Raw genomic sequence first — 101,910 nt, 5'->3', positions numbered from 1 at the left:
TTTTCGGACTGATTTTGTTAGCAAAGTTTCTTAGGTTAATTCGTATATAATTACCAAGTCATATACTAATAACATCAGGCTAACAATAATTGAATTTTTATACATCAAGATAATGAAAGACATAATAAATGCACGTTGTGGCTGGGCAGGAACAGATGAGTTATATATAAAATATCACGATGAAGAATGGGGCAGACTCGTCACTGATGACAAAACATTATTTGAGTTTCTTGTTCTTGAAAGTGCCCAAGCCGGATTGGCATGGATTACCATTCTCAGAAAACGAGAAGGATACAAAAAAGCTTTTCATCACTTTGACGTAGAGCAAGTAGCGCACATGAGTTCAGAAGATATCGAACAACTAATGCAATTTGACGGTATTATACGAAACCGCCTAAAAATCAAATCTACAATTATAAATGCAAAACTTTTTCTCGCCATACAGAAAGAGTTCGGGAGTTTTTATAATTACATATTATCATTCTTCCCTGATAAAAAACCGATAGTCAACAAATTCAAGTCATTAAGTGAAATACCCGTATCATCTCCCGAATCCGATGCAATGAGTAAAGATATGAAAAAACGGGGATTCAAATTTTTCGGAACTACTATTTGTTACGCTTATCTACAAGCTACAGGATTCATCAACGATCACCTGACAGGCTGTATTTGTCAAAAAAATAAATAAAGACGACACAAATAAAATTTCAATTCGCATAATATTAAAATTACCGACAAATCATACATGGAACAGCTCATCAACAAAAATTCTCGTATTGAAGTCGTAGATGCTCTACGAGGATTTGCCGTAATGGCAATCATCTTGGTTCATAATCTGGAACATTTCATTTTTCCGGTTTATCCGACCAACTCGCCAAACTGGTTGAATATCTTAGACCAAGGTATATTCAACGGAATTTTTTCTCTTTTTGCGGGAAAAGCTTATGCTATCTTCGCTCTTCTGTTCGGATTTACGTTCTACATACAAACCAACAATCAAAGAAAATGGGGTAAAGATTTCGGCTATCGTTTTCTCTGGCGTTTAATATTGTTGGTCGGTTTCGCAACATTAAATGCAGCCTTTTTCCCGGCAGGAGATGTTTTACTGTTATTCGTAGTGACAGGACCTATATTATTTTTTACACGAAACTGGAGCAATAAAGCTATCATTATAACCGCTGTCATTTTTTTGTTGCAACCCATCGAATGGTATCATTATATCGCCTATATGATAAATCCGACACACCAGTTACCCAACTTTAAAGTAGATGAAATGTATGCAGAAGTGGCCAAATATACAAAAGACGGGAACTTTTGGGAGTTCATCTTAGGAAACGTCACATTAGGACAAAAAGCCAGTTTGTTATGGGCCATAAACGCAGGACGCTTTTTCCAAACAGCAGGATTATTTCTATTAGGTTTCTATATCGGCAAAAAGCAACTTTTCGTTTCTTCTGAGAAAAATCTCCATTTCTGGGTAAAGACACTGATTGTCTCCGCTATTGCATTTGCACCTTTATATACATTGAAAGATCTTATTATGGACAATGCTCCGATCATACGACAAACAGTGGGAACGGCATTTGACATGTGGCAAAAATTAGCCTTTACTCTGGTCTTGATAGCGTCCTTCATACTTCTCTATCAAAACCATAAGTTCCGCAATATGGTAAGCAATTTACGATTTTACGGCAGAATGAGCCTTACTAATTACATAGCCCAATCCATAATAGGAGCAATTATTTATTTCCCATTTGGCTTGTACCTCGCACCATATTGCGGATATACAGTCAGTTTATTAATCGGATTTTTCACGTTCCTACTACAGGTGAAATTATGTAAATGGTGGTTGTCGAAACATAAACAAGGACCATTAGAACTTATTTGGCACAAATGGACTTGGCTTGGCGTAAATAATCGATAACGAATAAACGTCCGATGAAAATAACATCAAGCTATATCTATATTTCCGGCATCGCAAACATTTCGAAGATAGAGATATAAAAAGAATCTCATTCTAAAAAACAATCTTTTTATCCAGTTATCATCATAAAAAGATTGTTTTTATTTTTTAGATAAAAATTTCTTGCTCAACCATTTTCTTACAGGTGCATCATACAATTTCAGACAAAGATATGCGAGCAGAATATTTCCGAAAAAGAGCAATAAAGCCATCGGCCATGCCTGTGCAAATGTTAGATCATTATTCCATATCCATGCATAGAAAAGATACATAAAAGGGTAATGAACAATATATACAGGGTAAGATATATCTCCTAAAAATTTGCATATCCTCAATGTCCATTTGTCTGTCGCTTTACCCGAAGCGCCCCAATAGACCAACAAAGGAAAAAGCAGAATGGCACATACAGAATCATAAATACCATTCATCCAAAGAAGATCTTTATTGCCTACATACGGAACGGAAAGTAATACGGCAATAGCCAAACTACAAATCCAAAAAGCTCCTCTGATTTTAACCGGTTTAAAAATACGCGACATTAACAAACCTGCGGAAAACGAAAACATTAAACGTAAAAAACCTCCGATAAGATTATAATCCATAAGTGTCCAGCCCACTCCCAAATGACCATAACCCGAAAAACTGAATATTGCAAATACAGCTAACCCGATTCCTGCTAATGAAACAAGCAAAGCAAGCGACTTGGTAGATAACCGACGGATAAATAGAGCATACATGATATTTCCTATATACTCAAAAAATAAAGACCAACTCGGGCCATTTAAAGGATACATCTCTCCGTTTCCCCGAACTTCTACCCTTGAACCGGGTATCGCAGGTATAAGAAAAAGATTGAGTAGCATAGCAAGCATTAACGCTGATAAAGAGACTTGCGAGCCATCCCATTTTTCACTGCCTTGTATATAAAATGCACAAGCTCCTAAAATAGCTCCCATGACAACCATCGGATGCAGACGAATCAATCGGCGTTTCACAAAATCCTTCACTGTCATTGTCGTTTTCCAACGATCGTCATAAGCATATCCTATAACGAACCCCGACAGAATAAAAAAGAAATCGACAGCTAAATATCCATGATTAAATTTCTGATCTATGGGACTTGTTGCAAAAGCTTCAAAAACATGATACCACATCACCAAAAGGGCTGCAACTCCCCTTAATCCGTCAAGAAGTTCATAATGAGGTTTTGAATCTGCAAACGCAGAAGAAGATAATGTTTTTTGCATATATACAGAATTTAAGTTTTACTTAAAACTTGTTTAAATTTTCCGATAAAAATTTTATTCATCCGAACTTTTATCTTTTCTCGTCCGGTTTTTCTGTTCCTACACATCACATAGCCCGTAATGCGTTCCTTATCGGAACAAGAAAAAACTCCAAAAACGGTTTTCAAAAAAACGTCAATACAAAATTTAGACAGATTCTTAGCACTGCCGATCAGGATTCAAAATTACGATATTTATATCTCAATCTGATTGTCCTACATCAAATTCGTTCTTTCAAGGTATTATTTTCGGGCTCTAAGTCGACTCAATGTCGGGAGAGTTATACCTAAATAAGAAGCGACATACCCCAGTTGTACCCGCTGGTATATATGAGGAAATTGACGCTTAAATTCTTCATACCTCTCTTTTGCAGACAGCGTAAGACGCTCCTTATGCGAACGATGTAAACGTCGATACTCATTTTGGTGAATAATCCTACCCCAATTAGCCAATTCTATATTGGTTTGGAAAAGATGGAGCAAATCGGATAATGATATTCTATAAGCCACAACATCTTCAAGCGTCTCTACAAACTCTTCACTCACTCGACTATAATAAAGTTCATCCATACTGAACACAATGCTTCCTTCACAAGAAAAAGATGTGGTTACCTCTTCTCCGTTCACCAACCAGAAAGAACGAGTCGCACCCTCTTCAATAAAATAAGCGGACTTGCAGAAGCTATCAGCTTTTATCAGCTGAAATCTTTTAGGGAAACGGCATAATTCTACATGTTTTTTCAATAAATGTATAGTATCGTCAGAAATAGGATACAAAGATCTCATCTGATTTATTACATTTTTCATAAATACTTAATTGCAAGGTAAACAAAGCGATATTATTTAATAGACAAAGATATGAAAAAGTCTGTTAATCACTTCAGAAAAAAGATAACATAAATTTTGTCTGAGAGCTTGTCAAAACTTTGATCGGGTCAGAGTTAAGAGTTTCTTTCGAGGATGTTTTTCTACTTTACGAGGAGGATAGCGGGTTATCTATCTGACGAGCGAAAACAGGGAAAAAGTCCGGAAGAAAATGCAAGAATGACCGGATAATATTTTTTGTCGGGAAATTTAGGCAGGATTGAGAAACAAGTACCCTTTTACGTCATATTTCTACCAATCATCCATCTACAATATATTCCGGATTTCATAAGATTTTTAATTCTTAGATAGCCGTATCGCTGCACCTCATCCATTCCATATCTCAGGCAAAAAATCAAGCCCGTTTTAAATAAAAAAGAGTACCCGAATAAAATTCGGATACTCTTCTTGTTTAATAAGAAAATACTCTTTTTTATTTCGTCAAAGAAGAAATATCGTATTTTGCAAACTCAATGTCTGCAGCAGCAAAAGCTTTCATCTGATTATCCAGGCTGATAGCTTTTTGCAGATTTTCCTTAACCATCTTTTCGTTGTTTGTACGAGCACCTACAACAGCCAACAGGTAAAGAGTCGTAGCATCTTTTCCATTATTGATAGAAGACAGTGTATTTTTAGCTTTGTTATAATCTTTAGTCAAGATCTGTGCAATAGCCGCATTGTTACTCTTCGTATCGCCGAATGCTTTAACAGCTTTCTGATATTCACCTTTCTTCAAGTAAAGAACACCGGTAGCTTCTTTCAATTCATCGATACCTGCAGCGTTACCGAATTCCTGAGCAGCTTTATTATAATCGTTCTTAGTCAAGCTGATCAAACCTAAGTTCATTTGAACTTCCGGAGCTTTAGGATCGATTTTTGCGGCTTTCTTGAACCAATTTTCTGCTTCAGCTACATTTTGTTTCTGATAATAAGCCATACCTACATTGTTATAAGCGCGGTAATCATTCGGGTAAATTTCCGTAGCCTTTTTGTAGATAGCGATTTTATCATCTTTAGAATCGGTCAGTGTTCCGGCATACAATAGTTCATCCAATGTCAAAGATTTAGGATCAGAAACAGCAAGCTTACTGATTTCAGCATCTGATTTACCGATAATATCGATACTTGCAGAGATTCTTGAATAACGCAATTGAGGAAGAATTTCGTCAGCCAATACTTTGAAAGTGCTTGACATATTCTTTATTTCTTTTTCTCGTTGTTCGGGATCTGAATACATAGAAAGAACGCGAAGGATAAGGTCTTTGTCCTGAATATTTGATTTTTCAACCAATTCTTTGAAACCTTCCCAGTCTTGAGCTGTAAATTCAGCAGTCATATCAGTTGTGATATTACCTTTTTTCAACTGTTCGTTCATATATTTCACCGTATTCTTTTCACGGTTTTCGGCCAATTTGGTATTCAATTCAACACCACCATCGGGAGATGCATAAGAAGAAATATTGATTCCTTTAAGTTCTTTATTCGCAGCGCTGGCAGCATTAGCCACTTCGTTGTGGAATTCTTTCATCTGATCAGTAGATAACTGATTTGCACGGATATTAGCCTGTTGAATCAAGAACAAAATGTCTGCTTTACGACTTTCATTGATGATACGTTGGAATTTATCTGCTGCAAGTGCTGGTTTTACAGTAGCGGCATTGCTAATTTCTGCTGTGGCCAATACACCTTCTGCAACTTTTACACGAGGCAAATCATAAGATTTAGAACCTTTTTGAACTTTAAAAGCAAGATACAAATCAGATTTTCTCATTTGCGGGATATAATCAAATGAAGCTTTCATTGTGATATTTCCACCCAACTTATAAGAAATGGTCTGATTATTTCCTTTTACTTTTTCTCCTTGATAAGTATATGAAGCAGCAGCGGTTTCGCCTCCTTCATAAACCAAATAAGGAGTAACGGTAACCGTAACTTTCTTTTTGAAATACTTTTCAGGGAATTTTCCTGTAATCGTTGCGGCAACCTTTCCGCCTACAACTTCAAGTGGAGAGGGAGTTACGGTAAAGTAATCTGCCGATAATCCACCCATTTTTTTACATCCTACAAAGGCCACTAAAACAGCCAATAATAAGGGTAAATAGAGTTTTTTATTCATAACTAATTGTTTAATTGGGTTATACTTCTTCTTAATATTCACAAAAGTAACACTAATTTTTAATTTAACATCCTATTATGCAAAAAAATAGGAACAAACTGTTTCAGACATTATATAAGATGTCAAATTATCGAGACAAATATAGTTAAATTTCTGACAATCGAATACTGAAAATAGTAAAATTTTTAGTATAAAAGTCAGATAATCCGCCCTTAATATTACCTTTTTCTTGTTTTTGTATTTTTTGCGTGAAAAAACTTGTCATTTTAACACAACTTCCCAGAGCCTGTTCAACATTTGTACGGATTATTTTAAGAATTTTTTTTTTGGGGGGGGGAGGGAATATTTTTACAACTCTGAGAATAATTAAAGACGACATTAACTGATAAAAAAAGTTCAGATAGGCTCTTTATCCAGAATTATGTCCGAGACTTCATATTTCTCGGATGATGATTTAAAATTTCACTTTTTATAAATTCCTTATCCAAATGGACATAAATCTCTGTCGTAGTAATACTCTCATGTCCCAACATCTGTTGGATAGCACGCAAATTAGCACCACCTTCGAGAAGGTGAGTAGCAAAAGAATGCCGTAGGGTATGAGGACTGATTTTTTTATGAATGCCGCATATCTCACATTGATTGCGAATAACATAAAAAATCATGACCCTGGATAAACGTCCTCCTCGACGGTTCAAAAAAAGAATATCCTCATCGCCTTTCTTTACATTTAATAACATTCGATCTTTCTTATATTTTTCAATTTCATGCAATGCGATCCTCGAAATAGGAACAAGTCTCTGTTTATCTCCTTTTCCTTCAACAATTATAAACTCTTCCTTTTCATAAATCCGGGACATTTTTAAATTTATCAATTCCGATACTCGCAAACCGCAACCATACAAAACCTCTATAATCGCCTTGTTACGCTGACTTTCAGGCAATGACATATCGAAAGAGTCAACCATGCGATTTACTTCCTCAACACTTAATACTTCCGGAAGATGAAGTCCGATTTTCGGTCCTTCTATCAGTTCAAGAGGATTAATATCGATATAATCTTCCAAACACAAAAATTTATAAAATGATTTTAATCCTGATAATATACGAGCTTGCGATCTGGGATGTATTCCTATATCCTGTAACTCACATATAAATTGTTGAATATCGACTTGTTGAAGAGCATCCCGAGTCAAATTTTCGATACCTATATACAATAATAATTTATACAAATCATTTCGATAACCTTCAATCGTATTTTCCGAAAGCCCTCTCTCAAGCTTTAGGTATCTCAGATATTTCTTTATTAAATCATCCTCGGTAAGTATCATCTTATTTACGAATTAAATATTCGATTTTTTTATTTACTTTTGCAGCATCTTACCGAAGAGTCGAGAACATTAAAATCTTCGGATAAGACAAAGGTATAAAAAAGATTCTTTATGAATATACTTATCATTAACGGTCCCAACCTGAACCTTCTCGGAAAACGGGAAAAAAGCGTTTATGGAGAAAATTCTTTTGAAAGTTATCTGGAATTTCTGAAAAACAAATACTCGGAACACCAATTGATTTATTTTCAATCTAATATAGAAGGTGAATTAATCAATACGTTACACCAATACGGTTTCGGAGATGTCGATGGTATTGTTCTCAATGCCGGAGCTTACACACATACTTCCATCGCAATCTCAGATGCTATACGTGCAATTAATGTTCCTGTAATAGAAGTACACATTTCCAATATACATGCACGAGAAGCTTACCGTCACATCTCTATGATCGCCGCCGCATGCAAAGGCTCAATAGCAGGTTTCGGCATGGATTCGTACAGACTGGCTATCGAAGCATTAATCGACAATAAATAAATACTTTCAGATTGTTATATAAGTTATATAGATCAAATTATGTCAAAACAAACTAAGATTGTTGCTACAGTTTCAGATAAACGTTGCGATGTTGAATTCGTTCGGGATCTTTTTGAAAACGGAATGAACGTCGTTCGTATGAATTCAGCCCATCTGGATGCTGAAGGATTCAATAAAATCATAACAAATGTAAGAGCTGTCTCGAATACGATCGCTATTCTTATGGATACGAAAGGGCCGGAGATGCGGACCACAGCGATTGCCGACGACGGACGCATCAACTTTTCGACCGGAGACTACGTAAAAATGAGTGGAAATCCTGATCAACTGACGACCAAAGAGCATATATGCATCTCTTATCCGAATTTCGTCAAAGATCTTTCGGTCGGCAGTTTAGTTTTGATCGATGATGGAGAAATAGAATTTAAAGTTATAGAAAAACACGACGACTTTTTACTTTGTATTGCAGAAAATGAAGGAGAACTGGGATCAAGAAAAAGCGTTAACGTACCGGGTGTTCGCATCAATCTTCCGGCTCTGACCGAAAAAGACCGTAAAAATATCTTATATGCCATTGAGCACAATATTGATTTTATCGCACATTCTTTTGTACGTAATAAACAAGATGTCCTCGATATACAAGAGATACTCGATGCACATAACAGCAGCATAAAAATCATTGCAAAAATAGAAAATCAGGAAGGCGTTGATAATATCGATGAAATACTCGAAGTCGCTTATGGCGTGATGATCGCTCGCGGAGACTTAGGAATCGAAGTCCCCCAAGAAAAAATACCGGGAATACAACGTATTCTTATCAAGAAATGCGTACAAGCCAAAAAACCCGTTATCGTAGCGACACAAATGTTACACTCGATGATCAAAAATCCTCGTCCTACACGGGCAGAAGTAACAGATATCGCTAACGCCATCTATTACCGTACCGATGCCTTGATGCTTAGCGGAGAAACCGCATACGGTAAATATCCGGTGGAAGCCATCGCTACAATGTCGAAAGTAGCGGAAGAAGCCGAAAAAACGAAACTATCGGATAATGATATTCAGGTATCGACAGAAGAAGATAAGGAGGATATTACCGCATTTCTTGCAAAACAAGCCGTACGCTCGTCGATAAAACTCGGTGTAAAGGCAATCGTTACCGACAGTTATACCGGGCGCACAGCTCGAAATATTGCTGCATACAGAGGAAAATATCCCGTTCTTGCCGTTTGTTACCGAGAATCAACAATGCGTGAATTAGCTCTGTCTTATGGAGTGATTGCCGTATACCAACCTGAAACCAATACCTCCAGAGAATATCTTCACAACGGTCTGAAACTGATGATCGACCGTGGTTGGATAACTCGGGATGACCTGATCGCATATATCGGAGGTGCTTTCGGGGAAGGAGGCGGAAGTACATTCCTTGAGATCGACCCGGTAGGAAAAGTATTGGATTGTTACAGCAGTTACTTACTCCCGAACTTAGAAGATCTGCGATAAGAGCATCGGAAACATGGAAGAGCTGCTGGAAGAATACATTCTAAACCATATTGACGAAGAGGGAGAATTTCTGAAACGCCTGAACAGGGATACGCACGTAAACCTATTACGTCCGCGTATGCTATCGGGACACTTACAGGGGCGTATTCTTAAAATGCTCTGCCGAATGATTCGCCCCGATAAGATTCTCGAATTGGGGACATTCACAGGTTATTCCGCCTTATGTATGGCAGAAGGATTAAATCCCGGCGGTGTACTCCACACAATCGAAATGGACGACGAACTGGAAGATTTCACCCGGCCTTATCTGGAGCAATCGCCTTACAAAGAAAATATCCGCTTTCATATAGGAGACGCAAAAAAGGTCGTACCGACTCTTGATGAAACATTCGATCTGGTATTCATCGACGCTGACAAACGTCACTATTGCGAATATTATGATCTCGTATTCGACAAAGTACGCCCGGGTGGATTCATTTTAGCAGACAATACCTTATGGGACGGTAAAGTAATCGACCCGCAAGCCAGAGACGGACAAACCGTCGGGATTCGGAAATTTAATGATCTGATAGCTTCGGATACCCGTGTGGAAAAAGTAATTATACCACTACGTGACGGGCTAACCTTAATCTGGAAAAAATAAATTTCTCATATCCGGACCACAATTTCGCGAAAAGTTCGTATATTGAACTGTCGTAACATTGCGATCCGGGCTTTTTCAAAATAAAAAATCCCGGATCAAAAATAAAATATTCAAATTATGGAAACTACAAGACAAAGTAAAATAAGCCGTCTGATCCAAAAAGACCTAAGTGACATTTTTCAAAACGAAACCCGAAAAACTCATGGAACTCTCATCTCGGTAAGCGTCGTACGCGTAAGTCCCGATTTAAGTGTCGCTAAAGCATATTTAAGTATTTTCCCCCCAGAGAAATCACAGGAAATTCTCGAATCGATACGAAACAATGCCCGGTCGATACGTTATGAACTCGCTCAACGGGTTCGATTCCAACTACGTAAAACGCCCGAATTAATGTTCTTTTTGGATGACTCTCTCGACTATATCGAAAATATCGACACGTTATTGAATAAATAAACAAAGATGCGATGAGTCTTTCCCTGAAAATAGCGATCCGATATCTTTTTTCAAAGAAATCTCATAGTGCGATCAATATTATATCTATGGTATCTATATGCGGTGTCGCCGTAACTACCATGGCATTGATCTGCACATTGTCGGTCTATAACGGATTTCAGGATCTTATCGCTTCCCTTTATTCCTCACTCGATCCGCAAATAAAAATCACTCCGGCCACAGGAAAGACTCTCTCCCTGCAAGATCCTTCGATAAAGTCTCTTACAGAGTGGCAAGAGATAGATGCAATCGCCCCGGTAATAGAAGAAAACGCACTATTAATATACCGAAACCGCCAAATGCCGGTACTGTTAAAAGGTGTACCGGACAATTATACTCGGGTAAGCAATATAGACAGCATATTATTAGACGGGAATTTTTTTTTAAAAGATTCCATTGCTAATTATGCTACCATAGGAGTCGGAGTGGCAAATCGTCTGGAAGTAGGGGCACATTATGTATATCCTCTTTTTGTTTATACTCCTAAACGCAAAGCAAAAGTAAATTTGGCAAACCCGTCAAATGCATTTAATGAAGACCGGATGTTTGCGACGGCCGTATTCAGCGTAAACCAACCCGAATATGACGACCAAATGGTTATTGTTCCGTTGGACATGGCAACTAAACTTTTCGACTATTCTCATCAAGCCTCCGCATTGGAAATAAAGCTCAAACCCGGAACTAATGAGAAGCGTACTATTTCTTCTTTATCGGAACATCTTGGAGAAGATTATCTTGTCAAAGACCGTATGATGCAGCAAGAGACCTCTTTCAGGATGATGCAAATAGAAAAATGGATGACATTTTTAATACTGGCTTTTATTCTTATGATCGCCACATTCAACGTTATCGGTTCTCTTTCCATGCTGATCATAGACAAGCAGAACGATATCAAGACTTTGCAAAATTTAGGAGCTGACGAAAAACTTATTTCCAGAATATTCTTAACCGAAGGATGGCTTATTTCGGCAATCGGAGCTGGAACAGGACTCATTGCCGGAATATTTTTATGTTGGTTACAACAAGAGTACGGATTACTCCGATTAGGTCAAACATCCGGAGCATTTATCGTAGATGCTTATCCTATACATCTTTTGTGGAGCGATGCATTCGCCGTATTGGCAATTGTCACGTTATTGGGATTTCCTGCAGCTTGGTATCCGGTAAAATATTTGCGTAACAAATGGCTGAGAACAAAATAAAAAATTCTCATAAAATTAAACCGTCTCTAATAACTGATACTTAATATTTTGGATTTGGCAAAAGAAGAAAAGCCGATTTTTTATTTTTTTCTATACATTTGCAACAGAATAATAAAGAAAAATTTTTCGTCATGTGTAAAATAAACTTCAAGAAAGCTCTTCCGTATATCGGTTCTGTTCTGTTTATGATTATTCTTTCCTATATTTATTTTTCTCCGGATATTCTAGAGGGGAAAGTGCTATTTCAAGGAGACACTCAACAGGGAATAGCAATCGGTCAGGAAGGGAAAGCTTTCCGTGAAGCAACCGGAGAAACGACACGTTGGACTAATTCGCTTTTTTCAGGAATGCCTAATTTCCAAATTTCACCCAGCTATGCCAATAATTACTGGATGGGACAAATCGGAAGAATATATCACCTCGGACTACAATCTCCGGCATCACTCGTATTCATTATGATGTTAGGTTTTTTCATCCTATTATCGGCAATGAAAATCCGGTGGTATCTTGCATTGGTGGGAGCAATTGCCTACGCCTTTTCTTCTTATTTCTTTATTATCATAGGCGCTGGACATATCTGGAAATTCATCACCCTGGCATATATACCGCCGACAATCGCCGGTATAATACTGGCCTATCGTGGTAAATACATCGGAGGTGCTGCATTAATCGGATTCTTCGGAATGATGCAGATCACATCAAACCACATTCAAATGAGTTACTATTTCATGTTCTTTATAGCCGCGTTGGTTATTGCCTACTTTTTCGATTTCAAAAAAAGACATGAACTTCCACAATATTTTAAGGCTACCGGAGTAATCATTTGCGCCGGATTACTGGCTATTGGAGCGAATATTCCGAGCCTTTATAATACTTATGAGTATTCTAAAGAAACAATGCGCGGACAAGCGGAACTCACAAACGCTAATGAAAAAATATCGGCTAAAAGCGGATTGGATACCGAATATATAACTCATTGGAGTTACGGAATAGGGGAAACATGGTCATTATTGATTCCGAACGTAAAAGGGGGAGCGACCGGAGCTATCGCAAAAAATACCGAAGCTATGCAAAAAGCAGATCCTTCAGTACGGGAGTATGTAGCTCAAATCGGGAATCATTATTGGGGAGATCAACCCGGAACGGCAGGTCCGGTATATGTCGGAGCATTCGTCATGTTACTCTTCATACTGGGTTGTTTTATCGTTAAAGGTCCTTTGAAATGGGCAATACTGGCAGCAACAATATTAACGGTGCTTTTGTCATGGGGGAAGAACTTCTTACCGCTAACCGAATTTTTTATCGAATACTTCCCGATGTATAACAAATTCAGGACAGTATCAAGTATTCTTGTAGTAGCAGAGTTCTGTATTCCCTTATTAGCGATTTTAGCACTGAAAGAAATAATCGCAAATCCACGTATCCTCATCGAGAAAAAGAGAGAAAGTATCATCTCCTTTGCTCTAACCGGAGGTATATCTCTTTTATTCTTCCTTTTCCCCGGATTGTTCTTTAATTTCCTGAGTGCGGAAGAACAGGTGTTTATGGGCGAACACATGGAATACCGAGAAGTGTTCTACAACCTCGAACTGGTAAGGGAATCTATTTTTACAGATGATGCATTACGCAGTTTCTTGTTCATATTGGCAGGCTCTATCGTTTTGTTCCTATTTGCCAAAGGGAAAATCAACAAAATAACATTGGTCGTATTATGCGGTATTATTATTCTTGCCGACATGTACCCGGTAAACAAACGTTATCTGAACAGTGAGAATTTCGTATCGGCGAGGAAACTGAAAGATCCTTTCCCTATGACAGAAATAGACAAACAGATACTTGCCGATCCTGATCCGAATTATCGAGTATACAATCTTCTGTACGATCCCTTTAATGATGCTATTACCTCTTACAGACATAAATCTATCGGTGGTTACCATGCTGCAAAATTGCGGAGATACGATGATCTGATCAAGTACCAGCTCAGTAAAAACAATCCGCACGTAATAAATATGCTCAATACAAAATATTTTATCCTCCCCGGGGAAAACGGTGCTGCACCTCAAGTAGTACAAAATCCTGAAGCTGCGGGTAATGCATGGTTCGTATCTGAGATTAAATGGGTAGAAAATGCCGAACAGGAAATGAAAGCGTTAGACGATTTTAATGAAAAGAAAACAGTGATCGCCGACCGCCATTTCGCAGACAAAATAAAAACAAATATCTCTGCTCCTGCTGCAGGCGATACGATTTTTCTGACATCTTACAAACCCAATGAATTAAAATATAAATCTCATACATCAAAAAATAATTTCGCAGTATTCTCCGAAATTTATTTTCCTTGGGGATGGCATATTTCCATAGACGGAGAACCGGTCGAAATGGCACGAGTAAATTATGTATTACGGGGATTGGATATTCCATCGGGAGATCATGAAATCATTTTCCGTTTCGATCCTCAATCAATACACATCACAGTAGGAATTGCATTCGTATGCATCGGACTGATTCTTATTTTAGGGATTATTGCTATTTATACCAATTGCAGAACTAAGAAAGTGCAGAAATAATGGTTGATCCGTATTTAGTAAAAGTCATCATACCAATCTATACGACGGAATTATCCGATACCGAATGGATATCTTTAGATCGATGTTTCGATATATTAAAACGTTACAGTATATGTTTCGTTATTCCGGACGGTCTGGACATGACTGTAATAGAGAATCGATATGGCAAAAGACAAACATACTCTTTTGACAAATCATATTTTAATGGACTAAGGGGGTATAATCGATTAATGCTTTCTTCTGAATTTTACAAAACATTTTCAGATACCAAATATATACTTATACATCAGACCGACGTATTCGTATTCAGAGACGAACTCGAGCAATGGTGCAGCCATAATTTCGATTATATAGGTGCTCCATGGATTCCTAAACGTAAATATACACAATGGTATTATCATTTGTTTCTTAAACTGAAAAAAGGCTATAACAAACTTTTCAATGCATCGGACTATACAGAACTTTTTTATAAAGTCGGCAACGGAGGTTTTTCTTTACGTAAAGTATCTGCCTTCTTTGAAATAGCCCAAAATGAACGGCCGATAATAGAAAAATACATATCCCAATGTAACCATAACCGATTTAATGAAGATGTATTCTGGGGAGTAGAAGTAAATAGAAAAGAACATCGGTTCAGGATTCCTTCATGGAGAGAAGCCATCGCTTTTGCATTCGATAAACTACCGGAAGAAGCATTCCAGATACACGGACACCAACTTCCTTTCGGATGTCATGGGTGGAACAAACCGGCAATGCTTCCCTTTTGGAGTCCGATCATCGAAAAATTAATACACTCCCGGAAATAAAAAATATTTAAGGGCCTGTCTAAACTTTCCAACAAAAAACAACCCGACAAGAGATTCAAAAAAATCCGAATACATAATTTTTTACCGGAAAACTCAGATGGTCTTTTAATCAATATATATTTTTTAATAGCTTTTTTGATTTGAAACAATTTTTATTTCGATAAGATACAATATATTTGTAACGTTTATTAAGTGTAAATACTTAAATACTAATACTAAAAATGACAAATTATAAAAAAACATTATTTGCAGGGATTGCATGTGTATTCATGTGTAGTAATCTACATGCGCAAGAAACAAATTTCGACTTATCCTCACAACGTTCGGAAAAACAAGACGTATTGCCCGTTCCGGGTAAGAAAATAGATCACCTAGGTCTGATTATCAATCCAACTCCACAAAAACTGGGCTTCATAGGAAATGGGAAACTGGATATTTCTCAAGGATTTATCTTGAAAGATAAACAGAAAAAATTTACAAGCGACTTAAATTTTGTCACATTCAATAAAAATGGAGCAAAACTGATCGTTGACTTCGGGAAAAAAGCCGCTGAAAAACAAAAAGTAAAGAATGTATCCGGAGCTTATGCCCTGAATATTCATAAAAATGGCATATCCATTACCGGATATGATGAACGGGGAGCATTTTACGGCATCCAAACTTTACGTCAACTATTAGAAAGCCCGATTGCCGAAAACAAGCAATTGCCTTATCTGGAAATCAACGATTATCCCGACCTGCCGAATCGCGGAGTGGTCGAAGGTTTTTACGGAACTCCATGGTCTCACGAAGTAAGAATGTCTCTTATCGACTTTTACGGGAAGTTCAAAATGAATACTTACTTATACGGACCGAAAGACGATCCTTATCACAGTTGTCCCAACTGGCGTCTTCCCTATCCTGAAAAAGAGGCAAAGAATATCAAACAACTGATCGAAGCCAGCAAACGGAATCGTGTAGATTTCGTTTGGGCAATACATCCGGGACAAGATATTAAATGGAACGAAGAAGATTACAAAAATCTCGTTAACAAGTTCAATTGGATGTATGATCTTGGAGTACGTCACTTTGCAATTTTTTTCGATGATATTTCGGGAGAAGGAACTAATCCGTCGAAACAAACCGAATTACTGAATCGATTAACCGATGATTTTGTAAAAGCCAAAGGAGATGTATCACCACTCACTGTCTGCCCGACCGACTATTCCAAACTTTGGGCAGATCCTACGGAAAAAGGGAGTCTTGCTATTTACGGTAAAACTCTTTATCCTGATATAAAGGTTTTCTGGACAGGAGATGTTGTTTGCAGCGACTTAACTAAAGAAACTCTGGATTTTGTAAATTCCCGTATTAAACGACCGGCTTATTATTGGTGGAACTACCCTGTAACGGACTATGTACGCAACATTCTCCTACAAGGCCCGGTATACGGACTGAATACATCGCTCACGGAAAAGGACGTCTGCGGAATTGTCAGCAATCCGATGGAACACGGAGAAGCTTCAAAATTAGCTTTATATGGTGTTGCTGATTATACGTGGAACATAGCTGCCTACAATGCTCTGGACAATTGGGAAAGAGGATTAAACGAGTTAGTGCCGAATGCAAAGGATGCTTACCGTACTTTTGCGATTCATTCTTGTGATACAGAAACAGGTTATCGCCGAGATGAATCATGGGAAACAACGACTTTCAGACTTGCAAACTGGACAGATGAAGCTGCTCGAAATTTAGAAAACGAGTTTGAAAAAATCGAGAACGTACCTGCCGAAATGGAGAAAGGCTGTACTAATCAAAAACTGATGAAAGAGCTTCGTCCTTGGTTAATAGAATTCGGCAAATTAGGAGCAAGAGGAAAACATGCAATAGAACTTACCCGTATCTATCGTTCCGGGCAAAACGATACCCTATTTTGGAATAAATACATACAAAATCTAATGAGCAAGGAAGACCGGAAAAGTTACGAAGCACACAAGTCCGGAACAATGAAACTCCAGCCATTTTATGAAAACACAATGGATGATATGGCTCACGGATTTTTAAAAAAGCTCACCGGAGAGATCCCGATGGATTACAAAGGAATAGGCTCGTTCGGGAATTCCAGTACCACACAAACAAAGCTGATGCTCGACAATGATACCCTGACTTATTATACTTCAGGTATTGCACAAAAAGCAGGAGACTGGATCGGTATCGATCTGAGAACAGTACGAGAAGTTTCCGAAATATCCATCCTACAAGGAAGAAATTCGATTGATGACGTGGATTATTTCGACCATGCCGTCCTCGAATATTCCGAAAATGGGAATAACTGGAAAGCTTTAACCGGAGAATTAGAAAAACAATATGTTATCCACTGGAACGGCAATCCTGTAAAAGCCCGTTATGTACGTTTGAAACGGCTCGATTCCAAACGAACCAACTATGCCTCGATACGTTCATTCGAGGTAAATCCTCTACATGCAGAAAATTTGGGATTCAAATTAGAAACAGAAGATCAGGAACAAGCTCTCTACGCATTCGATCGCAATCTCGGCACATCTTTTAAATGTAACAAATTTATAGCTTTTGAAGTAGAGGAAGGCATAAAAAACTATATTTTGTTAATGAATCGTCTGTCAACTCCGCTCAAATGCAAACAATTAGATGCAAAAGGTAATCTGGTCTCTGAAACAATACTCGATTCGCCATTCTCCAAAATACAGTTAGAAAATAAGAATGTAGAAAAAATAAGTATAGAAGGTACTGCAGAAATATTCGAGATTATAGCAGAAAAAGAATAAAAGCTAATCTAAATTAAAAGCCGTTTCAGCCAATGAATCTAATGCTGAAACGGCCTTTATATTTTCTAACCGGACAGATACAATCCCATCAAAAAAGAGGTTTTCCCGTCTTTCGAATATAACGTTTATTCCTCCAATAATAACGATTTAAAAAATTAGGATAGAACGAATAAATCAAGATGCGAAGACGTTTTCCCGGAGCAAAATAAGGGATATATTTCTCATATTTTTTATAAATAGAATAATTAAGTCCTCCAGCCGCCCGCTGTTTTTTAAGATGTCGTTTCCCGAAAAGACGTGTTTTTCGACCATGAAAAGCTATACAATAGCGTTTTGCTTCCATCGAAAGGTTATCCGGCAAAGAAAGAATCAATTCTGTCCATGCACCTCCGAAAATTTCCATAACCCGACCGGGATTCCAACTATTTCCTTTCGGCAGCATACTGCCGTGTATTAAATCCAAACCGCTCCATACCGCCGTAAATTTATCGAGACGGGCAAGAGAATCGAATACGACCCCTAAATGCAGGAAATGTGTATTTCTATATTTCTCGAAATTTCCCATCCGAATAATCTTTTGAGAAAATATCGTTGAAGAGAGCAAAGTCATATGCCAGCCTAAATCATGCAACAGATCGCTTGCATCGGTATAAACCTTAGGAGGAAAAGAGGAGAGCGCCCGATGCACCTCATCGACAATATAAATATCCGGCATCTGTTCGGAAAGAGTTTTCACTATTGCCGGAAAATTTTGCGCCTGCAACCGGTTTCCGTCCCCTATTACCCAACAATAAGGAGTTTTCGCTAATTTCAACGCCGTTTCGAAATTGATATCATACCCCTTATTCTCGTCTTGCCCGAAATATTCTAAACGGTCATACAAACCCTGATAAGCCTCGACAACCTTACGAGTATTGTCAGGTGAACAATTATCGACAACTACCAAACGAAAATTATACGGTTTGATCTTCGGAATAATATCTTCTAAAGCTTCACAAACATTCACGACCCGATTATAAGTCGGCATACATAACGTAAGCAATTCGGATGGATCTATTACCGGCTTGTTATCCATATATTATACGATATTATTTTGCGACAAAGATAGTAAATCCCTGTCAAATCTTATTTGAATATACACAATAGTTAGAAAAGAAGAATTTTCAACAAGAATTCGTTTATAAAGAATGCCTCTTCGACCAATTCATCCGATAGTTCTCAACCTGAATATCTTGCTTACTAATCGTTGCAGATTCAGCACCTTCAAAACATTTCGAATAAACCTTGCTCATCGAATCCGCCAAAATATTTTCCTGAAAACGCTGCAAATAGATATTTCCAGAAGCAATCATCTTTTCACGCAAAGCACGATCTTCCAATACCCGGTTCATTGCTTCAGCCATTCCGGAAACATCATCCGGATCAACATATAAAGAATCTTTTCCTCCGGCTTCCTCCAAGCAAGATCCGGTAGCCGCAATAACCGGAAGCTGAGAATGCATAGCTTCTATAATAGGTATTCCGAACCCTTCGAAACGAGAAGGGTATACAAATAAAGTAGCCAACTGATAAACGGCCGGGAGATCTTTATGCGGAAGATCATGAATCAAATGAACTCGATCTGAAAGATTATTCTCCTCCACATAATCCATTATTTCGCTTACATAAGGAGTTTTACGTCCGATAGCAACCAAATGCACATCGGAAGGAATATCTTTTAAAGCTCGAACTGCCAGCATAAGATTTTTACGTTCCTCTATACTCCCGACATTCAAGATAAATTTTTCCGGCAAATTATATTTTGCTCTTATCTCCGCCTTACGGGATTCACTTACCCGAACCGAATACTGCGGATCGCAGCCTTGATATACGACATCGATCTTCTCTTCAGGAATATGATAAAAATGCATAATATCCCGTTTCGTACATTCACTGATCGCAACAATACGGTCTGCAACCTGACAAGCATACCGGAACTTAAAATTATATATCTTGCGATCTATGGGTTTATAATATTCGGGGTAACGCAGAAATATAAGATCATGTATAGTCACCACGCTTTTGATTCCTGTCTTATGTATTCCTATCGGCAATTCATTACTCAATCCATGATATAACTGCACACCGTTCCGTACAAGGTCCTTCTTAATAAACCAAGTACGCCACAAAGAGGAAAAACGCTTCATCGTAGTAGACTGCGGGAATAACGAACGAACGTTATTATGATGCAATAATTTATCGAACGAGCTGTTCTCTTTTTCTTTCGGGACAAATAACCGGTAATTATTGCTCTGATGATAAGTTGCCAATATATCTACCATATACCTGCTGTAATTTCCCAAGCCGGTATGATTTGCCATCGCCCGCTTTGCATCTAACCCAATAATCATACTATTCCGATTTATACGTTTTCTCTTCGTTTTACTTTTTCTGAATTTTATTTTCATAAAATGAAATAAAACAGACATCTATACAGAAAGACGTATCTTCTCCATAATATGCTGCATGGATTAAAGAAACTTTTATTTTCTCCCAAAATCGGCAGGGATCTCTCCCCACTCTTTGGTCTCCCACTTCACCAACCGATTTGAATATGTATTCTCAACCAGCCATTTTTCTGCACGAGCTATCAGTTCAAATATTTTTACATTTTTTTCTGTCCGGACAAGCTTCGTCTTGCACTTTTTATCCCGTACCCAAGCCATAGCATTCCGACTATCCGAACAAATCGTCATCGTACTATTCCATCGCTTTAATAAAGCCAAGCCATGCACTAAAGCCAAGAACTCTCCCACATTATTAGTTCCATCTTCAAAAGGCCCTTGTCGAAAAATCTCTTTTCCGGTACGAACACTAACCCCACGATATTCCATTATACCGGGGTTACCTAAACAAGAAGCATCTACAGCTAATGAATCTCTCAGGTACTCGGGAATAGCATCCATATTTACCGTACGTTTTTTTTTCATCGCATCAGCCAATTGTCCCAATACTCCCAAATGCTCTTCGTATCCTGCCCGAAATGCCTTTATTGCAGCATCCTTAGTCGGAAAACTTTTATATTTAGCTCCTTTATAATTTTTCACCTGCAATTGACACTCCTCCCAAGAATCATAGATTCCCGGAGCCAGACCTTCCCACACGACATAATATTTAAACTTATTTCCCATCTATGGAACTATTGTTAAAAAATCATTTTGCACAAAATTAGACATATTTATTGAGTATTGTGGTAAAATGGTCTATTTTTGCAAAACTGTTATCATAACAATCAATCTATACCTCCAGTTATGAAAAGAATATTTCTTACCGGATACATGGGTTCTGGGAAAAGCACTCTCGGACTGCGTCTTGCTCAAAAGGCCGGACTTTCGTTTATCGACCTCGACCACTATATCGAAACCCGATTCCGAAAAACTATAAATGAAATATTTACAGAAAAAGGAGAACAAGAATTCAGAATCATCGAACGGAATATGTTACGAGAAGTAGGAGAGTTTGAAGATATAATAATCGCAACTGGCGGTGGAGCTCCCTGCTTTTTTGATAATATCGATTATATGAATAAACAGGGATGTTGCATTTATTTACAAACAACCCCTGAAATTCTTTTTCAAAGATTGAAACACGCTCGTAGTAATCGCCCGCTATTACGAGACAAAAGCGACTCCGAACTAATGGAATTCATAAAAAAGAATCTTTCAATCCGCGAAGAAAAATATAAGCGATCATCTATTATCTTCGATACCGGTGAATTGGATAGTTACGATGCCATAGAAAAAGCCGTAGAACGACTTTATGTTATTTGTAACAATATAAAAACTGAATAAAAACGCATTAACATTCTTTTTATTTTTCACTTTTCCCACGAAAAAACTCACAGAAATAGCTTATTTTTAAAATTTCATAAGGATAACTTCTCAAAAGTTGGTTTAGTTACCAAAAATTTTGTTTCTTTGCGTTGCAGTAATAAATTAGCTTCATAAAAAGCACATTTGCTATACAATAAATACTATTTCGGCAAAATATATAATAATTTGAAACTTGAAGACGTTCTTGTTTTTCATTATAAACAATTCGATCGAAACAATAAACTAAATATAGGGAGATTATGTCAGAACAAACGAACGTGAAAGAACTGGAAAAAGTGGTTATCCGTTTCTCCGGAGATTCCGGAGACGGAATGCAATTGGCAGGAAACCTCTTTTCGAACATTTCGGCAGCTATCGGAAACGAAATTTCCACTTTCCCCGACTATCCGGCAGAAATACGTGCCCCACAGGGAACATTGGGAGGAGTATCCGGATTTCAAGTACATATCGGAAAAGGAGTATATACTCCGGGAGACAAGGCCGATGTTTTGGTAGCCATGAATCCGGCAGCATTAAAAACCAATACAAAATACGTAAAGCCGAATGCAGTGGTTATTATCGATACTGATTCATTTCAAAAGAACGATCTCGAAAAGGCAGCATTCCTAACCGAAGATCCTTTCAAAGAACTGAACATGAATTCGGCACAAATAGTTCCCGTAGCCATTACATCCCTTGTCAAAGATTCTTTAGCAGACTCGGGATTAGATAATAAAACAATCCTTCGTTGTAAGAATATGTTCGCATTGGGATTGATCTGCTGGCTATTCGACCGGCCTATAGATCAGGCGGCACACTTACTGAAAAACAAATTTGCGAAAAAGCCATCTGTTCTCGAGGCCAATATCAAAGTCATGACCGACGGATATAATTACGGGAACAATATACATGCTTCGGTTTCGACCTACCGCATTGAAACAAAACCGGCAAAAAAAGGTTTTTATACCGATGTAAACGGAAACAGGGCAACTGCATTGGGGTTGATCGCCGCATCTGAAAAATCAGGATTGCCGTTGTTTTTAGGAAGTTATCCTATCACTCCGGCAAGCGATATTCTTCATGAATTGGCCAAGAGAAAAGACCTTGGTGTAAAAGTCGTCCAAGCAGAAGATGAAATAGCCGGAATATGCACGGCAATCGGAGCTAGTTTTGCCGGAAATCTTGCAGCCACATCAACTTCCGGGCCTGGACTTGCACTAAAAAGCGAAGCAATAGGACTGGCTGTTATGGCAGAACTTCCGTTGGTAATTATCGATGTACAACGCGGAGGACCATCTACAGGACTCCCGACCAAATCGGAACAAACAGATTTGTTACAAGCTTTATACGGAAGAAACGGAGAATCTCCGGCTGTCGTTCTCGCAGCCTCGACTCCGACCAACTGCTTCGATATGGCCTTCGCCGCATCAAAAATAGCGTTGGAACACATGACCCCTGTCATTCTTCTGACAGATGCTTTTATCGCAAACGGTTCTTCGGCGTGGCGTATTCCTGAAATGGAAGAATATCCCGAAATACGCCCTCAATATGTCCATGATGATTTATTGAAAGAAAATTGGAAACCATATAAACGTAATACCGAAACAAATGTCCGTTATTGGGCTATTCCCGGAACAGAAGGTTTTATGCACCGATTAGGAGGATTGGAAAAAGACTGTGTTACCAGCGCAATATCGACCGACCCGACCAATCATCAAAAAATGACTGATATGCGACAAGCAAAAATCGATTACATAGCAAACGAGATACCCGAACTCGAAATATTAGGTAATCCGGATGCAGACTTGCTTGTTGTCGGATGGGGCGGTACGTACGGACATCTTTATTCTGCAGTGGAATCAATGAATGCTACCGGCAAAAGAGTAGCAATGGTTCATTTCAATTATATCAATCCGATGCCTAAAAACACGGAGGAGATACTAAGACGATATAAAAAAATCGTAGTTTGCGAACTAAACAACGGACAATTCGCCACTCAATTATGTGCCAAGATTCCGGGACTTACTAATGTATCACGATTCAACAAAGTTCAAGGTCAACCGTTCATGGTAAGTGAACTGACCGATCATTTTTCAAAACTGATGGAGGAATAACTCATGAGCAACAATACAGAATATACCGCCAAAGATTTCAAAAGCGATCAATACGTACGCTGGTGTCCGGGTTGCGGAGATCATGCCGTAGTAAATACATTACAAAAAGCAATGGCTGAGTTAGGCATCCCACCCCACAAAACAGCTGTTATATCGGGTATAGGTTGTTCATCCCGGTTACCGTATTATATGAATACTTACGGATTTCATACGATTCACGGACGGGCAGCAGCTATCGCAACGGGTGTCAAAACCGCCAATCCCGATCTCACGGTATGGCAAATCACCGGAGACGGAGATTGTCTGGCTATCGGTGGCAACCACTTTATTCATGCCTTACGAAGAAATGTAGACCTCAATATTATCTTACTGAATAACAAAATATACGGACTTACCAAAGGTCAATATTCCCCGACCAGCGATCGAGGAGCTGTTACCAAATCGTCTCCTTACGGCACTGTCGAAGACCCATTCGTTCCGGCAGAACTGACATTCGGAGCTCGGGGACATTTCTTTGCCCGGGCAATTGATGTCGATCTGGCCGTATCCAAGGAAGTAATGGTAGAGGCCGGAAAACATAAAGGAGCATCGGTCGTCGAGATTCTGCAGAACTGCGTCATATTCAATGATCATATACATAGCTATGTTGCAGACAAAGAATTCCGGGCAGAACGGACGATACATCTGAAGCATGGAGAAAAAATGCTTTTCGGTAAAGACCTTAATAAGGGATTGATACTCGACGGTTTCACTCTAAAAGCAGTCACAATAGGAGAAAACGGAATAACATTAGATAATATACTCACTCATGATGCAAAGACCCACGATAATTTCTTACATCAACGCCTTGCCATGATGGACGGTCATGAACTACCTTTGGCTGTAGGTGTTATTCGATCGGTTGATGCTCCAGTATATGATCAGGAAGTAAAAAAACAAATCGATTCCATAAGAGAAAAAAATCCGAAGAAGACACTTCGGGATCTTCTATTAAGTGAAGAGACATGGGAAGTTAAGTAAAAACTCGTTTAAGTTTTTACAGAGTCGATTCGAGAGGTTATTTTGAGTTTTACAAAGATGACCTAATTCAGAGTTTCTTTATCGAAAAGATAAACTTTTAATCTGTAACCTAACTCAATTCAGCAGTAACCCAAAGAACCATATCAAACTCTATTTTGAGTAAAGATATGGTTCTTTAAATTTATCCTTTTCATAGCGCTCATCTTAGAGCCTGTTTAAATTTTGCTTAGGTCAGATTTGAAAACAAACGCTTAAATTCGTAACGCCCGCATCGCATTAAACACCGCCAAAACGGTTACACCGACGTCCGCAAAAACAGCCATCCACATAGTACCGAGACCGATAGAAGCAAGAACGAGTATTGCGACCTTTATACCAATGGCAAACCATACATTCTCATGTGCAATGCGTATGGTGCGACGTGCAATACGTATTGCTGTGGCTATTTTTGCCGGTTGATCATCCATGAGCACCACATCGGCTGCTTCTATTGCGGCATCACTCCCAAGTCCACCCATTGCGATACCAATATCCGCACGTTTCAAAACAGGAGCATCATTAATTCCATCACCTACAAAAGCAAGAGTTTTGTTTTCCGTTTTTGTAGCAAGCAACTGTTCAACATGTCTCACTTTATCGGCAGGCATCAATTCGGCATAGCAAGTATCAAGTCCGAGTTTTTTTGCAACATCAAACGCAACCTCTTTACGATCACCGGTAAGCATTACCGTATGATCCACACCAAGTCGTTTCAATGATTCAACAGCCTGCACACTATCATCTTTCAAGCGGTCATTTATGACTATGTGTCCGACATATTTACCATCTACAGCCACATGGATTATTGTCCCAATGCTATGACAATCATGCCATTTTATACCAATCGTATCCATCATTTTAGAATTACCTACACAAACAATACGACCCGATACGTTTGCACGAATTCCATGTCCTGCAATTTCCTCAATATCCGTTATCTTACAACCGTCTGTCGCCTCGTTCGGAAAAGCGGCACGCAAAGCTTCTCCTATCGGATGTGTAGAGAAATGTTCCACATGCGCTGCAAGATGTAAAAGTTCTGTTTCATTGAAATCATCAGGATGTACAGCTGTTACGACAAATTCTCCCCGAGTTAAAGTCCCTGTCTTATCGAATACCACCGTACCCACTCTTGCCAGCGTATCCATATAATTGCTCCCTTTGATAAGAATACCCTTGCGTGATGCGCCGCCAAGCCCCCCGAAGAATGTGAGCGGTACGCTGATCACCAAAGCACATGGACATGATACTACGAGAAAAATCAGTGCACGGTGAAACCACATCGGAAATGACTCGGTAAATTCTACCGATGAAAATAACGGTGGAACGACAGCAAGCAGTAATGCAGCAATAACCACAATCGGAGTATATACGTGTGCAAATTTTGCAATAAACGATTCGCTCTCAGATTTATGCTCATCGGCACTTTCCACCAGTTCAATAATTTTTGAAACCGTACTCTCACCGAAATTTCTGGTCGTTTTCACGCGAATAACCCCCGTAAGGTTAACACAGCCCGAAATTACTTCATCGCCCACACTCAAATCTCTGGGCATGCTTTCTCCCGTCAGTGCAATAGTATTAAGAGATGATGTGCCATCAATGATTTTCCCGTCAAGAGGAACTTTTTCGCCCGGCTTGATGACAATGATGTCTCCCACATTTACATTTTCGGGTGAAACGGTTACCAATTTTCCACCGATCTCCACATTAGCGATGTCTGGACGTATATCCATAAGATGTGAAATGCTATCTCGACTCTTTCCTTCAGCATAACTTTCAAAGAGTTCTCCTATTTGGAAGAATAACATTACAAATACCGCTTCAGGAAATTCTGTCTCAGCACCCGGAAGAAAGCCGATACAAAGTGCACCAATTGTAGCAATAGACATAAGGAAATGTTCGTTGAAGATATCACCTCCCAAAATACCTTCAGCTGCTTCTACCAATGTATGATGACCGATAAGCAAATAAGGAACAAGATAAACGAGTAGTAATTGCCATGTTGACAGATTACAGTTCTTCTCAATAAGCACCGCTCCAATAAACAAAAGTATAGTGACGATAATAAGGATTATTTGCCCTTTCAACCCTCCGTGTGCATGACCGTGATGGTGTTCGTGATGATTATGTGCCATAATTTAAACATATTTATTTTGATCTTTGGCGCAAAGTTAGAGAGAAAATTATGCAACCTGATTGCAAAGAAGCTTGTACCCGCTGCTTGGTAAAAACGATTTGTACATTATTCTATATTATTTGTCTTAGAGCCTGTCGTAAATTTTGCTCGGGTCAGTTTTGAGAGTTTCTTTCGAGGATATTTTTCTGTTTTTAGGAGGAGGATAGCGGGCTATCTGACGAGTGAAAACGGGAAAAAAGACCGGAAGAAAACGCAAAGATGACCTGATAATATTTTTTTATTGGAAAATTTAGACAGGCTCTTAGAGCCTATCCAAATTTTCCGATGCATAAAATCCATCGGGTCATTTTCTCTCTTTTCTCCGGTCTGCTTTTTCCATTTTCTCAAATGCATTATAAAAGCAGGAATAATATTCACCAAGAAAATAATGATTGATAATTATTAGAAAAGTATTAAAAAAACTATCGAATATGAGATATTTAGCGACACAGCCTTGAACTACTACGTTGCGGAACTTATAAAGTGGCAAGAGAACATAAGGCTGTAATTACAATCGAGAACAAGCAGTCCATATCGGAACAGCGCATATCTTCCATTGAAAAGAAACAGATGTCGGCAAAGTGCAAAAGAAATACCGGTCGAGAAAACATCTCATATTTCGGAATGCCGTCTCTTACATTCCGGACACTCCCCCTTGATCATATAATTGACAAAATGCGGTGTAAAATCTTCAGGAAGTTCCATTATCGGAACATGTATTGTCTTAAAACAATACGTCCGGTGACACACTTCGCAATAAAAATGAATATGCATATCGGAAAGAGAACATTTACCTTCACTCATACATGCCTCATACTTTAAAGATCCGCTGCCATCTTCCATTGCATGAACGACATTGTGTTCGAGAAACAATGTCAACACACGAAAGATACTCGACTTGTCCATCGTAACAATGAAATCCTCCAAATCCGCTAAACTGACAGGTGTCGAATTACTTAATAAAGCCCTTAATACCAATATACGGTTAGCTGTCGGTTTTATTCCTTTTCGTTCTAATCTTTCTAAAATTTCCTTTTCACTTATATCCACCATAATTCTCAATACTGTTTTTTTAATTATTATTCCGCAGACACGATAATCCCCCCGCCCAATAACCTGTCTCCGCAATAAAAAGCAGCCGCCTGACCGGGAGCAACAGAATGTACCGGCTCTTCAAAACAAACTTCCGCCCGATTATCCGAAATAAAAAAGACCCGACAGGGAGTATTCTGTTTCCGATAACGGATTCTGCAGGTTATCGCATAACGTCCGTCAAAATCGAAAGGATTAATTACATTTACAGTTTTCAGTATCATCCGGGTTTTATACATTCCCGAAAGGGGGGCAATAACAACCCTATTATTCGAAACTGATATTTCTTTAACAAAAACCGGATATTGCAAATTCAGCCCCAGCCCTCTGCGTTGTCCTACGGTATAAAAAGGATATCCTTCATGCTTACCGATAATCTTGCCGGATTCATCTTCGTAAAATCCCTCTGAAAAAACAGATTCGCCTAACCGCTTTTTCAGAAAAGAACGATAATCTCCCGGACAGAAACAAACCCCTAAACTATCTTTTCGGGCAGCAATCTGACAGAATCCCCGTTGTCGGGCAATTTCCCGAACCTCAGTCTTTGTTAACATCCCTAAAGGTAAAATCATTCTTTTGATCAAAATCTCAGGAAGTCCCCAAAGAAAAAAGGACTGGTCTTTGTCCGGATCGACTCCGGATTGCAGATAAGAATGACCTCCCGTCTCCATCAACCGGACATAATGCCCGGTAGCGATATGCCGGATTCCCCGTTCATCTGCGATTCTGGCCATTAACGGCCATTTAAAGGTATTATTGCAAATAATACAAGGCACAGGTGTGCGACCGGACATATATTCATTTATAAAATAAGTAACAATATTTTTCTCAAACTCCTTTCGTACATCATAGATATAATGAGGTATTCCCAACCGATCAGCTAACTCAGCCGATTCACTCAGGTATGCGGTATTTCCTTCGATTTCATAAAACCGAAATGTTATGCCGGTAACATCGTATCCCTGCTCCTGCAATAATATTGCAGCGACAGAGCTGTCAGTACCGCCACTCATCCCCAGTAAAACCTTTTTTCTGTTCATTTCAGATTTTTTACCTCTCGCAAATATAAGACTATTCTTATGAATGTGCGTATCTTTGCTTTCAAAATGGGAATAAACCGTATGAAAAAAGAATTGGATATCATCACTTTCGATGCAGACGACACGTTATGGGAAAATGAACTTTTTTTCAGGGAAAACGAGCATCGTTTTTGCGAATTGATTAAAGAATATGCCGATCAAAATCAAGTTCTCGAATCATTATTGAAAAACGAAATAAAAACACTTCCTATATATGGTTATGGGATCAAGGGATTTGTTCTCAGTATGATAGAAACGGCATTGGAACTCAGTAACAATAAAATTTCAGGAAATACAATCAAAGAAATACTGGAATTAGGAAAAAGACAACTTTCTTATCCTGTCAAATTAATCGACGGCGTAGAAGATACGCTATCTGCTCTCCAGAAAGATTATACTTTAGTCATGGCAACGAAAGGTGATCTTACCGACCAAGAACGAAAGATCGAAGAATCGGGATTAAAAAAATACTTCTCTCATATCGAAATCATGAGCGAGAAAAATGAGTCGGGTTACCGGTCTCTGATAGATCGGCTACAAGTATCTCCTGATAAATTTCTCATGGTCGGAAATTCCTTGAAATCGGATATTATTCCGGTCCTGTCGATCGGAGGATATGCAGCACACATTCCTTTTTATACGACATGGGAACATGAAAAGGTTGATAAGCCGGAGACGTGTGACCGGATGTTTTCATTAAAATCGATTCGGGAATTATTGTCTATTATTTAGTTCTTGTTCAGATTTCCCGATAAAGAGATGCGCAAGACAGACCCGAGTAAAATTCAGACAAGCTCTTAATCAAACAAAAACAAGAGTAGAGACGCTTTGCTCGTCCAATATCTCATTGGCTACCTCGAGCAGATCTGACGCGGTAACGGCTTCTATCCTACGAAACGATTCCTCGAGAGTATCATATTTATTGTAATGTAAAAATGTTTTTCCTAAACCTAAAGCCATACTTTCTCGATTTTCAGTTCCGACCCCCATCTGTCCGATAAACTGTTTTTTGACCGCCGCCAGCTGAGATATAGACAATGCCGTATCACGCAAACGCTTAAATTCCTTATGCATCAATGAAAGGCATCTATCTACTTTCTTCGGATCTGTTCCGAAATATATAGCGAAGACTCCGGTATCTGTATATGAAGTTACAGAAGACTCAACGGTATAAACACACCCGGTCTTCTCACGTAAAGCAATATTCAGACGGCTGTTCATACCCGGTCCTCCAAGCATATTATTCAATAAAAATAATGGAACTCGTCGCTCGTCGAACATACTATATGCCCGATTCCCGACTAAAGCGTGTGCTTGAAAAGTATCCAAAATACGACGCTCCACAAACGGGAAATATTCTCCGGGAGCAACTCTATGATTTATTCCTTCTCCACTCGGTTCTCTCCCGATATATTTCTCAAGCAAAGATATCACGCGTTTAAAAGGGGTATGCCCCATAAAAAAGAATACCATATTCGAAGGGATGTACTGCCGTTTCAAAAAACGACGTCCGTCCTGAGAAGTAAAACGAAGCAACTCCTCCGGTTCTCCTAATATATTGTGCCCCAAGGCATGCCCTGAAAAAAGTAAATTCTCAAATTCATCATAAATCAATTCGGCCGGATTATCTTTATAAGAATTGATCTCATCGAGAATCACTTCGACCTCTCGTTCTATCTCCTGTACCGGAAATTGAGAATGAAGTACCAAATCGCACAATAATTCTACAGCTCGAGATAAATGTTCTTCTAAAAAAACCGCATATACGGTTGTCTCTTCCTTTGCCGTATAAGCATTCAACTCACCTCCGACATTTTCCATTCGGTTCAGAATATGCCACGATTTACGATGTTCAGTTCCTTTAAATATAAGATGTTCGACAAAATGAGCCATACCGAATTCTCCCGAGAATTCGTCTCTTGTTCCCGCATTGACCGTAAACCCGCAATAAGAGACAGAAGAAGCGGTTGGCTGATATATAATACGCAGACCGTTCGATAAAGTATAAAATTGATGGTGTGCCATACTTTCTATTTCTTTTAAGCGCACAAAATTAGACATAAAAAAATGTTCCAAGCCATTTTTTCCAAAACATTTCTTTTACTATCAACAATATACTATCGATAAAAAATATTTTGAGAAAGATAATATTTAGTAAAAAAGCTCTATCTTCGTTTTTACAAACCCAATGAAAGAAACTATGATTCAAAATATCGGTCTTTTTTGCGCTTCGGGTAATGAAGTTGACAATTGTTATTTTGAAGAGTCGGCAATAATAGGCCGATGGATAGGAAAAAATAAAAAAAGGTTGATATACGGTGGGGCTAATGTAGGACTCATGGAAGCAACGGCCGAACATGTAAAAAAACACGGCGGATACATTACCGGAATTATCACACACCGTATTTGCGATTATGGAAAAGCCAGCCGACTACCGGATGAATTGATTAGGGTAGAGACTCTCGGAGAGAGAAAACAGATAATGCTCGACAAAGCCGATGTATTCATTGCCTTGCCCGGAGGATTCGGAACATTAGATGAAATTTTTACCGTAATCGCAGCCGGACATTTAGGCTATCACGATAAAAAAGTCATATTCTGTAATACAAACGGATTTTATAATCTTCTGATCGACCAAATAGAGCTATTTTACAGGGAACGATTCGCATCCCCCCATTACAAAAATTATTATCAAATAGCAACGAATGCAGAAGAGTGTACCCGAATACTCGAAAATCTTTGAATTATTAAATCAATTAAATACATAACCGGAATGACAACTGCTGAGGACATTCAATCTATTTTACGACGTGAAGCGAACGCTATATTAAATATTCCCATATCCGATGCTTTTGAAAAAGCTATTTCATTAATCGTAGAACAAGTACACCGCAAAAAAGGGAAATTAGTTACCAGCGGAATGGGGAAAGCCGGACAGATCGCCATGAATATCGCAACGACTTTCTGCTCCACAGGAATACCTTCTGTATTTTTACATCCCAGTGAAGCTCAACACGGAGATTTAGGTGTTCTACAAGAAAACGATCTAATGCTGGTAATTTCTAATTCGGGAAAAACCCGAGAGATTTTAGAATTACTTGTTTTAGCATCCCGACTACAACCCGATCTGCGATTTATTGTCATTACCGGAAATCCCGACAGTCAATTGGCTCAATCCGCCGATGTCTGCCTATTTACCGGAGCACCGGCAGAAGTTTGTCCGTTAGGCCTTACTCCGACGACTTCGACAACTCTCATGACCGTTATCGGCGACATATTAGTCGTAGGCACTATGAAAGCAACCGGATTCGACAGCAGCCAATATGCGCTAAGACATCACGGAGGATATTTGGGGCAACTTTCGCGAGAACAATCCTGTGACGACAAAAAATAATGATATATGCGAAAGATTATAGGTATAGGAGAAACGATTCTCGATATAATTTTCAAAAACGGGCAACCGACCAAAGCTTTACCGGGAGGCTCTGTATTCAATACGATGATCAGTCTGGGACGCTTAGGAACGCCTGTTCACTTCATAACGGAATTAGGTCAAGATCAAGTCGGGAGCAATATCTTGTCATTCATGCAGGAAAATAACCTGTCGACTGAGAATGTAGATATATTTTGTGAAGGAAAGTCACCTGTATCTTTGGCTTTTTTAGATGACAAGAATGAAGCCCGGTATATGTTTTATACCCAATATCCCGAAAATAGACTAAATGTCGTATGGCCGAGAATAGACCCCGACGACATTTTGATTTTAGGCTCATATTATGCCGTAAATCCCTCTCTAAGATTCCGGATAACAGAGTTTCTGGAATATGCCCGTGAACGGAAAGCTATAATTTATTACGATCCTAATTTCCGGAAAGCTCACGCTCACGAAGCCATGCGCATCACTCCGTCTTTACTCGAGAATTTCGAATATGCTGATATTATACGAGGTTCGGAAGAAGATTTCGAGACGTTATTTAATCTTTCAGATCCTGAGAAAGTATATCTCGATAAAATTAAGTTCTATTGTCCTAATTTTATCTATACACGAGGATCAAAAGGTGTAGAATTATTCACAGCACAAACACATTTACATTTCGATGTACCGCAAATAAAACCGATCAGTACGATAGGTGCCGGAGACAATTTCAATGCCGGACTGCTTTACGGTATATTGAAAGAAAATATTTCCCGCAGCCAATTAGAAAACCTTTCTCCGGATAAGTGGTCTGATATCATATCCTCAGGAATAGACTTCTCCTTAGAAGTATGCAACTCTTATGATAACTATATTTCTACCGAATTTGCAGCAAAATACAGGACAACACATTAATAGTCTGCCAAATCCACAAGATATTCTATTATATATTAAAGAATATAAAGCCTACTTTTTTATAGTGGGCTTTTTTTATATTTGCGAATATTTATCAAGAGTCACAGACTATGCTAAATCATCTCAAATATCTTTTTTTACTTATTATTTTCTCAGCTTGCAGTTCTTCTGAACCAGAAATCGACATTGTATGCGAAATCGACAATACTCCGGATTACATCCTGAAATGGGATATCTCTCCTGTTATAGAAGGGAATGTAAAGATATACAGTTCTGTCGATCCCCAAAACTTCGATACAGAAAATGGTCTGATCGCAGAATGTCCGATATCAGATGAAAATATACGTATCAAAACAAACCCGACTATCGCCCGTAAATATTTTCTATTAAAATTTGATGACAAATATGACCGTATTGTCGGAACTCGTTCTCAACAGTTCAACTTTGTCCAAAATTTCAGAGATCTCGGCGGTTACAAAAATTACGATAAAAAAAGAATAAAATGGGGTATGCTGTACCGGTCGGGAAAAATAGACTCTCTTGACAATGAAAGCATACAACGCATGAAAAATTTAAAAATCAGAACCTTGATCGACTTCAGAGATTCTCAAATTTTCACTTTGCCTCCGGCAAACCTGAAATTAGAAAATATTATACACATGCCCATATCTTTATGCCCATTAGATATATTGGAAGAGAAAATCAACAACCATGAATTCAAACGGGGAGATGCATGCGTATTTATGCAAGACCTGTTTATCGGTCTTTCCCAAAAAGCGACGACGACATATAAATCGATGTTCAACCAGTTGTTAATGCCTGAAAATTATCCGGTAGTGCTCACATGCAGTTATGGAAAAGATTATACGGGATTTGCCGTAGTTCTTATCTTATCCGCACTGAATATACCTGAAGAAACCATCTTAGATGACTATTTATTGACAAACCAATACCTTGATAAGCGTTCAATAAATCTGAATTTGGTCGATTTTCCTTTAGATATACAAGAAGCTGTCACCGCTTTGATGACGGCAGATGAACAATACCTCAATTGTGCATTCAAATATATAAAAAGAAAATACGGCAGTACCCAAAATTATTTGGAGCAGGAGTTGAATATGACTCCGGAAAAACAAAAAAGATTACAAGAAATTCTCCTTCAATAACACCATTGTCAGTCTAATTCTCTATGAATTAAACAAATTCGGTTAAAAATATGCCGAATTTACAATTATGCCAATATTTATATCTACCTTTGCAGACGAATAAATTCTTTAGGTTTCATGTAGGTATACGATTCTCCTTTTAGGCGGACAGCCCCGTCAGGTATTGAGAAAGTTAAAAGGTTGGGATAACACAGCGACTTCTTGCGGCAATCCTAAAGGTTCTAATAAGCACATAAATAAATGAAAACATTTGAAGAATTAGGGATCGACAGCAAAATATTGAAAGCGATTTCTGAAATCGGATTTGAAAATCCAATGCCTGTACAAGAACAGGTTATACCCCTTTTACTTGCCGAAAATACCGATATCGTAGCTTTGGCTCAAACCGGAACCGGTAAAACCGCAGCATTCGGACTTCCTGTAATCCAGAAAATAGATGTCAGCGACAATTATCCTCAAGCTCTTATTTTAAGTCCGACAAGAGAACTTTGCCTGCAAATAGCCAGTGATCTGAATGATTACTCAAAATATATCAACGGGCTGAAAATATTGCCGGTTTACGGGGGATCGAGTATCGAAAGCCAGATAAGAACATTGAAAAAAGGAGTACAAATCATCGTAGCGACTCCGGGTCGTCTCATCGATTTGATGAACAGAAAGATGGTAAAACTCGACCGGATAGGTACGGTGATTATGGATGAGGCCGATGAGATGCTCAATATGGGCTTTACGGAAAGCATAAACGAAATATTGGCCGCTATTCCGGAAGAGCGCAACATGTTGCTGTTCTCAGCTACCATGCCGGCAGAAATCGCTAAAATCGCCAAAAATTACATGAGTAATCCCAAAGAAGTGGTAATCGGGAGCAAAAATGAAGGGGCTAAGAATATAAAACATGTTTATTATCTGGTACATGCAAAAGATAAATATCTGGCATTGAAACGCATCGCCGACTACTACCCCAATATATACGGCATCATCTTTTGCCGTACCCGGCGGGAGACTCAAGAAATAGCCGATCAGTTGATACAAGACGGATATAATGCAGACTCTTTACACGGGGAATTATCTCAAGCACAACGAGATGCCGTTATGCAAAAATTCAGGGTGAAAAATCTTCAGCTGCTGGTTGCAACCGATGTTGCGGCACGCGGTCTTGATGTAGATAACCTGACTCATGTCATCAACTACGGATTACCTGATGATATCGAGACATATACTCACAGAAGCGGTCGTACAGGTCGTGCCGGTAAAACGGGAACTTCCATCGCCATAATTCACGTAAAAGAAAAAGGGCGGATGCGGGATATTGAAAAAATCATCGGTAAAAAATTCGAAAAAGGACATATCCCGACAGGAGATCAAATATGTGAAAAGCAATTGTTTAATCTGGTAGATAAAATTGAAAAGGTTAAAGTAAACGAAGAAGAAATCGCTTCTTATCTACCGTCCATTTTCCGCAAACTGGAGTGGTTAAGCAACGAAGATCTCATCAAAAGAATCGTTTCACTCGAATTTAACAGACTGATCGATTATTATGCAGATGCAAGCGAACTGGATATTCCGGAAGACAGAAATACAAAAGACCGGGGAAATCAACGCGGAGAAAGGACAAGAAGCAAAGCCAGAAAAGCAGAAGAAGGATATTCTCGTCTGTTTATCAATCTTGGAAAAGCCGACGGTTTTTATCCCAATACATTAATCGAAATGGTTAATGACAATGTTAAAGGACACGTATCTATCGGTAAAATCGATGTTCTTCCGAATTTCTCATTTTTCGAAGTAGAAGAAAAATCCGCTCGTAGCATTATCAGAAGTCTGAAAAATATCAGCTTTTTCGGCAAACGGATCTCTGTAGAACCGGCAGATAAAAAAGAAAATTCCGGGAAACGAGAACATTCCGGCAGAAAAGGAGGTTTCGGTAAAAGAGACTCCGGTGGAAGATCATCCCAAAAACGAGGAGGTTTCGGAAACGAATATAAGTCTTCCAAAAGTCGGGAATATGAAAACAGTAAGAAAAAACGGAAATAATAAAAATTCCGTTATCAAGAAAATAAGAACAAACCGTAAGTCTGAAAATGGGCTTACGGTTTTATTTTATATTATCCAACCCCAAAAATCTATATTTTGCCAAACATAATTTTATAATTCGATAAACAAAACATTCCCTAATTGCTACATAATGCAAAATATCCATATATAATTTACTGATTGTGAAACAGGATTTAGTATATTTTGTATTTTTGCCTCAAATAACAACCAAAACAAGATGGATATAACACCTATAATACGCCCGTTTTTTGCCAAACGGCAAAAACAGATCGACTTGTTTGAAAAATACGGAGACGAGATACAAAAAAAACAACTATACAACCTTCTTGAAACAGCACAAAATACAGAAATAGGAGAACTATACCGTTTCAAGAAAATTACAGACTACAAAACATTCTCCGAACAAGTTCCGTTGATTACATACGAAGAGCTGAAACCGTATGTAGAACGGATGCTTAAAGGTGAAAGCAATCTTATATGGCCATCAAAAGTCCGCTGGTTTGCCAAATCTTCCGGAACGACAAATGATAAAAGCAAATTTATTCCCGTAAGCAAAGAAGGATTGTACCAATGTCACTATCGGGGAGGGACGGATTGCGTTGTCAGCTATCTGAACATGAATCCCGACAGTCGGATGTTCTCAGGAAAAGGTTTGATTCTCGGGGGAAGCCACCAGATCAGTTCTCTCCGCAAAGACATCCGATGCGGAGATTTGTCAGCATGCCTGATACAGAACATCAATCCGTTAGTTAATCTCATCCGAGTTCCTGAAAAACGAATCGCTCTAATGTCGGAATGGGAAAAGAAACTTGAAGAAATCGTACGATCTACTCTACATAAAAACGTAACGAACTTGTCCGGTGTTCCGTCTTGGTTTCTGACTCTGATAAAAAAGATATTGCAACAAAGCGGAAAACAATATCTATCCGAAGTATGGCCGAATCTCGAAGTATTCTTTCATGGGGGAATAAGTTTCGAACCCTACCGCTCTTATTATAAAGAGCTGATTCCGTCTGAAAAGATGCACTATGTAGAAACTTACAATGCCTCAGAAGGATTCTTTGCCGTACAAAACAGTTTTGACGAACAGGGAATGCTGTTGTTACTCGATATAGGTGTGTTTTTTGAATTTATTCCTTTATCGGAAGTCGGGAAAAAAGATCCGGTCGTACTGCCGATTTGGGAAATAGAGAAAGGTCAGAATTACGCTTTAGTTATTACTACCAACAGCGGACTATGGCGATACCAAATAGGCGATACGGTAAAAGTAATATCGACCGATCCTGCAAAAATCATTATCTCCGGACGGACAAAACATTTTATCAACGCTTTCGGAGAAGAACTAATGGTAGATAATGCAGAAAAAGGTTTAGCAAAAACTTGTGAACAAACAGGAGCAATTATTTCAAATTACAGTGCCGCACCGGTATTCATGTCGAACAAAAGCCGAGGTCGCCATCAATGGTTGATCGAATTCGAAAAAGAACCGGAGTCATTAGAACAGTTTGCCGACATTCTCGATGCGACACTACAAAGCCTTAATTCGGACTATGAAGCTAAACGATACAAAAGTATCTTCCTTGACCGGCTTGAAATAATAAAAGCCCGTCCCGGACTATTCCATGACTGGTTGAAAGATAAAGGGAAATTGGGCGGACAACACAAAATTCCACGCCTCAGCAATAGCCGTGAGCATATAGAAGATATGCTAAAAATGAACCACTGAGGTTTTACAAATAACGAGGAAAACTTCCATAGGAAAGAAAGTTAATTATAATACGTCATTTTTATACGCTTTTATTCCAACTGCCGGTAAAAAACTTTCATAAGAGCCTGTGTAAATTTTACCCGGATCAGGTTTGATTGTTTCTTTCGAGAATGTTTTTCGGATAATGGAATTCCGATGAATGAAAATGGGAAAAAGACCGGAAGAAAACACAAAAATGATCTGATAATATTTTTTTGTCGGAAAATTCAGACAGACTCCAAAAGTCACTCATTTTAATGTTATAAATAAAAAAGCAGTCATCTGCAAAATTGCAAATAACTGCCTTATATATATAAGATTCACTCGCAGAACTTTATCGCTTGATAATCTTTACAGACTTTTGTTCAGTACCGTTACTTAATACAACGATATAAAACCCTGAAGCAAGATTTTCTATACTAATATCATTTACACCCAATTTTATGTTCTTATTGATCACAGCATGACCATCCAGCCCCACTATAACCATTTTCCACATATTTTCTGTTCCATTATCGATAAATAAATTACCATCCACGACTGTATTTAAGACCCTCAACTTATCAATTGTCGACTCTTCTATACCATCAACGCCACCGTCATATTCCAAGAAAACATCTATGTCTATATATTGTAACATAATATCCGTTTTTGACAGTTGAATCGTTTTCTCTAAAGTTTCATATCCAGAAGCCTCCACCTTATAAGTAAAGCTATTTCCGGAAACAGGAATAAGAGTTTGGACCTCTCCATAACGATCCGACCGATAAGTTTCTCCATTAATCGTCACTTTTGCATTTTTAATATAACCTTCATATCTATCCCGGATACTCATCGATACCGTATAATCGGTCTGTGGAATTTTCATATCTAAAGTTACATCAACGACCTCGCCAGCCTCAACGGTAACAGCCTTCTTTTCTGACGAATGCACATCAAGGCCGTTATCATTACTACCCGATGCGATAAAGCTATATTCTTTACCGCTTTCAAGCCATACCGTGACTTCATCACCATAAAGGTCAACTGTCTGCCCATCGGGATATATACAAAATATGTCATCCACCGAAATTCCTTCAGGAGCAGTAGTATATATCCGTACAGCTCCATAATTCCCGAGATCAATTTCTACATTACGATTATTATCGCCTATCTCGACCTCCTGCTCATGATAAAATACCCCTCTACTGTCATCTTTACTAATAGCAAAAATATAAGAACCATTCGGCAAAGAAAATTGAACCGGTTCTTCTTGATCGGGATAGAAACTGAAATTGAACAGATCCATTCCATTTTCACTTTTCACCTCATACGAAAGACTTTCCGACTTAATAGATTCCGGCATATTTTTTACACTAAAAAAGACCGGTTTGCTTATGTTTTCAGCACAATTTATAGTTACAGTCTTTTTTTCCTCTCCTTTGGAAATGGCAAACGAACCCTTTGACTGCAAATCACTATTGTTACTTATCAACACATAATTATACTCACCCGGAGAAAACATCTCTTTAGAAGACATATCCCCAATGTATAAATCGCGCACCAAAGTAGTATTGTGAAATATCTTTATATGCGGATAATTTTCTTCAGGTTTGTTTATAACATCAAAAAATACTTGTGTATAATTTTGTTCATCAAAAACAATGTTCAACCTATCTGTCGTATTTGCATCAAAAACATCATTCTTAACAGGGAACTTATAACCCGAACAGGTTGGATTGATGCTATAACTGAATTGTCCGTCTGCCGGCAAATACACCTCATGAACCACAGCCTCCTCTCCGGACAAATGCTCATAATATTCATCTTGAGTCGGCACATAAGCCTTTATAATCGATAATGCGACAGATTGCAGACCTATTCCGGATATATTGAATATCAGCTTCTTATAATCATCAAACCCATATTTTACATCAATATCTTTTCCGGATACAGTCAACTCTTCGATAGAATCATCACCCCCAAAATAGTTATTGTAGGAAGCATCTACCCCGAAATAATAAGATCCATCTAACAAATAGGCTCTTCCTATTCCTTCGTCATCGGTATCAAGCTCCAAATCCAGTTCCATATTCGATGGCGAAACAATATTAATAGAAGCTCCTGCCAAAGGGATCTTTTCAACACCTGTAACATGGAATGTCACCAGATGCATCTCGTCCGTATCGATGTCTATAATCTCTTCTACATCTTTATTGTCCACAGTCAAATAATGCTCAGTCGTCATCACGGCAACATCGTCAAACGTAATCTCCGGCTCATAGGTATACTTACCGGATTTACACCATGTCGCATTATCAACCATATTAGTATAAATGCTACTTCCTCCAACGGGTGATGACCCGCTATCGGCTTCCGAAGAATAAATATAATCAACATAAAGAGACATTCTCTCATCTTTTGCTTTTATTTGTACATAATGATATTGAGAAAAATCTACTTCGAAAGTAGCCTCTGTTACTGATTCAAGATTTTCAATAAAGCCTCTCAATTCGCAAACAATACGGTTATCAGGAGTTCCTATTGTAAAATTTACTATATCATCTCCAAAATAACAACGCATTTTGCCTACATAACTTTCCGTAGAATTATCCCATACAAATGGCTCGACAACTTCTTCATGACAGGATATATTCAATGAAGAAGGATCAAAATGCTCTGAATCAGGAGATATAATCCTAACTCGTGTCGGCAACGTTTTATATTCAACTCCTTCCTGAGCATAACTCTGTACTGCCAATAACAGACAAAGAAAAGATAGTAACAATTTTTTCATAAATATACGATTTTAAAAAAGTGACCTATTTATTTGTCATAAATACAACAAAAGCAAAATTATCGAAAATAACAACAATTCGACACTATTTCCATAAATAGTTTCCGAAACATATAATATTATATTAAATATAGAAACATTTATATCACAATATATTAGTATCTCTAAGAGCCTGTTTAAAGGCGTGATCATCCGGCCCAATTTTCTCTATCAAGATTCCGGTAATTGATTGCTTCGGCAATATGCACCGACGACACATTCTCACTACCGGCCAAATCGGCAATGGTACGGGCGACTTTAAGAATACGGTCATACGCCCGTGCCGACAGGCCAAAACGTTTCATGGCGTCTTTTAATCGTTCTTTTCCAAGTTCATCGGGCTGAGCAAAACGATTCAATAATTTCGTATTCATTTGCGCATTACAATACACTCCCGGAATATCTTTAAAACGTTCTGCTTGAATATCACGTGCACGTATTACTCTTTCTCTGATTACGGAACTGGGTTCTCCCGGACGGCTATCGGCCATTTTCTCAAAAGGAACCGGAACAATCTCAATCTGTATGTCTATACGATCAAGTAAAGGTCCGGAAATACGATTTAAATATTTCAAGACACTGCCGGGAGGACAAATACATTTTTTCTCAGGATGATTGTAATATCCGCACGGACAAGGGTTCATCGAGGCCATCAACATCAAGCTGGCCGGATATTCGATCGAATATTTCGCACGGGAAATAGTTATTTTACGATCCTCCAACGGCTGACGCATTACCTCAAGAACCTGCCTTGAAAATTCCGGTAATTCATCCAAAAATAAGACTCCATTATGAGCTAACGAAATTTCGCCGGGCTGAGGGAAAGCTCCTCCTCCGACAAGAGCGACACTCGATATAGTATGATGCGGAGCTCTGAAAGGACGTTGAGACAACAAAGAACTTCCCCGCTCCATCTTTCCCGCCACCGAATGTATTTTAGTCGTCTCCAATGCTTCCTGCAAAGTCAATGGGGGCATAATAGAAGCTATCCGCTTCGCCATCATCGATTTTCCTGCTCCCGGAGGACCTATCATAATCAAATTATGACCGCCGGCGGCAGCGACTTCAAAAGCCCTTTTAACATTTTCTTGTCCTTTTACATCTTCAAAATCGAGATCGAATTCGCACTGCTGCTGATAAAATTCTTTTCGAGTATCGATTACAGTAGGCGACAGAACTCTCTCATCATTAAAAAATTCGATCACTTCACGGATATTTCCTACTCCGTAAACATCGAGATTATTTACGACAGCCGCCTCTTTTACATTCGCTTGCGGAACAATGAGCCCTTTAAAACCGTCTTCTCTCGCCTTGATTGCAATAGGTAAAGCCCCTTTTATCGGAAGAATAGAACCGTCCAGAGACAGTTCTCCCATAATCATATACTGTGACAGCTTATCGGGTTTGATCAATTCGGCAGAAGCCAAAATACCGACAGCCAACGGCAAATCATACGCAGAACCCTCTTTCCGAATATCGGCAGGAGCCATATTTATAACAATCTGCCGACGAGGAAACTTATATCCATTATGTTGAACGGCCGAGACGATACGCTCATGGCTTTCCTTTACAGCCGCATCGGGAAGTCCAACCAAAAAGAATCGAATTCCTTGCGTACAATTCACCTCGATCGTTACGACCAAAGCATCTATTCCCTGCACAGCAGCACCAAAAACCTTTATCAACATAATCCGAAATTTAAACTTTTTCCTTAACAGATTCCAGACTATCTATTCGGGAAACCATTTCATCTATATATTTTTTAAGTTCATCTCCTTCTAACCCGACTTTTTCCAAGCGTCCGGTTTTATCGATAATCACGGTATATGGAATTTTGGAAATACCTAAATTCCGCGTTGAAGAAGCATTCCACTCTTCAGGCTGAATCAACTGAGTCCACTCAAGAGAATCGGTTTTTATTCTATTTTTCCAATTTTCTTTATCTACATCGAGAGAGATATTTACTACTCTGATTTTATCATCTTTATATTTAGAATAAATTTCTCTTATATTTTTCATCTCCTCCCGACTCACCGGGTCATAAGACGCCCACCAAGTCACAATCGTAGGAATGTCTCGAAAGGTATTTGTCGAAACCGATTCTCCTTTTTCATTTTTCAAAACAGAATAAGGGAAGGTTTTTCCTATCGACATCTTCCGTACCTGTTCTATAAAAAGATCTATTTTCGCCAACAACGAAGCCGGTTTTGCTTCAGAAGGCATGATGCGCAACAAAGAATCGCATAATTCCGCCGTATTCTCGTTAAGGAGATATTCATACATGAGAATTATAGAAGCCGGAGAAGCCGGTTTTGCAGAAATCTCGGATTCGGCATTTCGACAAATTTCACCCTCTAATTTCTTCAGATCATCAAAATAAGCGGAATCTTTTTTCCGGGCATAATATTCTTTCCGCTTTTCGGCAATCCTTTGCAATAATGCACCGTTCCGTTGATTAAAATCCGTAACGGCCTGGTATGCTTCGTTCCCTTTTATCCGGATCTCAAAAGGTCTCTGTACATCCCCCTCTAAAGAGATGTGATCTCCGTTTTTTACAAATAACTGCATCAACGGAGTATAATCTTCTGTATACAACTGCAAAGAAGTCAACATCTCACTTTCTCCCGTCAACTCGAATTTGCCCGACTGTATCCTGATCGTGTCCATTTTAAGCTCTTTTTTATATCTCTCGTGTACGGCATATAAATACTGACCCTCCAAATGAGAAAGATTTCCTTTTACAACATACTTATCTCCGGAACTACATGCCGTCAAGAACAGGAAAAAAGAGAGAACAAATATGATTATATTTTTCATATCCTCATTTATATTGATGACTATCTGCAAATTTACTTTTTTTGTCAACAGCAACAAAAAAAGTCTGTTCAAAGATATACTCGAACAGACTTTCCTCTTATTTTTCTAAGAGCCTGTCGTATAAATGTACGACAAACTCTAAACCATCAAAGACCGAATGCCTCTTTAACCGCATCCACATAATCTAACTTCTCCCAAGTAAAAAGCTCTACTTCTCGGACAACCGGCTTCGGGAAATATTTTGAAGAAAAAGTCTTGACTACCGTACGGGGCTTGCGTCCCATGTGACCATAAGCCGCCGTTTCTTCATAAATAGGATTCCGCAATTTCAGGCGCTTTTCTATGGCTTTGGGACGCATATCGAAAATAGCGCTTATCCGAGATGCGATTTCAGCGTCACTCAATGCTACATGAGATTTACCATAAGTATTTACATAAATACTTACCGGCTGAGCAACGCCGATTGCATAAGAGACCTGTACAAGAACCTCATCGGATACACCTGCCGCTACGAGATTCTTGGCGATATGACGGGCTGCATACGCTGCAGAACGATCGACTTTCGAAGGATCTTTCCCTGAAAATGCACCTCCACCGTGTCCTCCTTTACCTCCATAAGTATCTACGATAATTTTCCGACCCGTAAGTCCGGTATCCCCATGAGGCCCGCCAATCACAAATTTTCCCGTAGGATTGACATGTAAAATCAGTTTATCGTCGAAAAGAGCTTTCAAACGTTCGGGAAGTTTGGCTATTACACGGGGAATCAAGATATTTTTCACATCTTCAAAAATCACCGACAACATCTTCTCATCGGCAATTATTTGTGCCTCAGGTGTTCTATCTGTCGGTTCTATGAATTCATCATGTTGCGTAGAGATCACAATCGTATGAATGCGAACAGGAACATTATTCTCATTATATTCTATCGTCACCTGAGATTTAGAATCGGGACGTAAATAGGTCATCTCTTTTCCCTCCCGACGAATCGCAGCCAGCTCGATCAGCAGAAGATGCGAAAGGTCTAATGAAAGCGGCATATAATTATCCGTCTCATTAGAGGCATATCCGAACATCATCCCTTGATCTCCAGCCCCCTGATTCATTTCATCTTCACGTTCTACCCCACGGTTTATATCTGCAGATTGTTCATGTATTGCAGAAAAAACACCGCAAGAGTCTCCGTCAAATTTATATGCGCTTTTTGTATATCCGATACGGTTTATTACCCGGCGGGCAACATCCATCAGATCGACATAAGCATCAGATTTTACTTCTCCGGCAAGTACTACTTGTCCTGTAGTCACCAATGTTTCGCAAGCTACTTTCGAGTTGGAGTCATACGCCAAAAACTCATCAAGCAAAGCATCCGATATCTGATCGGCTACTTTATCGGGGTGTCCTTCAGACACCGATTCCGAGGTGAATAAATAGTTCATCTGTTTTTAATTTTAATTTATGCACAACCGTGCTTCACAAAAATATTTATTAAAAAACGAGGAAGGAAATGAATTAAAGCCGGATTCCGTACAACATGGCAGGTCACGCAGTTTTAGCATTTTTTTGTGTGGTTGCAAGCAGCCAAATCCTTCCACATTTATTTCCCGACAAAGATAATGTATTTTCGGCATATAAAAAAGAGTTCCGGGATTTATTGATCCCGGAACTCTTTTTTATATCGATTACAATCTTGACAATATCCTATTTACCGCCGGGATATGTACACTTTTGCTGTTCTTCATCGGGTAAGAACGGGAACATTCTCTCTAACGGAGACGATACCATTTTACCGTTTTTATCCATTGAAGAAGCGGATTTAGGGAACAACGTTTGTTCCGGGTCCATCGTGATTTCGCAAATCATGACTCCCGGAGAAGCCAATACCTCCGCGATCATATCTTTCAAGACTTTTCCCTCTTCATGTATGCGTACAAAAGGTATTCCGTAAGCTCCGGCAATCTTTGCCATATCGGGGCATATAACTCCGCTCTGCGGGTTACTTCCTGTATATTTTTTATTAAAAAACGACTTCTGCGTAGTTTTTATCGCCAGATAACCTTCATTTTCCAACACAAATATTTTCACCGGAAGATTAAATGTCAGCAGTGTCTGCAATTCCTGAATATTCATCTGAATACTTCCGTCTCCGGTAATCAGTATAGTCCGCCCCGATTTATTGGCTGCGGCAGCACCTATGGCTGCGGGCAAATCATATCCCATAGCGGCACAACCCTGATTGGCAAATACCCGGACACCTTTGTTTACATGCATCGCCTGATAAGTAGAGGTATAAGCCGTACCATTACCCGTAACGACAACATCCCCGTCTTTCAGTTGCTTGAACAACTCATCGGCAAATACATACGAACTGATATAACCCGGAGTAGAAGGATTGTCCTCGAATACCGTAGGCAGTTCTTTACGACGCTCATTCCCCCAATTTATCCAAGCGGTATAATCCGGGAAAGAGATAGTCGATACCTCCGACTCCATCTCTTTGATAAAAGGATTCAAATCGGCATGTATCTTCATATCCGGTGTAAACGTAGGTTTCGACATTTCGCAAGCATCGATATCTACCATGATCTTATATGCCGACGGAGCAAATTGTTCATAGGCATATCCGATCTGACGAATACCCAAACGAGTTCCGAGAATAATCAACAAATCGGAATTTTGTACCATTACATTCCCGATCCGGTCACCGCATATTCCCGGTTTTCCGAAAAACAAAGGATGATCATGCCAGATAATATCATGTCCGCTAATCGCCGTGACTACCGGAATATTCGTTTTTTCTGCTATCCGGATAAAATCATCTACGACTCCGGCCAGTCTCAAACCGTTACCGACATAGAAGACCGGACGTTTTGCAGCTTTCAATTTCTCAATAACAGATTTTACCGACTTCTCTATCGAGCTGTACGATTCCTGTTCCAACTCCGACGGATCGAACTCTTTTAAGTTTTCTTCTTCGATAAGAGCAGCCTGTACATCCAAAGGAACATCGATCCAGACGGGACCCGGACGACCGTGTGTCGCTAAATAGATTGCTTTATCTATATAGTATTTTATATCATTCGCATCTGTAATCATCTCGGCAAACTTCGTGATCGGCTTCACAATATCGATAATATTTGCTTCCTGATCTCCCAATTGCCGCAAATGCAAATCCGGACAAGCATGTATCGTCGTACTCTGTTTTACCTGACCCGAAATATAAATCGCCGGAATAGAATCTGTCCATTGTCCCAAAACTCCGGTTACGGCATTTGTTCCTCCCGGACCTGTCGTTACATTCGTCACACACAGTTTGCCCGAAGCTCGATAATACCCTTCTGCCGCAATAGCCGAAGCCTGCTCATGATGATTACAAATATACCGAATATCGGGATTCCGTCCGATGGAGTCATTCAAGTGCATCGCACCGCCGCCCGTAACTAAAAAAACATCTGTAATACCGTGTTTCTCTACTAAATACTTAAACAAAAAATCACTGGTCTTAATCATAGTACAAAGGTTTTATTTATCAAATAACAATACATTTTTATCGATTTCGTCACGATGAGCGGCATACCACTCGTATAATTGTTCTACGGATTTTTCTATCGGAGTAAACCGGATATCGGTCATTTCTTTTTTTAAACGGGAATTATCGCCGCTATATTCCAATCCCATGCCTTCTTGCCCGACCAATATCGGCAAATCTTTTCCGGATATCCTGACCACCATACGTGCCAGATCATATAATGAAACGACCTGATCGGGGACAACATTATATGCTTTATATTGAGGTGTGCTTTCGATAAAATGATCTATAACCGGAGGCAGATCATCTACATACAAATAACTGAATCGCCTATTCTGACGCAATGTGACAGGGAGATCATACAACGTTTTACAAATAGCATTGGAAATAAAACGGATCGCATAATCTTCATACTTCCCGAAAATGCCGAACAGTCTCAAATCATATATATTACTGCTCTTTTCGATTACCTTTTCACACACATATTTACAATATCCATGTTCATCGGCCGGCAAGAAACGCGTATATTCTTCTTCTTTCATCAACGGACGGTAATACCGTAAATCATAAATAGCACCCGACCCGAGTACGAGCATTTTCTGATACCGGTCAGAATACCGTTCCAGATTAAAAAACATGCGTGTATTCGAATAAAATATATTACTCAGATCTTTTGCATTACGATGATTCGGTTTTACGGCCGAATGAATAACGATATCGATCCGATGCTCATCAAAATACCGGGCTACTGCATCTTCATCGCACAGATTGAGATCTTTACTTCCGGGAGTCAACAAATTATATTTCTGCGCAAGAAAACTCTCTTTGAGATTCTTCCCTATAAAACCATTTCCTCCCGTAAGTAAAACAGTTTTAACGGGCATGACAAAATTCTCCTATTTTTTCGACCATAAAATCAAGCATTTTCCGAGTCATTCCGGGATAAACACCGATCCAGAAAACATCGCTCATAATCGCATCGGTATTTGTCAGGTCTCCGCAAACACGATACCCCTCTTTCTTCGTTCGCATCTCATCGAAACAAGGATGTTTAATCAAGTTTCCGGCAAACAGCATCCGAGTTTGTATGCCGTTTTTCTCTAAATAATCGACGATTTCATTACGAGTAAATCCGGCATCCGGCTTTACATTGATAACAAAACCGAACCAACTCGGATCAGAATTTTCGGTAGGTTCGGGCAATATCAGCTTATTACCGTAAACCGATAGCTTTTCCCTCAGATATTTCCAATTCTGTTTACGGGCATCTATGATAGCCGGCAATTTCTGCAATTGAGCACACCCTATTGCAGCCTGCATATCGGTAACCTTCAGATTATATCCGAAGTGAGAATAGACATACTTGTGATCATATCCCAACGGTAATTCACCGAATTGTTGTGTAAAACGACGTTTGCAAGTATCGTCTTTTCCCGAATTACAGTAACAATCGCGCCCCCAATCCCGGAACGATTCTATAATACGTTTCAATTGCAGGTTATTCGTATATAAAGCACCACCCTCACCCATTGTCATGTGATGAGGAGGATAAAAACTCGAAGTACCTATATCTCCGATCGTACCGGTATATTTCCACTCTCCATCGATAAAATAACGAGAACCGAGCGCATCGCAATTGTCTTCGATAAGCCATAATCCATGTTTATCGCAAAATTGCTTAACAGCCGCTATATCGAAAGGATTACCGAGTGTATGGGCAACCATAACAGCCTTCGTCTTATTCGAAAAAGCATCCTCCAACTTAGTTACATCAATGTTATATCCGGGAATCGTCACATCTACGAACACAGGAACAGCACCAAACTGGATTACAGGAGTCACAGTTGTCGGAAATCCGGCGGCTACCGTAATCACCTCGTCACCTCTCTTAATTCGGCGATCTCCTAATTTCGGAGATGTCAAAGCCATAAATGCCAATAAATTCGCAGATGAACCTGAATTTGTCAGCGAGCAAAAGCGAACATTCAAGAATTGAGCCATCTCTTTTTCAAAACGGGCGGCGTATCTTCCGGTCGTTAACCAAAAATCCAATGAAGAATCGACCAAAGCGCACATTTCTTCATCATCGAAGAAGCGGCCTCCGTAAGAGATCTTATCTCCCGGCTCGAAATCTTTCTTTTTACTTTCAAATTCTTCCTGATAATACTCTTTTACCAGCTGTATGATTTGTTCTCTTTTTGTACTCATATTCTAATCTTAGTTATTACTTACTGAAGAAATATTGTATCTGTCGCTCCGTCAAAGCAGAAATGCTTTCTTTATTCTGATAATATGTTTTATACCATTGCAACGTCAATTCCAATGCCTTGTGAGCATTCATACCGGGCTTCCACTCCAACTCGGCTTTAGCCAAAGAAATATCCAATTTCAACAATCCGGCCTCATGAGGTGCTGACAGATTTTGTTCCACTCGATATTTGCCGATTCCCCAAATATCTGTCGCCAAAGCCGTCATCTGTTCGACCGTAAGCGTATCTTCCGGATTAGGCCCGAAATTATAAGCATCGGACAAGTCGTCGTATCGAACCGACGCAAGATAACCCAATAACAAATATCCGCCCAACGGCTCTAAAACATGTTGCCACGGACGAACGGCTGCCGGATTACGAAGCACAATTTCCTCTCCGCTATGCAATGCCCTGACAATATCCGGGATGAGACGATCTTTTGCCCAATCTCCTCCACCGATCACATTTCCGGCACGGGCACTTACGATCGCTTTTTTATGATCATTATAACTTTTCCGGTTAAAGAAAGAATTTCGATAAGAATCGATAACCAACTCTGCACAAGCCTTACTTGCACTATACGGATCATACCCTCCTAAGCGATCATTTTCCCGGTACGGAAAATTCCACTCGTTATTATGATATACTTTATCTGTGGTTATCAGAATCGCCGTACACGGTTTATCGATCCTACGGACGGCATCCAGAACATGTGCAGTACCGATCGCATTAACGCCGAAAGTCTCTGCAGGAATATCGTAAGAAAGACGAACTAACGGCTGTGCCGCAAGATGAAAAATCACATCCGGAGCAAAATCCACTATTTCACGGATGAGCTTCTCTCGATCCATAATATCTCCGAACACTGACGTACAAAGCGTGTCTACCCCAAGAGCATCGTACAGATCTGGATCAGTAACCGGAGGAAGAGCATAACCCTTTATTTCCGCACCCACCATCGATAAAATTTTTACCAACCAGCTCCCTTTAAATCCCGTATGACCGGTAATAAAAACTCTTTTCCCGCTATAAAATGAAAGATATGCTTTTCCCGAATCCATATTCTGATTTAATTTCATAAATTTCTCAACATGAAATTGCCCGTTAAATTTATCCGGACCTTGTGACAAATATACGAAGTAAATATATAAAAACGACCTTGATTGTCCTAAAATTAACGTAATAGAGAGCTTTTACAAACAAAAATGTTTCCTTTCAGAAAAACATTTTTATCTCGAAACTCCTACCTACACTCGCCCTTTTATCCACTTTGCCGTATAAAAACGCAAAGCAAACCATAAATGTAAAAACATAACCGGCATACGTCCATAATATTTTACCATAATATTATAGCGTTCTTTTAAAGAGGCCTTGTGATTACGAGTCGTAACGCCCTCATTCAGATAATCGATCAAAGTCAAGTGCGTATTCCATAACGCATCCGCCTTTTTCATACAGCGAATACACCAATCATAATCTGAAGAGAAACGATAGGAAAGATCATAATCGGGTGCAAGTATCCGTTTTACAATAAAGGCTTGATGGCACACCAGCATTCCCATACGGAAACTTTTCCAATTAAGAGTTTCCGGAGCTTTCAATCTTCTCATTCCCAAAAACTCCCGCTTATCATTTACAAGAGCGGTTTCTCCGTATATAATGTCAGGACGGGAAGTCCCTATCGAAACTGCAATATCCGACAAAGTATTTTCCGAATGAAAAGTATCACCGGCATTCAAAAAAATAAGATATTCCCCCTTTGCCAGATGCATTCCCTTGTTCATCGCATCGTATAATCCTTTATCCGGCTCACTGACAAAGGTCTCCAAATGATCTTTATGCGACTGCAAAAAATCTATTGTTCCGTCTTTCGAATCACCGTCTACAACAATATACTCATAATCGGTAAAAGATTGCCCGACAACACTTCGGAATGTAACCTCAATTGTTTCGGCAGCATTATAAGTTATCGTTATTATCGAAAACAAGGGTTTCATATTATTATTTATTTTCTTGATTGATCTTGAACTAACAAATTATGATATAAATCGAGATATTGCCGGACAACGACATCTGATGAAAAACAACGGTTTATTTTATCGACACACTTTTTTCTCATTTCGGGATTCGTATGATCCAGTACCCAGTCTATTCCCCCTACAAAGTCTGCAGTAAAAGGATATGTCACTAAATAACCATTTTCCAAATGATCTATTATATCTGTTTGTCCGCTGCTATTAAATGCCACGACAGGTGTTCCGCAAGCCATAGACTCCGCCAAAGTCTGCCCGAATGTCTCATAATGTGAAGGCATAACCGTAATATCTGCAGCACTGTATATTCGGGCAAGATCTTCAGAATTGCCGATTTCTCCCAAATAACGATAACTGCAAGGAATATCTTTTAAAAAGTCTTTATCTCTTTTTATTCCCCCGAACAGAAAAAGTTCTGTATCCCGACAATATTTTGAATTTTTCAAAGATTGTTTCAACAGCTTAAATCCTTTATTTTCATCATTCAATTTTGCAGCTCCGAACACGATCACTTTTCTATCATCAGAAATTCCCAAATGCGCACGTTCCTTTTCTCTGTCTCTCGGGTAGAATATTTCCGTATCAATAACATTAGGTATGACAAAAATTTTATTGGTCTCCATCAAAACACTTTCCCTCGCTCTCTTCGCCAACCAACGACTGACACATGTAAACACAATATCCGGATCTCTCATAAACTGTTTTTTCAGCCAAATTTTATAAGAAAGATCGAACGTTCCCGGATGTTGCAAATAAGGACATTCCCTACAAATCGACATAAAACGGTCACAAGAACAGGCGTGGTGACAAATCGACGTACAATACCACATATCATGCATCGTAAACACCATAGGTTTTCCGAGCTTAATCAGTTGATGTATATTCTGAAGAGATAAGAAACCTTGATTAATCCAATGTAAATGAATGATATCGGCCTCGCGGATGATCGGAAGATCGGAAATATCTGTTCCCGAATCGGCAATAGATATGGCAAATAAATTTTTTCGGGAAATACCGTTCTTTATAAAAATAGAAAATCGCTCTTTATAAAAATGAAAACGATTTTTCAGCCGTCTCCAACGTGTATCAAAAGGTGTTATCACCGTAGGATCATCAGAGGTTTTATAAGCCGTCAGCAACGACACATCCACACCTTCTTTCAACAACGCCTCTTTTAAACGATAACAGGCGATTGCAGCTCCGCCTTTACGCTCATATGTACTAACGAGAACAACTTTCATATTTAGACTTTTCCCTCTTTACCTATGCAAAAAATTTAATATCCGAACTCTTATCTTGTTATAATACGAGTTATCGAAACGATAAATGCGAGCCAACATCTCCCGGGCATTTTTATTTTCTCGCAACAAAGACAATTTTTCTACCTTAACCTGCTCCGTATATAAATCCGTAGCGAACAGCCCATATTTATCGCAATGCGTTCCCGTCCCGTCAAAGCCGATATTCGTGACCAGCGACCGGCCGCTATTTAACGATAACTTTCCTTTCAAAAAAATGGAGGCGTTCCAACGAATCGCCCACGAATTATTCTTTCCGGCTATCTGCTCCCTAAGCATCCGAGTAAAATGATAAGCTCCGTCAAAATCGAATTTACGAGTCAAGTTCCGGACTTCTAATTCTCGGAGCAGTTTTTTCCCGTCCGGTTCAAACAAATCCCAACCACGTTTCCAAGTTCCCCATCCCCAACTATTTGCAAAGCTCAGCAAAAAAGTTTCCGGAAAAGGCTCTTTGCCTTTAAGCAAATGCCCATTTACATTTACGATGTTCTCCTCATCTTTGTAAGTTTCCAAAGCTTCATTCATAAAAGTAAGAAACCATGGGGAGACGATCAGGTCATCTTCCAGAACAATGACTCGACCATATTTCCCGACCAAATCGGTAACTCCGGAAATAATATTCGAAGCCAATCCTTTATTCTCCGGTTGCTCTACAATATGCAGTTGTTTAAATCCTTGAATATTCCGTATATATTCCCGTACCGACCGTACATTTTTTTCCTGCTCGGGATACTTGGCTCCGTCAGAAAAAATAAACAGTTTGCTCTTCTCCGCCAAAAGATTTTTTTGTAGAGACTCTATACAATACCGTACATGCTGAGGACGGTTATATACAAAAAGAGCAATCGGGGCGATCTGCATATTCAAAATATTTTTATTCTTCGTTCGTCAAGACCTTCTTTTTAAACAGTTGAAGACATTCGTGCCACATTTCTAACCGGAATAATCGTGCGGCAACAATATAAAGCAACCCGAATGTTCCGGAAATCGTAATAAACAACAACCACCGGTCTTGAAAGACCAGATAATAAAGAGATGACATTGCCGTAATTACCAAAGATATAGATAAACAGGGAAATATATCGAGAAAAAATGATCCTATCGTATAATTTACGTATTTATGCGCTAAAAGCATTGTTGCAATCAAGGAGCAAAGGGTATAAACCACCCATAGCCACATCAATGCCATTATACTGTATTTGAAACAGATAAATATTCCTATTATAAAAAAGATCTTTTTAAAAATCTCCATTTTCAAATTGATATCCGACCGCCCTACGGCATTAAACAGATCGTAATATAAAATTATAAAAGGAGAAAATGCTCCCGAGATACACAACACCTGCATGAGAGGAATAGAAGGTGCCCATTTTTCAGGAAGCAATATGGATATAAGAGGCTGCGAAACCAGCATCAATAGAAACATAATCGGAAAAATTATAAAAGACACCGTCCGGATATACTTCCCGAAAACACGTATCATTCGCTCTCTGTCATCATTAATCGAAGACAATACCGGAAAAGCAACGCTTCTAAAAATATTGGCGATCAATGCCGAAGGCATATCCTGAAATTTATTAGCCTGATTATAATAACCGACAGCTTGCGTCGAATAGCCTTTCCCGATCAACCACGGGTAAATATTATTGAATATCGTATTCAGCACGCCCGTACCTATCAGACTCGAACTATACCCGAAAAACTCTTTCATCGAAGCGACTCTGAATATCCATTTCGGCCTCCAACGTCCATAAATCCACAACAAAATCGACTTTACAATCGCCATTCCTAAAGACTGTATTACCAAAGCCCAGACTCCCCAACCCATAAATGCCGTAATAACAGCAAACACCGAGGAGCAAAACAGAGAAATAATATTTATACGCGCCAATTGCGTAAATTGAATGTATTTTATCAAACGAGTTTGCTGGATCATGCCGAATGCCAAAAAGACAATGCTCAAAAACGAAACCCGTGCGACTGTCGCCAATCCCGGAACTCCGGAATAACTTTCGATAAACGGAGCTAAAGCGAAAAGGATAAGATAAAAAACAAGGCTGACTCCGATATTGAAATAGAAAATCGTACTATAATCGGCATCGGTCGCCTCTTTTTTGCGAATCAGAGCAGACCCGAAACCACTGTCTATAAGAATACTCGACAATGCGACAAACACGGCCAATAAAGCCATCTTCCCCAAATCGACCGGATTCAGAGGAATAGCTAAAATTATACCTGTAACAAAGTATAAAAACTGCTGACCGAATTTATCGACAAAACTCCAGATAAGAGCTGTCAACGTTTTCTTTTTCAAGTTATCCGACATATCTTCGATGCCTACATGTTTCATATTCAATAAAAAATCCCCAAAGAGGGAAAACTGAAACTTCTTCGGGGATTTATAAATATTCAGAGCCTGTTTAAATTTTCCAACAAAGAAATATTATCAGGTCATCTTTGCGTTTTCTTCCGGTCTGTTTTCCGTTTATTTCACTTCCGATCCCGGTTTTACATGCTGTTCAGGTTCTACAATCACCAATTTACCGTCAGCATCTTCAGCAGAAAGAATCATTCCCTGCGATTCGATACCTTTCAATTTACGGGGAGCTAAATTAGCGACAAAACAAACCTGTTTTCCCACCAAATCTTCAGGATTATAATGTTTTGCGATTCCCGAAACTATAGTACGCCCACCTAAACCATCATCGATTTTAAATTGCAACAGTTTATCTGCTTTAGGCACTTTCTGACATTCCAAAACTTTTCCTACCCGAATATCCAACTTCATAAAATCTTCGAAATCGATATTATCCCGAACAGGGGCGGCCTGATGATTTTTCAGTTCATTCGCTTTTTTCGTATCTAATAACTTTTGCACTTGAGCCTCGACTTGAGCATCTTCGATCTTATCGAACAAAAGAACAGGCTGGTTCAACTGCTGCCCTTCAGGTAAGATATCGATATGTCCCAGCAAGTTCCATTCGGCATGAGTCATATTCAACATATCTCTCAACTTCTTGGCGGAAAACGGGAGAAACGGCTCGAATGCAATCGCCAGATTTGCCGAAATCTGCAACGCCAGATTCAAAATCGTAGAGACACGAGACATATCGGTCTTCGCCAATTTCCAAGGTTCTGTATCCGCTAAATATTTATTACCGATACGAGCAAGATTCATCGCCTCTTTCAGAGCATCGCGGAAGCGGTAATTCTCCAGATAATTTTCAAGTTCGACCTTGACTCCTGAAAATTCGTCAAGCGTCTCTTTATCATACTCGGTCAACTCTCCGCAAGCCGGAACTTTCCCACCGAAATACTTATGAGTAAGAACCATCGCACGATTCACAAAATTTCCCAATACGGCAACCAATTCATTGTTGTTGCGTGCCTGAAAGTCTCTCCAAGTAAAATCATTGTCTTTCGTTTCAGGCGCATTCGCAGTAAGGACATAACGCAGCACATCTTGCTTGCCCGGGAAGTCGACCAAATACTCATGCAGCCATACCGCCCAATTACGAGATGTAGAAATTTTATCTCCTTCAAGATTTAAAAATTCGTTTGCAGGAACATTTTCCGGAAGGATAAAACTCCCTTCGGCTTTCAACATCGCCGGGAATACGATACAGTGAAAAACAATGTTATCTTTTCCTATAAAATGCACCAATTTCGTCTCGGGATCTTTCCACCAGCGTTCCCAACTATCGGGCAACAACTCTTTCGTATTGGAAATATAACCGATAGGAGCATCGAACCAAACATATAATACCTTGCCTTCTGCACCTTCTACCGGCACGGGAACTCCCCAATCAAGATCACGGCTAACGGCACGGGGTTGCAATCCCATATCGAGCCAAGACTTGCACTGTCCGTAAACATTCGATTTCCATTCTTTATGATCCTCCAGAATCCATTTGCGCAGAAAATCTTCATATTTATCGAGAGGCAAATACCAATGTTTCGTTTCCCGCAATACCGGAATACTGCCGCTGATCGCCGATTTCGGATTGATCAGATCCGTCGCGTTCAGAGAAGTCCCGCAGGCTTCGCATTGATCGCCATAAGCTCTTTCATTCTTACAATGGGGACAAGTACCGGTAATATAACGGTCGGCAAGGAACTGTTGGGCCTCTTCATCATAATACTGCTCCGTCGTCTTCTCGATAAAAACACCTTTATCATACAACTTCCGGAAAAACTCGGAAGCAGTTTTCGTATGGATATCGGAAGAGGTACGGGAATATATGTCGAAAGAAATTCCAAATTCTTCAAACGATTTTTTTATTATCGAATGATACCGATCGACTACATCCTGTGGAGTGATACCTTCGGCTTTGGCTTTCAAGGTAATAGGTACTCCATGCTCATCCGATCCGCCGATATGGATCACCTCTTCTCCTTTGAGACGCAAGTATCGGGTATAAATATCAGCAGGAACATATACTCCGGCCAGATGCCCGATATGCACAGGGCCGTTAGCATAAGGCAATGCTGTAGTTACGAGAGTACGTTTGAATTTCTTTTCCATTGGTCTATATGATTTTATCTTTTCCTTTTTCAAAATGATCTGCAAATATACGATTTTTGTCGCAATGCGATAAGAGGAAAAAGTAAAATCGCTATCTTTGAACGAATATATATTCAATTTCTTGCTAAATCATCTGAAATAAAGAATTTTATATATTATGATCAATAGAGAATTGATTGCTCCGGAAAGTATCGTGATCATAGGCGGATCGAATAATACACAAAAGCCCGGAGGAAAGATTATTCGGAATCTGCTGGAAGGAAAATTTCCCGGGAAATTATATGCAGTAAACCCGAAAGAAACAGAGATACAAGGTATTCCCTGTTTTCCCGACATAACATCATTGCCAAATACAGAACTGGCGATATTAGCCGTTCCGGCAGCAGCTTGCCCCTCTATTGTAGAAGAGTTGGCCTCAATCCGCAATACCAAAGCATTTATTATTATATCGGCCGGATTCGGAGAAGAAACTCATGAGGGATTCCTATTAGAACAGGAAATTTTAAAGACTGTGAATAAATACGAGGCATCGCTAATCGGACCGAATTGCATAGGTTTGATGAACCGTCACCACCGGAGCGTATTCACTCTGCCGATTCCCGAGCTCGATTCCCGAGGTGTCGATCTGATATCGAGCTCTGGAGCTACTGCCGTGTATATCATGGAGTCCGCTATCGGCAAAGGATTGCGGTTCAATTCTGTATGGTCGGTCGGAAATGCACCGCAGATCGGAGTCGAAGATGTCTTGGAATATCTCGACCGCACTTATATTCCGGGAGAATCCACACCGATCAAAATCCTTTATATCGAAAACATCAAAGACCCCGACCGTATGCTCTTGCATGCCTCCTCTCTAATTCGGAAAGGGTGCAAAATAACTGCAATAAAATCGGGATCATCAGAATCGGGAAGTCGTGCAGCCTCTTCACATACCGGAGCTATGGCAAGCTCGGATCTGGCTGTCGAAGCACTCTTCCGTAAAGCCGGAATCGTTCGCTGTTTCAGCCGTGAAGAACTGACGACCGTCGCCTGCGTTTTTAATTTAAAAGAAATCAAAGGCCGCAATTTCGCCATTGTTACACATGCCGGAGGTCCGGCTGTAATGTTGACCGATGCTCTTTCTAAAGGGGGAATGCATGTTCCTGAACTTTCGGGAGAGGCTGCACAGAAACTAAAAGAAGAGCTTTATCCCGGAGCTTCGGTCGGAAACCCGATCGACATTTTGGCTACAGGAACTCCCGAGCATTTGGAAAAAGCTATAGATTTTTGTGAAAATACTCCCGAAATAGATGCAATAGCCGTTATCTTCGGTAGTCCGGGACTGGTAAAAGTTTACGATGCCTATGATGTGTTGCACCGAAAGATGGAAGAATGCAGCAAACCGATATTCCCGGTACTCCCATCCGTAGTAACCGCCGGGAAAGAAGTTGAATATTTCCTGAATAAGGGACATGTCAATTTTTCGGACGAAGTTGCTTTAGCAACCGCTGTAGCACGAGTATTCAATGCTTCGAAACCAACCAATGGCGGGATAGAATTATACGGGGTAAACGTACCGGAAATACGCAGGATTATCGATGACATAGGAGAAAACGGGTATCTTTCGCACGATTATGTACAATCGCTTTTCGCTGCCGCCGGAATTCCAATAGTTCCGGAAATCGTGTCTTCTTCGAAAGAAGAGCTTCTTAAAAAAGCCGGACAATTAGATTTTCCCTTAGTCGCAAAGGTAGTAGGACCTGTCCACAAGTCCGATATAGGAGGAGTAGTTCTTAATATTCAATCAGAAGAGCATCTCGCCTTCGAATTTGATCGGATGATGAAACTACCCGAAGTAACCGCAATAATGGTACAACCGATGTTACAAGGAAAAGAACTTTTCGTAGGAGCAAAGTACGAGCCTCATTTCGGACATGTCATCCTTTGCGGGTTAGGAGGGATTTTTGTAGAGATATTAAGAGACATCGCTTCGGGATTAGCACCTTTAAGTGAAAACGAAGCTCTCTCTATGATTCGCTCCCTGCGTGCTTACAAAATGTTTCGGGGAGTCAGAGGAGAAGCTCCTATCGATGAAATCCAGTTTGCCGAAATCATCGTTCGCCTATCTACATTATTGCGCTTCGCGACAGAAATAAAAGAGATGGATATCAATCCGCTTTTGGCAACTAAGAAAGGTATTATTGCGGTAGATGCCCGCATCCGAATCGAGAAAGAGACAAAAAACAAATAAATTTCTATGCGGCAGAGAAAAATAGGACATTTTCTCCGCCGCATAGAAATCAGTTATTTTTCTTTTTTAACCGCAACTCATACAAATCTTGACGACGATCTTTCAGATTGCGGACACTTCCATAAGTATGCAGTTCATTCAATAAATCCAAATCAACATCTGAAATCAATATCATTTCGGTATTCGGAGTTGCTTCTGCCCGTTTCCCGTCATTCGGGAAAGCAAAATCACAAGGAGTAAATACCCCTGATTGAGCATACTGTATATCCATATTATGCACTCTCGGAAGATTTCCTACACTTCCGGCAATCGCAACAAAACATTCGTTTTCTATCGCTCGGGCTTGAGCGCATACTCTCACTCGGGAATATCCCGTCTGCGTATCCGTAAGGAAAGGCACAAACAGAATCTGCATTCCTTGATCGGCCATTAAACGGGACAATTCGGGAAATTCGACATCGTAGCATATCAATATACCTATACGTGCACAGTCTGTCTCAAAAGTCTTCACCATGCTACCTCCGGTCAATCCCCAACTCTTGATTTCATCCGGAGTAATATGCACTTTTTCATACATATCGCAACTTCCGTCTCTCCGGCACAGAAATCCGACATTATACAGGCCGTCTTCTTTAATTAACGGCATACTTCCGGTAATTATATTTATATTATAACTGATAGCCAGATTGATAAACCTGTCGCGAATCTCATTGGTATATTGCGCCAAAGAACGAATTGCCTCCGATTCTCCCAAATGATTGAACTTTGCCATCAACGGTGCATTGAAATATTCGGGAAATAATACAAAATCGCTTTTATAATCCGATACGGCATCTACAAAAAACTCGACTTGCTCAAAAACATCATCTATGCTTTTATACGGACGCATCTGCCACTGCACTAATCCTATCCGTACATTAGTTTTCGTTACTTTAAAGTCTTGAGTCGGCGGAGTATAATAAATATTATCCCATTGCAGTAAAGTGGCATAATGTTTTGACTCCTCATCATTAGGCAAATAATTTGTCATTACTTTGCGCACATGAAAATCATTCGAGAGCTGAAAAGTCAGTACAGGATCATAAATCTCTTTCATTTTGACTTTCTGAATATACTCTTTCGGACGCATATCCGCAGCATATTTATGGTAATTCGGAATACGGCCTCCGAACATGATCGCTTTCAAATTAAGCCGTTCGCACAATTCTTTGCGATAATCATACATACGACGTCCTAAACGCAACCCTCGATAATCGGGATGGATAAAAACCTCTATCCCGTATAAAATATTTCCATTAGGATTATGAGTGTCAAAAGTCTCATTTCCGGTAACCCTTGCATACGTATGATCGTTTTTTACCAAATCATAATCAACGATTATAGAAAGAGCACATCCGACGATCTTTTCATCGACAACCGTTACAAACTGCCCTTCCGGAAAAATAGCGATCAGTTTTTCAATCTGCTGGTGAGTCCAAAAAACATCCGATCCGTCAGAATAAACCCTACGGAACGACTGGGACAATTGAGTATAATCAGAAATCTGTAAATTGCGAATCTCTACCTTATTGATCTTGTGGGAAAGTTCCATATCAAAGAATTTAAAAAACGAACGCAAAGATATGAATTTGTCTGTCAAAAAAAGATATCTTTCTCATTCTCTTTTTAAAGAGTCTACATTTTATTCAGGTCAACTTTGAGCGTTTCTTTCAGAGATACTTTTCTGTTTTTACGAAAAGGATAACGGATTATTTAACGAGCAAAAATGAGAAAAAAGACCGAAAAAACACAAAATGTCTCAACTATATTTTTTTGCAAAATTTAAATAGGTACTAAAAAAAAATATTTATTTCAAGCCATTATGAAATTAAAAATTTAATATTAAATTTGTTGAAATATCTCTTTAGTAAGTTAACTATATTTATATCTAAATTCCTGTATGAAACCTATATTAATACTATTTCTGATTAGTTTTAACTTTTATCTATTCGGGCAAAGACAAGTGCATTATTCATATGATGCTTCCGGAAATCGAATTAAAAGAGAAATTATTCTGAATAAACTACAATCGCATTCAGAACTTAAAAAGAATATAGAAAAAGACACATCTTTTGTTTCTGAAAAACTATCTGGACAGATAGTAAAAATTTACCCCAATCCTACAAGAAGAATATTAACAGTTTGTTTTTCCGGAAAAACCGAAAATTTGACAGGTTCTGTACAAATTTGTTCGATAAGCGGACAAAATATACTATCTATGAAGATCTCATCTCCCATAGTTTCAGTTGATCTAACTAAGAATATCCCCGGTACATATTTATTGAAACTCACACTGAATGGAGAAAGTTCTGTTTGGAAGATTATAAAAGAATAACCTTTTTATCCATATTATGAAAAATATATTACTTTCACTTGTATCTCTGATTACTTTTTCGTCATTCTCTCAAGTCATTGATTTGTCGGAAATTCCTCAAATATCAGTGACCGATTCTATTATTGCAAAAGAAACAAAATTAATAAAGAAAAATAACGATTCATACACTATCTTAAATAAGCAGAAAAAGCTTCCCAAAATCATTAACGTCTCAACTGATGCGATCAATTCTGACAATAATATTTATGATGTCGGTAAAATAAATATTACTACTACAGTCAATGAAATGGGTGCAACAGTTCATGAAGTCCCTCTGTCTCTCCCGAACGGACGAAAAGATTGCATACCTGAAATATCTCTTGTTTATAATAGTCTTTCTCAAAATGGAATTTTGGGTTGGGGATGGTCTATAAAAGGATTATCAATGTTAAGGCCTACGAACTTCTCTCAGTATTATGATGGGAAGGTGTCCCCTGTCGCATTAGATACGGCAGGAGTATTTATATTGGATGGAACACGTTTAATAAAAAAAGATACAGACCTTTACTTGTCGGAGCAGGGAAATATAAAAGTACGTTCGGAAATTGAAGACGGTTTGATAAATTCTTTTCATGTGAATTATCCTGACGGAAAAATTGCCGAGTATGTCCCGGTTTTAAATGATGGAATAGAATATCCGATATCTCGACTGACAGACATATACGGTAATCATATAGATTATGATTACGATTATGACATACAGAATAAATTACATTATATATCTTCAATTTCTTATGGTGGCAGAGGTGGTAAAAATAATCCAGGACATTATGTTTTTATTGAATTTCACTATATCAACGGCCGTCCTGATTCTACCAGCACATATATTGCCGGTGTAGAACAAAAAAACAATAGACTTTTAGACGAAATCGTCATAAAATATCAACAACAAGTATTGCGAATCTATAAATTCACATATAAAAACGACCCTACGGTACTAACCGAGATTAATTGCTGGTCGGAAAACTATGAAAAACGATTACCCCCATTACAATTTACATACGGATATAATCGGCCTGTACCTTCACTGAACAGCAGCGCCGCCACGGTTTCTACTTATTATGAATCGATGGATAATATGATTATTTCCACAGGAAAAATCCGTTATGGTAGCGATGATGACGGAATTTTAGTTTACCCGGACCCCGGATTAAGTTACAATCCTGTGGAAGAATATTATTACGTGAGTTTGGTCCCGGAACACGAATTTTTATTGTATCCGAACTTAGGTAGCGGAACAAATTATGCTTTAACATTAACTACCGGAGCGGGGTTTATGAAAGCATTTGTTTCTAATGTTATTGGAACTGCTGACGATGAAATTGTCAAAATAAATAATATTGTTGAAAACGGAAATGATGTGGTCAGTGTTTCGATATATGATCAGGAATATTTATCCGGATCTTTGCCTGTCAAAAAAAATATAAAATATATTTCAGGAAGAGCTCTCCGAAAAAAAAATACGGACAGTTTTTGTCCGAAAGTATTCTTACCTGGTGATTTTGATGGGGATGGAAAAAATGAAATTTTTGCGGTATCGATGATGAATCCGATGGAAATAACCCAAAATTCCAAATGTCTATTGTTGGATTTGGAAGACGAAGCCGGACCGGTATTTAATGAATATGTCTTCAATTTTAATTATGGTCATGAAATATTGGTTCCGGTGGATTTTGATGGTGACGGAAAGATTGATATCTGTCATATCGGGGAAAATTTTTGGAACTTTTATTCATTCAAAAAAGAAAGTGATAAGTGGATTCTGGAACAAATATACAGTCGTCCATATTCACCTATCAACCCCAATAGCATAAGATACTTGTTTACGGATATTAACGGAGATGGAAAGACTGATATTTTAATAGCACCCAATGCTACAATACATCGAACTCGGGAAGTACCTGTCTATTCACCCAAAGAATGTCCTGATTGCCATGGACAAGACTTCGGATATGAAGGAATCAATAGTAATACAGGAATCCCGGACATTTGGTGCTTCTCGTGTGAAAAATATATTCAGCCGGCAGATTACTGTATTGACTGCATGTATCCGGTATACAACACTTACGAATGTCCTACTCATGGCAAGACTGTAGAATATACGTTTAAAGAATATGATTATTTATGGGACATTTGGATTTCTACAGGATACGAATACGCATATAATAAACAGGTTTCTTTTTCTATTGAAAAAGATGATGATCTTATAACTCAGGATATGGACAATGACGGCATTCAAGATATTATTGTTCGAAAAAAATTGGGTGCATACAATATATTGGAAGTGCACTTGATAAAATCAGGAGTTATTTCTTCTGCCGCCTCTTCAAAGCTTTCTTGCCGATTACCTGAAGGAGACATTATTTTGTCATCTTCTACTGTGACACAAGCATTAAATCACATGTTTCTGTACGGACTGGATAAAAATAAAGTTTATAAAATCAACTATGATGACGATCAGGGAGAAAGACGCTTGCTTACAAGAGTCATAAATAGTATGGGTAGTCAAACAGACATTTATTTCCAAAAAATGAATGTCTCGGAACAATATATAAAAGGTAATTCTTCTATATATCCATATATCGATTTTAATGGTCCTGTTTGGATAACAGAAAGTTTGCAAACTTACAGTAAAGGAAATGAAGTCGATTATCATCGGTATACGTATGAAGAAGCAGTAGTAAATTTGCAAGGACTGGGCTTTTGTGGCTTTAAGACGTTTACAGACTGGGATGTAATACGTACAAAGTCAAGGAAAAGATCTTTTGATCCGTATCAATTTAGATCATTGCTTACCGATAGTTCGGAAGAAACGCTATGGGTAGGAAAATATCAGATTGTCAAACATGAAGATAAACGCGTTCAGGTTTTACTCACAGAGTCTGTAGAAACCGATCGATTAAATGGGAATATACAAAAAACTACCTATACGTATGATGATCTCGGATATCCGACTAAAGAGAATGTAGACTACGGAGAAAATTTTTCAAAAGAGGTAACATGGATATATAATCATTTTGATAACGATACGTTGTATAATTTGGGTGTGTGTATCTGGGAATTGATAAAAAAGCGCAAAACCGATACGAAGCAAGAAGTAGCCGAATGTACCGTTCGCTCGTATGATAAAAACATTCAAGTCGGAGAGTCTGTCTATTATGCATCCGACATGAGACTTTTTAATCGACGTAGAAAACATGCAATAGTGCATGTATATGATGAAAATATGAATATAAAAGAGAAGAAGACTTTTTATTATTTGGACGGGAATACTCCTTTAGTAGAGAAATGGGAATATGATGCTTTGGGAAGAGTCATTAAGGATACGAATCCTGTAGGATTGGAGAAAACTTATCAATATGATGCTTTGGGAAATATTCTAACGGAACAAGACAATAAAAATAGAAAAATCCGTTACATTTATGATGTATGGGGGCGTCAGGTATCCGTGATATATCCTGACGCTACAACAGAAAAAATTACCCGGGCTTGGACAGAAACTCCTATAAATGCAAAAATTGTAGAAACTATCGAAAAATCGGGAGAGCCGGTAAAAAAAATTTTTTATGACACATTTGGCAGGGAGGTTCGTCAAAGCGAAGAACGCTTTGATGGAAAATTTTTAAACATAGACAAGATATATGACACATGGGGGCGTTTATATAAAACATCATTGCCATCCCGTTCCGACGCTCCTTCTCTTTGGAATGAGACAGAATATGATCGTTATGACCGCCCTATACGAGTCCATTACGCTTCGGGCAAAAATGAAATCTATGAATATGGCCCAAATACGATAAAAGAAACCAAAAATGGAATCACGGTTACAAAAACATACAATTCGCTGAAACAATTGATAAAAATTTCGGATGCGACAGGAGATATCGTATATGATCTGAGAGTCGATGGTCTGCCAATGTCAATTACGTCTCCGGGAGGAGTTGTTACTTCTTTTAAATATACTCCATTGCGCCAAAAGGAGACAATATCGGATCCGAGCGCAGGATTGATACAATTAACATATTTCTCTAACGGATTACTCAAGTCAAGAAAAGAGGCAAATGGGAATGAAACACAATATGAGTATGATATTTATCGGCGTAAAATAAAACAGACAATATTAAAAACCGGACAACCGGAATCTGTTACGTCTTTTGTCTATGATAATGAAAATCGATTAAAAAGCGCTATTGACAATCGAAATATCGGACACACTTATGTTTACGATAATTTAGGCCGTTTGCAATCCGATACGACAATTATAAAAGAAAATAGGATTTATCGCACATATAAGTACAACAGTTCAGGAAAAGTAGGTACAATCACGTATGCCAGTGAAAAAACATCGCCTGTTACTGTTGAAAACGGTTATGTAAAGGGGCATAAGATTGCTATTCGGGTCGGAGGAAATAAAATCGCTTGGAGATTAAGCACGGAAAACGATATGGGATTACCTTCAAAAACGATTACCGGGCCATTGACCCGGACTTTTGAATATGATGAATTCGGTTTTCCGACAGGGAAAGTCGTCAAATGCGGCAGTCGTGTAATTCAAGATATAAGTATGAGTTTTGATTACGGTACGGGAAATCTGAAATGGAGAAAAGATAATGTCCGCAACTTGAAAGAGGATTTTGGCTATGACGAATTAAATCGATTGATTTCCTTTGACGGAAAAACGATAACATATGACGTTAAGGGTAATATCTTAAATCACTCTGAAGTCGGAGAGTTTGAATATAGCGAAAGTAAACCGTACGCGATAGAAACGGTAAATCTTTACGGGAACGGTATCCCTTCTGACGTTCAGGAAATTTCGTATAACGGCTTATCTCTTCCGGAAAAAATTTCCGAAGGAGGTCAAATATTTAATTTCCTTTATGACCATACGGGTGTACGGGTAATGTCCGGAAATAAATTTTATTTAGAAAATAAATATGAAGAAAGATCAGATACACAAAAGGACTCAGGAATTGTTTTATATCTTGACGGAGATGCCTACTCGGCATCAGTTGTTTTGTCCGATAAATATTTTCCGTGGGAAGAAAAAGGACTTATATTTCTTTGTCGAGACCATTTGGGAAGCATTACGCATATTGTTAATGAAAACGGATTTGTTGAACAAGAGTTGAGTTATGATCCATGGGGACGATTACGCAATCCTGACACCCATGAGTTATATTCCCGGGAAAAAGAGCCTTTATTAGCACTGGGACGTGGTTATTGCGGACATATACATTTACAAAATTTCGGGTTAATCGATATGAATGCCCGGCTGTATGATCCGGTAATAGGACGCTTTCTCAGTCCCGATCCCTATGTGCAAATGCCGGATTTCAGCCAAAATTTTAACCGTTACACCTATTGCTTGAACAATCCGTTGGTTTATAAAGATGAGAATGGGAAATGGATTTTCTCTCTCTTTTTAGGTCCTGTAGGGGTTATAATCGATGCAGCTTTATGGAGTGCTACGATCAATTATGTTTCTCAGGGTATAGCGAATCTGGCAACCAAACGGTGTACTCTGAAAGAAGCTTTTACGTCACATATTGACTTTTTTGATGTTTTTGTTTCCGGCATTACCGGAGGCATTACCGCTGGGTTAGGTACAAGTTCTCAAGTTGTAAAAACCATGAAATATGTGACCCCATTGCTGACCAATACGTTCGAATACAAGGTTGGAGAGGGATTTTCAATCGCCCCTTATCAGGAAATCATTGTCGGTACTGTTGCGGATGTGGGAATGACCGGATTCCTGAATTGGAAAGCGGATAAGTTAGGTAAAATGTTTCCTTCGAAAACCGATTTGCCGGGAAAGAGTTGGAAAAATTCTTTTTTGAAAAATAATTATAAATCGTTTACATTAGACCTCGGGGCAAGTACAGGATCTCAAATCGGAGCAAAAGCAATTTCTACAAAATGGATGAATAGCATTGATAATTTAAATAATAATATAAGTTATCCCATACCGACACAACCGGTTTATATGAATAATCCGTGGTGGTACAATCTGCCGTCCGGCTTTACGAGAGGTGTAGAATTGCCTGAAGAGGAGGATACCCTAAAAGAAGCTTTGTCGCTTTAAAAAATTGTAATTAAAAGATTATTAAACATGGGTGGAATAAAGTGGATTAAAAAAACGATAAATAAATATCCTAAAATAAAGGATATTCTGATTGCGATATTAATTATGTCGGGACTCGGACTTCTTTTTGGTTCAATTTACTGGGGAATTCAACGGGAAGAAGCAGAGTTTGATATTATTCGTCAAAATAAAGGTGTTGCTGAGGCTATTATTTATGAAATTACATACTATAAAAAAGATAATAGCTATGTGGCAGATGTAATATTTTATGTCGGGAATAAACGGTATGTTCCGTATTCAATATCTTTTGATAAAATGCCGCCTTTGGGACTCCGTGTACCGGTATGGTATAATCTTGATGATCCGAAAATGAATATGAGAGCCGAAGATGCGAGGATGGACTCTATATTGCAAGATCCGGTAAAATTTTATGAACGTCAGGTACGGGAGGACTCATTGGAGTGGAAACTTATACTTCCGATCAATTAACTTTATAATAACATATCATGTCGAAAAAGAAATTATTGAATTTGTTGTATATCATTTTGGTTATAATTTGGGGATGGTGGTTTACAAAACCGTTACGTACACGAAGTATGATGAGAAAGAATAACACGCTTGCTTGGGCTTTGATTGTGAAAGTGGATACTTGTGAAACGATACATGGTGATACGGAATATGAAGCGGAATGTCGTTATAAAGTCGATGGCAAGGAGTACACGATCACTTATCCGGGTTTTAAACGGAGTCCTTGGGTAGGAATGCCGGTCCCGATATATTACAATGAGGAATCTCCGGAACGGAATACGTATTTGGGGGAAAATACGGAGATTATACAGTATGCTCCGGAAGAATTCCACCAACTTTATTTGTATGAATTAAAAAGACAAAAATTAAAACAAAATCAAAACAAGAAATGACAAATTCTCGAAAAAACATCGTGACCCATTATAGGAACAGAAAATCCAGTTAGACACTTCAGACTCTAACCTAACTTTTAGTCCGGAATATCAACGATATTTTGTAACTTTGCAAAGAGTGTCTTTTTAACAAAACCGAAAAAAAGAATATGAACCCGCACAAATACTCCGATGTAATCACCTCTACCGTAGAACAACTATCGGAATACGAGTCTTTCAAGGCATTATGTCATCAACATCATGACGGAGAACCGATGCCTTCAGAAAAAGTTTTACATGAGATTATCGAGTTGTGCCGGTCTCTGATTTTTCCGGGCTATTTCGGACATTCTACAATCAACCGTCGTACAATTTCATATTATGTCGGTGTAGGTACGGAACGTTTATTCGAACTATTGACCGAACAGATACTGGCAGGTCTTTGTTTTGCCTGCGACCGTAAAAAATATACCAGTCTTGAAAATATGCGGGAATCGGCAAACGAGAAATCGGCAGAGTTCATCAAATCCCTGCCCGAACTACGCCGTCTGCTGGCTACCGACGTGATCGCCGCTTATAACGGAGATCCGGCAGCGGAGAGTTACGGAGAAGTCATCTTTTGCTACCCTGCAATACGGGCTATCAGCAATTACCGCATTGCTCACTGTCTTATTCAACTGGGAGTACCGCTTATTCCTCGAATGATTTCCGAAATGGCTCATTCCGAAACAGGTATAGATATACATCCGGCCGCTACAATCGGAGAATATTTCACTATCGATCACGGAACAGGAGTCGTTATCGGAGCGACCGCAATTATAGGCAATAACGTGAAAATTTATCAAGGGGTAACTCTCGGTGCAAAAAGTTTCCCTCTTGATGAAAACGGGAATCCGATCAAAGGTATTCCCCGACATCCGATTATCGGGAACAATGTCATTATTTACTCCAATGCCTCTATTTTAGGCCGCATTACAATCGGAGAAGGTGCTACGATCGGCGGTAACATCTGGGTTACGGAAAACGTTGAACCCGGAGCTCGCATTTTACAACAAAAAGCAGAAAAATAAATACGCAAATATAAAGTTTTATCAGGGTGAAAAACGAGAAATTTGAAATTATAGCTAAAACATTGCAAGGGTTAGAGGATATTCTGGCTCAAGAAATTGCCGAACTTGGCGGAGAAGATATCGAAATCGGTAAACGCATGGTATTTTTCAAGGGGGATAAACAGCTTTTATATAAAACGAATTTATGTTGTCGGACAGCATTGCGTGTTCTCAAACCGATTTTCTCATTTACAGCATCCGATACAGATGAGGTTTATGAAAAAATCAAGTCCTTCGACTGGCATCAATATCTGTCTCCTGAACAAACATTCTCTATCGAATCTGTCGTTTTTTCAGAAGAATTTAAACATTCGAAGTTCGTCACCTATCGTGCTAAAGATGCCATCGCCGACTTTTTCATGGAAAAAACAGGTAAACGCCCGTCGGTCAGGCTCAACAATGCCGATCTCATATTGAACCTGCATATTGCGCACAACACCTGCACTCTATCTCTCGACAGTTCCGGAGAATCGCTACATAAAAGAGGATACAGAGTCGCACAAACCGAAGCTCCCATCAATGAAGTTTTGGCAGCCGGCCTTATTCTTAAATCGGGATGGAAAGGTGAAAAAAATTTCATAGACCCCATGTGCGGTTCAGGAACGATCTTGATCGAAGCCGCCATGATCGCAACAAATACAGCACCGGGAATCTATCGAAAAGATTTTGCATTCGAACGGTGGAACGATTACGATGAAGAGCTTTTTGACACCCTTTATAACGATGACAGCAACGAAAAAGAATTCAATTTCAAGATTTACGGTTCTGACATTTCACCCAAAGCTATTGCTATCGCCCGAGAAAATATAAAAAGTGCCGGAATGGCAAAATATATCGATCTGCAGGTAAAACCTTTTCAACAATATACCGAAGCGCCCGAAAACGGGATATTGATAACAAATCCTCCTTACGGAGAACGCATCTCATCAAAAGACCTGTTGGGATTATATGAAATGATAGGTTCTCAGCTTAAACACGTATTCAAAGGCTATGATGCTTGGATTATCAGTTATCACGACGAATGTTTCAATAAAATAGGCCTGAAACCCGCTATTTGCATAAATATGATGAACGGTTCATTAGAATGCGAATACCGGAAATACGAAATTTTCGAAGGTAAATATAACGACTTCAAACGCGAGACAGGAGGATTCAAAGAAAAAAAGAAAGACAGTGAATCTACCGAGTTCAAGAAACGGGAATATCGCTTCAAAGAAAGAAACAATGAAAAGGCAGAAAAGCGTTTACCTTATCGAGGCAAAGAACCTTTCGCCAAAACAGAGACCCGTTTCAGAAAGAAAAAAGACGATTTCGAGAAACAGCCGGAAAATAAGAGAGAACGGAAAGACAGCAGTATTCCCGAATGGCATGGAGAAGAAGCCGTGAAAAAGTTCGTTACATTCAGACAACCCTCTATCGGCCGCACTCCTTCTGAAGATAATCGTCCCGGCTGGAAAAAGCTTCGAGACAAGAACCTTGCACGGAAAGAAAAAGAACAGATGAAAAAATTACGTAAAAGGGATTCTCCCGATAAGTAACAAATAAAAATGATTTATTGAATGAAACTCCGTTTTTTATTTATATTAGCAATCACCCAATTTATGGCTGTATCGGCTCAACTTAAAGAATTTTCACTCGATAACCTGATGCCCGGAGGCAAAACCTATGCCCGATTCGTGCCGAAAAATATAAAGCAACTGCAATTTTTCGGAGAAAATTATATTTATCAAAAAGGTGATTCTATAATGATCGTAAAACCGGGAAATCATAAAGAAAAAGTTCTTGTTACCGTAAAGGATATAAACCGGTTTATTGCGGAAAAAGGGCTGAAACCTGTCGGATCGATGCCCAGAATATCAGTGTGGGAAGACGGAAAAGAAAACGGAATATCGTTTTTACATGATAAGCATTTTATCCATTTATCTGCCGACGACAGCTCTATCGGGCAGCTTTATCCATTGGAAAAAGGAGACACCGATTTCGACTTTGACCCGCACAAACGCCAATATGCCCTGACCAATGAGAACGGGCTATATATTATATCGCCAAATGGAGAACGGATAACCGTTGGTAAAGATTCGAACCGATATATTTCGATGGGTGCAAATAACGTACACCGGAATGAATTCGGGATCAAGAAGGGCACTTTTTGGTCTCCGAAAGGAAATGCTCTTGCATTTTACCGGATGAATGAAACCATGGTCGGCGACTATCCATTAGTAGATATTTCGGCAAGAGAAGCTAAATTGAAAAATATCAAATACCCGATGGCAGGCATGCGGAGTCACGAAGTAACAGTTGGTGTTTTTCGTCTTTCAGACAGAAATACCGTATATCTGCATACAGGAACTCCTAAAGACCGTTACTTTACCAATATAACATGGTCTCCCGATGAAAAAGAGATTTATATACAAGAACTGAACCGTAGTCAAGACACTTGCCGTGTCGAAGTATATGATGCTACTTCAGGAAAGCATCTCCGCACTTTGTTTACCGAAACAGATGAAAAATATGTAGAACCGGAAAATCCGCTGATTTTCATTCCCGAAAAACCCGAATTATTTATTTACACTTCCCGAAAAGACGGTTATCGGCATCTATATCTTTACGACACATCGGGAAAAATGATCCGACAAATCACTCGGGGAGAATGGGAAGTCCTTTCGGCAGAAATAGATCCGACGGGAAAATACTTGTATATTACCTCTACCGAAGCATCTCCTTTGGAAGTAAATTTATACCGGGTAACCCTCTCAAACGGAAAACGGGAAAGGCTGACTCCCGTAAACGGTGTGCACAGCCCCCTGATCAGCAAATCGGGACGATATATGATAGACCGTTACAGCAACCATAATACTCCCCGTATGATCGATTTCTCTGATCTGAAAACAGGTAAAACAAAAAATCTATTATGTGCGCCCGACCCTTATGACGGTTATGCAATGCCGGATATAAAATGCGGGAAAATAAAGGCGGCAGATGGAGAAACGGACTTATATTACCGTCTGACACAACCGGCAAAAATCGAAACCGGCAAGAAGTATCCTGTCATCGTATATGTGTATGGAGGACCTCATGTCCAACAAGTACGAGACGGCTGGAAGTGGGATGTCAGAGGCTGGGATATTTATATGGCAAATCGGGGATATATTATCTTTACAATAGATGGAAGAGGGTCAGCAAACCGGGGATCGGCATTTGAAAACGTCACCCATCGGCAGCTTGGGAAAATTGAACTGCAAGATCAAATGGAAGGTATAAAATGGCTGAAATCTCTACCGTATATCGATGAAAACAGAATCGGTGTACACGGATGGAGTTTCGGCGGATTTATGACCACGAATATGATGCTGAACAATCCCGAAACATTCAAAACCGGTGTTGCCGGAGGACCTGTAATCGATTGGAAATATTATGAAATAATGTACGGGGAACGTTATATGGGATCGCCTAAAGAGAATGCACAAGGATATGAAAACAGTAATTTGAACCGTATTGCGGGAAACCTTCAAGGGCATTTATTACTGATACACGGAGATCAAGATCCGGTCGTAGTCTGGCAACACAGCTTGTCTTTTTTAAAAAGTTGCATTCAATCCGGAACATATCCCGACTATTTTGTATATCCGGGACACTTCCACAATGTATTGGGGTCTGATCGGGTACATTTATATGAAAAAATAACTCGGTATTTTGACGATTATTTAAAATAAACTAAGAAAAACAGACAATAATGAACATTTTGTTATTAGGATCAGGAGGCCGGGAAAACGCTCTGGCATGGAAAATAAAACAAAGTCCGAAAGTAAATAAATTATATATTGCCCCGGGCAATGCAGGAACAGCGGCGATCGGCATCAATATAGCTCTGTCGGCATCCGATTTTGACGACATCCGTCAGTTTGTCCTCGACAATAATATAAATATGGTCGTAGTAGGGCCTGAAGATCCATTGGTAAAAGGTATATACGATTATTTCAAAAACGATCCGGAATTAAATAAAATTCCGGTAATAGGACCATCAAAAGAGGGTGCGCGACTCGAAGGGAGCAAAGACTTCGCCAAAGCATTTATGATGCGTCATCATATCCCCACCGCCCGCTATGCAAGTTTCACAGCCGAACAGTATGATAAAGCATGTGCTTTTCTCGATACATTAGAAGCTCCATATGTACTGAAAGCCGACGGACTGGCAGCAGGGAAAGGTGTGTTGATCATTCCCGACTTGAACGAAGCGAAACGGGAATTGAAAGAAATGCTCGACGGGATGTTCGGAGAAGCGAGCAGCACGGTCGTCATAGAAGAATTTTTATCTGGAATCGAATGCTCGGTCTTCGTTCTTTCCGATGGCAATTCTTATAAAATACTCCCTGAGGCAAAAGACTACAAACGGATCGGAGAAGGTGATACCGGATTGAATACGGGAGGTATGGGCGCGGTTTCTCCCGTACCGTTCGCTGATGCCGAATTTATGAAAAAAGTTGAAGACCGCATCGTAAAACCGACAATAGAAGGCCTGAAAGCCGAAAATATCGAATACAAAGGTTTTATATTCCTCGGTCTTATCAATGTGAAAAACGAACCGATGGTAATAGAGTATAACGTGCGAATGGGAGATCCTGAGACAGAAGCGGTAATGCTCCGTATAGCTTCCGATTTGGTAGAACTATTCGAAGGTGTAGCCGAAGGCAAACTATCCGAAAAAGAACTCCGAGTCGATCCTCGCTCCGCAGTAACGGTTATGCTCGTATCGGGAGGTTATCCGGGCAATTACGAAAAAGGGAAAATAATCACCGGAATCGACCAGATAAACGACAGTATCTTATTCCACGCCGGGACAGCATTGAAAGACGGGGACATCATCACGAACGGAGGTCGCGTTATCGCCGTAAGTTCTTACGGAAAAGATAAAAACGAAGCTCTTGCGACATCATTTAAGAATGCGGAAAAAATCTCTTTCGAAAAGAAATATTTCCGCCACGATATAGGTTTTGACCTTTAACAATATGAGGGAAGACAAGCTATACAATATTTCGGGCAGTACTACCACCATTACATTCAGTGTGGTAGCTGCCTGTTTGTTATCTTTGGTAGCTTACTTCTTTTACGAGCCGCAGGTATCCAGCACAGAAGGCTTGCTGTCTTTTTTGTTCAACAGAATACATACCGAGCATATCCGTATTATTATCAATCTGGGAGCAATCTTGATAAGCAGTTTATTACTCCTATGGATCAATAACGTATATACGATCGTAAGAGCGCATTCATCGCTTCCTCTGTTATTTTTCTTATTATTCGAATGTTCCAATCCTGAACTGACGTCAGAATTACGAATCGGTAATATTCTCGTACCGGTAGTTTTATTGTCCATAGCACTTCTTTACAGTACATATCAAAATATTCGTCCGCAAAATCAAGCTTTTACCTTTTCCCTGCTTATTACAACCGGTTTTCTGTTTTGGACACCGTTAATATTCTTTCTTCCGATATTCTGGATCGGATTGTATCAAACCCGAGCATTGAGCTCTAAAACATTTTTTGCATCTATAACCGGAATTATTACGGTTTTATGGCTTTTTTACGGAGGACATCTCATTTGGAACTATCCGCTATCACTCAACGAAATATCCGACAGTATCGGATCGGTACATTGGTTGCACGATGAAGGAGAATTTTTTCAACTATTATATCTCTTACCGACAATCGCTATCGGATTCATTGCAGGCATAAGCAGCCTTTATAAGCATTACAGCGACAAAATATGTACTCGCGTTTACAACGAGTTTATCAATGTCTTATCTGTGTATACAACAATATTCATCGGGTTGAATATTTCGGAGTTTTACAACTTCCTGCCTTTTTTAAATGTATATGTAGCAATACAAGCATCACACCTCTTCAATAATATTACCAACAAGGCAATGGTTTATTTGTTCTATACCATTATATTCATTTATCTATTATTCTATTTATGGATTTTATTGCAGGACTTAGTGAGTGGGGTTATATAGGGCTTTTTATAGCAGGTTTTCTTGCCGGAAGCATTCTTCCGTTTAGTTCAGAAGTCGTATTAGGTCTGCTGCTATATGCCGGATACAATGAATGGGGATGTCTCGCTTCGGCGACTGCCGGAAATTGGCTGGGAGGTGTAACCTGCTATTATATAGGACGACTGGGAAAGGTCGAATGGATAGAGAAATATCTGCGCATTAAGAAATCGAGTTTGGATAAAACTCAAAAATTCTTACAAGGTAAAGGAGCTCTGATGGCCTTTTTCGTCTTTCTTCCTGCCGGAGGAGATCTGATCATCGTCACATTAGGGCTTATGCGTGCCAATGTGCTTATTACAAATTTATCGATGCTTGCGGGCAAATTTCTCCGTTATTACTGTGTTGCCAAAGGCATCGACTTCTTTATGTAGATTTTAAATGCCTGTCTAAATTTTACCCGGAGTCAACTTTGAAAAGCTCTTTATCGGAAAATTTGAACAGCCTCTTAGAGCCTGTCTAAATTTTGCTCGGGTCAGATTTGAGAGTTTCTTTCGAGGATATTTTTCTGTTTTCAGGAGGAGGATAGCGGGCTATCTGACGAGGGAAAACGGGAAAAAAGACCGGAAGAAAACGCAAAGATGACCTGATAATATTTTCTAATTGGAAAATTTACAACTGGCTCTTACACCACTAAACAAAAAAAGATTTTTACAGAATATACATTGAAATAAAAAAAATTGTATCTTTGTCCACGTCAAAAAGAAATGCGGCAGTAGCTCAGTTGGTAGAGCATCAGCTTCCCAAGCTGAGGGTCGCGGGTTCGAGTCCCGTTTGCCGCTCTTGATAAACGGCTATTTGCATATTTTGTAAATAGCTGTTTTTTATTCCATGATAGGTTTTGAACATTTATGTAAACTAATCCTTAAACCGAGAAATACCCTCAAAAGAAATTCTCAAAACTGCCCCAAGCAAAATTAAATTCGCTATGCCAAAATAAGATCTATAATAAACAATATAGCGAGAATATACATCGTAAGGGTAATCTGCTTATGTTTCCCGCTAAACAACTTCAACAACACATAACAAAGCAATCCTAAAATGATACCGTTGGCAATCGAATAGGTCAGTACCATCATAATAATCGTAACAAAAGCCGGAAGGGCTTCTGAAATATCGGACAAATTTATTTTACCGATAGAATCCATCATAAATACTCCGACTAAAACAAAAGCTCCGGTCGTAGCTGCTCCGGGTATCAATAGAAAAACAGGAGCAAAAAAGAGCGCCAGAATAAAAAGCAAACCGGTAATCAGAGAAGTAACGCCCGAACGCCCACCCTCTGCAATACCCGAAGCACTTTCTACATAAGTCGTGACAGTAGAACTTCCTAACATAGAACTGATCGTAGTCCCGATAGCATCGGACATCATGGCTTCCTTCACATGAGGAATATGCCCGTCCTTATCCATAATTCCTGTTTTCGTAGCAAGTCCGACCAAAGTTCCCAGCGTATCGAATATATTCATAAACAACAATGTGAAAATGATAATTGCCATATCTAAAGTAAAGAAGCCTTCAAAATCGAATTTACAAAATGTAGGGGCTATGGAATGAGGCATGGAAACGGGTATAAAATTTTCCGGTATCTCGGTAACACCTAACGGTATACCGGCAATCGTACACAAAAGAATGCTGTAAAACAGAGCACCTTTTACCTTCTTTATCAATAATACGGCACTCAGCAATATTCCGAAAATAGCTAATAAAGATATAGGAGTAAAATGTCCTAATGCCACGAATGTCGAAGGATTCGATTCTATAATGCCGGCATTCTTCAGTCCGATAAAAGCGATAAACATTCCTATACCGGCAGATATAGCGTGCCTGAGATTCACCGGAATGCTATTCAGTATTATTTCTCTGACATTTAACAGTGTAATTAATATAAATATAAGTCCTTCTACAAACATCGCTGCCAATGCCGTTTCCCAAGAATAGCCCATACCCTGCACTAAGGTAAAAGCAAAGAAAGCATTCAGCCCCATACCCGGAGCTTGGGCGAAAGGTAATTTTGCCATACAGGCTAACAAAAGCGTAGCGATAGCGGCAGCAAGGGCTGTGGCGGTAAAGATCGCACCTTTATCCATTCCCGTAGTACTCAACATTGCCGGATTTACAGCCAAGATATAACTCATCGTCAAAAAAGTCGTAATCCCCGCAATAATCTCTGTCCGGAGGTTCATCGTCTGCTTATTGAACCCGAATATTTTTTGTAACATACACAAAGCAGTATCGTATTTATAATCGAATAATGAGCTTATTATTCAGGTTACAAATGTAATAAAAGTATTACTCCTTGTTTTAATTTTTAGATAAGAAAGGTATATCAAACCAATATATTTTCTCTTAAAGAGATGTTTTAAATTTTCCAAAAAAATCGATGTTCAAGAACATCGATTTAAAATTTTATATACATTTGCTACATATTTATGGCGGTGTAGTGTAGTGGCCTAGCATGTAACATTCTCATTGTTGAGACCCGGGTTCGATTCCCGGCTCCGCTACAAAAAAAGAGGTTATCCGAATGGATGATCTCTTTTTTGTTTTTCCCAAAGGGTGTGCTCTTCTAAAATAAAAACGTTGCATGCTCCATTTTTGTAAAACGTTAATTGTACCACTTTAGGGTCTGTTTAAAGTTTAATCTGATCAAAAAGCGTATATTTGTAAAAACGGCAGAATATGGAAACGACAGACATAATAAAAAAATTAATCGCTGAAAACAGATTGGAAGAGGCTATCGAATTGCTCAATCGGCGTATCGAACAAAATGAGAAAGACGATGAAGCGTATTATTTGTTAGGTAATATTTTTAGAAAAAAAGGAGACTGGAAACAAGCGACTTTTTACTATTTAAGCGCTACGGAGATAAACCCCGAAAGTCCGGCCAAACAGGCTCAAGAGGTACTTGTCGACATCCAAAATTTCATGAATCCGGATTTTAATCCATAATCATAAAAAACGAGCTGTCCACTATAAAAATGAGACAGCTCGCTTTCTTTCTACTACTCTTTATAATATTATCGCAACGGATGATATTCCACAAAAGCCTCTATCGCCTCGTATGAAGCCAAACCAAGACTGGTATATAAGTCTGCCGTTGCCTTATTTCGGTCTTCTGCCCGTTGCCAGAAAAGACGTTCGTCATCACCAAGGAACGGAGCACTCTCCATTTGCGACTGATGTTTCAAAATAGAATTCCGTTTTTGACGTAACTCTTCCGGACTGATAGGCACAGCCATCTCAATATGGTCGATTTCCCATTCTGCCCATGCACCGCGATACATCCATATACGGCAATTCTTCATCCATTCCTCATCCTTGATATCGTCAATAGCCGCAAGAACCGCATCCAAACAAACACGATGAGTGCCATGAGGGTCGGCCAAGTCTCCGGCAACAAAAATTTGATCCGGCTTAATTTTCTCAAGAAGATCCTTAACAATATCTCTGTCCGCCTCGGTCAAATCTCCTTTTTTAATTGTCCCCGTTTCATAAAACGGCAAATTCAGGAAATGGACATTTTCCGGTTTTACACCGATATAATTACATGCAGTACGCGCTTCTCCCTGACGAATCAATGTTTTCAGATGGCGAATATCGGGTGTATCTATGTCCCCGTCTTTTTTCTCTTTTACAAATTTGGTTATTTCCGCATGTTTAGCCATAAATTCCGGAGTATCGAAGCAAAAATCTTTTGCGATTCCCCCCATAAGCATTACATAACGCATCATATCTTCGTCTCCGACTGCGATATTTCCCGATGTTTCATAAGCAACATGTACATCATGATGTTGATCTACCAGACGTTTTAATGTACCTCCCATAGAGATCACATCGTCATCAGGATGCGGACTGAATACAATAACTTTCTTAGGATAAGGTTTCGCCCGTTCGGGTCGGAAAGTATCATCGGCATTCGGCTTTCCACCCGGCCACCCGGTAATAGTATGCTGCAAATCATTAAATATTTTGATATTTACATTATATGCAGAACCGAAAAGCGCCAACAATTCGCTCAAACCATTATCATTATAGTCTTTATTCGTTAATTTCAAAATAGGTTTGCCCGTAATGCGACAAAGCCATACGATAGCCCGACGAATCAATTTATCATCCCATTCGCAAGAAGTAACTAACCAAGGAGTACTTAAACGTGTCAGGTGTTCTGCTGAAGAAAGATCTAAAACGAATTTAGACTCTTTATGGGATTGCAAAAAACTTGCCGGAACTGTATCGGATGCAGGAGCTTCGATCGCTTGTCTCACATAGGGACTTATTGTCTCGCCCCAACCTACGACAATCACTTTTTTCGCACCCAAAAGAGTCGAAATACCCATCGTGATAGCACTATGAGGAACGGCCTCATTGGAGTGGAATAATTTTGCAAAATTGTGGCGAGATTCGCTACCTAACAACATCAGACGTGTAGAAGAATTGATTTGAGAACCCGGTTCGTTAAATGCCAAATTCCCAGAAGGACCAAACTCCACCAATGTAAGATCAAGTCCGCCTAATGTCTCGATTTTCTTTTCATAATCTTTGCAAAAATCGAAAATCGACTCTTTAGCAATAGTTCCATCCGGAGTATATACATTTTGAGGATCGATATCTATCAAATCGATCAATACTTCATGCAATAACTTTGATGTTCCGGGAGCATCTGCCTCTAATGGAAAAAACTCGCTGACATTAAATATAATAGTATTAGAGAAGCTTAAACCTTCATTTTGATGCATACGCACCAATTCGCGATATACACCATGAGTTCCAGCTCCTGATCCTAATGCTAAAACACAAAAACGTCCCTCTTTCTCACGGGTACGCATTAAATCGGCAACTTCACGAGCTACTTGCAATGCTCCCTCTTCGGAGCTTTCATAAATTTCAGTAAAAACTTTTTCAAAACGCGTAAGAGCGGTAAGTTCAAACGCATTATCCGGCCGATAGTAGCGTTTCGGCGTTCTGTCTAATTTGATTTGAGAGCTTAAATTTGCTTTCATAGTATGGGGTTTATTAAATTTAGAGTAACAAAGATATATATTATTACCCACAAAAAGTACATTCATTTTTATAAAGGTTGTGCCAAAAACAATAATTTGATACGATTTTACCTTATTGTATCGTTTTTAATAGTTAAATTTACGTACTTTTGAAACAAGTTTGAATAAAACATACAAAAAGGAAATATCAACAAACATATAATAATATACTATGAGATTAATTATTCAACCGAACTACGAAAACGTATCGCGTTGGGCAGCCAATTATGTTGCCGCCCGGATCAATGAGTTTAATCCGACAGAAGAAAAACCCTTTATCTTAGGTCTGCCGACCGGATCTTCACCTCTGGGAATGTATCGGAACTTAATCGATTTGAACAAAAAAGGAATCGTATCATTCAAACATGTAATAACTTTCAATATGGACGAATATATCGGACTCCCGAAAGATCATCCCGAAAGTTACCACTCTTTTATGTGGAATAATTTCTTCAGCCATATCGACATTAAACCGGAAAATGTCAATATATTGAACGGAAATGCTGAAAATCCTGAAGAAGAATGTGCCCGATACGAAGAAAAAATAAAATCGTTAGGAGGTATAGATCTTTTCTTAGGGGGGATCGGCCCGGACGGACATATAGCATTCAATGAGCCGGGATCTGCTCTTACTTCACGTACTCGTGTCAAAACCTTGACTCATGACACGATTATTGCAAATTCAAGATTTTTCAATAATGATGTGAACTTAGTTCCGAAAACAGCTTTGACAGTAGGTGTCGGTACGGTAATGGACGCTAAAAGTGTCTTGATTATTGTCAATGGACACAACAAAGCTCGTGCATTGCGTCATGGTGTCGAAGGAGGTATCAGCCAAATGTGGACAATCAGTGCTCTGCAAATGCATCCTAAAAGCATTATTGTTTGTGATGATGCGGCTACTGACGAATTGAAAGTCGGAACATATAAATATTTTCTCGATATAGAAAAAGATAATTTAAATCCGGATTCTTTGCTCTAAATCAAAATAAACCAAGCAATAAAAGAGACGCGATCAATAAATTGATCGCGTCTCTTTTATTGCTTGATAATCAATTTATTTATAATCTTCAAGATTAGTCAAAGCCATATCCCCCGATTTATTGAATTCTTGATGAAAGGCAAAACATGCTTTCAAATTATGTGGAGTATGTCCACCTTTTTCAAGTTTAAGATAATCCCACAATAATTGTTTATACATAGGATGAGCACAATTTTCAATAATCAACTTCGCTTTTTCGATCGGAGATTTTCCCCGTAAATCGGCGACCCCTTGTTCGGTCACCAAAATACTCACCGAATGTTCACTATGATCGAGATGCGACACCATTGGTACGATAGCACTGATTTTTCCGCCTTTGGCAACAGAAGGACACGTAAAGATCGATAAATAGGCGTTACGGGTAAAGTCTGCAGAACCTCCGATACCGTTCATCATCTTATTACCGGTGACATGGGTACTGTTTATATTCCCGAAAATATCGGCTTCAAGAGCCGTATTTATTGTTATCAAACCAAGTCGTCTTACAACTTCAGGACTATTGGAAATTTCTCCCGGACGTAATACGATCTTGTCTCTGAAAAAGTCTATATCTTGATAAATTTCATCTAAAACGGCCGGACTGACAGTCAATGAACATCCGCTGGCAAACTTACACTTACCGGTTTTCATCAATCCGATAACGGCATCCTGTATTACTTCGGTGTACATTTCAAAAGCCGGAACATCCGGGCTATTTCCCAATCCGCCTAATACGGCATTTGCAATGTTTCCTACGCCAGACTGCAACGGTAAAAACTCTTTGGGAATCAAACCCGCTTTTAGCTGAGAAACTAAAAAGTTGCAAACATTATCTCCAATACGAGTTGTCACCTCGTCTGCCGGAGCAAATTCCTTCACACCATCCGGAAGATTTGTCTCCACGATTCCCACAATCTTTTTCGGATCTACTTGTATATAAGGTTTACCGATACGGTCACTGGGTTTATACACCGGAATTTCACGCCGGTATGGAGGATCGGCAGGTTGATAAATATCATGAAATCCTGCTAACTCCTTCGGGTTATGACTATTAAGCTCTATAATAATCTTATCGGCGAGCTGGCATACTGTAGGTGCTATGCCTACACCTGTACCCAATATGATTTTACCATCTTCAGAAACATCTGTAGCTTCAATAACTGCAACATCGATTTTTCCTAAAAAACCATATCTCAAGTTTTGAGCCAGATGAGAAAGATGCATATCATAATAAGACATTTCCCTGCTGTTTATCACATTCCGGCTATCTTTATGCGATTGATAGGGTGTACGGGTCTTTATCGCTTTAGCTCTGGATAAAGCCCCATCAAGGGAATCATTCGTTGAAGCTCCGGTAAAAACGCCGATTGCAAAAGGACGTCCGGCATCGTGTTCTTCTTGTGCCTTTTTTGCTATTGCTGCGGGCACGACTTTAGGTGTTCCCGCAGCCGTGAAACCACCAAATCCCACATTATCATCGTGATGAATATATGAGGCGGCTTCTTCTGCCGAAATAACTTTAAATGACATATTTGTGTTAGATTTTATATGAACCAATTGTGTTTTTAATTTTCAGAACTTTTTTGCCAAAATTTCAGAAGCAATTACAGCTTTTCGAAGCTCATCCGAACCATAAGGCAGTAACTCCGAATTATTCGGAATATTATAAGCATCATCCGAAATAGTGGATTTCTTTTTTACGTTCTCGGAAATCTTTTTTGAAACTTCCGGTTGAGAAGATGATTCTATATTCGTAATCTCTATCTTCTTCTTTTCTTTTTCAGCCTTCACAACTGGCTGTACAGGAATCTGCTGTGAAGGTTCTGAAGGGAACAGATCCTCCCACGTCAAAGGACGATTTACCGGATGTTTTATCTCTTCTTCCGGAATATACGCTTCATCCTGATCTATCTTTTTTTTATTGGCATCAATTTGCTTCTGTGCACTCTTAGCAATCGCTCTGACGATAAATATAAAAATAAGAAGAACGTAAATCCACAAATTCTCCATAGCTTTTCGTATTTTTGTTCCCAAATGTACAAAATAAAGCTGATAAACAAACGGAAGACTTTCAAAATTTATATCAAAGCTATCAGATATAACAATCTGAAGATCGGTTATGTAAAGTCGATATGAAACAGATCATAAATAAAGGTCGGTTAAAAACGTCTATATAAATTTAAATCGACGATATAAAAAAATTAAGGGCAATTTCACAACTGCCCTTAACAGATTTAACCTAAACCTTAACTATGAAAAAATTTCATATATTGTTAGATGCAAAAGTATAAATAAATTTTTAAAAGCAAGCATTATATATTATTTTTTGTTAGGTTTTTATCTAAAAAAAATACATAATACCATTTCTAACTATAAAAATATATCCAAATGAAAGAAAACTCCGAAGCAGACTTTAAATCTGCGACCGAGCAGGCAACAGAAAAAAAACTGTTTATCGAAACTTACGGTTGTCAAATGAACGTAGCCGATAGCGAAGTTGTAGCTTCTATTATGCAAATGGATGGATATGCACTGTGCGACTCCATCGAGGAAGCCGATGCTATTCTGGTTAACACCTGTTCTATTCGAGATAATGCCGAACAGAAAGTTTTATCCCGTCTTCAATATTTCAACTCTTTACGCAAAAAGAAAAAAAATCTGGTAATCGGAATACTCGGTTGCATGGCAGAACGGGTAAAAGAAGAATTATTAGAGAAACATCATGTCGACTTAGTCGTAGGTCCGGACGCCTACCTTGACCTACCCAATTTGATCGGAGCTGTAGAGCAAGGGGAAAAAGCAATTAATGTAGATCTTTCAACAACAGAAACTTACAAAAACGTAATACCTAAACGAATCGGAGGAAACCGCATTTCAGGGTTCATCTCTATCATGCGAGGTTGTAACAATTTCTGCTCTTATTGCATTGTTCCTTACACTCGTGGACGCGAACGTAGTAGAGAGCCCGAAAGCATACTTAAAGAATTGAATGACCTGAAAGACAGAGGATTCAAAGAAGTAACTTTATTAGGTCAAAATGTAAATTCGTACATATTCATCCGACCTGACGGTGAAAAAATAGATTTTCCGGCATTACTCGCCTTAGTTGCAAAAGAAGCTGGTTCTGGAATACGCATAAGATTTACGACCTCACATCCCAAAGATATGAGCGATGATATTTTATACACGATTGCTGCAAACCCGAATATCTGCCACCATATACATTTACCTGTACAATCAGGAAGCAACCGCATTTTAAAATTGATGAATCGTAAATATACCCGGGAATGGTATCTCGACCGAATCGCCGCTATTCGCCGGATAATTCCCGATTGCGGGATTACAACAGATATGTTCAGCGGATTTCATTCTGAGACGGATGAAGATTTTGCAGAAACCTTATCCTTAATGCAAACAGTAGGCTTCGACGCTTCTTTCATGTTTAAATATTCGGAGCGTCCCGGCACATACGCTTCTAAACATCTGCCGGATAATATTGCAGAAAAGATTAAAATAAAACGATTGGAACAAATGATCGATCTACAAAATAAACTATCTGCAGAGAGCAATAAACGGGATATAGGCAAAACTTTCGAAGTTTTGGTTGAAGGATATTCCAAACGTTCGAGAGAAGACCTGTTCGGACGCACCGGGCAAAATAAAGTTGTCGTATTCCCGAAACAAAACTACCATATCGGAGATTTCGTGCAGGTAAAAATCACGGATGCCTCGTCAGCAACATTATTAGGGGAAGCGGTAAATTAATCTATAAAAAACGCATATAATAAATATTGTATGCGTTTTTTATTATTCTACGGATAAGAATTCCTTCCATATATCTTTTATTGTCTTACGCAAAATCGGATGATACAAATCCGGAGCGATTTCGACAAGAGGTTCAAGAACAAAACGCCTTTCCTGCAAAAGAGGATGCGGCAGTTCTAATCGGTCGTTTTTTAATATCTCAGTATTAAAAAACAAGATGTCGATATCAATACAGCGGTCCTGATATGAACCATGACTTTTTATTTTACGTCCTAAATCTTTCTCTATGGACTGTGTCAAATCCAATACAGAAATAGCATCTTGTTCTGTATCGACTCTTAAGGCAGCATTCAAAAAGGGATATCGGGAAATAAATCCCCAAGGTTCGGTTTCATAAAAGGCGGATAGAGAAATAACTTTCCCTATCCGCCTTTCTATCTCATCTACCGCACGAGTCAAATAATATTTCCGGTCTCCCAGATTAGACCCCAAAGCGATATAAACAATATTCATTTCCTATATTTTAAATGATCAACATAGCATCCCCATAAGCACCGAACCGATAACCTTCTTTCAATGCCTTGTCATACGCATCAAGTACAAGATCATACCCTCCGAATGCAGCTACCATCATCAACATGGTAGAAAGCGGCATGTGGAAATTGCTGACCAAACTGGTTGCCACCGTAAAATCATAAGGCGGAAAAATAAACTTGTTAGTCCAACCGCTATAAGGCTTCATGTGACCATCGGTACTTACCGTGCTTTCGATAGCTCTCATCACAGATGTTCCCACAGCACAAACTTGTCGGTTTTCGTCTTTTGCCTTATTTACAAAAGCGACCAACTCGGGCGTTACCAACATTTGCTCCGAGTCCATTTTGTGCTTGGTAAGATCTTCCACATCTATTTCACGGAAATTCCCTAAGCCGGAATGAAGCGTAAGAAATCCGCTCTCTATTCCTTTTATCTCCATACGTTTCAATAGCTCTCGGCTAAAATGCAATCCGGCAGCCGGAGCGACAACAGCACCTTCATTCTTTGCAAAAATATTCTGGTAACGATCTACATCATCCGGTTCTGCAGGACGATTTATGTAGCGGGGAAGCGGGGTTTCTCCCAACTTATAAAGTGCTTCCTTAAATTCTTCATGAGTACCGTCAAACAAGAACCGCAACGTACGTCCTCTCGATGTCGTATTGTCTATGACCTCGGCCACCATCGAATCATCTTCACCGAAATACAATTTGTTCCCGATGCGGATCTTTCGTGCCGGATCGACCAATACATCCCACAAACGATTTTCCTCATTCAATTCACGCAACAAAAATACTTCGATCTTCGCACCGGTTTTTTCTTTATTCCCGTATAATCTTGCCGGAAAGACTTTCGTATCGTTAAAAACAAAAACATCTTTATCATCGAAATATTCAAGTATATCTTTGAATATACGATGTTCTATTTCACCTGTATTACGGTGCACGACCATCAAACGCGATTCGTCTCTGTTTTTTGCCGGGTATTTAGCTATCTGTTCCTCGGTAAGCTTAAATTTGAATTGCGATAATTTCATTTGTATATCAATTTTATTTCCGAAAAAGCACTGTTCTCTTTTAAAAAGACATCACTTCATGCCGGAATATTCTACTTTATTTTTCTTTACTATCAACCTCTGTAAAAACAGCCTTTTCGACCAGTTCATCGATCTGGTCGACCTGCAAACAATCTTCCAGACGGATATCACCTACTCGGGTACGAACCAAACCGATCAAATGAGCTCCACTGCCCAACGCCTGTCCGATATCCCGTGCTAAAGCCCGTATATAAGTACCCTTACTGCAAACCACCCTGATTTTTATTATATCAGACTGATACTCGAGCAATTCTATCTCATCTATAACAAGCTCTTTCGCTTTCAGTTCTACATCTTCACCTTTACGTGCAAAATCATAAGCTCTCCGTCCATCGATCTTGCATGCGGAATAAACCGGAGGAACTTGTTGAATAGAACCGACAAACTGCCTTAAAACCGTTTCTACACCTTCACGGGTTATGTGTCCGGTCGGATAAACCGCATCTATTTCCGTCTCCCTGTCAAAAGATGGTGTTGTTGCTCCTAACTGTAAAGTTGCAACATATTCTTTTGTCTGGTACTGAAAACTCTCTATCAACTTCGTCGCTCTCCCGGTGCAAATTATCATTACCCCCGAAGCCAACGGATCAAGAGTCCCGGCATGTCCGACCTTTATCTTCTTTATTTTCAACTTTCGCGAAATCCGCGTACGCACTATCTTAACCAGCTTAAAAGAGGTCCAATACAGAGGCTTATTGAAATAGAGAACTTCTCCTTCTAAAAAATTCATCAGCTTATTTCCAAATTATACCCTAACAACATCAGCACAATGATGATACCCCCTACGATAATACGGTAATATCCGAATGCTTTGAATCCGTATTTCGTCACAAAACTGATAAAAAATTTAATTGCCAATAGAGCCACGATAAACGCTACTACATTACCAACTATCAAAGTCAGTAAATTATCTTGCAATACCTGCATTCCATTTTCGGAAGTCAACAGTTTCAATAATTTATATGCCGTAGCTGCAAACATGGTAGGGACAGCCAGAAAGAAAGAAAATTCAGCTGCATTCTTACGGGTCATTTTCTGAGCCATTCCTCCGACAATTGTCGCCATCGAACGAGATACACCCGGAATCATAGCGATACATTGGAACAACCCTACATTGAAAGCTCTCTTCAACGTCATGGTCTGATCGGGTGTCGTTTTACTGAACCACTTATCGACAAACAGCATTACAATACCCCCGATAACCAGCATTACGGCAACAACCGTAACGCTTTCGAGCATCTCGTCTATTTTGTCACTGAACAATAATCCGAAAAACGCAGCAGGTATAAAAGCGATAAACAGCTTCCAATAAAAATCGTATTTATATAAAAACCGTTTGCCATATTCTATCCAACGGGCAGATCCTTTTTTTCCAGAAACTGCTTCTGAATCGAATATTTTACAAGGATTTAACTTAAAGAACCGTTTCCAATATAATACGACTACCGACAAGATCGCCCCAAACTGAATAATCACAGTAAATGCTTTTACGAAGTCACTGCTCGGGACTCCTAATATATTCTGGGCTATGATCATGTGACCGGTAGAAGAAACCGGGAGAAATTCGGTCAATCCTTCTACAATCGCTATAATAATGGTCTGAAACCAACTTAATTCTTCCATATACTATCGTACTGCGTTTTATTTCGATTTTTTCATGATTGCGTAAATCATAAACACAAATCCGGCAAACGCAATACCGGGGGCTAATACGATACGTCTGAAACTGAAGATATCCGGATTATAATGTTCCGGAGTAGATCCGGGACCTGCCATCAAAGCAAACCCCAAAATAATCACAGCAAAAGCGACACCGATCAAAATCAGGTTCTGCTTCCCTAATGCAAAATCTTTTGTATCCATCTATATTTATTTTCTATGGTTCTAAACATAATATAAATTATCCCGATCCATCCGGATATAACGATTTACAGCAAACCATGCAGAAATCGCAGTAAGCACAACTCCCAATAAAAGTACAATCACAAATACCCAGAAAAGAGAGTTGATATCGATCAATGTGTACAGATTATCAAATTCGGTCAGCAAATAATAGACACACCCGGAGAGTAAAGCCATTGCTATAAATGCACCGATAATTCCGTTTATGATATTGGATATGATGAACGGTTTACGAATAAAGGCAGGAGTCGCTCCTACTAATTTCATAGTATGAATAATAAAACGCTTAGAATAAGCACTGAGACGTATCGTATTACTGATCAAGGCAAATGATATAAGCATCAGCACAACGGCTAACCCCAAAAGCATGAAACTTATGCGACGAATGTTGTCATTTACCAATTGTATCAAGTCTTTCTGATAGACTATATCATCGATCGCTACAGTTCCTTTCCTTAACCCTTTTTCGATCCACGTCAGGCTATCCGGATGAGCATAATCCGAACGAAGTTTCACCTCGATGGAGGCTTGCAACGGATTAAAGCCCAATAAATCTTTCGGATTTTCACCTAATTCGACCTCCAGCTCTTTCAAAGCATCCTCTTTCGATATATATTGAGTCGCTCTCACATAAGGAGCTATATCGAGTTTTTTTTGTAACTTTTTAACCTGCGATTCTTTCACATCCTCTTTCAAAACAATAGAGAATCCCATGTTTTCCTTCACATACATCGAAAGACGTGTTGCCAATATACCCATAAGAACAATGATTCCCAAGATAAAAAGTACCAAGGAAATACTGATAGTCGAGGTCAGGCGCGCATTAAAGAACGTAATATGTCGTCCGGATTTCGATTCGCTCATTACTTTATTCGCAATAATTCAAAAATACAGCATCGAAAAGCTCAGGAAAGAAATCTAAGAAATAGAATCATATATACAGAAATACCGATAGTCTTTTTAAAAAAATTCCCGAACCGGGTAACCGATATGATTTTACCAATTAACGATATATTTTGTTTTACTTTCTATCTCTATTATTCTCAGACTTCCGCGACACCTCAATTATAATTAAAATAATATAAGTACGCTTTTACCCGAAATTTGAGGCAAAATAACAAATAATAAACGAATTACGGCATTTTTATTTACTATTTTTAACAAATTATTATCTCAACTTATTTTTTTCAAAATAAGGTCCTGCAATATGACGGAAGAAAAAGAATCCTAACACAACTAATACCAATGCAAATGTATAGGCCGCCGTATAATTCGACATATCGGCAATGCTTCCTCCGATCAAGACTCCTAAACCTAACCCCAAGTCCCATGCGGTAAAAAATGTAGAATTTGCAGTACCTCTTTGACTATGAGTAGCTAAATTGATAAAAAGATTCTGAAATGAGGGACAAATCAGCCCATATCCCATTCCTAAAACAGCAGCAGAGAAATAGTATCCCACAGGAGATTTCAGAAAAATAAAGACAGAGTAACCGATAACAAGAAACATAATTCCTACCGTTATCATATTGACAATCAATCCCCTATTCAGATATTTACCGGTAGTAAGCCGGGAAAATATAAGGCCGAAAGCCATCAGCATAAAGTACAACCCTGTACCCGAGTCTATTCCTACCTCCTCTTTCCCATATATGGCCAGATAAGTAGAAAGGACTCCGTAACTGAACGAGAGAAGGCAAAGAGAGATCGCTCCGGATACTCCTTTCACCAATAAAAAACGGTCGAGAGAGACATGTTCTTTTTCCGGCTGCATTTCAACGGAACGCTGTTTCAACGGCATTTTTATGGCAGTAATCAAAATGAAACCCAATATACAGGAAAACAAGGATAATAAAAATATCGAATCATAATTGCGGAATGCATCCAATATATATAATGATACGGTGGGACCCATCGCCATTGCTAAATTACTGCTTACACCATAATATCCGATCCCTTCTCCCCGCCGTGAAGACGGCATGACATCAATCGCCACAGTGCTGTTCGAAACGGTTACCATGCCGAATGCCAGACCGTGCATCGCCCTTATCACAGCAAAAAGGATCAATGTTCCGGCAAGCAAATATCCCCCGAAAAAAAGAGTAAATACTCCATAACAAATCAATTGTAACGGCTTACGAGGAAATGTATCGACCATATATCCTGCAAAAGGGCGGACAAAAAGGGCCGTTATCGTATAGGAAGAAAGTACAACTCCTACAGTTGCCTTATTCGCCCCGAACTGTTCTATCAAATACATAGGCAATACAGGTAACAACAGATAAAAAGCAAAAAACAGAAGAAAATTACCTCCGGCCACCGCTAAAAAGCTCCGAGTCCACAGCTTATCTTTTATCATAACACTTTCGATTTAGCACAATAATTTTCCGCATCTTGTGTCAAAAGCCATCTCAACGGAAAAATTCATGAATTTTTCGATGCAAAGGTAATAGTTTTCAAACAAAAATATTCAGCCGTCTCTTTGACTGTTTAAATTCTCCGATAAAGAAATTCGGTCAAGGTCTTCTTTACATTTTGTTTCGACAGTTATATCCGATCATAAAGCACAAGTTGAGACTCAGGTCCCATATTAAACAGCAAATCGAGAATGCTGGCATCGGGTATAAAACCCAACTTCGATGAAAAGACCTGATAATACGGTTGCAGACGAAATCTTTTATCAATCTCTTTTTTAGGATGTATCACATCTCTGAAATCATCTGTTTCGCTTCCTGTATAATCAACATATTCATCGCTATAAACAACATTGGGCGTTATTTCTAACAATCTGCATATTGTTTCCCGCAAAGACTCGTTCAAGTCGAATAGGAATGTCCCGGATAATTTTTTTTCAAAAAATGGAATAATATCATCTTGATAATACTCAAAAAAAGGAGAAGAACCGTATGCCGAAACAATAGCATTCCAATGCATGTGTTGCCAATTATCATGGTCAGAAATGCGAATATCCCGAGTAAGACACTTCGCCGTATCGGGCTTGATCACTGGAACAGAAAGAGGAATCAACCCGTTTGCACTGATTATATTGCAACGGTTACGATAAGTTTGCTTTACATAATTACAGCATTTCTCCACAATTATATGATCTCGGTTACACAATGTTTTATAATAAGAAACCGGAGCTAAATAAGCTGTAGAAAGACAAGCTGAAGTCATAATCAAAGAAATTTAAAAACACGGTCGAGACGAAAGCCTTTATAAAAAGGCTTACCGGAATCGAAGGAGAACCAAACGCAACTACCTTTACCGACCAGATGAGAATGGGGAAGAGCACCAAAACTTCGCGAATCCGTTCCCATCTCACGATTATCTGCTAATACCCAATAGTAAGGCTGAGAAAAACGATATGAAACAATTTCCGTTTCTCCTTCATAAATTCTTCCGTCACGCACTTGTACTTCTCTCCCTTCATATATACTCATCAACTGAGCTATAAAAGAAGCATTCTCGGCATTCACCGATGTAGCTTCTCCAAATGAAGGAAGCACAATCTGAAAATTATTGCGATCAAGATTAACTCCTTGTAAAAGATCAGGAGAAGCCAATAGGCTCTTGACTCTAAAATAGTCGTAACGAGACAAAAAATAGAGACTTTTTTTCCCAATCTTCGTTGAAACAGGATTGATATTCAACTTTAAAAACAAAGAATCTATCACCGACTTTACCGAATCGGCGCAGAAATAAGCATCAATCGCACGGAGTGGTTGAGCGACAATATCTCCATTAATACGTAAAATTCCTCTTTGCAAACTTACCGTATCTCCGGGAAAGCCAACGCAACGGGCGACTGTAATTTTTTTTCGATCTACCGGAATATCTCTTTCTAAAGAAGGAATATTAAAAACGACAATATCATTACGATCAGGGAATTTTCTGAAAAGATATATTTCAGGAATCCCCAAAGAAAAATATGAACGGATTTTCAATCCGGGAATCGTATCATGATAAAACGGTAATGAAAAAGGTGTTTGGGGCATACGCATACCATAACAACTTTTCCAAACCCAGAGATGGTCACCTTCTAACAGAGTATTTTCCATCTGATTAGCCGGAATACGAAATGATTCAGCACAGAAAGACCGTAAAAGCCATACCGACAATATAATTCCGACAATCAGCTTCCACGGAAATTTTCTCTTCTGTACATCTTCACTCTTCATGGACGGTTAATCCTTTGTCACGCATTTAAAGAAGCGCCCGAAACGAATACGACCGTCAAACCAACCTCTGTCTTTATCGATAGACAACCAGACAAATAACGGCTTGCCAACTATATGATCCTCAGGTACAAATCCCCAACTACGACTGTCCGCCGAATTATCACGGTTATCACCGAGCATCATGTAATAATTCATCTTAAATTGATACGTATCGGTCTCTTTCCCATTTATATAAATCTTTCCATCTTCCCTTACCTGCAAGTCGTTTCCCTCATAATTACGAATCACCCGTTCATAAATAGGCAGATTGTCTTGTGTAAGCTTCAACACAGCACCCCGTTCGGGAATCCAAACCGGTCCATAATCGGCTCGAGTCCATTTCTTATAATATCCTAAAGGGTAAGTATCTCCACCGAAATCTCCCGGTTCGGGAACTATTTTTGTTATAAACTTATAGTTTTTCAACTTATTTAAAGCTTCTTGAGTAAGGGGGAGACGATAAACCGGATTGAATCCCATATCGGCATTTCTCGGGAAACCCAAATATTCAAGAACATTATCATAACCACGATCTCCGCTAACGAGGAAACGATCGTCTTCACTGACATTCAATTCTCTGAAATTAGCTTCCCCCAGCCGAATATCCGGACTACTGGTCATTACGTAATAGTTAAGCTGCATTTCTTTAGGGTTTTTCAACGGTTTCCCATCGATATATACCTGATTATTGCGAACTTCAAAATTATCTCCGGGCATTCCTATACAGCGTTTTACATAATTTTCCCGACGATCTACCGGACGATAAACGATATCACCGAAAACTGCCTTATTATTGTTTACTGTTTCCCAACCTTCATTATAACAAAGCGTATAATAATCGGGATTCTGAACCTTTAATGCCACCGTATCGCCCGCCGGAAAATTAAATACGACAATGTCGTTGCGTTCTACCTGTCCCAAACCTTTCAGACGATGGTAAGGCCACTGCGGCCACTCTATATAGGACTTTGTGTTAATAATAGGCATCGTATGTTGTGCCAACGGAAAGGACAAAGGCGTATTCGGAACACGAGGTCCGAAACTTAACTTACTGACAAACAAATAATCCCCGACCAAGAGAGTCTTTTCGAGAGAAGAAGACGGGATTTTATAATTTTGGAAAAAGAACGTATTAATCAGATAAACGGCAACCAAAGCATACAAAATAGCATCGACCCACTCCATCGTTTTACGAGTAGCTTTATTTTTCGACTTCTTCCAAAACGTCCAAGGAATAAATCGAGTAATATATATATCGAACAAGACCAACAGTCCCGGCAAAATATAATAATTGTCAAGCCATATCGCAAAAGCTATATAAGCAATACATGCTATTGAAAAACGTATCCACCGACTTTTGCGTACACCAGACAAGCGACCTTTTTTCGGGGCTTCTTTTTCTGGAGATATGATTGTTTTTTCTTCTTCCATTATAATCGCGTGTTAATATTGTTTTTAAAACTTAAGCATGTCTTGCATCGTCAAAAAGCCTTTCTTGCCACAAGTAAATTCTGCGGCAACAACTGCACCCAAAGCAAACCCCATGCGGCTTTTGGCATCGTGAGTAATGCTGATCGTATCTACGTCCGATTCGTAAATAACCGTATGTATTCCCGGAACTTCACCTTCTCTTATTGAACAAATTTCTATCTCATCCTTTGCAGCTTCTTTTCCTTCAACCCATCTACTTTTCCGTTCTATATTATCGATCAGACCTTCTGCCAAAGTAATTGCCGTACCGCTGGGAGCATCTAATTTATGGACATGATGTGTTTCTACCATTCTCACATTATAAGCCGGAAAATCATTCATGATCTTTGCCAGATATTTATTGAGGGCGAAAAAAATATTTACTCCTAAACTAAAATTCGAAGCATAAAAAAAAGTCTGACCGTTTTTACAGGCTGCTTTTATTTCTGGCAGATGTTCGAGCCACCCCGTCGTACCCGAAACAACCGGAACTCCGGCAGCAAAAGCCCTGCGATAATTATCCATTGCCACAGCCGGCATAGAAAACTCTATGGCTACGTCAGCACTCTTGAATGCATCGGACGCAAAATCCTCCTGATTATTCACATCAATGACGGACACGATCTCATGTCCTCGCTGAAGGGCTATTTGCTCAATAGCATGTCCCATTTTTCCGTAACCTATTAACGCTATTTTCATCTGTTGTCTTTCTGTTTTAAAACATCTCACAAATCATCCGGCTTTTGCCGAATATTCTTTAATTTGCAAATATAATAAATTCAATCTGAAATTTCGATCTCAAAGATTTTTTCCGAAAATTCACAACATCCGGATAATCCTTTGACCGTCAAAATTATGATTCAATGGAAAAGTTGTTATATTATGTGTGGGAACATCGCCTTTTCGATAGTCAGAACTTGTTTACGACAAAAGGCGAAAAAATAGAAATTATCGATCCGGGACACCGAAATTCAGACTCCGGTCCTGACTTTTTCAATGCCAAAATCCGCATAGGAGAAAAGTTATGGGCAGGAAACGTCGAAATACATAAAAACGCCTCCGACTGGAAACATCATAATCATGACCATGATAAATCTTATGACTCGGTAATACTGCATGTCATAGAAAACGACGATACGGAAATAGTACGTTCTACCGGAGAAATTATACCCCAATTCATAATACGATATCCGGATATAATTAAAGACAATTATGAATTATTAATCCGTCAGGATAGTTTTCTTCCCTGTGGAGATCGCCTGCATGAATTACCAGTCCTTTTTTTGACAGACTGGATAACATCTTTAGCGATGGAACGCCTTCAGGAAAAAGCCCGACGAATATGCAACTGGTTAGAATCTTATAGAGGAAATTGGGAAGAAGTATGTTATATTACTTTATCCCGAAGTCTGGGTTTCGGTACCAATAGCGATGCCTTCGAACGGCTTGCCCGCAGTTTACCCTTACTGTTTATGCAAAAACATGCCGATTCTCTGTTCCAAGTCGAAGCTTTTCTTTTCGGACAAGCCGGATTACTCGACCCGGAATATTTTCCGAATGACGCTTACTACCAAAGAATGGTAAACGAATATGCATTTCTCAAGAATAAATTCGGTCTTTCTCCTTTAAATCCGGAATGCTGGAAATTCGCTCGACTTCGTCCGGCAAATTTTCCTCATCAGCGGATCGCTTTACTAGCACAGCTTATTCATCAAGGATTTTCCTTGTTTACACAAATTCGTGAAACGAATGATGAAAAATCTTTCCGACGACTGTTCGAGCTCTACCTAAACGGATATTGGGATACTCATTACTCTTTCGGACAGCCGTCTCCACAACGACCTAAAGCTTTGGGAAAAAATGCGGTAGATATTTTATTGATCAATACGGTAGCCCCGTTATTATATGCTTATGGAATAAAAATCGGAAACGAGGTTTATAACGACCGAGCCATGAATCTGCTGGAAAATATAAAAGCCGAACAGAACAGAATAATCCGGTATTTTTCCCAAGCAGGAATCAAAACCGATAATGCACTTGACAGTCAAGCTCTGATACAGTTACATACGGCTTATTGTGTACCTAAAAAATGCCTGTATTGCCGGATAGGGCACAAATTATTATCAAGCCCGATAAATCGTAAATAGAATATAACAAATCTCATTTCAGAGATTATTTAAGAATCGTTTAAATTTTCGTAAACCTTTTCTTGTTTTAATATGTTATTTCTAAGGAATACCCCAAATCGGAATTTCTTCAGAGACAGCACATTCTCAAACAGCATAAATTATATTTTTGTATGAAAACAATTAAAGGTACGATCACAGAACAAAATTTATTGAAAGCATTCGCCGGTGAATCTCAGGCAAGAAATCGCTATTCTATTTTTGCAGAGGTGGCTAAAAAAGAGGGTTATGAACAAATTTCCGGAATTTTTCTTGAAACTGCAGATCAAGAAAAGGCTCATGCAAAACGTTTTTTCGATTATCTTGAAGGTGGTATGGTAATGATTACTGCCGACTATCCTACCGGACCTGTCGGCAATACAGCCCAAAACTTACTGGAAGCAGCAGAAGGGGAAAAACTCGAATGGTCTTCTCTATATGCCGATTTCTCAGGAATAGCTGCCGATGAAGGTTTTAAGGATATTGCCGCAGCGTTTAAGATGATCGCTAAAGTGGAAGAGTTCCATGAATGGCGTTACCGTAAATTGCTTGCTCGGGTAGAAGATAAAATGGTATTCAAACGCGAAGAGCCCATTAAATGGCAATGTCGTAACTGCGGCTTCGTTCACGAAGGAAAAACTCCTCCCGAAAAATGTCCGGCATGCCTGCATCCGAAAGATTTTTTCGAACCTAAACGAGATAATTATTAATGGTGTATTTACGGAGCTCTACGGTTGTCTGAAATTTCGGACAACCGTATTTTTTTGACTATAAATATATTATTATCGTTCTTATTGCATAATAATTTATTTTTCTTATTTTTGTAAAATTAAGAATCCATAATGCAATCTCTATACATGAAAAACTATTCGATATTATATTTTCTAACGGTTATATTCTTTGCATGTAATAGTAAATCCGGTTCTCACAAAAGCACCGAACCCTCCGACTCTGCCCAAATTATCAAAATACAGAATACGATCGATACCACCGTTAATGGAGTAACTTTTAATGTTTCTTCCGTAAAACCGGCAGACTCTTTACTAAAGACATATCCGGTAAAAGATATGATGGAGTTGAAAATAGAGAAAAAAATATCTTTTTTACCGGATGAACATAAAAATGAACGCCTCATATATACTCGAAACAATGGATTTATAGAAACTTTACAATATTGCTATGACGAACACAGGCCGCTGAAACTGAGTCCGGACCATATCTGGACTTTGATCTGTCAGGCGACATCGATACACATAAACCAACATTATGATTCTCTTAAAAATATCATCTTTATAGATGAAAAGAAAGAAGAACTTATCATTCGAAACGACAGCCTCGAAAAAAATGCAAAATATTGGGGAACATTGATAAAGAATTTTTGCAATGAAACCAAGAATTATACCCGTAACGACCTTTATGATTTCTTTGTTCCGAACTTTTCGACCACAACCCCAGTTCAGACAACCGTTTACCAAATAACCCTTCTGGAAAGTTACAAAAAGAAATTCTCTTATGTAGGAGAAACCGGATGCGGTATTCCGAAAATAACAATTACGGGAACTCGAAAAGATTGGGTATGGATATTCGACCATCTATCTGATCTGGACAAACTCGGATTAACATGGTGGGGAGAGGAACTTAGACCTATAATAAAAGAGTTTATCAACGTTTTCGATGACAAAATCAATATCCCATTCTGGAATTCCATATATAAAGATGCCGCAGAATACGGAGCATTCTATATATCGGGTTGGATTATCAAGTTTTTTCCATATTTGCCGACAACAGGAGAGGATTTTTTAGGATATACTTCCGAAGGAAGTGCCAAATACGAGTTGGTATATCGCCTGAATCCCTATTTGCATGGAAACGATTACAAATTATCTACATTAGGAACAGAGAGTTTTCCCTCCGGTTTATCGCAAATAGACATTGAATGGATAAATTATTTTAAACGAACATTAACACAGATGGAAGCTTATTCCGGATTTTTCGGGGTGAAACAGTCACAAGATAAAACGCTCGAACCGTTTATTTCCTGGCTCGTATGCAAAAAAGATACTTCAAAAGTAAAAATGGATGTATCCGACGTATTATCTCTATCCCCTAAACATCACAACGATCCGCAATTATGGTCTCCCAGAATATGCAATGAATACACCGATTCGGCTATATATGACATTAAAAGATTCAAATCGCAGCAAGCAAGTCTTTTATTTATACGCAACGAATTGAACCGGAATAAAGAGAAATACCAACAACTGAATAATATCGATTTTTCCGGAGATACATTGCGTTTCGTCATAACTTGTGACGGTTCGGTAGCTCAAATAAAACTGAAAGGCCGCAATACGGAAAATAAGAAACTCATCGACTTTTTCGAAAGGGAGTTGACGACTTTACCTGAATCATGGATGCCCGCTCTCGCTCATCCCGATAAGGTCCTCGATTATTTCGATTTTTCAGAAGAAGAACTGAAATTGAAAGTAAAAGCCAATAGCGAATTGGAGATCATATTTTAGACAATCTCCTAAACAAGTTTAAACAGAAACAGGATCATATACAAACTCTACTGCACGGTCTTGCCGCAATGAAGCAGGCACGTCGATAAGTCGTTGATTGCGACTTCCCCGAAAAAATAAAGAGGTATCTTTCTGCGTTTCTACAAATCTGCCGTCAACCAATACATCTATATATGGCAATAAAAGGGACAAACGGAAAGAAGCAACGATCTCCTCATATAAATATCCGGTATAGCACCATATATTTTTAGAGGTTTCTTCTTTTATACGACGTGCTAATTCGGTAAAAGCTTCCGGCTGAAAGAACGGGTCACCGCCGCTAAAAGTCACATTGTCGAAATCATTGCTTTTTATTACGGAGAGAATTTCATTCAGCGACATTTTTTTTCCGTTACAAATATCCCATGATTGAGGATTATGGCAACCCGGACAACGATGCGGACAACCGGCCGAATAGACCGAAGTACGCAACCCCGGCCCATCGACAGTCGTATCTTCGACAATATCCAATATATATATATAATCAATCATGAACGACACGATCATTAAGTTCAGACAACTTTGCGTGATTCCAACGGTCTGTCGTTCCCACCAGATAACCCGTAATCCGCTGAAGCCGGTCTATCTCTTTGCTACCGCAATGAGGACAGGTATCGAGTCCGGCAGAGGCGTCTTCATAGCCGCATTGCATACAGCGGTTACGATTATGGTTTACTGATCCGTAACCGATATTGTATTTATCCATCATATCGACAACAGCCATAATCGCCTCAGGATTATGTGTAGCATCTCCGTCTATTTCGACATAAAATATATGTCCGCCACGAGTCAAGTCATGGTAAGGAGCTTCTATTTCGGCTTTATGTCTTGCACTACATTTATAATACACCGGAACATGATTCGAGTTGGTATAATAATCTCGGTCTGTAACTCCCGGAATAACACCGAATGTTTGACGGTCTTTTGCCGTAAATTTTCCGGACAATCCTTCAGCCGGTGTAGCCAATACACTGTAATTATGCTGATATTGATCACAAAAACGATTTACTTGATCACGCATATAGGTAACAATACGCAATCCCAATTCTTGAGCAGAGGCATCTTCTCCGTGATGTTTACCGACAAGTGCAACCAGACATTCCGCCAATCCGATAAAACCTATACCCAAAGTTCCTTGATTAATAACCGATGCTATCGTATCATTCGGCTTTAGTTTCTCACATCCATTCCACAAAGCAGACATCAGCAAAGGGAACTGTTTGGCATAAGCCGTCTTCTGAAACTCGAACCGCTCATGAAGTTGCAGTGCGGTAATCTCGAGCACTTCATCCAGTTTAGCAAAAAAACGAGCAATCCGTTC

General features: G+C 39.1%; 79 protein-coding genes and 2 tRNA genes (1 of these 81 cut by a window edge). 39 read left to right on the top strand and 42 right to left on the bottom strand.

Annotated features, from left to right (window positions below):
• Positions 1-112 precede the first annotated feature (112 nt).
• Both Q0093_RS05565 and Q0093_RS05560 read left to right on the top strand, forming a co-directional pair.
• The gene (locus tag Q0093_RS05565; RefSeq protein ID WP_294177909.1) at positions 113-688 is read left to right on the top strand and encodes a DNA-3-methyladenine glycosylase I; all 576 of its coding nucleotides are present in this window, start codon (positions 113-115) and stop codon (positions 686-688) included.
• A gap of 57 nt (positions 689-745) precedes the next feature.
• The gene (locus tag Q0093_RS05560; RefSeq protein ID WP_297928866.1) at positions 746-1,924 is read left to right on the top strand and encodes a DUF418 domain-containing protein; all 1,179 of its coding nucleotides are present in this window, start codon (positions 746-748) and stop codon (positions 1,922-1,924) included.
• A 140-nt stretch (positions 1,925-2,064) separates the two neighbouring features.
• On the opposite strand, the gene Q0093_RS05555 is transcribed toward Q0093_RS05560, so the two are convergent.
• The 4 genes from Q0093_RS05555 to xerA form a co-directional block, all read right to left on the bottom strand.
• A complete protein-coding gene (locus Q0093_RS05555; protein ID WP_294177913.1) occupies positions 2,065-3,210 on the bottom strand; it encodes an acyltransferase in 1,146 nt (381 codons plus the stop codon).
• A gap of 281 nt (positions 3,211-3,491) precedes the next feature.
• On the bottom strand, positions 3,492-4,055 hold the full coding sequence (locus Q0093_RS05550; protein WP_297928864.1) for a Crp/Fnr family transcriptional regulator: 564 nt from the start codon (positions 4,053-4,055) through the stop codon (positions 3,492-3,494).
• 490 nt (positions 4,056-4,545) lie between these two features.
• Positions 4,546-6,228, bottom strand: a complete 1,683-nt coding sequence (locus tag Q0093_RS05545; protein WP_294177916.1) for a tetratricopeptide repeat protein — start codon at positions 6,226-6,228, stop codon at positions 4,546-4,548.
• A 419-nt stretch (positions 6,229-6,647) separates the two neighbouring features.
• Complete coding sequence (gene xerA / locus Q0093_RS05540) at positions 6,648-7,559, bottom strand: site-specific tyrosine recombinase/integron integrase (RefSeq protein WP_294177918.1); 912 nt, start codon at positions 7,557-7,559, stop codon at positions 6,648-6,650.
• A 111-nt stretch (positions 7,560-7,670) separates the two neighbouring features.
• Here xerA and aroQ point away from each other — a divergent pair, with 111 nt between their 5' ends.
• From aroQ to Q0093_RS05500, 8 genes are all read left to right on the top strand, one after another.
• Entirely contained in the window at positions 7,671-8,096 is a 426-nt protein-coding gene (gene aroQ, locus Q0093_RS05535) for a type II 3-dehydroquinate dehydratase (protein WP_297303615.1), read from the top strand.
• Between the two features lie 36 nt (positions 8,097-8,132).
• Complete coding sequence (gene pyk, locus Q0093_RS05530) at positions 8,133-9,599, top strand: pyruvate kinase (RefSeq protein ID WP_294178353.1); 1,467 nt, start codon at positions 8,133-8,135, stop codon at positions 9,597-9,599.
• Positions 9,600-9,612: 13 nt separating this feature from the next.
• Positions 9,613-10,242 (top strand): O-methyltransferase, encoded by a 630-nt coding sequence (locus Q0093_RS05525; protein WP_294177921.1) that lies wholly within the window; start codon positions 9,613-9,615, stop codon positions 10,240-10,242.
• A gap of 117 nt (positions 10,243-10,359) precedes the next feature.
• Positions 10,360-10,695, top strand: coding sequence for a 30S ribosome-binding factor RbfA (gene rbfA, locus Q0093_RS05520; RefSeq protein WP_297928861.1), 336 nt, complete (start codon positions 10,360-10,362; stop codon positions 10,693-10,695).
• Positions 10,696-10,706: 11 nt separating this feature from the next.
• Positions 10,707-11,936, top strand: a complete 1,230-nt coding sequence (locus tag Q0093_RS05515; RefSeq protein WP_297928859.1) for an FtsX-like permease family protein — start codon at positions 10,707-10,709, stop codon at positions 11,934-11,936.
• A 131-nt stretch (positions 11,937-12,067) separates the two neighbouring features.
• Entirely contained in the window at positions 12,068-14,503 is a 2,436-nt protein-coding gene (locus Q0093_RS05510; protein ID WP_297928857.1) for a YfhO family protein, read from the top strand.
• Positions 14,503-15,309, top strand: coding sequence for a DUF5672 family protein (locus tag Q0093_RS05505; protein WP_297928855.1), 807 nt, complete (start codon positions 14,503-14,505; stop codon positions 15,307-15,309). Before Q0093_RS05510 ends, Q0093_RS05505 begins: the two co-directional genes overlap by 1 nt.
• 221 nt (positions 15,310-15,530) lie before the next feature.
• Positions 15,531-18,092: a beta-N-acetylglucosaminidase domain-containing protein gene (locus Q0093_RS05500; protein WP_297928853.1), complete on the top strand. Its 2,562-nt coding sequence runs from the start codon at positions 15,531-15,533 to the stop codon at positions 18,090-18,092.
• 88 nt (positions 18,093-18,180) lie between these two features.
• Here the strand turns inward: Q0093_RS05500 and Q0093_RS05495 are convergent, their stop codons facing one another.
• From Q0093_RS05495 to Q0093_RS05485, 3 genes are all read right to left on the bottom strand, one after another.
• Positions 18,181-19,167 (bottom strand): glycosyltransferase family 2 protein, encoded by a 987-nt coding sequence (locus Q0093_RS05495; protein ID WP_294177933.1) that lies wholly within the window; start codon positions 19,165-19,167, stop codon positions 18,181-18,183.
• 103 nt (positions 19,168-19,270) lie between these two features.
• Positions 19,271-20,482, bottom strand: a complete 1,212-nt coding sequence (locus tag Q0093_RS05490) for a glycosyltransferase family 1 protein (RefSeq protein ID WP_294177936.1) — start codon at positions 20,480-20,482, stop codon at positions 19,271-19,273.
• A gap of 132 nt (positions 20,483-20,614) precedes the next feature.
• Positions 20,615-21,262 carry a ribonuclease H family protein gene (locus Q0093_RS05485; RefSeq protein ID WP_294177939.1) on the bottom strand — a complete coding sequence of 216 codons (648 nt, stop codon included), beginning with the start codon at positions 21,260-21,262 and terminating at the stop codon, positions 20,615-20,617.
• Between the two features lie 120 nt (positions 21,263-21,382).
• Here Q0093_RS05485 and Q0093_RS05480 point away from each other — a divergent pair, with 120 nt between their 5' ends.
• The 3 genes from Q0093_RS05480 to Q0093_RS05470 all read left to right on the top strand — a co-directional run bounded on the left by Q0093_RS05480 (position 21,383) and on the right by Q0093_RS05470 (position 25,077).
• Complete coding sequence (locus Q0093_RS05480; RefSeq protein ID WP_294177941.1) at positions 21,383-21,922, top strand: shikimate kinase; 540 nt, start codon at positions 21,383-21,385, stop codon at positions 21,920-21,922.
• 281 nt (positions 21,923-22,203) lie between these two features.
• Complete coding sequence (locus Q0093_RS05475; RefSeq protein ID WP_297928850.1) at positions 22,204-24,057, top strand: 2-oxoacid:acceptor oxidoreductase subunit alpha; 1,854 nt, start codon at positions 22,204-22,206, stop codon at positions 24,055-24,057.
• A 3-nt stretch (positions 24,058-24,060) separates the two neighbouring features.
• On the top strand, positions 24,061-25,077 hold the full coding sequence (locus Q0093_RS05470; protein ID WP_294177945.1) for a 2-oxoacid:ferredoxin oxidoreductase subunit beta: 1,017 nt from the start codon (positions 24,061-24,063) through the stop codon (positions 25,075-25,077).
• Between the two features lie 251 nt (positions 25,078-25,328).
• Here Q0093_RS05470 and Q0093_RS05465 read toward each other — a convergent pair whose 3' ends face one another.
• The 3 genes from Q0093_RS05465 to mnmA form a co-directional block, all read right to left on the bottom strand.
• Positions 25,329-27,254, bottom strand: a complete 1,926-nt coding sequence (locus tag Q0093_RS05465) for a heavy metal translocating P-type ATPase (RefSeq protein ID WP_297928849.1) — start codon at positions 27,252-27,254, stop codon at positions 25,329-25,331.
• Between the two features lie 653 nt (positions 27,255-27,907).
• Entirely contained in the window at positions 27,908-28,348 is a 441-nt protein-coding gene (locus Q0093_RS05460; protein ID WP_297928847.1) for a Fur family transcriptional regulator, read from the bottom strand.
• Between the two features lie 26 nt (positions 28,349-28,374).
• Positions 28,375-29,454, bottom strand: coding sequence for a tRNA 2-thiouridine(34) synthase MnmA (gene mnmA, locus Q0093_RS05455; RefSeq protein ID WP_297928870.1), 1,080 nt, complete (start codon positions 29,452-29,454; stop codon positions 28,375-28,377).
• Positions 29,455-29,466: 12 nt separating this feature from the next.
• Here mnmA and Q0093_RS05450 point away from each other — a divergent pair, with 12 nt between their 5' ends.
• A complete protein-coding gene (locus Q0093_RS05450; protein ID WP_294177951.1) occupies positions 29,467-30,198 on the top strand; it encodes an HAD family hydrolase in 732 nt (243 codons plus the stop codon).
• Positions 30,199-30,267: 69 nt separating this feature from the next.
• On the opposite strand, the gene Q0093_RS05445 is transcribed toward Q0093_RS05450, so the two are convergent.
• On the bottom strand, positions 30,268-31,491 hold the full coding sequence (locus Q0093_RS05445; protein ID WP_297928845.1) for a pitrilysin family protein: 1,224 nt from the start codon (positions 31,489-31,491) through the stop codon (positions 30,268-30,270).
• Between the two features lie 163 nt (positions 31,492-31,654).
• Here Q0093_RS05445 and Q0093_RS05440 point away from each other — a divergent pair, with 163 nt between their 5' ends.
• The 6 genes from Q0093_RS05440 (at position 31,655) to Q0093_RS05415 (ending at position 38,740) form a co-directional block, all read left to right on the top strand.
• A complete protein-coding gene (locus Q0093_RS05440) occupies positions 31,655-32,209 on the top strand; it encodes a TIGR00730 family Rossman fold protein (RefSeq protein ID WP_297928844.1) in 555 nt (184 codons plus the stop codon).
• A 30-nt stretch (positions 32,210-32,239) separates the two neighbouring features.
• Positions 32,240-32,860: an SIS domain-containing protein gene (locus tag Q0093_RS05435; protein WP_297303597.1), complete on the top strand. Its 621-nt coding sequence runs from the start codon at positions 32,240-32,242 to the stop codon at positions 32,858-32,860.
• A 6-nt stretch (positions 32,861-32,866) separates the two neighbouring features.
• Positions 32,867-33,796 (top strand): carbohydrate kinase, encoded by a 930-nt coding sequence (locus Q0093_RS05430; RefSeq protein WP_297928842.1) that lies wholly within the window; start codon positions 32,867-32,869, stop codon positions 33,794-33,796.
• Positions 33,797-33,906: 110 nt separating this feature from the next.
• Positions 33,907-34,962, top strand: coding sequence for a tyrosine-protein phosphatase (locus tag Q0093_RS05425; protein WP_297928841.1), 1,056 nt, complete (start codon positions 33,907-33,909; stop codon positions 34,960-34,962).
• Positions 34,963-35,202: 240 nt separating this feature from the next.
• Positions 35,203-36,993: a DEAD/DEAH box helicase gene (locus Q0093_RS05420; protein ID WP_297928839.1), complete on the top strand. Its 1,791-nt coding sequence runs from the start codon at positions 35,203-35,205 to the stop codon at positions 36,991-36,993.
• A 238-nt stretch (positions 36,994-37,231) separates the two neighbouring features.
• Complete coding sequence (locus Q0093_RS05415) at positions 37,232-38,740, top strand: GH3 auxin-responsive promoter family protein (RefSeq protein WP_297928838.1); 1,509 nt, start codon at positions 37,232-37,234, stop codon at positions 38,738-38,740.
• Positions 38,741-39,095: 355 nt separating this feature from the next.
• Here the strand turns inward: Q0093_RS05415 and Q0093_RS05410 are convergent, their stop codons facing one another.
• The 13 genes from Q0093_RS05410 to metG all read right to left on the bottom strand — a co-directional run bounded on the left by Q0093_RS05410 (position 39,096) and on the right by metG (position 58,045).
• Positions 39,096-41,537: a T9SS type A sorting domain-containing protein gene (locus Q0093_RS05410; RefSeq protein ID WP_297928836.1), complete on the bottom strand. Its 2,442-nt coding sequence runs from the start codon at positions 41,535-41,537 to the stop codon at positions 39,096-39,098.
• A 188-nt stretch (positions 41,538-41,725) separates the two neighbouring features.
• Positions 41,726-43,264, bottom strand: a complete 1,539-nt coding sequence (locus tag Q0093_RS05405) for a YifB family Mg chelatase-like AAA ATPase (RefSeq protein ID WP_297928834.1) — start codon at positions 43,262-43,264, stop codon at positions 41,726-41,728.
• Between the two features lie 10 nt (positions 43,265-43,274).
• Complete coding sequence (locus tag Q0093_RS05400) at positions 43,275-44,393, bottom strand: TlpA disulfide reductase family protein (RefSeq protein ID WP_297928833.1); 1,119 nt, start codon at positions 44,391-44,393, stop codon at positions 43,275-43,277.
• Positions 44,394-44,539: 146 nt separating this feature from the next.
• Complete coding sequence (gene metK, locus Q0093_RS05395) at positions 44,540-45,832, bottom strand: methionine adenosyltransferase (protein WP_294177971.1); 1,293 nt, start codon at positions 45,830-45,832, stop codon at positions 44,540-44,542.
• A 262-nt stretch (positions 45,833-46,094) separates the two neighbouring features.
• Positions 46,095-47,903, bottom strand: a complete 1,809-nt coding sequence (locus Q0093_RS05390) for a thiamine pyrophosphate-binding protein (RefSeq protein WP_297928831.1) — start codon at positions 47,901-47,903, stop codon at positions 46,095-46,097.
• A 12-nt stretch (positions 47,904-47,915) separates the two neighbouring features.
• A complete protein-coding gene (locus Q0093_RS05385; RefSeq protein WP_297928829.1) occupies positions 47,916-48,806 on the bottom strand; it encodes an NAD(P)-dependent oxidoreductase in 891 nt (296 codons plus the stop codon).
• Positions 48,796-50,130, bottom strand: coding sequence for a lipopolysaccharide biosynthesis protein RfbH (gene rfbH / locus Q0093_RS05380; RefSeq protein WP_297928827.1), 1,335 nt, complete (start codon positions 50,128-50,130; stop codon positions 48,796-48,798). Before rfbH ends, Q0093_RS05385 begins: the two co-directional genes overlap by 11 nt.
• Before the next feature lie 16 nt (positions 50,131-50,146).
• Positions 50,147-51,250: a CDP-glucose 4,6-dehydratase gene (gene rfbG, locus Q0093_RS05375; protein ID WP_297928826.1), complete on the bottom strand. Its 1,104-nt coding sequence runs from the start codon at positions 51,248-51,250 to the stop codon at positions 50,147-50,149.
• Positions 51,251-51,418: 168 nt separating this feature from the next.
• Positions 51,419-52,168 (bottom strand): glycosyltransferase family 2 protein, encoded by a 750-nt coding sequence (locus Q0093_RS05370; RefSeq protein WP_297928824.1) that lies wholly within the window; start codon positions 52,166-52,168, stop codon positions 51,419-51,421.
• Positions 52,169-52,176: 8 nt separating this feature from the next.
• Positions 52,177-53,445 (bottom strand): glycosyltransferase, encoded by a 1,269-nt coding sequence (locus Q0093_RS05365; RefSeq protein ID WP_297928823.1) that lies wholly within the window; start codon positions 53,443-53,445, stop codon positions 52,177-52,179.
• An 18-nt stretch (positions 53,446-53,463) separates the two neighbouring features.
• Positions 53,464-54,363: a glycosyltransferase gene (locus Q0093_RS05360; protein WP_297928821.1), complete on the bottom strand. Its 900-nt coding sequence runs from the start codon at positions 54,361-54,363 to the stop codon at positions 53,464-53,466.
• Positions 54,364-54,376: 13 nt separating this feature from the next.
• Positions 54,377-55,852 carry a lipopolysaccharide biosynthesis protein gene (locus tag Q0093_RS05355; RefSeq protein WP_297928819.1) on the bottom strand — a complete coding sequence of 492 codons (1,476 nt, stop codon included), beginning with the start codon at positions 55,850-55,852 and terminating at the stop codon, positions 54,377-54,379.
• A gap of 135 nt (positions 55,853-55,987) precedes the next feature.
• Entirely contained in the window at positions 55,988-58,045 is a 2,058-nt protein-coding gene (metG, locus tag Q0093_RS05350) for a methionine--tRNA ligase (RefSeq protein WP_297928868.1), read from the bottom strand.
• A gap of 139 nt (positions 58,046-58,184) precedes the next feature.
• On the opposite strand from metG, the gene Q0093_RS05345 reads away from it, so the two are divergent.
• Positions 58,185-60,257: an acetate--CoA ligase family protein gene (locus Q0093_RS05345; protein ID WP_297928817.1), complete on the top strand. Its 2,073-nt coding sequence runs from the start codon at positions 58,185-58,187 to the stop codon at positions 60,255-60,257.
• A gap of 49 nt (positions 60,258-60,306) precedes the next feature.
• Here the strand turns inward: Q0093_RS05345 and Q0093_RS05340 are convergent, their stop codons facing one another.
• Complete coding sequence (locus tag Q0093_RS05340; protein WP_294177993.1) at positions 60,307-61,848, bottom strand: bifunctional GNAT family N-acetyltransferase/carbon-nitrogen hydrolase family protein; 1,542 nt, start codon at positions 61,846-61,848, stop codon at positions 60,307-60,309.
• A gap of 348 nt (positions 61,849-62,196) precedes the next feature.
• Between Q0093_RS05340 and Q0093_RS05335 the strand changes: the two genes are divergently transcribed.
• From Q0093_RS05335 to Q0093_RS05285, 11 genes are all read left to right on the top strand, one after another.
• Positions 62,197-62,631, top strand: a complete 435-nt coding sequence (locus tag Q0093_RS05335; RefSeq protein WP_297928814.1) for a T9SS type A sorting domain-containing protein — start codon at positions 62,197-62,199, stop codon at positions 62,629-62,631.
• Positions 62,632-62,647: 16 nt separating this feature from the next.
• Positions 62,648-68,755, top strand: a complete 6,108-nt coding sequence (locus Q0093_RS05330; protein WP_297928812.1) for an RHS repeat-associated core domain-containing protein — start codon at positions 62,648-62,650, stop codon at positions 68,753-68,755.
• A gap of 27 nt (positions 68,756-68,782) precedes the next feature.
• Entirely contained in the window at positions 68,783-69,244 is a 462-nt protein-coding gene (locus tag Q0093_RS05325; protein WP_297928810.1) for a hypothetical protein, read from the top strand.
• Positions 69,245-69,261: 17 nt separating this feature from the next.
• Entirely contained in the window at positions 69,262-69,675 is a 414-nt protein-coding gene (locus tag Q0093_RS05320) for a hypothetical protein (protein WP_297928809.1), read from the top strand.
• A gap of 149 nt (positions 69,676-69,824) precedes the next feature.
• Positions 69,825-70,724, top strand: a complete 900-nt coding sequence (locus tag Q0093_RS05315) for a serine acetyltransferase (protein WP_294178002.1) — start codon at positions 69,825-69,827, stop codon at positions 70,722-70,724.
• A gap of 26 nt (positions 70,725-70,750) precedes the next feature.
• Entirely contained in the window at positions 70,751-72,301 is a 1,551-nt protein-coding gene (locus Q0093_RS05310) for a THUMP domain-containing protein (protein ID WP_297928807.1), read from the top strand.
• A 21-nt stretch (positions 72,302-72,322) separates the two neighbouring features.
• On the top strand, positions 72,323-74,476 hold the full coding sequence (locus Q0093_RS05305; protein WP_297928805.1) for a DPP IV N-terminal domain-containing protein: 2,154 nt from the start codon (positions 72,323-72,325) through the stop codon (positions 74,474-74,476).
• Between the two features lie 20 nt (positions 74,477-74,496).
• Positions 74,497-75,765 carry a phosphoribosylamine--glycine ligase gene (purD, locus tag Q0093_RS05300; RefSeq protein ID WP_297928803.1) on the top strand — a complete coding sequence of 423 codons (1,269 nt, stop codon included), beginning with the start codon at positions 74,497-74,499 and terminating at the stop codon, positions 75,763-75,765.
• A 4-nt stretch (positions 75,766-75,769) separates the two neighbouring features.
• Entirely contained in the window at positions 75,770-76,774 is a 1,005-nt protein-coding gene (locus Q0093_RS05295) for a hypothetical protein (RefSeq protein WP_297928801.1), read from the top strand.
• Positions 76,735-77,184, top strand: a complete 450-nt coding sequence (locus tag Q0093_RS05290) for a YqaA family protein (protein WP_022390052.1) — start codon at positions 76,735-76,737, stop codon at positions 77,182-77,184. The genes Q0093_RS05295 and Q0093_RS05290 overlap by 40 nt, the downstream gene beginning before the upstream one ends.
• 335 nt (positions 77,185-77,519) lie before the next feature.
• Positions 77,520-77,592, top strand: a tRNA-Gly gene (locus tag Q0093_RS05285).
• A gap of 144 nt (positions 77,593-77,736) precedes the next feature.
• Here Q0093_RS05285 and Q0093_RS05280 read toward each other — a convergent pair.
• A complete protein-coding gene (locus tag Q0093_RS05280) occupies positions 77,737-79,032 on the bottom strand; it encodes an NCS2 family permease (protein WP_294178015.1) in 1,296 nt (431 codons plus the stop codon).
• A 212-nt stretch (positions 79,033-79,244) separates the two neighbouring features.
• On the opposite strand from Q0093_RS05280, the gene Q0093_RS05275 reads away from it, so the two are divergent.
• Both Q0093_RS05275 and Q0093_RS05270 read left to right on the top strand, forming a co-directional pair.
• Positions 79,245-79,317: transfer RNA gene (locus Q0093_RS05275), tRNA-Glu, on the top strand.
• A 175-nt stretch (positions 79,318-79,492) separates the two neighbouring features.
• Entirely contained in the window at positions 79,493-79,762 is a 270-nt protein-coding gene (locus Q0093_RS05270) for a tetratricopeptide repeat protein (protein ID WP_294178017.1), read from the top strand.
• A 68-nt stretch (positions 79,763-79,830) separates the two neighbouring features.
• Here the strand turns inward: Q0093_RS05270 and Q0093_RS05265 are convergent, their stop codons facing one another.
• Positions 79,831-81,813: a glucosamine-6-phosphate deaminase gene (locus Q0093_RS05265; protein ID WP_294178019.1), complete on the bottom strand. Its 1,983-nt coding sequence runs from the start codon at positions 81,811-81,813 to the stop codon at positions 79,831-79,833.
• Between the two features lie 211 nt (positions 81,814-82,024).
• Here Q0093_RS05265 and nagB point away from each other — a divergent pair, with 211 nt between their 5' ends.
• Positions 82,025-82,834 (top strand): glucosamine-6-phosphate deaminase, encoded by an 810-nt coding sequence (gene nagB / locus Q0093_RS05260; RefSeq protein WP_294178021.1) that lies wholly within the window; start codon positions 82,025-82,027, stop codon positions 82,832-82,834.
• Positions 82,835-82,909: 75 nt separating this feature from the next.
• Here nagB and Q0093_RS05255 read toward each other — a convergent pair whose 3' ends face one another.
• Both Q0093_RS05255 and Q0093_RS05250 read right to left on the bottom strand, forming a co-directional pair.
• Entirely contained in the window at positions 82,910-84,403 is a 1,494-nt protein-coding gene (locus Q0093_RS05255; RefSeq protein WP_297928797.1) for an acetyl-CoA hydrolase/transferase family protein, read from the bottom strand.
• A 42-nt stretch (positions 84,404-84,445) separates the two neighbouring features.
• Entirely contained in the window at positions 84,446-84,883 is a 438-nt protein-coding gene (locus Q0093_RS05250; protein WP_294178027.1) for a hypothetical protein, read from the bottom strand.
• 378 nt (positions 84,884-85,261) lie between these two features.
• On the opposite strand from Q0093_RS05250, the gene miaB reads away from it, so the two are divergent.
• Positions 85,262-86,638 carry a tRNA (N6-isopentenyl adenosine(37)-C2)-methylthiotransferase MiaB gene (miaB, locus tag Q0093_RS05245; RefSeq protein ID WP_297928795.1) on the top strand — a complete coding sequence of 459 codons (1,377 nt, stop codon included), beginning with the start codon at positions 85,262-85,264 and terminating at the stop codon, positions 86,636-86,638.
• A 42-nt stretch (positions 86,639-86,680) separates the two neighbouring features.
• Here miaB and folK read toward each other — a convergent pair whose 3' ends face one another.
• The 11 genes from folK to dapB all read right to left on the bottom strand — a co-directional run bounded on the left by folK (position 86,681) and on the right by dapB (position 96,562).
• Entirely contained in the window at positions 86,681-87,151 is a 471-nt protein-coding gene (folK, locus tag Q0093_RS05240; RefSeq protein WP_297928793.1) for a 2-amino-4-hydroxy-6-hydroxymethyldihydropteridine diphosphokinase, read from the bottom strand.
• Between the two features lie 10 nt (positions 87,152-87,161).
• Positions 87,162-88,211 carry a tRNA preQ1(34) S-adenosylmethionine ribosyltransferase-isomerase QueA gene (queA, locus tag Q0093_RS05235; protein ID WP_022391235.1) on the bottom strand — a complete coding sequence of 350 codons (1,050 nt, stop codon included), beginning with the start codon at positions 88,209-88,211 and terminating at the stop codon, positions 87,162-87,164.
• A gap of 76 nt (positions 88,212-88,287) precedes the next feature.
• Complete coding sequence (gene truB, locus Q0093_RS05230; protein ID WP_294178036.1) at positions 88,288-89,001, bottom strand: tRNA pseudouridine(55) synthase TruB; 714 nt, start codon at positions 88,999-89,001, stop codon at positions 88,288-88,290.
• The gene (locus tag Q0093_RS05225; RefSeq protein WP_294178038.1) at positions 89,001-89,894 is read right to left on the bottom strand and encodes an undecaprenyl-diphosphate phosphatase; all 894 of its coding nucleotides are present in this window, start codon (positions 89,892-89,894) and stop codon (positions 89,001-89,003) included. Before Q0093_RS05225 ends, truB begins: the two co-directional genes overlap by 1 nt.
• Positions 89,895-89,912: 18 nt before the next feature.
• A complete protein-coding gene (locus Q0093_RS05220; protein WP_294178040.1) occupies positions 89,913-90,134 on the bottom strand; it encodes a DUF3098 domain-containing protein in 222 nt (73 codons plus the stop codon).
• A gap of 21 nt (positions 90,135-90,155) precedes the next feature.
• The gene (locus tag Q0093_RS05215) at positions 90,156-91,037 is read right to left on the bottom strand and encodes a permease-like cell division protein FtsX (protein ID WP_294178041.1); all 882 of its coding nucleotides are present in this window, start codon (positions 91,035-91,037) and stop codon (positions 90,156-90,158) included.
• A gap of 304 nt (positions 91,038-91,341) precedes the next feature.
• A complete protein-coding gene (locus tag Q0093_RS05210) occupies positions 91,342-92,532 on the bottom strand; it encodes an MFS transporter (protein ID WP_297928788.1) in 1,191 nt (396 codons plus the stop codon).
• Between the two features lie 188 nt (positions 92,533-92,720).
• The gene (locus Q0093_RS05205) at positions 92,721-93,350 is read right to left on the bottom strand and encodes a WbqC family protein (protein WP_297928786.1); all 630 of its coding nucleotides are present in this window, start codon (positions 93,348-93,350) and stop codon (positions 92,721-92,723) included.
• Between the two features lie 2 nt (positions 93,351-93,352).
• A complete protein-coding gene (lepB, locus tag Q0093_RS05200; RefSeq protein ID WP_297928784.1) occupies positions 93,353-94,354 on the bottom strand; it encodes a signal peptidase I in 1,002 nt (333 codons plus the stop codon).
• 6 nt (positions 94,355-94,360) lie between these two features.
• Positions 94,361-95,824, bottom strand: a complete 1,464-nt coding sequence (gene lepB / locus Q0093_RS05195; RefSeq protein WP_297928782.1) for a signal peptidase I — start codon at positions 95,822-95,824, stop codon at positions 94,361-94,363.
• Positions 95,825-95,848: 24 nt separating this feature from the next.
• Positions 95,849-96,562: a 4-hydroxy-tetrahydrodipicolinate reductase gene (dapB, locus tag Q0093_RS05190; RefSeq protein WP_294178051.1), complete on the bottom strand. Its 714-nt coding sequence runs from the start codon at positions 96,560-96,562 to the stop codon at positions 95,849-95,851.
• Between the two features lie 164 nt (positions 96,563-96,726).
• Between dapB and Q0093_RS05185 the strand changes: the two genes are divergently transcribed.
• From Q0093_RS05185 to Q0093_RS05175, 3 genes are all read left to right on the top strand, one after another.
• Positions 96,727-98,010 carry a DUF2851 family protein gene (locus Q0093_RS05185; RefSeq protein ID WP_297928780.1) on the top strand — a complete coding sequence of 428 codons (1,284 nt, stop codon included), beginning with the start codon at positions 96,727-96,729 and terminating at the stop codon, positions 98,008-98,010.
• Between the two features lie 152 nt (positions 98,011-98,162).
• A complete protein-coding gene (gene rbr / locus Q0093_RS05180) occupies positions 98,163-98,738 on the top strand; it encodes a rubrerythrin (protein ID WP_297928778.1) in 576 nt (191 codons plus the stop codon).
• Between the two features lie 147 nt (positions 98,739-98,885).
• Positions 98,886-100,550: a DUF4419 domain-containing protein gene (locus Q0093_RS05175; RefSeq protein ID WP_297928776.1), complete on the top strand. Its 1,665-nt coding sequence runs from the start codon at positions 98,886-98,888 to the stop codon at positions 100,548-100,550.
• An 18-nt stretch (positions 100,551-100,568) separates the two neighbouring features.
• Here Q0093_RS05175 and nrdG read toward each other — a convergent pair whose 3' ends face one another.
• Positions 100,569-101,081 (bottom strand): anaerobic ribonucleoside-triphosphate reductase activating protein, encoded by a 513-nt coding sequence (gene nrdG / locus Q0093_RS05170; RefSeq protein ID WP_297928774.1) that lies wholly within the window; start codon positions 101,079-101,081, stop codon positions 100,569-100,571.
• A protein-coding gene (locus tag Q0093_RS05165; RefSeq protein WP_294178060.1) for an anaerobic ribonucleoside triphosphate reductase crosses the window boundary here: on the bottom strand, positions 101,074-101,910 show its 3' end. The gene runs 1,371 nt beyond the window's last position; 837 of the gene's 2,208 nt are visible here — the last part of the coding sequence; its start codon lies beyond the right edge, outside the window — the gene reads right to left on this strand; it ends in the stop codon at positions 101,074-101,076. The genes nrdG and Q0093_RS05165 overlap by 8 nt, the downstream gene beginning before the upstream one ends.

This window comes from uncultured Coprobacter sp., assembly GCF_947855755.1.
GTDB lineage: Bacteria > Bacteroidota > Bacteroidia > Bacteroidales > Coprobacteraceae > Coprobacter.
The sequence above is the reverse complement of the archived record's forward strand: the minus strand, read 5'-3'. Positions and strand labels throughout refer to the sequence as shown.

Excerpts from the sequence above, each read along its gene's own strand:
- Q0093_RS05425 (WP_297928841.1), top strand. The coding sequence starts at position 33,907 with ATGCTAAATCATCTCAAATATCTTTTTTTACTTATTATTTTCTCAGCT.
- Q0093_RS05345 (WP_297928817.1), top strand. The coding sequence starts at position 58,185 with ATGATCAATAGAGAATTGATTGCTCCGGAAAGTATCGTGATCATAGGC.
- Q0093_RS05270 (WP_294178017.1), top strand. The coding sequence starts at position 79,493 with ATGGAAACGACAGACATAATAAAAAAATTAATCGCTGAAAACAGATTG.
- Q0093_RS05565 (WP_294177909.1), top strand. The coding sequence starts at position 113 with ATGAAAGACATAATAAATGCACGTTGTGGCTGGGCAGGAACAGATGAG.
- aroQ (WP_297303615.1), top strand. The coding sequence starts at position 7,671 with ATGAATATACTTATCATTAACGGTCCCAACCTGAACCTTCTCGGAAAA.
- Q0093_RS05315 (WP_294178002.1), top strand. The coding sequence starts at position 69,825 with ATGAACCCGCACAAATACTCCGATGTAATCACCTCTACCGTAGAACAA.
- Q0093_RS05435 (WP_297303597.1), top strand. The coding sequence starts at position 32,240 with ATGACAACTGCTGAGGACATTCAATCTATTTTACGACGTGAAGCGAAC.
- Q0093_RS05490 (WP_294177936.1), bottom strand. The coding sequence starts at position 20,482 with ATGATTATTGGGTTAGATGCAAAGCGGGCGATGGCAAATCATACCGGC.
- Q0093_RS05325 (WP_297928810.1), top strand. The coding sequence starts at position 68,783 with ATGGGTGGAATAAAGTGGATTAAAAAAACGATAAATAAATATCCTAAA.
- Q0093_RS05475 (WP_297928850.1), top strand. The coding sequence starts at position 22,204 with ATGTCAGAACAAACGAACGTGAAAGAACTGGAAAAAGTGGTTATCCGT.
- Q0093_RS05335 (WP_297928814.1), top strand. The coding sequence starts at position 62,197 with ATGAAACCTATATTAATACTATTTCTGATTAGTTTTAACTTTTATCTA.
- Q0093_RS05385 (WP_297928829.1), bottom strand. The coding sequence starts at position 48,806 with ATGCCCGTTAAAACTGTTTTACTTACGGGAGGAAATGGTTTTATAGGG.
- Q0093_RS05460 (WP_297928847.1), bottom strand. The coding sequence starts at position 28,348 with ATGGTGGATATAAGTGAAAAGGAAATTTTAGAAAGATTAGAACGAAAA.
- Q0093_RS05465 (WP_297928849.1), bottom strand. The coding sequence starts at position 27,254 with ATGGCACATAATCATCACGAACACCATCACGGTCATGCACACGGAGGG.
- nagB (WP_294178021.1), top strand. The coding sequence starts at position 82,025 with ATGAGATTAATTATTCAACCGAACTACGAAAACGTATCGCGTTGGGCA.
- Q0093_RS05485 (WP_294177939.1), bottom strand. The coding sequence starts at position 21,262 with ATGGGAAATAAGTTTAAATATTATGTCGTGTGGGAAGGTCTGGCTCCG.
- Q0093_RS05440 (WP_297928844.1), top strand. The coding sequence starts at position 31,655 with ATGAAAGAAACTATGATTCAAAATATCGGTCTTTTTTGCGCTTCGGGT.
- Q0093_RS05420 (WP_297928839.1), top strand. The coding sequence starts at position 35,203 with ATGAAAACATTTGAAGAATTAGGGATCGACAGCAAAATATTGAAAGCG.
- truB (WP_294178036.1), bottom strand. The coding sequence starts at position 89,001 with ATGAATTTTTTAGAAGGAGAAGTTCTCTATTTCAATAAGCCTCTGTAT.
- Q0093_RS05340 (WP_294177993.1), bottom strand. The coding sequence starts at position 61,848 with ATGGAACTTTCCCACAAGATCAATAAGGTAGAGATTCGCAATTTACAG.
- Q0093_RS05400 (WP_297928833.1), bottom strand. The coding sequence starts at position 44,393 with ATGAAAAATATAATCATATTTGTTCTCTCTTTTTTCCTGTTCTTGACG.
- Q0093_RS05185 (WP_297928780.1), top strand. The coding sequence starts at position 96,727 with ATGGAAAAGTTGTTATATTATGTGTGGGAACATCGCCTTTTCGATAGT.
- Q0093_RS05510 (WP_297928857.1), top strand. The coding sequence starts at position 12,068 with ATGTGTAAAATAAACTTCAAGAAAGCTCTTCCGTATATCGGTTCTGTT.
- Q0093_RS05430 (WP_297928842.1), top strand. The coding sequence starts at position 32,867 with ATGCGAAAGATTATAGGTATAGGAGAAACGATTCTCGATATAATTTTC.
- lepB (WP_297928784.1), bottom strand. The coding sequence starts at position 94,354 with ATGAAGAGTGAAGATGTACAGAAGAGAAAATTTCCGTGGAAGCTGATT.
- purD (WP_297928803.1), top strand. The coding sequence starts at position 74,497 with ATGAACATTTTGTTATTAGGATCAGGAGGCCGGGAAAACGCTCTGGCA.
- Q0093_RS05505 (WP_297928855.1), top strand. The coding sequence starts at position 14,503 with ATGGTTGATCCGTATTTAGTAAAAGTCATCATACCAATCTATACGACG.
- miaB (WP_297928795.1), top strand. The coding sequence starts at position 85,262 with ATGAAAGAAAACTCCGAAGCAGACTTTAAATCTGCGACCGAGCAGGCA.
- Q0093_RS05500 (WP_297928853.1), top strand. The coding sequence starts at position 15,531 with ATGACAAATTATAAAAAAACATTATTTGCAGGGATTGCATGTGTATTC.
- Q0093_RS05555 (WP_294177913.1), bottom strand. The coding sequence starts at position 3,210 with ATGCAAAAAACATTATCTTCTTCTGCGTTTGCAGATTCAAAACCTCAT.
- lepB (WP_297928782.1), bottom strand. The coding sequence starts at position 95,824 with ATGGAAGAAGAAAAAACAATCATATCTCCAGAAAAAGAAGCCCCGAAA.
- Q0093_RS05515 (WP_297928859.1), top strand. The coding sequence starts at position 10,707 with ATGAGTCTTTCCCTGAAAATAGCGATCCGATATCTTTTTTCAAAGAAA.
- Q0093_RS05320 (WP_297928809.1), top strand. The coding sequence starts at position 69,262 with ATGTCGAAAAAGAAATTATTGAATTTGTTGTATATCATTTTGGTTATA.
- Q0093_RS05215 (WP_294178041.1), bottom strand. The coding sequence starts at position 91,037 with ATGAGCGAATCGAAATCCGGACGACATATTACGTTCTTTAATGCGCGC.
- Q0093_RS05365 (WP_297928823.1), bottom strand. The coding sequence starts at position 53,445 with ATGAAAGTTGTTCTCGTTAGTACATATGAGCGTAAAGGCGGAGCTGCA.
- Q0093_RS05305 (WP_297928805.1), top strand. The coding sequence starts at position 72,323 with ATGAAACTCCGTTTTTTATTTATATTAGCAATCACCCAATTTATGGCT.
- Q0093_RS05330 (WP_297928812.1), top strand. The coding sequence starts at position 62,648 with ATGAAAAATATATTACTTTCACTTGTATCTCTGATTACTTTTTCGTCA.
- Q0093_RS05265 (WP_294178019.1), bottom strand. The coding sequence starts at position 81,813 with ATGAAAGCAAATTTAAGCTCTCAAATCAAATTAGACAGAACGCCGAAA.
- rbr (WP_297928778.1), top strand. The coding sequence starts at position 98,163 with ATGAAAACAATTAAAGGTACGATCACAGAACAAAATTTATTGAAAGCA.
- nrdG (WP_297928774.1), bottom strand. The coding sequence starts at position 101,081 with ATGATTGATTATATATATATATTGGATATTGTCGAAGATACGACTGTC.
- folK (WP_297928793.1), bottom strand. The coding sequence starts at position 87,151 with ATGAATATTGTTTATATCGCTTTGGGGTCTAATCTGGGAGACCGGAAA.
- rbfA (WP_297928861.1), top strand. The coding sequence starts at position 10,360 with ATGGAAACTACAAGACAAAGTAAAATAAGCCGTCTGATCCAAAAAGAC.
- rfbH (WP_297928827.1), bottom strand. The coding sequence starts at position 50,130 with ATGAGTACAAAAAGAGAACAAATCATACAGCTGGTAAAAGAGTATTAT.
- Q0093_RS05390 (WP_297928831.1), bottom strand. The coding sequence starts at position 47,903 with ATGATTAAGACCAGTGATTTTTTGTTTAAGTATTTAGTAGAGAAACAC.
- Q0093_RS05550 (WP_297928864.1), bottom strand. The coding sequence starts at position 4,055 with ATGAAAAATGTAATAAATCAGATGAGATCTTTGTATCCTATTTCTGAC.
- rfbG (WP_297928826.1), bottom strand. The coding sequence starts at position 51,250 with ATGAAATTAAATCAGAATATGGATTCGGGAAAAGCATATCTTTCATTT.
- Q0093_RS05405 (WP_297928834.1), bottom strand. The coding sequence starts at position 43,264 with ATGTTGATAAAGGTTTTTGGTGCTGCTGTGCAGGGAATAGATGCTTTG.
- Q0093_RS05450 (WP_294177951.1), top strand. The coding sequence starts at position 29,467 with ATGAATGTGCGTATCTTTGCTTTCAAAATGGGAATAAACCGTATGAAA.
- Q0093_RS05415 (WP_297928838.1), top strand. The coding sequence starts at position 37,232 with ATGGATATAACACCTATAATACGCCCGTTTTTTGCCAAACGGCAAAAA.
- queA (WP_022391235.1), bottom strand. The coding sequence starts at position 88,211 with ATGAAATTATCGCAATTCAAATTTAAGCTTACCGAGGAACAGATAGCT.
- Q0093_RS05205 (WP_297928786.1), bottom strand. The coding sequence starts at position 93,350 with ATGACTTCAGCTTGTCTTTCTACAGCTTATTTAGCTCCGGTTTCTTAT.
- Q0093_RS05175 (WP_297928776.1), top strand. The coding sequence starts at position 98,886 with ATGAAAAACTATTCGATATTATATTTTCTAACGGTTATATTCTTTGCA.
- Q0093_RS05255 (WP_297928797.1), bottom strand. The coding sequence starts at position 84,403 with ATGTCATTTAAAGTTATTTCGGCAGAAGAAGCCGCCTCATATATTCAT.
- Q0093_RS05525 (WP_294177921.1), top strand. The coding sequence starts at position 9,613 with ATGGAAGAGCTGCTGGAAGAATACATTCTAAACCATATTGACGAAGAG.
- Q0093_RS05280 (WP_294178015.1), bottom strand. The coding sequence starts at position 79,032 with ATGTTACAAAAAATATTCGGGTTCAATAAGCAGACGATGAACCTCCGG.
- Q0093_RS05495 (WP_294177933.1), bottom strand. The coding sequence starts at position 19,167 with ATGGATAACAAGCCGGTAATAGATCCATCCGAATTGCTTACGTTATGT.
- metK (WP_294177971.1), bottom strand. The coding sequence starts at position 45,832 with ATGAACTATTTATTCACCTCGGAATCGGTGTCTGAAGGACACCCCGAT.
- Q0093_RS05445 (WP_297928845.1), bottom strand. The coding sequence starts at position 31,491 with ATGGCACACCATCAATTTTATACTTTATCGAACGGTCTGCGTATTATA.
- Q0093_RS05545 (WP_294177916.1), bottom strand. The coding sequence starts at position 6,228 with ATGAATAAAAAACTCTATTTACCCTTATTATTGGCTGTTTTAGTGGCC.
- Q0093_RS05250 (WP_294178027.1), bottom strand. The coding sequence starts at position 84,883 with ATGGAGAATTTGTGGATTTACGTTCTTCTTATTTTTATATTTATCGTC.
- Q0093_RS05355 (WP_297928819.1), bottom strand. The coding sequence starts at position 55,852 with ATGAAACATGTAGGCATCGAAGATATGTCGGATAACTTGAAAAAGAAA.
- Q0093_RS05370 (WP_297928824.1), bottom strand. The coding sequence starts at position 52,168 with ATGAAACCCTTGTTTTCGATAATAACGATAACTTATAATGCTGCCGAA.
- Q0093_RS05470 (WP_294177945.1), top strand. The coding sequence starts at position 24,061 with ATGAGCAACAATACAGAATATACCGCCAAAGATTTCAAAAGCGATCAA.
- Q0093_RS05480 (WP_294177941.1), top strand. The coding sequence starts at position 21,383 with ATGAAAAGAATATTTCTTACCGGATACATGGGTTCTGGGAAAAGCACT.
- Q0093_RS05410 (WP_297928836.1), bottom strand. The coding sequence starts at position 41,537 with ATGAAAAAATTGTTACTATCTTTTCTTTGTCTGTTATTGGCAGTACAG.
- xerA (WP_294177918.1), bottom strand. The coding sequence starts at position 7,559 with ATGATACTTACCGAGGATGATTTAATAAAGAAATATCTGAGATACCTA.
- Q0093_RS05220 (WP_294178040.1), bottom strand. The coding sequence starts at position 90,134 with ATGGATACAAAAGATTTTGCATTAGGGAAGCAGAACCTGATTTTGATC.
- Q0093_RS05360 (WP_297928821.1), bottom strand. The coding sequence starts at position 54,363 with ATGCAGATCGCCCCGATTGCTCTTTTTGTATATAACCGTCCTCAGCAT.
- Q0093_RS05210 (WP_297928788.1), bottom strand. The coding sequence starts at position 92,532 with ATGATAAAAGATAAGCTGTGGACTCGGAGCTTTTTAGCGGTGGCCGGA.
- Q0093_RS05225 (WP_294178038.1), bottom strand. The coding sequence starts at position 89,894 with ATGGAAGAATTAAGTTGGTTTCAGACCATTATTATAGCGATTGTAGAA.
- Q0093_RS05290 (WP_022390052.1), top strand. The coding sequence starts at position 76,735 with ATGGATTTTATTGCAGGACTTAGTGAGTGGGGTTATATAGGGCTTTTT.
- Q0093_RS05560 (WP_297928866.1), top strand. The coding sequence starts at position 746 with ATGGAACAGCTCATCAACAAAAATTCTCGTATTGAAGTCGTAGATGCT.
- dapB (WP_294178051.1), bottom strand. The coding sequence starts at position 96,562 with ATGAAAATAGCGTTAATAGGTTACGGAAAAATGGGACATGCTATTGAG.
- Q0093_RS05295 (WP_297928801.1), top strand. The coding sequence starts at position 75,770 with ATGAGGGAAGACAAGCTATACAATATTTCGGGCAGTACTACCACCATT.